Below are 115343 nucleotides of genomic sequence, written 5' to 3' on the forward strand. Positions count from 1 at the left end.
ATGAATGCTGTGCGCCGGGCGCTCGAAGGCCGCAGCGGCGATCTTAAACGTCAATATGCGTCAGCTTATCCGGGTTTTTGACGATATAGATCGCGAAGATCTTACCGTCGCGAATGCCAAGAGCTGTTGTTTGAAGCACACCATTTGGATCAAGGCTTACATACCCCGGCAGGCCGTCTATAGTTGCGGTTCGCAGCAAGGTGGGCGGAGTCGCGGTCTTTCGCTGAGCGGAAACGAAGAGTCGCAGTGCACGTTCCAAGCCACGGATGACTTCTCGGAACGCCAGCACCTTGCCGCCGCCGTCGCTATGTATCTCGACATCGCGCGCGCGAGCAACGCCGAAAGCGCGGTGACATCGCCGTCACGCGAAGCAGCAAAAAAAGCGCGCGCAATTCCATCAGCCTCTACCGCCCCGACGCTGTATCGTGGTCGTGCATTCTTAACATTCTTGCGTGCGCGAGAAGCAAGTTGCCGAACGGCGGCAGGTTCACGATGAAGCACGACCGCGACCTCAGTCAGCGCCACGTCGAACACTTCGTGGAGCAGGAAGGCCGCTCGTTCTAGCGGCGAAAGTCGCTCCAACGCTAACATTAGCGTCACAGTGACATCGTCAGCAATGGCTTCTTGCGCATCAAGAGGCTCGACCAAAGGCTCTGGTAGCCATGGGCCGACATAGATCTCGCGGCGCGCTCGCGCCGACTTCATCCGATCAAGGCATAGTCGGGTGACGATGCGAGTGAGATAGGCGGTCGGAGTACGGACTTCGTCTTCAACGCGTACCCAACGCAACCACGCATCCTGCACGACATCTTCCGCCTCCGTGATCGACCCTAGCATCCGGTAGCTCAGACGCAGCAAGCGTTCGCGATCCAGTTCGAATTCTAAGGTTCTTTGGTCGCTAAGCGGCACATCAGCGCTCGCTTCATTGGCCATCGCCCTCTCGCGGATGTTATGAGACCGGTCCGTTGCGTTCCTGCCGTTGTGCCACATGCCACTTTCCTCACTCGATCGCCTGACTCGTGGACGAGCGAGTTCGTGCAAGTGTGACATGGCACATGCCAAAATAAAATCAGGTCGAGATGTCACGCATCCCGTCGCTGCGTCGTCACTCTAGCAGCGCCGGCTGTTGGCGCAACTCAAAGGAGACCATCATGAATGAGACGACGCGCCTCAACTGGTACGAGGTAGCACCCGCTGGAGCCAAGGCCTTGTTCGGCGTCCATCACTACGTCACACAGAACACGAATTTGCCTGAGGAACTTATCCATCTCGTGTTCCTGCGCGTATCGCAGATCAACGGCTGCGCACATTGTATCGACCTGCACACCCGCGATCTGCTGAAGACAATGGCAGCCGATAAGGTCGCTCTGGTCCCGGTATGGGAAGAGGTGCCGTATCTTTTCTCCGAACAGTACCGCGCGGCGCTGGCCTGGGCCGAGGAAGTGACGCTTGTCAGCGAGACACATGCTTCTGACCGAGCCTATGCTGCTGTCTCGGCAGTTTTCGGGCCTAAAGATTTGGTAGATCTTACAATCACGATCGCAGCTATGAACGCCTTCAATCGTCTAGGCGCGCCATTCCGACTTCCGGTGAAGGCGCAGCCCCGAAAAAGCGCTGGCGCTGTTGCTTAGCCGCGACTGCACCACTGTGCTTATGAATCGGTTGCTTGCAGGCCTCGCTTGCTTGCAGCTTTACGACCGGGATGGGGTGAAACAGGTCCTTCATCAACGCGTAAAGGCTCGTCCCGGTCGGTGCATTCATGCCATCAATCAAGCAGCGATAGTAATCGGAACGATCTCTCGCGGTTAGTCAATGTGGGAGGAAAACACCGCTTACGACGATGCTCGGCTCGCGCAGCGCGTGCTCCGACAGCATCTGAGAGCAATCACTCTGTGATTGCTCTGGTATCGGCCAGGCAGTGTTTCCTCTCATCCATGGGACCAATAAGATTTCGAAATAGCGAGGAGCCTTCAGTTGAGAAGCTCAGGCCTTCGAGCAATTTCGCGGCTGTGCCCTTGAGAACGTCTAGCGTGCTCACCGACGCTTCGGCCCTTGTCGTCGCCCGGGAGAGGATAAAATCCTCCGGGGTTACAAAGTTGCTCGATCAGGTCCATAACGTCAGCTGCCGTGGAAGGTTGGAACCAAGCGACCATCAATATTCCCAACGATCTAAAGATATGTCTCAGGCAGACCAGTATGAAGCGTCCTCGTCAGCACAGCTTCGGGGCTTTGTCCACGAGAACCGACCTCACGCCAATAGATAGGGGCTACGTCGGCAGCGTACGCGTCAGGATCGCGGCCATAGGGAGAACGACCGGAACGAACCAGAAGCTTGACCCGCTCAGCAAAGCGCCGGCAAAACTCATCTTCCGTGGCGACTCCCCGCATGCAGGTAGCCTTCAGTTTAACCTTCTTTTTCCTGAGATAATCGACGCCCTCTTTTGGGTCAAGTATGGCTCCCAGCCCCGCGACTTCGTTACAGAACAGGTAAGAATTCCTTATTAAATTGACGGAGCAACCTCGCAACTTTGCAAGCTTATAACAAGGATCGTGCCGGCAGCACGATCCTTCTTCGTTAACTGGAAGCTTGATCAAGGCGCGGCCTTTGCGAACATCGGGTAATGATCTATCAGCCGCAGAAAGTCACATTCTCAAATAAATCCCTATGACCCCGCACCGATCTTCCGCATCGATGCGTTATTTTCGGCAAGGGCTGGCTCGTAGCCAGCACATGCCTTGAGCAATCGCTGTTGGAAGACCTTCTGAAGGTCTCTCACTTAAGACGTGGCGCCGCTTGCATTTCGCGCATGGAGCGAACCCACATGAATGGGGTCAGCGTCACTGAGGGGACGTGAAGGCGTTGTGAACTACAAGCTCTTGAAGGGATCAGAACCGCACATCATGCTATTTGGATCGGCTCAACGTCAGCCTTGAGATGCAAGGTAGATCAATAATTTAGCGTTCCGTCGATACCAGTCTTTCTGGCACCGCCGACGTGAACGCTTTCATTCTCATCTACCTTGACTTTGATCCGCCCATTTCGGCCAATGCAACGCCCTTGGGCCGGGCCGCGACATACTCCTTGTCTGGAATCTCAACTGTTACGCGGGCATATCCCACGGATTCATGAGCATCACCCCTATGCCATCGAAATCCTTAACGTTTCGCGTAACCAGTGTCATGCGCCGGGTGAAGGCTACCGCAGCAATGTAGGCGTCATTGATCGGCTTGGGATTGGGAACATGCCATTTCGCTGCCTGAACGGCCGACGCCTCGTCCAGCGGCAGAATGCGGCCGGAAAATGCCGTGAGGACGATATTTTCCAGCCAGTCGCGCAGCACCTTGCCTGCGACTGCGTCATTATGTTCGACCAGCCGGACGCCAATCTCTAGCTCGTGCAGAACCACGGATGAAATAAAGCATTCGGCCGGATCGACTGTTTCGTTCCAGACCACGACATTGGGGTCGGCCTTGCCGCTCGCGACCTTGCGGAGCTCGGACACGACGTTGGTATCGAGCAACAGCATCAGGAAAGGTCAACCGGCCTGGCATATTCAGTACGCTGCGGGAGCGGCAAATCAACGTCATCCGCACCTGGCGCTGCCAGCATATCACCGAGAGTCCGCATTTTGCCGGTAAGCCGCTTGTACTCATCGAACGACAAGAGGACGTGCGCGGGGCGTCCCCTGTCAGTGATGATCACAGGCCCTTCCTGCGCGGCCCGCTTCGCGCGCCCAAGATCCTGATTGAGTTCACGGCCTGAAAGCATGGTGACGGTCATGGTAAGCTCCAAAGTTCGTGACCTCGAGATTTGTGGTTACGTAACTACATTAATTCACGGAAGCCGGAAACGCAAGGGGAGCGGTGCAACGGCTCGTCTTTGTCGTCGGGACGGCAGGCTTTGAAATTATGTCGACCCAAGCTTAGTGACTGAAATAAAGGCGCAGAGCAGTCGTTCCGCACTTGGCTGTAGGGCCACTTTTCAAAGACCCACCCACAGTCGGTAAAATCGGATCCGCTGATGTGAAGGGATACGAACTTTCAGTGCAAAAAGCGAGCTCGACGCGCGTTTGAAACTACGAACTTTTGAGGGGCTTGGGTTTGCAAACAGCGTCATGACCAGATGGGCGGCGATCCGATAAAGGCCTTGAGCCTCTCTGTGAACACTCGAACCTTCGCCGATGGCTCATGCAGTGCGCGCAGCAGGTGGATACCCGGAGGCTTGTGGTTCCATGGCTCGTCATCCAACAAAATGCGGATCAGTTCACCTGCCTTGATGGACGGTCCTGACACCCAGGCCGGAAGAAGGGCGATCCCCATCCCAGCGATTGCCGCACTATTTAACGCCTCGAAATCGTCCGAGCGGAAGGCGACGCAGTCGCAGACCTTATCGCTGGCCGGGCTGCCCAGCAGATCCGACCAGCCCAACAGATCATTGTCGTGAAGCTTGTCGAGCAGTCTGTGTCTCCTAAGGTCTTCTGATGACTGCGGCATCCCGAAGCGTGCGAGATAGCCCGGGCTTGCGGCCAGGACCCGCGTCAGGGGCGCGATCTTTGTGGCGATCAGCGAGCTGTCTTGAAGCTCCCCCATGCGGATGACCAGATCGAGTCTTTCGGCCACGGGATCCGCGAGGCGCTCCGTCAGATCGAGTTCGACTTTGAGTGCAGGGTATTCGAAAATCAACGGACCCAGGATCGGAATAATGTACCGTTTGCCGAACGTTGGAAAACAGGCAATCCGCAGGGTGCCGCCGACAGCACCGTCGAACGCGGCAACTTCAGCATGAGTGTCGGCCAGGTCATCGAGCAGACGTTGAGCGCGCTCATAGAGATGCCGGCCCGCATCGGTCATGGAAAGGGCCCGGGTGGAACGGATCAACAGTGGAACGCCAAGGTCCTGCTCGAGTGCATCGATCTGACGAACGATCGCGGACGGCGTTACGGCACGCCGCCGGGAGGCAGCTGAAAAGCTCCCGGAGCGGACAACCTCAACGTAAACGGCCAGATGTTCGGCAAAGCGTGGATCTCTCATCTTTGCCTACAGCGCAAAACGGTTTCGAGCATTGAAGTCGTTATCATTAAAGAACATCCGGAGCACATTCCTTCTCGTCAACAGGGCGGTTGTCTAAGCCCGTCACTCAACAGAAGGAAGTACAAAGTGGTCAAGGTTCTCGAAACAATTCTCTCGCAGTCGGCATATTCGGCCGAGATCGATGTCCCCTTCGAAAAGATCGACATCGCTGATTGGCTCTTCACGCTGCCGGAAGCTGAATATCTGCGCTGCTGCGCGCCAGATCATATCGCAGCCGGTGTCACGTGGACGGATGATGGGCGTCGCATGTCGATCAACGTCGAACAGATCGGCTCCGGGCTGGTCGTCCAGCACTATGTCGCCGAGGTCGCCGAGGCTGCCTATTGCCGCATGAACTCCATCTCGGATGTGTTCACAGCGAACGGCCGCACGCAGGTCAACGTGGTCTGGGAACTGATCGCCGAGAAGATCGACGAAAACCGGACGCGCTACACCAACCGCGTAACCGCGCATCCGACGGATGCCTTCATGACCTTTTTGGAAGAGCACGGCGTCACTTACGAGGACTCAGCCGCCGCCCGGCAGGCGGCCGGTGGTGACCACAATCGACGCGAAACGCCGCTGTTCGCCGCAAGCATCGCACGCCGTGCTCTCGCCAGGTAAGGATGGACCAATGAAAGCGATTATCTTCGATCACTTTGGTGGGCCGGATGTGCTCCGGCTCGCCGAGGTTCCTTACCCTGAGCTTCGGCCGACCGACATCCTCGTGAAGGTCATGGCGTCGGGCGTCAATCGGGCTGACCTCCTCCAGCGTGACGGCCATTACGGCTCGCGCGCCTTTGGAGACAGCCCTATCCTCGGCCTTGAGGTCGCTGGCGAGGTCATTGCTGTCGGCGAGGCCGTCAGAGACTTTTCTGTCGGCGAGGCCGTCAGAGACTTTTCTGTCGGCGATCGTGTTATGTCGATCGTCGGCGGCGGAGCCTATGCTGAAGTTGCCAGAGCAGACAGTGGCCTGTCCGTCCACATACCAGGTGCTATGTCCTATGTAGAAGCGGCGGCTGTCATGGAGAGCTTCGTTACCGCCGATGAAGCTTTATGCCATCTCGGCAAGATGCGGCCAGGGGAAACAGTGCTTGTCCATGCTGCAGCCGGAGGCATCGGATCCGCTGTGGTTCAGCTTGCAGTGGCGATGGGAGCGAAAGTGTTCGCCACTGCCTCCGGTAGCAATATCCACAAGGTTGGTTCTCTTGGTGTTGAGGCTGTGTGGGATTACCGCCGTCAGGATTTCGAGGCCGAGATTATTGATGCGACCGGATCCAACGGCGCGGATGTGATCATCGACTTCATCGGTGGAAGCTATCTCGCCCGGAATATTCGCAGCCTTGCTGAAGGCGGACGCCTTGTGCAGGTCGGGCTGCTGGGGCGGGACGACAACGCGATCATTCCGCTTGACAGGGTGCTCTACAAGCACCTGAAGGTGATCGGAACGGTTATGAAGTCCCGCGCCATTGAGGAAAAGCGGGCAATGGTTCGGCGTTTTGCGGAGAACGCGCTACCGATGTTTGTTGACGGGCAGCTTCGGCCACTCGTCGGGGAAGTCTTTCCACTTGATAGAGCTGCAGATGCCCATCGTCGCATGGAAGCGGGCGGTGGTTTTGGGAAAGTGCTTCTTGAGGCGGGATGAACGGTAGGAAGGGAGCGCATTTGACTGAGCAGTATGAGCCGATGTCTTGTCGTGCAACGAAAGGACTCCGCACATAGCGTCGCCATGCACACCAAACGCACGCGAATCCACTATTCTGCAGATTGACTTTGCTTCACGACCAATAAAATGCTTGCCGGCCTGACAGAGGAGAACACTGATGGCCGACGAAACTGCGATTGAGACAACTGCGACCACCGAAGCGCCGGCCGCAGCTCCCACTGAAAAGAAAACCCGCAAGCCTAGGACACCGAAAGCTGCCGCCGAAGCTCGCTCCGCGGATGCTATCGCCGCACCTGCCGAAACTCCGGCCAAGAAGACGCGTGCGAAGCGTGGCTCCAAGACCGCCCCGGTGAAGGTCGAAAAATCGGCTCCCGCACCCAAGGCGGCCGCCGCTCGCGCACCTCGCGTTGAAGCTGCCGCGTCCGCTCCCGCCGCCACCTCTGTTGACGTCATTGACGATATCGCCGACCTCATTAAGCTTGAAGAAGAAAACAAGCAGCTTCGCAAGGAGCTCTCCGAAAAGCTGCGCGCCGAGAATGCGGATTTGCGCAAGCGCCTCGGCAAGGCCTGAGTCACGGTTCCCGAGCGGCGCCGCGCATTTACATCCGACGGCGCCGTCGATCTTTCGCCTGATTGAGGCCAAATCAATCCGGTCCTGGTGACAATGAATGACCGCGGCTATTTACCTGCCGCAATGCTTTGAAGGTAATGTGATGAGAACACCATGGAGATTTGTGGCTGACCTGGTGTCGCGTAAACCGAAGCCAGAGAGCGCTGCAGTTGCACAGAAAACCATTGCGCTCGAATACAAGCCGGTTTCTGAAGAGGAACACCCGAGCATCGAACCGGCGGCAGTCGTTCGCGCTGTTGAGCCCGGCCCTGAGGCAAGCCTGCTCGATCAAGATACTGGCGCGACTGACGTTGAACCAGCGGCACCCGTTGCAGTAGATGCCCCTGTAGCCGCAGTTAATCAGGAAGAGCCTGCTGCTCTCCTTACCCCGCGCCAGTCTGAAGAGACGTCGCCTGCTCCCACGTTGACTGAAGTTGCCGAAACACCGGTGAAGCGAGCGCCGGCACGCCGAACGAAGGTTGAGCCTACCGCGAAACTGGCGGTGTCCATCATCCAGACCGAAGAGGTCGGTCCTGCCATCGCTGTCGGCCCTAAATCATTCTTGGATGAAATGGCCGATCTTGACACAGAGGTCGGTGCGTTGCGGCGTCAGCTTGCAGAAAAACTGAACGATCAAAATGCGCAATTGCGCAAGATGCTTGCCAGGTTCAACGCGGGCTAATCGCGCCGTTATTCTCATAAGGGAAAGCGCTCCGCCGGAAGGGGGGGCTTGTGATCTTCGTCAATCCCGGTTCAGGTGGGACCGCGCGAGGCGCAGAGGCGGCGAGCTATCCGTTGCGCCAAACCGGCCGCCCCTTGGACATCAGGGGAAATCCGCGCTGCGGGTCACCTCGCTCCATGCGTCAAAGTTTTCCTTAAGTGCCTCAAGGCGCTTATACGCAAGATCGAGAGCCGAGCCGCCCAGCAGCAAGCGCAACGGAGGGTGGGCTGATTCCACTGCGCCCCGGATGGCCACAGCCGCGCGCGCCGGATCGCCTGGCTGATTGCCCGATACCGCTTTGGTCGACGACCGGCGCTTTCCGGACGTGTCGGCGTAGTCGTCGATCTCGATCGGCGACTCCACCATGGAGCGTCCGGCCCAGTCGGTCCGGAACGCGCCCGGCTCCACGATGGTCACCTTGATGCCGAGCGGGGCGACCTCCTGGCTCAACGACTCGGAAATCGCCTCGACCGCGAATTTGGTCGCGTGATAGTAGCCGGTTGCTGCGAACGCCATGAGACCGCCCAACGAAGAAATGTTGACGATATGACCGCTTCTTCGAGAGCGCATGAAGGGTAGAACCTCCTTTGTGACATCGATGAGGCCGAAGAGGTTCGTGTCGAACTGTTTGCGAACCCCTTCGTCGTCGCCCTCCTCGATCGCCGCGAGATAGCCATAGCCCGCATTGTTGACCAGGACGTCGATCCGATCGAAGTTTGAGATGGCTTTAGCAACTGCGCTCTTGATCGTCGCGCGATCAGTCAGATCGAGCTTCAGGACAAGGGCACGACCGTCGAACTGCTCCTCCAGGTTCGCCTGGCTTTCTGGACGACGGACCCCAAGGACCACACGATAACCAGAATCTAGCAGGTGTTTGGCGAGCTCCAGTCCGAGGCCGCTCGAGGCTCCGGTGATGAACCATACAGCTTTATCGGTCATTTTTTCTTCCTTTTCGATTGCAGAGAGACCACAAGGCTTCGAAGGAAAACTTCGATCGCCGCCTGTCGAAAAAAGATACGAAGGGGCGGAGACGGCCGTTATGCCAAAACCCCCAAATATTCATACGATCCTACCAAAGACGAGGTCCGGACCTAGTTACGGGCTTTGTCAGGTGCTGGTGGAGGGACAATCTTGAAGATCAAGGACGAGCTTATCGCGATCATTGACCGTCACGCCTTGGCACCCAAACAGGAAACGCCCATCGCCGGGCTGACGATCTTCAAGCCCCGACACTTCCGGCGGAAAGCATTTACACGCCGCGCCTTTGCGTCGTTCTTCAAGGGCGCAAGGAGATTTCGCTTGGCGGCCATACGTTCGACGTCGATGACACCAAGTATTTTATTGCCTCTGTAAACCTGCCCGTTTCTGCTCGGATTACCGAGGCATCGCCAAACTATCCGCACTTCGCAGTGTCGTTCGAACTTGATGGTAACGCGATGGCTGAACTGCTTCACTACGTCTCGGCCATGCCTTTCTCACCGCACCGGGAAGGTCTCTCCGTGGGAGGGCAGACAGACGATATCTTGCACGCGCTTTATCGGGTGTTGGCACTTGTTGACCGTCCAGAAGATCTCGGAGCGCTCCTGAGGCCGGCCACGACGGAACTCTATTATCGGCTTCTACAGGGTGAAAGTGGCGCAACTCTGAGAGATTTCGCAACCGGAAATACAAAGCTCGCTCAGATCGGGCGGGTGACCTCCTGGCTGAAGGAGCATTATCGCGAGCCGATGTCGATCGGCTTTCTCGCCGATCTAGCGGGCATGAGCCCGACATCGCTCCATCGCCACTTCAAAGCAACGACACTGATGACGCCGCTGGAATACCGGATGCATGTCAGGCTTCATGAAGCCCGTAAATTGTTGCTGATCGGAAGTCCGAATGCCAGAGCCGTGGGCTTCGACGTCGGATATGAAAGTCAAACCCAGTTCACCCGCGAATACCGTCGTCTGTTCGGTCGACCGCCTATCCAGGACATTCGCCTGCTCAAGGGCGATAGCCCTCCCGCACCGCCGGTCGAGGATGGCCAACCTATTCTTCCACGGCTTTAGGACGCGCTGATCTCGGTTAACTAGCAGCCGATCGCGCTCCTAGCTCTTGAAGGGAGCTGAACTTCCGGCCCGCTATTTGTTTCGCGTCGATGCCAGAAATCCTTTCCCCTCTTTGGTTTTCGAGCTTAGTTCTTAACGGTCCTTGGTGATGGCTCCGGACGTCTTTGCCCGACCTTCCCCTTGTAATCCAGTATTTCAGCACGATTTAGATGGTAGTGACGGCTCGTCTTCAGGGCGCTGTCATCAAGGGTGCAAAACCTTGCCCCAACAAACGAGGACGTAATGTCTTCCAATCCAGCAGCACCGCATGTCGAACCCGCCGGCTTCAAGTTGGTCAGGGAAGTGTTAATGTCAACCGGCCTCCGGGAATCCGCGTCCGACGCGAGCTCCGGCATGAAACGCGACGCCTCGCTCTTCCTCTTAGCCGAGTTCCGCGGCAGTGTGAGGACCGAATCGGCTCTCCTGAGTTCTCTCGCCAAGCGGCAACAGTCATCGACGCGAGCAAGCCTTGATCCCCAACCCGACGGTAGCGCTGTTGATCGATGGCAAGATGAGGGTGGGCGCTGATGGGCATCTCGTTTCCAAACGAAGCTCGTAGTTTTGACGACAGAAATCGCTGTGTCCGTTTTACCGGATACGACGGGATGTTCGAGATCAAATTCTATCTGGCGACCGAAGTCTTAGCCTGCGAGAAATCGCATCGAAACGCCAGCGAGGCAGACTACCTGACGGCGTTCGATGCGTTGCGGCCAAGAATTCTGAAAGCTGCGACCTCTGCTTATTCCAAAGTTCGATCCAGCGCGATTACGCTGGATCTCGCGCATTTTCGTTGAGCATACCGGGATCCTGAAAGGATACGATCGTGCATCATCCAACCAAATCAGTTCCACCGCTCCAACCAGGAACATCGAAAACCGTGCTTGTGAGCGAATTTGCGAAAAGGTTTCGCCTCGGTCAGGTGGAGGAGAACCGATTGCGGAAGCTCCTGGGACCCATCGCGAAGGAAATAGACCTCCTCCGAAATGCCGGCAGATAGAGGGGTTGGCCCGCCACAGAGCATTCAGCAATCTCCAGACAGGAACGGTGCCGTCATGAATACATCAGTGAAACGCATCACTATCGTGCGACCGTTCCAGCTTCCCGGGATGGCGCAACCTCATCCACCAGGCGTCTTCGAGCTTCAGATTGACGAGGAGCCCATCGACGTAACATGGGAGGCTTATCATACGACAATGACCTTGCTCCTTAGCTCCAACGGGCGCACCGAGGCGTGGCCCGTGTCGAGGGAGGAATTCGAAAAAACGCTGGCGCCATCTATTGCCCCTTGAGCAACCTCAAGACTCGTCGGACCCGACGAACTGGCAACGGAGGAAGATTTTCTCGTGCAAGCCAAGCTTGCCTCACCAGAGTTCCGTATGCCGAGCGGCAAAGGTCCAAAAACCATGAGACCGTTGCATTTCCGCTGGATCACGGACCTCCGCGATTATCGCAGCCGAGCCAGATAAGATTGGCGCCGCAGACACGTTCCCAGCCTTGCGGCACCTCAGGACCGTACGGACAGCGCAGCAGCGGCAATAACACACTCCGATCTCAGGTCACCCCGATCTTAGCGGCGAGATCAAGGAGACTATCATGACAATAGACCGCGCCAGTGTGAGAACAATCCCCAAGCCATGGGGTCGTCTTGATCTCGGGCCATGGGCATCGAAGAACCGCCAGGACAGCCCCGTCGGCGAAATCTCGTTTGACTATGGCGAAGCGGGGGAGCGGGATCGTCTGCTCCTCCTGAAGCTCCTCTTCACAGGGGAAACACTGTCGATACAGGTTCATCCCGATGATGCTGCCGCCAAGTCGATGGGGATGGAAAGCGGCAAGAGCGAAGCCTGGTATGTGTTGGCAGCGGACGACGGGGCGCAGGTCGCCGTGGGCCTTAAGTGGCCACTGACACAGCTCGAATTTAGGAAGGCCGCGCTCGACGGATCGATTGACGGCCTTCTCGACTGGCAGGAGGCCGCGGCCGGTGACGTGTTTTATGTTCCGGCTGGCACCGTGCATGCCATCGGTGCGGGTCTGGTCATTGCTGAGATCCAACAACGCAACGAGACGACGTTTCGCATCTGGGATCATGGACGTTCGAGAGAACTGCATATCGAACAAGCTATAGCCGTGACACGGTTGGAACCGGCAAGCAGCAGGAAGCTACCACGGCATATCACCGTCGAGCGCGCCGAGCTCATGTCTTGTCCGTTCTTCACCCTCGAACGGTTGGACCTCCCTGCCGACACCGTTTGGGAATTGACGGCGAGCAGCGAAAGTTGGGCTCTGGTCGTCTCGGGAGGCGGAGCAATAGGATCCCTGACGGCGACGATCGGCGATGGATTTTTCGCAGAAGCTGATCGCGCCGACATCCGTGTCGGGCGTGACGGAATTGTCTTGCTCATTGCCACCGCAGCGAGCGCGCCCGCGATCGGGCTCCTGAGGCAGCTCCCGGCCGAAGTCGGATCGCAACCCGGTTCCGAGCTGGAAAGTGGTCGCCAAGGGCGAAGCGTCATTCCATTCCGCTCGTCAGGAGCTTCGCTATGAATCAGCTCAAAAATATCGCATTCATCGGCAATTCTTTTCCGCGTCGCTGTGGTATCGCCACTTTCACGACGGATCTGCAGCAGGCCGTTTCGAAGTCTCCAGCCCGTGTCGCCACGGCGATCGTGGCTATGACGGACCATGATCATGTCTACGACTACCCGCCGGAGGTCCGTCTCGCGATAGCCGATAACAACCGTGACGACTATATTCATGCTGCGGACGTCCTGAACGCCGGCAATTTCGACGTCGCCTGCCTGCAGCACGAATTCGGAATTTTTGGCGGCGAGGACGGACATCATATCGTTGCGCTGCTGTCGCGGTTGAAGATGCCGATCGTCACCACGCTGCACACGGTTCTGGCGGAGCCAAGTCTCGGCCAGCGCCGCGTCCTGAACGAACTCGTCGACCTGTCTGCCAAAGTGGTGGTCATGGCGGGAAAGGGCAGGACTTTGTTGTCGGAGGTCTATCATGTGCCGGCCGGCAAGATAGAGGTCATTCCCCATGGAATTCCCGACATGCCGTTTTCGGAACCGGCAGTCGCGAAAGCTGACCTTGGCTTCGACGGACGCTCGGTGATCCTGACGTTCGGCCTTCTCTCACCGAACAAAGGCATCGAGGTCATGATCGATGCCATGCCCTTGATCTTGGAAAACCGGCCCGATGCGGTTTACGTTATCCTCGGAGCAACCCATCCCAATCTCGTACGCGACCAAGGTGAGGCCTATCGCGAGAGCCTGGTAACACGGGTAAACGACCTGGGCATCGAAGACAGCGTGGTGTTTCTCGATCGCTTCGTCGACAAGGCAACGTTGCTGAATTTCATCTCCATGTGCGATGTCTATGCCACGCCTTATCTCAACGAGGCCCAAATGACATCGGGCACTCTGGCTTACAGCTTCGGTCTTGGGAAGGCCGTCGTCTCTACACCTTACTGGCACGCACAAGAACTGTTGGCCGACGGCCGTGGTGTGCTCGTCCCATTCGGCGACGCGACGGCTATCGGCCGCGAGATCGCGTCGCTTCTCACGGACGACACAAGACGCGACGCAATGCGGCGCCGGGCATACCAAAACAGTCGTCCGATGACGTGGCAAAAGACCGCCGAGCGCTATCTCGCATTGTTCTCACAGGTGGCGTTTCAAAATCCCGCACGACAGCCCGCAGCACCAACGAATGTCGTGATGCGCAAGGCCCCCCCCCTCCCCGAGCCGCAGCTCGGCTACTTCATGTCGATGTGCGACGATACGGGGCTGTTCCAACATGCCGTCTATTCCGTACCGGATCGGGCGCACGGCTACTGTGTCGATGATAATGCCCGCGCGCTTCTGTTGTCGATTGCTCTCAACGAACCTGGCGAGAGACTGTTGCCGGACGCCCTCGCCGCGCGCTTCGCGTCCTTCGTGCAGCACGCCTGGAACCCTGACGAGAAACATTTTAGAAACTTCATGGGCTTCGACCGACGCTGGCTGGAAGATAAAGGATCGCAGGACAGCCACGGCCGAACGCTCTGGGCTCTTGGAGAATGCGCCCGCGGCGACGCAAGCCCATCCCGGCGCGCGTGGGCCGCGGCCCTGTTCGCGCAAGCATTGCCGACCGTTGAAGGTTTTGGCTCGCCACGCGCCTGGGCGTTTGCGCTCTTGGGCCTGGACGGCTATTGCGCAGCCTCCCCTCAAGACATGTTGGCCCAGCAAATCCGTTCGACACTGGCCGACAGGCTGTTGGATATCTTCCATCGTGTCGGGAAAATAGGATGGAGCTGGTTCGAGGAGAGCCTTTCCTACGACAATGCCCGATTGTCTCAGGCCCTGATCGCGACGGGATTGAGTGCTGAACGCCCTGATGACGTGGCCGCGGGCCTCAAATCCTTGCGATGGCTAATGACGGTACAGACAAACTCTGATGGACTGTTCAGACCTGTCGGCACGGATGGCTTTACAGATCGGACGGGAGAGGTGAAGGTCTTCGATCAACAGCCTCTGGAGGCGACAGCGACGATCGCTGCTTGTCATGCCGCATGGCGGGTCAGCCACGACGTCACATGGAAAAAAGAGGCCGCAAAGGCTTTCGCCTGGTTCCTCGGCAGCAACGATCTCTCATTGCCAGTCGTGGATCTCGAAACAGGCAGTTGCCGCGACGGTTTGCATCCGACGCGTCTCAATGAAAACAGAGGCGGCGAATCCGTGGTCTGCTATCTCCTCGGCCTTGTGGAGTTTCGTAAGCTTTCGCGTGCCAGCGGCCATCCTTCGACACTCGCTCCGCTTCGCGCGCTCACCGCGTAACGCATCGCAGCCTCAACTCAGATCGAGATCATCTTGTCACAGACAGCATTTCTCAACCGCCAGGCACTTTTCCTACGACCCGATCCCACACGCGTCGTGGTGCGGCGCTTCAAACCCGCTACGGAACCGCGAGACTTCAAACCGACGGACAAGACGCGGGCCAATCACATCGTGGATCGCGTGCTCGGCCTCGACCTTGAGGTCGCAGAGCAGCAACTGGCCGAGGTTCTCGAAAATTTCGAGGGCCGACACCGCAATCTGCTGGCGACGTTCGAAAAGCGCGCTATCGAAATGGAGGGAGCGTTCGCGCCCCACATTGCTTTCAACAAGGTGCAACGCCAACTCGTCGGCGCATACTTCATGCACGAATACTCCTTCGAGGCATCCGCTTTGTTCAACCCGAGCATAGTCGCCCATGCGGATCAGTCGGGCGTGCCGCGCGGCAGCAAGCGCTTTATCTTAAGCCTGCGTGCGGTCGGCGAAGGACATGTTTCGTCTCTCACCTTCAGATCGGGAATTGTCGATCAGAATGGCACCGTGGACATCGAACCCACGGCGCGGCTTGCGTCCATTCCCTCGTTCGACAATCCCTCACCTTCATCGCCCGATGAGCCTTTGGAACTGAAATTTTCCTCCGAACAGCCAATCAGCGAACGGGTGATATTTCCAGTCACCGCTGCGCAGTCGAACGGCATCGAGGATGCTCGCTTCGTCGAGTTCGAAGAGGCTGGTCAGAAAACCTACTACGCCACCTATACGGCCTATGATGGCAGAGACATTCGCTCCGAACTCCTCGAGACCAAAGATTTTCTGTCGTTTCGGATGACGCCTCTCGCCGGAACAGCCGCCAAGAACAAGGGAATGGCGTTATTTCCGCGAAAAATCGACGACCAATATGCGATGATCGGTCGCCAGGACAATGAAAACCTTTATCTCATCCGCTCCAACGATCTCCACGTATGGAATGGCGGCGAGATCATTCTCGGCCCGAAATTTCCGTGGGAATTCGTGCAAATGGGCAATTGCGGATCGCCGATCGAACTCGACGAGGGTTGGTTGCTTCTGACCCATGGTGTGGGACCCGTGCGAAAATACGCAATCGGCGCAGCCCTTCTCGACAAGCGCGATCCGTCCAAAGTTCTCGCCCGCTCGAAAGAGCCGCTCGTTCACCCGGAGCCGTCGGAAAGGGAGGGATATGTTCCAAACGTCGTCTACACATGCGGCGCGATGCGCCACAACGATCAGATCGTGCTACCTTACGCCATCTGTGACACGTTCTCGAACTTCTCGACGATCAAGATCGCCGACCTGCTGGGCACCCTGACCGGCTGACTCTCTCTGCATGGGGTTAGCATCCTTTGGAGCCGACACGGGGAGGCCAGGCAACATCAAACGGCCGCAATGCCGGGGTAAATCTTGATCGACTGCGACGCCGCCCCAAGGGGCGAAACCACTGGCGAGTTCGCTTGCGTTAGTCGCCGTCAATCATTCCCGAAATCACAACCTTTATGGAGCAAGCCTCATGACGGCTTGAATTGTTTCTTTTGAAATTACCACAGCGAAATTCTACTCCGTCTGCCAGCAGCCGTGCTCGGGCCACCGCGGATACGACGGCAATATCAAGGTCGCACAGCCTGATGAGCCGATATGAGCAATATACGGTTTCAGCCCGAGAAGCCGCCCAAGCTGGTGACCGGGTCGATGCGGAAAACCTTTATCAGCACGCTGAACACTTTTATCGCACGGCGGCCCTGCAGAAAGCCGGCCAGAATCAATGATCGTGGAAACAAAGTCATCTATCGACCAACGCCCGGACGAAAAAGCCTGGCTCAAAATCCTTGCCAGATATCGCACGCCGCATTTGGGCCGCAGTGCATTCGAGTTGACCGTCACAGCCATCCCTTTCGCCGCCTTCTGGACGCTGACCTGGTTAGCGGTACATTTCGGCTTCTGGTGGGGCTTTATACTGATCGTCCCGGCGGCGGGCTTTCTGCTGCGGCTGTTCATGATCCAGCACGATTGCGGCCACGGCTCCTTCTTTGCCCGGCGGCGCTTCGATGACTGGACAGGACGCGTTCTCGGTGTTCTCACGCTAACTCCGTATGACTATTGGCGCAGGGCGCATGCCACGCATCACGCGTCGGCCGGCAATCTCGATGAGCGCGGCGTCGGGGATATCACCACTCTCACCGTGACAGAATATTATGGACGATCGCGGTGGGGACGGATTGGATATCGCCTTTATCGGCATCCGCTGGTGATGTTTGGCATCGGCCCGGCCTGGCTTTTCCTGTTTCAGCAACGGCTGCCGATGGGAATGATGCGCGATGGCGTGCTTCCCTGGATGTCAACGATGGCCACAAACGCTGCAGTGATGGTGATCGCTGCGCTCCTGATCTGGGCGGTCGGCCCGGTATCCTTCCTTGTCGTTCATCTGCCGATCGTCCTCCTGGCGGGGTCGATTGGCGTCTGGCTTTTCTATGTGCAGCATCAATTCGAGGAGACGCACTGGTCGAAAGAGCCGGAGTGGCAATTTCCAAGGGCCGCTCTGCACGGTGCCTCGCATTACGATCTGCCGCGTCCTCTGCGCTGGCTGACCGGTAACATCGGCATCCACCACGTGCATCACCTCTCCAGCAAGGTTCCCTACTATCGCCTGCCGGAGGTCCTTCGAAACCATCCTGAACTCGCCGAAATCGGCAGGATCACGCTGTGGCAGAGCCTGCAATGCGTAAAGCTGGTCCTGTGGGACGAAGGAAGCCGGCGCTTGGTCTCGTTTCGTGAAGCGGCCGCTATCGCGCCGGTCACTCGGGGTCAATGAGATCATCCCAGCAGAGATCAGGATATCTTTGCAAAGGAAATTATGCGGCGCAGCATTCTTACTCATATTGGAACTTGTGCCCATGGCGGGCAAAGGAGACCGATGTGCCGGAGCACATAAATACGCGCCAGCTGATCGAGCTGAGGAACTTCTCTTCGACCCCCGCTTGCGGAAGTGCCGGCTTTACCTGCCGGCCATCCTCGCTCCCCAAAAAGCCGCTCGTCGTCGTCCTGCACGGATGCACGCCGCCCTGTGTCCGGAGCAGTAGGGGGCGAACGCCAAACTGTGTTTCAACGGGCTCGAACCACGCAATCCGGGGCCAGGCTGGTGAAGCTCTGTCAATCCGCGAAATGATAGAAGGCGTCGTCGAGTCGCATGGTTGGATCCTGATAAGATCGTCATCATCGGACCGTCCGCCGGAGACGCGATCGCGGACGTCATGTTGGCGACCTATCCCGAATTGTTAGCTGCCGACGCGATCATCGGCGGGCTTAATGATGGAACCGCCTAAGGCGGAGGGCAGGCTATCGAAATGCCGAGCAGATGGTCCATCAGTGGGCCATCGTGCACCAAGGTCTCCGACGCACCGGATGTGATCGAGCCATCAATGGCGATAGTCGTAAGATCTGGCTCAATGAAAGCGGCAAACCCGTCACCGAGATCAATCTCATCAAGGGCATGGCCCACGGTGTACCTTGCCGTTAAAAACGAAAGTCATTTGGAAAATTCAGGGACGCATGCTGGAGGCCGGCATTGAACGCACGCGAGGCTGGTTGGGCGACCCAGGTTCGATACGACCAAGACAGCAGGAGCTTAGAAAAAAAGAGATAGGCATTGCAAAACTAAAAATTGAGCCTATATATTGTTTATCGACCAATGCTTGTGACGTCGTTCCAGAGCTTTGTGCTCCCGTCGGATTTCCTCTCAAATAATCGATCTTATCCCGCAAGGCATCGCGGGAACCACAACGATTGCTTTGAAAGGAAATCGTTATGAACACTGGTACTGTAAAGTGGTTTAACTCCACCAAAGGCTTCGGATTCATTCAGCCTGACAATGGCAGCACGGATGTCTTCGTGCACGTGTCTGCCGTAGAGCGCGCCGGCATGCGTTCGCTCTCGGATGGTCAGAAGATCACTTATGACATCGTCCAGGATCGCAAGTCCGGCAAGAACTCTGCTGAGAACCTTCAGGCGGCGTAATAAGGTCATTCGCACCGCTGACCACGGATGTACTGGCAGCAAAGCTGAATGACTGTGAGAGGTCGGGTTCATGCCCGGCCTTTTGTTTTTCTCGCCATAGAGATTGGCAATCGTAATCTCCGAAGCGTCCGCAAGGATGGGTCCAGTTTCGACCGCTCCCCGAGCGGCATCGCAGGCAGTAAATGACAAAGCCTGCTCAAACGGCGAGGCAGGCATGTGGCAGACATAGTCGCCGTGTCATAGGTATCGCTGTCTTTCCGATGGCTTCACCCAACCGAGAGGAGGACGCGATGTCTTCCAACGAGTATTCCGGTTACGTTTCACAAAATCTGGCTCGTTCCAGTCCATTCGGATATCATGAACAAGCGCCCCTTCGCGCGCTTCTTGAGACCGTGGTCACCCGGGCCGCTCAGCGAATCCTGCCCGTGGCGGCGATGAGTGCCTCTCCAAATTTCGGCATCGACGGAAAAACCCGCATGCGGACAATACTTCAAGGCAGGACGCTTCTACCAGTTTAGCAAATTTGCTTCGAGACAAACGTCGACCCAAATCACTCCAGCTCAAACAGCGCCAACACTTATCGGGCGCCGAAGGATAAGCCCATGGCCAAAGGCCAAACGCGTAGCAACCGAGAAATCCGTAAACCGAAAAAAGACAAATCCGCAGCAGCGGCACCCGCGCCATCTGGCTCGCAGGTCAAGCTCACGGGCGGCCACACGGCGAGTGTCAGTAAGAAATAGCTGGGCGCTGTCACCCCCAATATCATCGCAAGGGGCGCGATATCGTGCTCATTCTTCGAGGACAATATGACAAACTACACCACCCGAAAATCCGCAGAAGCGCTGTTTCGTGCACCTGCCGCCGAAGCCGGTTCCAGTGCCGAAAAGCTCTTCAACCTTCGGAAAGCGATGCAGCTGCGGAAGCGACAACTGCGCGCTAGCGAACGAACCGTCCGAGATGCCGCCCGTCGCCTCCGTCATCCTGTCGCAACCGCGAGGGCGCAAATGTGACCCGGTTCGATTATACGGGTGGAGCTGGACTTTATGCCGGCAAGTCGAAAGCCGGCATAGTCGGCCCTCGCTATCGGCGGTTCGAGACAGCTGCCGAAGCCCTCCGTTTCGCCGTAGAGGACATGCCAAAAAGTCAGCAGCGTGGCTCAATGTTGGAGATTGACGAGGCGCGTTTTGATCAGAACCAGATTCGCGCGCTCTATGACGCGCCAGGCTACCCACTTTCACGCCGGATCGCCTGATCGGCGACAGGTCTGACTTACTCTTGGGACGCCGGCATAAGCTTTGATCCGCGACGCTCAGAGATCCGGGATCACCGTCGCGATCAAGCTGATCCGATAGGCCGTGGCTTTCCGTGTCCTATGAACTGAAAGCTGAAAAGAGGACTACGACATGACCGATCTGCAAGAATTTGCTTCGAGTTCGAATGGAGACAAGTGGTTCATTGGAAAGGACGCCGCGACCAGCAGGCTTTTCGTCCTCCATCGGGGGAATGCATCCTCTGGCGGCCACGAGACAAGTTCATCGGTCGATGCTTTCCTGAAACAGCAGCCCTTCGGTCCCGAGTGTGAGGCACTGGTCGTGTTCCTGGAGAAGAATAAAAAGAGCGAAGATACCGGAATTCGAGAGGATGCTGAGACGCCATCCCTGCGGCTGGCGGAGGAGTACCTGCGCCTCGGCGGGCGTCGGCGCGTGAAAGTCGACGACAACATCGTCAGCACGCGAAAGTGGGACGATGAACCAGCCATGGCATCGTCATTCTGGAAGGAGCATATCGAGCCTCTGGATGAAAAGCAGCGTCGGGAGGTCAAGCTGCATCTCCCATCGATCAGCGATGTCTGATCCGCAGGGCAATCGGGTGTTGTGATGAGTCCCGGAGCTCGGCAACGGACAACGTAGAGCCGTAGGCGTTTCGCCAGCTCAGGTCTGATGGAGTGGATTGGTTTGCACTCGTGCGGCGCTGACAAGGAGAGGGCATGCTGAAGCTTTCCATGCGACACCGCACGACTTACAGCCATCGCTTCCCGGTTCAGCTTTCCCCCAGTCGTCTGGTGTTACGTTCTCGTGAGGGCATGGAACTTCTGCTCTACACTCACGACATCGCGTTTCCACGGGAAGGCCGCTCGCCGACGGACGTCTTCAGAAATGCAATCGATTATGCAAAGCCGAGCGCGGTGCGCAACATCGGCGGTCGGGACGATCGAGGCGTCGGCACGGTGATTAACAGTGCGCTTCGGGCTGCTGGACTGATGCGTTGATGAGCCGGTGCGGCGCGCGGAAGTTATGCCATTGCTCTGTCTCAGGGGCAGCGCCCTCGCCATCAGCTTTTTAGGACCCGTTGCTATGCCGACGCTCAACATTCATCATCGTACGACTTACGCTTTTCGAGAGAAGGTGTCGCTGTCGCCGCACCGCCTTATGCTCAGGCCACGTGAAGGCCGCGAGCTCAGGCTGCTGAGCCATGATTTCCATTTCGCCCGAGGCTGAGTTGACCTGGTCGAACGACGTATTCGGCAATGCGATCGCCTCAGTGACATTCCAGACGCCCAGCGAAAGCCTTGTTGTGGACAGCATGGCAACCGTCGATTTGACGGCATCTGCATGGCCCGTCTTCGACATTGCGGTGTCGGCAATCAACTATCCTTTTCTGTACACCGACAGTGATTGGACTGATCTCGGTGCGCTTGCGGTTCAGCAGTACGAAGATATCGACGGCCGGCTTGCGACATGGGTTCGCGGTTTCGTCGCTGGCACGCCGACCGATACGCTGTCCCTCCTCAAGGATATTAGTCTAGGCATCGCATCCTCCATCTCCTACCAGAGCCGGGAAGAGGAAGGCACGCAGGCGCCGTCGACCACTCTCGATCGGGGTTGGGGCTCTTGCAGAGACTTTGCCGTACTGTTCGTGGAGGCGGGGCGCAGTCTGGGCTTCGGCGCCCGGATCGTCTCAGGCTATCTGTTCAATCCGGACAGTTCCCTCGTTGGCTCGACGGACCTGGGATCGACGCATGCTTGGGCGGAGGTTTTCGTTCCGGGCGCCGGTTGGATCACATTCGATCCGACGAACCGCAGCATGGGCGGCGCCAACCTTGTCCCGGTCGCCATGACACGCGACATCGCGCAGGCCGTTCCGGTCTCAGGGAGCTTCATGGGTGCGGCTGATGCCTTCCTGTCGATGGACGTGACAGTAGAAGTCAAAGCAGTCGACCCTGCACAAGTAGCGCGGCTTTAACGCTCGTCGAATCGGGCACTCAATGCTCGCGTTTCCAAGTTCCGCGGCTCTTGATGAGAATCGAACGTTGGGTCCGCATAGTTTATTGTCGGGAGGGAACGAAATTCCTCACGTTACCGCAAGGCGCCACGCCTGCTTTTGGTATTTGTTTCTGTTCCCTTGCTCTTTGATGGCGCCTTCTGTGTATCGCTCTTTTTAGATCGACCCCTGAGAAACAAGAAGCTTGCAACAAACAGACCGATGATGACGATATAGCCGCCCTGGCTCGAACCATTTCTTCCGCTGGTTTTTTCGTCGGACACTGTGGTTCTCGACGGTGCGGGTGGAGCCGAAAAGGGTAAGGGCTTCGGAGAAACAACCGCGGAATTCACATTAGGTGGATTCACGTCCGGTGTTGATGCGACATTCGCTGGCACGGTAACTGGTTGGAAATCGCTAGAAGCAGGAAATAACGCCTTCAATGAATCCTGCGTCACGATGCCAGACGGGGTGAGCCCATGCGCCCGTTGAAACGCTTGAAGTGCGGCAATCGACTTTGACCCCCAGATTCCGTCAGGCGCGCCGGCATCGAAACCTTGTCCAGCAAGCGCCTGCTGAACGTCTCGAACCGGCCGTATCTCGGCAAAAACCATGTGGGCCGACATCAGAAGCCCTACGCAAGCAATCGCGCCTGATGTGCAGGTTGCTTTTGTTGCCATCAGGCCTCTCCTCAGTGCACCGCAAGGTTTATTCGTCAATGCTCACATCGACTGACAATCATCCGCAACCCGAACGCCGACCCCTTTGATAGAAAGTCCAAAAAAAGTCGTTATCAACTTCGGCGTTCAGATTCAGGAATCGCCGCAACTCATCTACATTAGCACCTCCTGGTTGCTTTTCAGGTCGAATCCAGTGGTTCTAGACATCGCGCCGATCTTTCGGCCCTACCTTGACGAAGCCATCATGCGCTTCTCCTATCTCCATCCAGAGGTGGCGGTCACCGCCGCGAAAGACGGTGTCGAGCTCAGCAGCTCCGACCTCACAGTGATAGCTGCGTTTCGCCACACGCTCTATCGACAGAAGATTTTCCGTGAGACGGACGCAGTTCGCCGGTCGGTGATCGAGAGATTGCTGCGATGAATGTGATGCCGTTAAAGTTCCGGACTTCCGGCACGGAGAGCCTCCTATTCTGCGACGATGCCGGCGGCTTCTTTCGTTCCGACGAGGCATTCCTCGTGCGATATGTAGCGGGAGAGCTGTCAGCTGAAGATACGCGGTTTCTGGAAGTGAATGGACATGCCTTCGACAAGGCTGGCGATCTCGCCTTCAATTCATTTGCCTATCGGTGGGCCAAACGCCTCCATGCGCCGTCTGAACTCGACTACGTCATCCTGGTGCCAACGCTTCGCTGCAATCTTGCCTGCGCCTATTGCCAAGTAAGCCGCGTCAACGAACATGCGCCTGGCTATGATTGGGACGCGGCCACCCTCCAGGCGGTGCTACGATTTCTTGATAGCCAGTCGACGCAAAGGATAAAGATAGAATTTCAGGGCGGCGAACCGCTCCTTCGGCTCGACGTCCTGAAGGAAGTACGGGCTTTCGCGCGGCAGCGCTTCGAACAATCTGAATTTGTCGTCTGCACAAATCTCCAGGATGTAAGCGAAGAGGCATGGGCGTTTCTGTCGTCACAGGACACGTTCGTCAGCACATCACTTGATCCGACAGTCTCTCTGCATGAACGCCATCGCACCATAACGACAGCCACAACCGATCGCTTCCTGCGCAATCTGGCACGCGCAACACAGTCGATGCCGGGGCGGATTTCAGCACTCCCGACCTTCGACCCCGATGACTTGCCGGACCCAGGCGAGGTTATAACCCTCTACTCGTCCTTCGGCTTCCGATCGATCTATCTCCGGCCGGTAAACCACCAAGGATTTGCCCGGAAGCGGTTTCGAACACGTGATATCGGCTCGCTCTGGGCCGACTATATCCGCGCCTTCATCATGCGCCTTGTCGAACACAACGCGACGTCGGACACGACAATGGAAGAGTTCTACTTCTCTCATTGTCTACGCCGTGTCTTGCGCAGTGGTCACGACAACCACGTCGATCTCCGGAATCCGAACGTCGTCGGGAAAAGTTATCTGGTGATCGATCATGACGGCGCCTTTTATCCGAGTGATGAGGCACGCATGATGACGCGGCTCGGCCATATCGACCTGCGCATGGGCGACGTGCGGACAGGGCTCGATCGCGCGACAATCGATGCGCTCAACATGGAAGCGCTCAATCTGTTTGACGCCGACTGCGTGCACTGCCCCTATCAGGCTTTCTGTGGCGTCGACCTTATCGACGATCTTTCCAGGCACGGTCGGATCGACTTGCCACGTCACATGACTGACTTTTGTCAGAGACATATGGCAATTTTCGATCTTATCTTCGAACTGCTCTATTGCGACGATCCGAAGGTCCAGCGCTCGATCGCCCTTTGGTCGGGACTTGAAGCAATCGATCCGCAATTGCTGAAGTTCCATTCATGACCGACATGAGTCTTAAGGTCGAGCCGCTTCCGATCGTCGAGCCGCTCATCGTCAGGCTGCGGGACGCAGCCGATGAGCTCGGCGTACACGATGCCGTGCTCATCGAGGTCGACGGTCAAAGGCGGGAATATGACTTCCAGGGTTTCTCACTTGCGCTCTACGCGGACCCCGACACGAGACTCGACAACGACGTCATCTTGATAGCGCCGGGACAGACAAGCGCCCGACGCCTGATCAGGGCCAATTCTGCGCACAACACGCTGCTGATCACTGAGCAATGCGACCAGCTCTGCCTGATGTGCTCGCAGCCACCGAAAAAGGGCCATATCGATCTGTTCGCCGAGCTGGAGACCGCCACGTTGCTGGCGCCGGCCAACGCCTACATCGGCCTGTCTGGAGGCGAACCTCTCCTCCACAAGAGGAAGCTCTTCGACATGCTTCTGTCCTTGTCGATCATCAGGGCCGATCTGAGGTTCCATATTCTGTCGAATGGCCAGCATTTTACCGACGAGGATATCGAAACACTACAGACGATCGGAACGGAACGGATCCTTTGGGGCATCCCACTCTATGCGCGCGACGCTGATCGTCACGACACCATCGTCGCCAAGCAAGGCGCCTTCGAACGGCTGATCGAGTCTTTTGCCATTCTCTTTGAGGCAGGCGCCTTGATCGAACTACGAACAGTGGTCATGCAGCAGAACGAAGCCGAGCTGCCCGCAATTGCCGACTTTGTTGGCACCTCCCTGCCCTTCGTCGAGCGTTGGGCGATCATGCAGCTCGAAAACATCGGCTATGGTCGTATGAATTGGGATCGCAGCTTCAAGGATACGTCGACCGATTTCGAAAACGTCGCGCGCGCCATCAACATCGCGACAGCCAGAAACGTCCCTATCCAGCTCTACAATTTTCCACTGTGCTCGGTTCCGGCCCGCTATCGCGGTCTCGCCCCGGCATCAATCGCCGATTGGAAAAAAAAGCACGAATCCTTCTGCAGCGGATGCTCGCAACGCCAACGCTGTGGCGGCTTTTTCGAATGGTACGATCACAAAAAAGGTTTCAGGGGGCTAACGCCATTATGAAACGACGCCTATTCCTCATCCCGTCGCTGCTTGCCGCCGGCTTCCTGCCATCAGAGACTGTAGCCATGCCGCTTGATCCGATCGCCAAGAAATCGGATCCGCATTCGATCCTCGAGCGTCTCAAGATCCGTCATCTCTATTCGCTCGCCGGCCATCGCTCGCATTCGAGCCATAGTTCCCACAGTTCCCATTCGAGCCATCGCTCGGGCAGTGGCGGCGGGTACCTGCCAAGCACTACCTACAGCAGCCCCTCCTACAGCGATCCGTCACCACCTGTCCCCCGTTACACCGCCCCGACCTATACGCCGCCGGCCGCCGCACTGATACCGGCAATACTCACCCCGGCTCCTGTACCAGCCGCTCCGCAGCCAGTGGCACCGACCAAGGTGCTGCCAGGCAATTCCAACAAATTCCGACAGGTCGTCATCCAGGTGCAATCGGGACTGACGGCCTATGGCTACTACGCTGGCTCGCTTACGGGCGTCGTTGACGAGGATACGCGCGCAGCACTCAGCCAGATGCAAAAGGACAACAATCTGAAAGTCACCGGAACGATTACGACCGAAGTCCTGGACGCTTTTGGCATTGCTGTTCGTTAGCCGTCCAGGCTGTTTTGAACGAGGAGATACCGGACCTGCTTCACCGTCGGCACATCATCCAGTGGCGAGTGCGCCATTTTAACCACGATTATCTAAATAAGAATCGTCTTATGAAATATTGGCGACTCTCCTCTTTGCGAATCATCTTTTGCGTGCAATGCGATGAGCGCGAAACAACTCGGGGAGGATCTGATGTTCAAGCTTATTGCTGCTGCTTTTCTGATGCTTATCAGCGCATCGTCGTTCACATATGCAGGAAACTGCAATCATTCGTGGGACAGAGCCTCCGATGGCTCAAGTTGCGGCGGCCGCGCGTCCGACCAGCGTGACGGCGGGTCTTCCGGCTGGTAGGTAAAACCCCGAAACGATTGAAGGCTCGCTGCGGCGGGCCTTTTTTGCGTCTATCCGTCGTGAAGTCTTGCCACGCATCGACATTCGAGATGGGTCATTGCTTGAAGCAGTTCTCCCGATGCCACTGGAGAAACCGAGGATGCGGCCGCTCGAACGGTCGCGACGGAACGACCGCCCTCCCAGTTCGGTTGATTACGCCTCGAACACCGTCTGGATCGTTAGCTTGTCGAGAAATCACAATCTCGAGTTCATCCGTAAGACTGATCAGTCCGCGGTCGAACATCCAATGTGCCGTGCCGGACAGGGCAATACCATTGCTGATGATGTCCGGGCCATTCGCCTCCACCGGTCGAATGTGGGCAGCATCGACTTCGGCACGCCCGCCACCGTTAATGAGCTTCAATCCAGTAATTGCGCAGCGCTTGTCATAGGCCTGCAGAACCAGCCTGCGAAATAGTCGGCTGCGAACGATCCGTGAGGACAATTGCGTGACGCGCTCCCGCTCCTGCTCAAATATGAAAGGTGCTTGAGCTCCGTCTTCAAAACCGTCGCCAGAATGCGAGGACAGTTGATCGTCCACGCGAGGCAATTCTGGTTCATGTTCATCAAGACCAGCCGACAGAATACGATTGAAATCCTCTGCGGATATGGGCCGCACGGCGGCCTGTGCCCTACCGGAAATTCGTCCCTCATCATTCAGGACGCCGCGTTCAATAACGCCACCTGGTCCATTGAACGGAACAGCATTGACGAAGTCGAGGTAGGTGCCTGGTCCAATCAACGCTAGGTACATGTTCTGCGACTTCGAATCGGAGATGACCTGAGCTACCTTTGCGACGGCAAAATAGCCGCGCGTTGCGAGAACTTTGCGCGGCTCATAGTAGATGATCCAATCTCCGACACAGGCTTGAACACGGCCAAGATACTGGCTCGGGAACTGATACTGTTCCGCTGGACTGTCGTCGTAAATCGAATCTGAGCGATGGATGAAAACCCCGAATCCCATGGTTCATGGTTAGCATTGCCGGCCCTATTGCGCACCTCGGCGTTTGTCGTCTGCACTGAATTCGGCGGCAGTTTAGGGTTCATTTACCATGTGGCTTTAGCAGGCCTCCCCCCGGCACCGGTGCCGGCAAGGATCCAAGCCAAAGTCATCATGAAAAACCAGTCTGCTTCATCCATTCATTTTCAGCGTAAGATTTCTGAGTTCTGCGATTTGCGTATCGCGCCCCTCGTCTCTCAGCGCACGCTCGACAATATCAAGCCTTACCTCACCAGCCTGATTATCTACCGTAAGCCTCCGCCCATGCGGATGGGCCGCATTGACTGGCAATCGGTCAGCGAGGCCTGCGGTCTCGCAGATGAATTGTCGGCAGGCTTGAAGAAGAACCTGCAATCTGGGCTCGAGGCGATTGCCCGCTGGGCTGCGAAAGAGCTTCCGAAGGAAGATGATCAGCCAGTCGCGAGGAAAGTGAAAAGGAAACCAGCTCCTCCATCTTCGATTTCGTCCAAACAGCGCACCGCGCCAAGCTCTCGACATCCAGAGGCCGCGGCGGCGACATCAAAAGCGAAGCCAGGCGTTCCTCCGAAACTGGTTGAGGAATTTCCGGAGCCACTCTTCGACTGGACCGAAGACCCCGACGATTTTCAGCAGGCCCTGATCTATCATATGCGCCGGCACGGGGATTCTTATTTTCACCTGCACCGAGCTGTCGCTGGCGCCCACCCATCCTTTGACCACAAGACCCTGCTGACCTGGGTGAAGGGCATCAAGGTACCACGATCTCTAGACAGTCTTGAAATCCTGTCGCGGATCGAGCGTCGCTACCGTTTGCCGAACGGCTACTTCAAAGAGAAGCTTCCGCACCAATCACGGTCGGCGTCCGGGCATGAGGTCGGCACCGATATTGGCCCCGCCGAGCGGCGGCGTCTTGCGTGGCATTTGCCAGACGACTTCAACAGCCTTCCCTTTGGCAAGCGCGAAGAAATTCTAGAATGGGTCCGACGCGTCATCATCTCTGGCACGACCGACTATCGACGATTTCAGGCGGCAGCCACCAAGCAGCGATATGCAATTCGGTTTCCCGGTATTTCCTATGGCGGCTCGCTTACGCCTCGAGCTGACGCGGAGAGTTTCGCGGACGATGAAGGCGATCACACGACGATAGAGGATCCGGATCTGCTTGCAGGCGTGATCGACGCCCCTCCCCGGCTGGCGATGGAAATGGCGAACTTGATCCGTTTCAAGACCGCAACTTTGACAGCTCTCGGGTTTCAGAGAAACGGCCTGTGGGGCGAAGAGACGGCGTCCCAGAAGATCGAACATCTGGGTTTGATGTTTGGTTCTTTGGCGGCGTCACCGAATAGCGCGGTAAAGGGCTTTGGCGTTCCTCTCGGTCAATTGACCTTTGGCCTTTTGGTCTTTCCCGGTATCTGGGACTGGTATCTGCAATGGCGCGAAAGGCGCCGTGGCTTCTATACCAAGTGGGAAGAGGACATGCTGCAGGTCCTGCTCGGTATGGTCCGGCCGGATACCGGCTGGATATGGCAACATCCGGAACTCGCCCAGAATGTGAAGCCAATCCCGGGCTTAGTCACCGCCACCGAGCTCGCGTTCGCCAAGGCAAACTGGCGTGCCGCTTGCGATACCTGCTTCAAGCATGCATCCCAGCGCTCGAAAGAAATCCAGCGTGTGTCGCGGGTTCACCGCGATCCGTTCGAGCCCATCATGGCCATTCTCGAGGCCGAAAGCCCGCTGTTTGAGTATCGCAAGATTACTGACGAGATCATCAAACGCATGCCGAATGAGGATCGCTATCCTCGCCCAGCTGCGGAAGCAGTCAGATCATTCTTGATGCTGCGCCTGGGGCTCCATCTCGGTCTGCGTCAGGAAAACCTGCGGCAATTGCTCGTCTGCCCGCGCGGGCATTTCCCGACATCGGAAAGACGATTGGAGGATATGAAACGTGGAGAGATCCGTTGGAGCGATCGCGATCATGGCTGGGAAGTCCTGATCCCGTCTAACGCCTTCAAGAATGCCAATTCGTCGTTCTTCGGCTCGAAACCATTTCGGCTTGTCCTGCCTGATCTCCAGGACCTCTATCCGTATCTGAACGCTTATATTGATCGACACCGTGGTGTCTTGCTAGGCGGCGCTGATGATCCAGGCACGTTCTTCATCAAGACCGTAAAGACCACAAGCAAGGATGCGGCCTATAACCAAACGACCTTCTACGAAGCTTGGCGGCTCGCCATCCGGCGGTATGGAATCTACAATCCCTATACTGGCCGCGGCGCAATCAGAGGGTTATTGCCCCATGGTCCGCATAATGTTCGCGACGTCCTCGCCACCCACATCCTGAAGCAAACTGGTTCATATGAACAGGCCAGCTATGCGATCCAAGATACCCCAGACATGATCCAGCAGCACTACGGCCGTTTCCTGCCGCAAGACAAGGCTGCACTTGCGGCGCGTATTTTGAATCAAGTCTGGGAGGCGACTGCTTAGTGGGATTGCTGAGTGGCGAAAGAATTTGCGACAGACCACTTCTGATATAAGAAGTTGCCCGTTTGGACGACTATCCCATTGTTTCCATTAATGTGGCTTCATCCGACCTCCGGAAATCCTGATAAAAGAAGGATATAATCCAAGAGGCTATATTGCCATATGAGCAGAGCGATGTTGCGCGCAACTCAACAAAACGCGGATAAAAATCCGCACCCTTGTCTTCGCGTCATCGCTTTGTTTCCACTCGAAGTTTTCTACATTGCGAGGTTCTGAAACGGTCGAATCTGATATAAGGGGGATAAAAGAGGACCCATAATGCCGATTCACGATCCCTGTGCCCTGCTCAATCGATTGCTCGAAGAACCGACGGAATGCGCGTGGCTGGAATTCAAGGTCAACAACAAGGATCCGCTTCAAATCGGAGAATATGTGTCGGCTCTCGCAAATTCGGCGATGCTCGCCGGACGAGACCGCGCCTTTCTCGTGTTCGGGGTAGAAGACCGGACCAAAAAACGCGTTGGCACAGACGTTCGCCTTCAGCATCAGAAACATGGCAATGAAGACTTCACCAATTGGCTAGCACGAATGATCGAACCGCGAGTTCTCGTTGAAGTTCTCGACTTTGTTTGTGACGGCTTATCCTATTCTGTTATTGCCGTAGAACCTTCCCATGAACGACCAGTCAAATTCTCTGGCACGGAATTTATCAGGATCGGCGAAAACAAGAAAAAACTCGCCGAGTTTCCAGAGCACGAACGCGCACTTTGGATAGCAACTGGTCGCCGACGCTTCGAAACGGCAGTCGCAACAACCAACGTTACCGAAGACGATCTTTTCAAAATGCTAGATCCCGACCCGATCTACGAACTGACTGGCGATCCTAAGCCGAAAAGACCTCAGGAAATTATTCGAAAAATGGTCGATGCCGGATTTCTGCTCGACAATCTTGAGGGGAGGTTCGACATCACCAATCTCGGAGCAACCATGCTGGCTAGAGACGTCACTATCTTTCCATCCATCGCCGGAAAGACTGTCCGCATCGTCAAATACGCCGGCCGCGACAAGTCTCGTTCTGACTTCGAGCAAGAGGGCAAAAAAGGATACGCTGTAGGCTTTACGGCAATGATGCGGTTCTTGATGGAGCGCCTCCCTAAAGAAGAACGCTACATCGACGGCGTTCGACGTATGGTGCCACATTTTCCTGAGACCGCCGTCCGGGAAGTGATTGCGAACGCACTTATCCACCAAGATTTCATGGCGGCTGGCGTCGGCCCCGTGGTCGAAATCTACGACAATCGCATCGAAGTCACCAACCCAGGCAATTCCTTGATCAGCACCGACCGCATACTCGACGAGCGCCGATCAAGAAACGAAAAGCTCGCTGCAACCATGCGATCGTTCGGCCTCTGCGAAGAACGCGGGGGCGGACTAGACAAGACCCTAATCGAAATTGAAGCACAACATCTGCCCCCTCCTGACTTCATTTCGTCCGAGAATTCGATGCGTGTCGTTTTGTTCGCGCCTAAAACATTCGCCCAAATGTCAAAGGCCGAAAAGCTGCGAGCGTGCTTTTTCCATTGTATCCTTCGTTGGCTCACCCACGACTACATGAGCAACGCCACTCTTCGAGAGCGATTTTCACTCCCACCGGAGGAATACCAGGCTGTCTCGGCTATCATCGCCGAGTCTATCAAACTAAACCGCATTGCGCCCGCGGATCCCGATCAAGGCAGGCGCAACGCACGGTATGTTCCATATTGGGCGGTCTAATGTTTTCGAGCATCACGCCTTGATGGGAATCGAACCGCAGGCTTGATTGGATCAGAGGTTCAAGCTCGTCGGTGGCAATGTCATATGCGTCGCCGTGACGAAAGATGCCTGCATCGCCTGTGATTTCCAATGCTAGGGATCCGTCCATGTTTGTCCACTTCTCCTGTCAGCACCATTCCTCACGTTGCGATCGCAAGCCGTTGCTCAGACGAATCGCAAGCCACGATTTGGAATGAACCCGAGTGCCGAGGAAAGCATTTTCGCGACTTCAACACCGATACAATGCCACGGACGGCATGTGCGGGGCGGCGAGCAGGGTGCAATGGTTTCGACCAGCGAGAAGTTGACAAGCTTCGGCACTTATCCTGCAAGAAGCCCAAGTCCCTTCAGACCAAGCTGACGTGGAGATATGCTCGCACATCTAAAGAGCACTGCCGACCTTCATCCGGCGTTCGTTAGGTTCTCTGGCCATTCGTCGATGGCCATGCCTTCCTTTGGAGCCCAGGTCAGAACGCCACGAGGACGGCCGCGTTGCGGATTGCCCAACAGAGCCAAGCCGTCCCGGAACAGGGCATACTGATAGCCCCCGTCGTCCCGGCCCCGTGCAGACGTCTCGTCACCAAAGCCAAACCCGGCAGGTTCGAGATCCGGCAACCGAACCATATCAGGCATGGAGTCCGGCCCGTTTTGGATGAGCCCGGTCAGCGCATCAAGGAAGGCCATACCGGCGCCTTCCTCGATTGCGAAACAGCCGAGATGTGGCCATCGGCCTGATCTCGGCCTCAGTGACCAACGCAGCATGTGGCGCCACTGACGTTCATTGTCGAAAAATTCCGGCCACCAATTGTGCAAAGGATCAAGCCACCAGAGCGATGAAACCGGGATAAGGTAGCGGCGGCTTGCATATTGAAGCCTGAGAAACACGAGAGGTGTTATCGCCGGCAACGGTCGATCCTTTGAGCGCACCCAATCAATCCAACTGACAAGCTGATCACTTCCCATGAGGAAGAAGTTCGAGCGGTGCGCTGCCAGCGCAATCGATGTGGGTGTGTCTCGTTCGCGAGAAGTGTCGGGGAAAGTTGGCGCGGGCGGGTCGCCCTTCTTTTCTTTTGGCTTCTTTGTTTTCGTTTCCGACAAGCTCAGAAATGCCCCGGAGGTTCCCGGCGCCGAACCGAAGGCAACACAGTAGCCGTGGATCACCTTGCCGTATTCTGAATTCTTACCAAGGTGCGGCTTCACCTGCTCAAGGTATTTGTTCTTCGCCTTGAGATGAACACTCGCCGCGCTGGCGTTCTTTGCGAAGGAGCCATGCGCTTCAGCCAGGACGACACCATGACCACTCGCATTGCCACCTTCGTATAGGAAGTCGGCATGGGGATCGAGCACGGAGGACAGACAAGCCGCATTTGCTCGCCATGTGTATCCCATGGCGTTCATATAGAGATCGGCGATTCCGCTACCGACGCGCGCCGCGAAAAACGTTCGCTCCGCGTCGGCCAGGTGCTGAAAATTGGACGACAAAGCGAATGTCAGACCATCCTCGATCATTGCCTCCAGCATCGGCAAAGTGCTTCGTTTGAGAGCGTCCAGCACGACGGGCGGGGCATCGTCACGAACTGTGGCCGTTCTGGCGACGGCACCCGCAAGGGCAAGTGGTCCGAAAGTGAGGTTTTGGACCGGATGGGGTGCCTCGAAGTGCCGTGCAATCGGATTCGGAACGTGCCCGTGCGATGTATATTTCGTCAGCGCAATTGATTTGTCATCGCTCCATAGCCTGGCGGTGGCAACCAAACCGCTCATTTCCCTAGCCTCGCAGCCGCAACAACGTGCGGCATCAGGAAGGTGGCAATCTCCGCGATGACATCCGTCAGATCGCCAGGACCGTGTGCAACTCCCTCAACGAAAGCGTGCCATTGCCGCTGCTTTTGCTCGTCCTTGGCAAAGGCGTCCGTCAGGGCGTCCGGTAGCTCGGTGGGGATCGGAGTTTCGCGCCGCTCGAACGTCGCTGCGATTGCACGCGCCAATCTGTCATCGGTGAAATCGAATGATCTGCTGAGAATCCAGATATCGTAGAAGTCCTTCATCCGGCTGTTTGCACGCCCCAGCATGACCATCGCCTGGAACTTCTCAGCGATGACCGTTTCTCGCGCGTAGGCTCGGAGCCGGGGCATCGGAAAACCGAGCATTGAAGGATAATCTAACGTCTCCGCCTCAGGCTCGAGCGCATCGCCAAACCCGATGTCGATCGTCAGGGTGATCCGGGCTCCGCTGATCGAAGCGACCACCCGCAGCCTGAGCCCACCATATTCCAGTCCCTCGCGAATGCGATCCACGCGTAGAGTTTCGGCGTCGAACGTGACGCCATCGTCAGCCTGTTGCTCCAGAATCTCCCGAAAGGTCGCCAGCATCGGATCCGGTTCGGGATTGCCAAAGCCCAAAAGGTCGAGATCGCGCGTGCCGCGGTGCGGGTCGTCAAACCAACTCATCATCAGCATCGCCCCCTTCAACACAAAGCGACCGGCGTGAGGCGACTGGCTGAGCCGGAACAATAACCGTTCAATGGCGAAACGCGTCAGAATCAGATCAAAGCTCTGCCCGCTTGCCTTGGCGAGTTGCAACAGGCGGGCGCGCACCGAGGCGCCGACGTTTCTGATTTCCTTAGCCATTGGCGGTCAGTGCCTCGAGATACGGACGGATTACAGTCCCAACGCCACCGCGCTCGGCTTGGTCAGCGATTTCGCCAGGAGTAGCCCTTCGTTGCCGCAGCGTCTCCTGCAGCCCCTCTATCGCTACGGATAGGCCAATCTTGTTGCGATAGCGAAAGCAATCGGCAATCGTCTTGGCGATTCCAAAAATCTTCACCGGAACGCCTTCAACGACATGGGTCTCGACGCTTTCGTTGAGAAGGCTATCTGTGAAACGCACGATGCGCATAGCAGGACCGTCCGGTTGCGGAGCCCAGTCTTTGCGGCCTATGGCAAGCCAGATTTGTCTCGGAAGTTGATCCGTCAAGCCGTGGAAAGCGAGGGCCGAAACAAGGCAGACAACGGCTTTCGGGGCGCGTTTGGCAATCTCCGCCAGACTATGGTTGGCATCGAGTTCCGCATCGGGAAGTTGATAAAGACCACGGGCAAGCCGCATCACCTCGCCATCTCGTTCCATTCGGCTCATGGTGGCCGCCGTCACGCCTGCGTTCCGCAGCTCCGCCAGACGTGCTATCCCGCGTTCAGCGAGCACGGTTCGGGCGATTTGGCGCTGCGTGACGGAAGTCAGCATTGATACAAAAACTCGGAGCATAGAATCTATTATCCGAGGATTTGTATCACAATCCCTAGACTTGAGAAAGCCGTCGACTGGCGAAGTCGTGAGCCAATAACGAACAGTTGCCTTGAAACGAGTCGAACCGTCGACCGGTCAATTTCGGCAGCGCAGCTGGCCGTTGGAAGGCTATCCGGGCGCGATTCCCAGCTTGTTTCCGAGCCGATTTGACGCAACATGACGTATCAGAATATTGCAAAACGCGAAAATCATGATATGAATTCCTTTATCACGAAAGGGATTCGTATGATTGACGTCCGACAAACAATCCTCGATGCGGTACCAAAGGACCTTCTGTTGGATCTCGAGGACCGGCTCCGCGCCGAAGCATTAAAAGCCAATGACGTCGTCCGGCGGGAACTCGCTCTCAATCCAAAGCGCAGTCGTGAGGCCGAGGGGCAAATCCGCTTTCGCTTGCAAGAGCAAGGATATGAGGAGGTAGTGCAGCTTCATGGTGGGCATTTGCTCACCGACGGGGTCATGGTGGGAACAAACCTCAAGGTATTTCAGCCGTTCGCACGATTTGTTGGACCAAAGACCGGCGTGATCCTAGGCTTCGCTTCCATGCCGGAACGCAAGAAAATTCCTCCGAGAAACATGTCTCGTGCTGCAGGCGTGACACTGAATGTGAGCCTTCAGACCAGCCTGTTTGCCGATGACAGGAGCCCCCAACCGACTGACATCTTCGCCCTTTTCCTCACCGCCCGCGATCGTGAGCGCGCCGGCATGATCGAGGAAATTGCGATCGGTGTCATCGGATCGGACTACAAAGACTTCGTTTTCTACGAGTCGCTCGAGAAGTTTTTGGGTGGATACGGCTCTCCTGAGTCACCCGCGGAGCTGAAGGGTCCGGCTGACGGCGGAAGTATCGTGAAGCTCCGCCAGGCGCGGAAACTCTTCATCCCACCAGAAACTCGTCAGGACAAAGAGTCCGAAGACGGCGCAGGTGAATAAGGTCGCCTGTTAGATTAAAGCCTGAGAGGAAGTTGATGCTCCGTACCAAGAGGTACGGAGCTTGTTGGATTCAAGGTAATGAGAATTGGCACTCCCGGATTTATTCCCGCTCGCTTGACGGAAGCTCGTGACGCGAGGAGAATCACAACCAAATCTGCTCTAGCGAGGAGGCTGGACGTCAGCCCAACCTCTGTCTCTCGCTGGGAAGACGAGAGTGCCGATCAGAGCCCGGATTACTCAACGCTTGTTCGACTCGCCAACGAGCTTCAGGTTCGGCCGGAATTTTTTTTGCGTCCGCGCTTCGAAAGCGAGCGGCCGACCTTTCTGCGATCGTTGGCAAGCACCCTCGTCCGGGACTTAAATTATCAAAAATCACAGATGCATTGGCTTCAAGAAACCAGCTACGTTTTGAGCCATTACGTCGATCTACCAGAGGTGGATATTCCTGACGTTCTTTCGGGTGCTCGTTATACCGAGCTACGGGACGACGATATTGAGAACATTGCGTTGCGGCTTCGGCGGCACTGGAATTTGGGCGATGGTCCGTGCGGCGACGTCGTTGCTCTCATGGAGAGGATCGGCATCGTTGTCGCGACCATCCCTATGAACACGACAAAACTCGACGGTCTATGTGGCTGGTCGCCGATTGATGATCGTCCGCATGTTTTGCTCGCTACGGATAAAATGTCATTCCCACGTCGTCAGATGGACGCCGCGCATGAGTTAGCACATGCGATCCTGCACCAGGGCGTTTCTGATAGCGAATTTCAAGATAATCTTCGTGTTATTGAGCAACAGGCATTCCGCCTTGGAAGCGCGCTTCTGATGCCCTCGACTACCTATCCCCACGAGGTGAAGCATCCTTCGCTCGCAATGCTCACAAGGCTGAAGGAACGCTGGAGAGTATCAATAAAAGCACAAATCAAACGGCTGTCGGATCTCGATATATTGCCCGAGGATTACGCTCGCCAACTTTACAAACTCTACTCGGCAAAGGGATGGGCGAAGGGCGAACCACTCGACCAACATTGGCCAGTCACAGCGCCTAAGGCACTGCGGGACAGCCTAAGCCTGATCGTCGAAAACGGCGTCAGAGGCAAGGCAGACCTCCTGGCTACAGAGTTCACCATCTCTGCCACGGATCTTGAGAACCTTTGTGGCTTACCTCAAGGATGGTTTGAGAGGGATGCAGCGGAAGTTGTGACTCTCAAAACGCGAGACGATGCTGTGGCCCGAACAACGATAGGCACGGGTGAAGTAGTGCCTTTTCCCCACAAACGTTAACAAGCAAGCTAGAATAACGATCGTGCTAACAGGGATAAGAAAAGTCCTTCGACCTTAATGCCGACCTCTGGAAAGACAAACGGCCGGGATCGCGTAGGCGGCGGTTGAGCGACAGCACAGGCAGGAAGACCGATAGGCGACCCGGTTCTCCCTTCACTGTTTTTTCTTTGCTTTGAGGCGGCAACAGCTCAACCTGAGATGATTATCACCATCGAATCGGTAATAATGATGGTTGTCTATTCTTGTTATTTATCGGGGCATCCATGCATTTGAGCCGTATCGTCATCAAGGGCTACCGATCGCTTTCTTTAGTCGATGTCGCGATCCAAGACAAAGCGACTTGCGTCATCGGCGAAAACAATACGGGCAAGTCATGTCTAATGCAGGCGCTTCGCCTCTGCCTCGACGTAGATTTATCATCGGCATTCCGAGCTCTGCAGAAGGACGACATCCACAGTAGCATCGATCAAAGCAGGCCCTTCCAGGTCCTGGTCGGCGTAGAGTTCACCGGGTACGAGGCGAGCGACAACGAAGTCGCGATGCTTCATGGGACGCAGCTTGGCGATGGTCGCGCCCGAATTTTCTATAGGTTTCGTCCAAAGAACCTTGTCCGCAGCGCACTTGAGGCCGGGGAAAGAGCGGTCGACAGCTTAACGCTGGAGGACTTCGGATGGGAGCTTTTTGGAGGCGGCGACCCCAATGTCGACCTTGCTGACTTCGAATGGGATACCGACAATGACGATATCGGTGCCCGCTCCGTCGGTTTGCAGTATCTTCAGGCTTACCGAGTAGTCTTCCTCCACGCGTTGCGCGATGTCGAGGGTGACCTTGCCGATATGCGCCGTTCACCGCTCATTCGTCTGATCGAGGCCACCAAGATCGGAGCAGCGGAACAGGCGGCATTGATTGCGGCGGTGAAAGCCGCAAACGACGCGATCGAAAAATCGCCAGCAATCGAGTCCGTCGCGGATGCCATCGACGGAGCGCTCAAGGATGTTACGGGTGAGGCCTTCGCACTCGACGTCGACATCGGCCTGAGTTCACCCACATTCCAGTCGATCCTGCGAAACATTCGCATCCTTTTGAGCGGTCCGTCACTGAAATCATTCGAGCCAAGACGCAACGGTCTCGGGATGAACAATCTCCTCTACATTGCGATTTTGATCGAGCAATTCCGGAAGCGAGCAGCCGAGGGCAAGGCGGCAGGCGAACTGATCCTGATCGAAGAGCCCGAGGCCCACCTGCATCCCCAGCTTCAAAGCGTCTTGCTGGAGGCGCTACGCGAACTGCCGTTCCAATCGATCGTAACCACCCACAGTACACAGGTGACTGCGAAAGCCCCGCTGTCATCCTATGTCATCATGACCAACACTGGCGGCAATGCACCGTTCATTTCAACGATTGCCTCAAACACCGCACTCACACCACACGACGTTGCCGATCTTGAGCGGTACCTGGATGCAACGAAGTCGAACCTCCTGTTCGCGCGTAGGGTGATGCTGGTCGAGGGAGCGGCGGAAGCTTTCCTTCTACCCGGCCTCATCAAATCGGCAATGGGGATCGACCTCGACCGCGTCGGAATCTCGATCGTGCCAATTCATGGCGTCCATTTTGGAGCCTATGCCCGGCTGTTTTCAGCTATCGGCCTCCCGAAGCGGTGTGCGATCGTAGCCGATGCGGATCTCGAACCCTCTGACGCCAAACCGGCCGGTGAAGACGACGACGATGTCGATACGCCGGAGAAGGAAGTTCTTTCGGCTTTGGAAGGGGACTTCGTAAAGGTCTTCCTCGGAGAAACGACTTTCGAACGAGAGATTACGCTGCCCGCGAATCTCGAAATGCTACAAAAAGTCGCCAAGCGGCTAGGAGCACCACGCATTGCCGGGAAGCTAGACATCGCGCATATGCTCAGCTGGGTTGACGATGACCTAAGAAAAAGTGTGCTGAACACGGCCAAGCGATTTGGAAAGGCGCGGTTCGCACAGCTCGCTGCTGAAAATATTCCCGAAGACGCCGCGGTTCCTGACTATGTCCGTAACGCCATCGATTGGCTGCTCGAATGAAGCTGACACCGCAACAACAGCTCGCTCTCGACCATCCTGGAAACCTGCTGTTGAAGGCGTGCCCGGGAAGCGGCAAGACGCGTACAATCGTGGCGAGGCTTGTCAAAGAGGTGGAGGAGGTGCGTGGGACGCCCTTCGCGGTCGCCTGCATCACCTATACCAATGCCGCTGTCAGCGAGATCGATTCCCGCGTCGCAGCCCATCTAATGCCCGACGATCAGATAAATTACGTCGTTTCCACTATACATTCGTTTTGCCTGCATCACATCTTGCGTCCGTTCGCGAGCAGGGTTGCTGGATTTTCCGGAACCATGAAGGTCCTTACCTCTGAGAGGAATGAGTTCACGGAAATCGCCGACCGCGCTGCTGAGCTGGTCGGCCGATACGATCTTCGCTTCGAAGACTACGTGCGGTTTGGTGGAATCGGCCTCGACGCGAGCGGCGCATTCATCGGATCTGCACTCGAAGACGACATGATCGCTCGCGCCGCGCCGCACTTCATGCGACTGGCTGCCGAGCGTGGATTTATCGACTTCGCCAGTATCCTCTATCATTCCTATTGTCTGCTTCGGGACGATCCTGAGGTCTCCCGATCTGTCGCGACCAAGTTTCGCTCATTCCTAATTGACGAGTTTCAGGACACCACGGAGATTCAGGTCGAGATCCTTCGGCTTCTTCACCAAGAAGGTCGATCCCGCTTCTTTCTCGTCGGAGATCCCGCCCAATCGATTTTTGGCTTCGCCGGTGCCAGACCGGAACTCATCGATCCCTTTGCTGACGAAATCGGCGCAAAGCGTGACCTATCCCTGTCATGGAACTTCCGCTCGAGCCCTGCCGTGGTTGAGCACGCAGAACGCCTTTTTCCCCGCGCCCCCGCGATGACCAGTGAGGGAAAAGCAAAGATATGCCTCGAGCCGGTCCATTTGGTCTCAACGAGACGGGTTTTCGATGCGATCACCGACGAATTTCTGCCCGCAATCGAGAGGATGAAACTCCCGTTGGGCCGGTCGGCGATCTTGGCAAAGAGCTGGAACGCGCTCTATCCCATTTCCCGGGCGCTTCGGGAATACGGCACGCGAGTGGTCGGGCCAGGAGCACGGCCCTATAAGCGCTCGCGTTTGTTTGCAGGTCTCGCCGAACAGCTTGGGGCGGCAGTGACGGACGAGCACCGATATAACATTCGGCAATTGGAACGCGCGACGTTCAACGCCATTCAAGATGCTTGCGGGGACAGCCGATTTGACGTCTACGGCTTTGACGGGCGGCGAACCATGGTCGCTCTATTGAGGATCGCGGGAGATCTAGCGGATAATCTCGATGGTGTCGAATGGCTCAATGCGATGGCACGAGAGGTTGGTCGTGTTTTGGTGATGGATCAGTGGATCCCCGTTGAGCACGAGCGCGACTTCGCGATCTCGGTGCAAGACATGGTCGCGGATATGCGCCACAACGATATCGACGTTGATAATCTATCGATTGACGATCTGGGTATGTTTGCGAGCCCGGATAAGGCGCTCCGACTGATGACCATCCATGAATCCAAAGGGCGGGAGTTCGCGGCGGTCGCCGTGATCGGGTTAAAGGAGGGTTCGATGCCCCACTTCAAGGCACGCTCACCTGAAGCGATCGCCGCCGAACGCCGGCAGTTCTACGTCGCGGTCACCAGGGCGGAGAAGCTCTTGATGTATGTGTACGACCAGGACCATTATAATAATCCGCCCAGCCGGTTTCTCGGGCAAGGCGGCGTGGGAATGGTTTAACGAAGTCGACCGTCGATACAAATGTGCTCTACGACCTTCGACCAGTCCGGGTTCATCCTCACCCCGGCACGAGGGTTGGCTGTAAGATAGCCGGCCACCTGATCAAGCGTGGAGAGAGGAACCTGATCTTTGTTTGAGCCGTCCGCGAGGCAAACGAATAGTCCTTTGTTTTTGCCGCTCTTGGCGCGCTCGACCCGCTGAACTGCAACACCCCCGACGATTTTCTCGATACGTGTGACCATGATAAAACCGCTCCTGACCGTAACTACAATAAGGGCTCAACTCTGCAGGGAAGCGCCTTCTTCTCTTGCCCGAACGACATCGAACGGCGCAGCGATTGCGACGGCAAGTCATGTTCAGAATGGGAAGTGATGCTCAGAGGCCGCGCAGCGGTCAATGTCCAGCCGATCGAAAAATTTGGAGAATGCCGTGTCGGGAATTTGTGCTCTATGTCTCAATGCCGCCGAGCTTTGTGAGTCACACGCAATACCGAAGGCCTTTATCAGGCCGATCCTGCGAGCGAATGGCGGATCGGCGATCCTAATGCCCATCGGGCCTGGCAAGATCCGCAGAGGCGGTGACGTTCTGAAGGGCAAGCTCCTTTGCGCAGCATGCGAGGAAATTACAAATAAGAAAATCGACGCGCCGGCAATCCGCTTTCTCTCGGACTTGAAGCGGCAGGTTGATAGCGGAGGTGGGTTAAAGGGAAATTTCAGGTCGAAAGATTTGGCGATTTTTGCGGTTTCCGTCTTATGGAGAGCGAGCCTTATTCGCGGATACACTCCCGTTCGCATAGACCGCAAAATGAGGGAGCGGATGCGCGCCCTCATTCTCGATGGCACGGAAAGCCCGCTAAAGCTCTTCTCGGTTCGTCTGGGTCGTCTCATCGACCGGACCGGTGGCTTCGACCGCGCATCGCTTGAACATTTCATCTTTCCGCCCAGCGGCCATTTCACCGACAAATCTCAGCAGGTCGTGACCATGGCCATGCATGGAATCATCTTTGAGCTGGGTTTTCCGCGCAACCGCGCAGCCTCGTTTCAGAAGCCGGGCTATCTCAAGGATAGCGCCACAATGATATCGCTGCCCGATTACGATATCTTCCAAAGTCAGCCGATCGTGGCGGTGCTGGTGGATGGATATGGGAAGGAATATCGCGGACATTCGACTTTGAAGCAAAAAAGAGATTCACGGCATAGCCAGATTGCCGAGCTTGATACCTGAGGCATGACAACCAGACTAAAGGTATTGATGATGCACAGCCTATACTATTCCCCATGCCCGAAACCTCGCCCTCCCCGTCATCTCACGCAGACGGAGCTCCTCGACGATCCTGAGCGCGGCCCGCGGCGTGTTTTGAGCGCCTCGGCAATCATGCCGGCCGAGACCAGCGGCCGGGTCATGACGAGCTCGATCAGTTCCGGCAGCTTTGACGACGTGCGTTTGTCCGTCAGCCGCCGCTCCATCAACTGACGCGCCAGCGTCAGCCGGTCATGCTCCTTCAGGCCGAGTTCGGCGGCCACGATCACGCCGTGGGTCAGCGCCGAGAGACGCGTGTCGCGGTCGCGATGACGGCGCCGATCGACCGGAATGGATTTGAGGCCGAGATTGAAGGCGGCGAGATGCGCCGCGGTGGTCAGACCTGCCTGATGGAGGATGGATGCCGCCAGCAGCCGGCCGAGCCAGGAAGCATGTTGCAGAACCTCCAAAGAATTCCAGGCGTCGAGGGCGACGATCGCCTGCAGCACGCCTGGAAAACTGGAGAGTTCACGCAGAACGTCCCGCCATTCCCCGAGCCGTTCGTCCTCGTCCCAATCGAGATCATAGACCAGCGGATCCTTGGCCGGAGCCCGGCCGGGCGTCTTGGCTGGCTTGATCGCCGCGTCGGAGCGCACCAGCAGCGCATCGATGGCGGCAAACTCGGCGTCGAGCGGGCTGGCGCCGTCTTCGCCGTGCTCGCCCTCCCCTTCTCCGGCCGCGACGGCCTCCGGCAGGGCGGCGTTGATCGCCACGGTGCCGTCGGCGCTATGTGATGCTGCAGGCGTGCTGGCGACGAAGTCGTGTCCGCGCAGGCTGCACAGACCGTCGGAGCCGAGTGCCCAGCCGGATGGCTGCGCCGCAATCCGGCGGCGCGTCCGCAGGACGTCGCGGGCGATCGTCAGCTCGTGGGTGGGCGCGCGGACATCGGCGCCGGCGTCGTGCAGCACCAGGTCTTCGAGATGCACCAGTTCGCCGTCGAGCCACAGCGAGGCGCAGGCGTCGGCAAAATGCATGCGCTCGATCCAGCCCGGACCGACCGGCGACCGGGCGATCCGCTCGTCGAGACGCGCTAGCGCCGATACCGCGTCCGAAATCGGTCGCAGCAGACTTGTGATGGCCGGTTTCGACAAATCGTAACGCATTGAATTCATGGTAAATGATTTATTAAACGGATGCTATCTCTAGGTTTGTGTCCGTTACTGTACAGATTGCTTCAGGCCACGCCTAACCATCGATAAGTAATGCTTATCGATGGTAAATCGACACACGGCGCAAATCGCCCCATCGTCACTTTGTCCGGGGCGAGTGAGATCGCACAGAACCGCCCTCTCTCGGCGAATATGCATTTATCGATGGTTAGCCATCTCGGTGGCAAGGCTTGCCATCTCATTTACCAGACATTATATTTCCGTACGAATTCGATGAGGAAAACCATGTCCGAACCGCAACTTTCCGTGCGCAGCACCAGAGCCCGAGATCTGGCTCATTCTCTGGCTCGGCGCACCGGCCAACCGATCAACCGGCTCGTCGAAATCGCTCTCGAGCGCTACGACATCGAGCTTCGCCAGCAATCGAGCGTCCATCCGCTCGATGCGGTCTGGGAACTCGCCGCCGAAGGCCGGCGGACGGTTCCAGCCGGCACCACATCCGCGCACGACGACCTCTACGATGAGGACGGGCTGCCGAAGTGATCGCACTCGATACCTCGGTGCTGATTGCTATCATGCTCGATGAGCCGGAAGCGGCAACCTTCAAGACAGCCTTGCGGCAGGAACCGTCCATCGTCATCGGCTGGCCGACATTGTTCGAGACCAGAACGGTGCTTGCCGCCAAGGGTTTTTTCCAATCCCGGCGGCATTGTCACAGGTTTCTCCAGCGCACCGAATGTCGTGACGATCGCGTTTGATCGAACCCATTACCTGGCAGCCGAGATGGCTCTCGAGCGCTATGGAAAGGGCCGGCATCCGGCCAGCCTCAACATGGGTGACTGCTTCAGCTATGCGGTCGCAACAGTCGCCAAAGCTCCCCTCCTCTTCAAGGGCCAGGATTTCGGAAAGACGGATCTGAAACTTCATCCGTTGTCGTCACGATAGGGCAGGGGTGCAATGGAAGACCGCGTCAGATTCGCACTCGAAAAACTTCTCAATGTCGCGCACGGCGATACCGGCAAAGGCCGTCGCGTCGCCAATTTCATTCTGGCCTGGTGGAACGCCTATGTGCATGGAGGGTTCGACCTGACGGACCTGGCCGATCTCGATCCTGAGATCTGCGAGGATATCGTCACGGTCTTCACCTGGATGGCACGGGAGGAAACCCTCTCCTATCCCGACGCCTATAAGCCGGAGATCGTCCAGATTATCCGCCGCTGGCGCCCGAACGTCGAGGTCGACTGATGGCGAAGGCGAGCGAACCCTCGACCCTGTCTGGCATCGAACGCCGCGCCGTCGAGCTGGACACGATCGCCTCGGTGCTGCCGATCGAACGGAGGGACGAGCTCGCCGAGCTGCTAACGGACCAGGACGTCGAAACGTTGCGCCACCTGGTCAACGAGGGAATGGGCGCCAACACGCTCCGCGCGCTGACCTCCGATCTCGCCTATATCGAAGCCTGGGCGCTTGCCGCCACCCGAAAGTCCCTGCCTTGGCCTGCACCCGAGGCACTGCTTTTGAAGTTTGTCGCCCATCACCTTTGGGACCCGGAAAAGCGGGCATCAGATCCCGATCATGGGATGCCGGCGGATGTCGATGGCAATCTGCGGCGGCAGGGCTTTCTGAAATCCGCTGGTCCGCACGCACCGGCGACGGTGCGCCGGCGTCTGGCAAATTGGTCGACGCTGACGAGATGGCGCGGCCTCGACGGATCCTTCGCCTCCCCTGCCCTGAAATCAGCCATTCGCCTGGCCGTTCGCGCCGTGCCCCGCACACGCCATCGCAAGAGCGCCAAGGCAGTCACCGGCGACGTGCTGGCCAAGCTGTTGGCTACCTGCGCGACCGACAGCCTGCGCGATCTGCGCGACCGGGCGATCCTGATGGTCGCCTTCGCCTCCGGCGGTCGTCGGCGTAGCGAAATCGCAGGCCTTCGCTTGGAACAACTGACCGTGGAAGCTGCGATCGAAATTGAAGGCGGCCCTCCCCTCCCCTCGCTCGCTATTCATCTCGGCCGTACCAAAACGACGACCGGCGAGCAGGATGACGTCGTCTATCTCACAGGCCGGCCTGTCGAGGCTTTGAACGCGTGGATCACGGCCGCCAAAATTGACAAGGGGATCGTGTTTCGGGGGATCGGTCGCTGGAACACCGTTTCGAAGCGAGCGCTGGATCCGCAGTCGATTAACGCGATCCTGAAGCAGCGGGCAGAGAAGGCGGGGTTGGAGCCTGTGGAATTCTCGGCGCACGGGCTGAGGTCCGGGTATCTCACCGAAGCCGCCAACCGCGGCATTCCCCTTGCAGAGGCAATGGAGCAGTCGAGGCACCGATCGGTTCAGCAGGCATCAAGCTATTATAACAGCGCCCAACGGCGCACGGGACGTGCCACGCGGATGCTCTGAACTTGTACCGGTCGCCGATCAAAATGCGCCTTTGCCAGCCCTCGCCCGAATCCCATAGATCGGAGTATGACATAAGCGAGTCAAAACGGCCGGCCGCTGGCGGAGCGAACCGAATGTTTAAGTTCAAAAGGACAATAGCCGGCGACCGGCGTGCCTAATCAACGACGTTTAGCAGGACTCTTAGCGCCTCATGTTCAGGACCATTGGGCTTCAAAGCAAGGAAGGCGTCGACCGACCTGTGTGTCTCGTGTCCTCCTGACGCCGGATTGGCGCGATGCAGCACAAAGCGGCCACCGTGCTTGCCGTCCCCGCACAAGAACCAACGGTCGCCGTTGGAGCTCGCAGCAAATTCGATCTGTTCTTCCGGTTCATAGCTTTCCCCGACAGCGCCTATGTCGTCGAGGGGATGCGCCTGCTCGCGCGAGATAGTCGCTTGATCCGCTGGCTCGCCTGCGATTTGCCTTTCGCCTGTGCTTATCGAGGCGGGATAGTCATCCGGCGCGATCATGCCGGACCGGATCTGCTCGATGAGAGTGGTTTCCGCCGAGTGATCTGCTCCCGCTTCGGGCTTCAGGTCGAGCGTCGCGTAGTCCGCTCTTTTGAGAAGCCTGCGCAGGAGCGACTGCTTTATGTGAGTTATGTTCACCACAGCCAGCCCTCCCCCATCAAAAACATGACAAAAACGAAGCTGATCACGGTAACGGCTACCGGAGCGGCATTGGGATAGCTTGGCGGAAAATTTGTAGGAGTGGCAGTCATATCCGGTCCTTCCGAGTTATGCGCCGAGACGGCATTGATCCGACGAAAGCGGTGTTGCCCCACCAGCTCCGATCAACGGTTGCCATCAAGCCGCTATTGCTGTCTTTCGGCGCCGCGTTGGGCGGACTGGCTTAGGCTCGATCGGCTGGGCTTCGCGCAACTGCCGCAGACGCGCTGTCTTCCGGGTCCGGTCAGCCGCTTCCGTTTCGATGATCTGCCGCGCGATCGCGCTTGTGGTGGCGGCCTTGTCTCGCGCGGAAATCTTCTCCGGCTTGAAAAATTCCTGCTTCGTCATGGTCATCATAATCTTCTTTCGGTTTGGTGCTCGGACGCATCCAAGAAGTCGGGTAGAATCAACGCCGTCAGAGCTCGGTCCAAAACAAAAAGGCCGGGCGCTAAACCCGACCTCTCACAGTCACTCAGCTCTGCTGCCAGTACATCCGTGGTCAGCGGGGCGAATGAAAACTTTAAGCTGCCTGAAGATTTTCGGCGGAGCTTTTGCCGGACTTGCGGTCCTGAACAACCTCGAAGGAGATCTTCTGGCCATCCGAGAGCAAACGCATTCCGGCGCGCTCGACAGCGGATGCATGGACGAAGACGTCCGTGCTGCCATTGTCAGGCTGAATGAAGCCGAAGCCCTTGGTGGAGTTGAACCATTTGACGATACCAGTAGTCATGACGATTTCCTTTCAGAGCAATCGTTGTGGTTCCCGCGATGCGGGTTAAGATCGATGATTTGAGAGGAAAAGACGGGAGCTAAGCTCCGGACCAACATCACAAGCAATGGTCGATAAGCAATATATGGGTACAAGTTCTGATTTTGCAAGGGACGCATAGGATTTGAATCCGGGTCATTCAGGGCCCACAGCATTTCCGCCTGTCGTTCACGTTTCATCAGGCAATGACGGCGATGTCCACGGCGACGTCCATCGATTGAAAGGCACCCGTGGGGCCGATGAACGTTCCCGATACCGGCATGAGCTGGGTAATGTCGCGCGCGACCCCCACGGGGATCAGGTTGGCGCTGCCCATGCTCCTGTTTGTCGGGTCAAAGGCGATCCATCCCGCACCCGGAAGGAACACTTCAACCCATGCATGGGTCGACCCTCCCGGCGACGAACCGACCAGGGCGCGCGCCGGGTCGTAGAGATATCCGGACACGATCCTCGCCCCGAGGCCAAGAACCCGGACACTTTCGGCAAAAAGCGTCGCAAGATCCCGGCAACTCCCGGACCGCAAGGAAATGGTCTCCAACGGATGCTGCGTTCCTTCTGTATCGCGCGCCTGATAGGCGACGCCGTTTGAAACCCCGGCACTAAGATCCTTCAACAGAGACAGGGTATCGGTCAAATTCCCCATGACGAAACCCATGACCCACTGCTGCAATTCGCCAGAAGGATCGGGATATTGAACATCCCTGAGGGCGCCGAGATCCTTCCAATCCTGGTCGTCATAAAGGAAGGGGTAGGTTGCGGCCGGCGCAGCGATATCGAACACGGGCCAGGCATCCGATTTCAGATCGACATCCGCACGGCTGACGATCTCGAGCTGCTTGGTCGGCTCTGAGAACGTCATGGTCGCAACTGCGTTTCCGAACACATCGGTTGTCCAGGAAACCCTGCCTCCGGGAGAACCTGTAATCTGGTGCCTTTGCAGCAGGAGCTCCGGCCCCTCGCGCGGCCGCAGCAGTAGTCGGTAAGGAGAGAGCTGAACGGGGCTACGGTAGCTGTAGGTCGTCCGATGGCGTATGGAAAGTTTTGGCATTTCCGTACCTCATATGCACAAACCGAACGGGGTAGGTATCGCCAGTTCGCTGTGCTGCTACCAAACTCAGCCGAGATTGCGAAGATGCCGATCCAGTGAGGACGTGCGGCTGGCCCTTGATTGCCAGGGATGCGTCATTTCATGAGCCCCGCAGACCGCAGCGCACTCTCTATGACGTTCTGGACGTTATTCGTGATCTTGCGATCAGACTTCGCTCCCGCGAGCCTTTCGCCCGCGGCGGGATTCGCACGACGCTCAAACGATGGTGTGAGACCCCAGTTGCGGGCGATGTGCTCCGACGACGAGATGCCGACGTCGAGCATGTACGGTGCCAGCGAGCCGTAGCCGCTTGACGTCTCGATAGGGGTGCCGTGTCCCATGCCGCCTATGCGGTAAAGCTCGATCACATCCGCGCCAGCCTTGTTTGTCCAGACGTGGTGTTCCTGCCCGTCGACTACGTCAGAGCGTGCGGGTTGATTGCCCACCTGGTGCATTGCTTTCCACTGGTCGATGATGGCCCGAGCATTGAGCTCGTGCACGGTCTTGTCGGCCGTACCATGCCAGACAGAGATGGCAGGCCACGGGCCGGCATGGCTCGACGCCGAGCGAAGTCGCTCCTGAAGTTGCTCACGAGAGGGTAGACCGTGACCGCGCATCCGGTCGAACGCCTGTGGGATGCTCGAGGCAACGCCATAGGGCAGGCCCGCAATGATCGCTCCCCCGGCAAATACTTCCGGATAGGCGGCAAGCATGGCATTCGCCATGGCGCCGCCAGCTGACAGTCCTGTGATGAACACCCTCGTAGGATCGATGCCGTGGTCGGAGATCATCATGCCGATCATCTCACGGATCGAGCAGACCTCGCCACGGTCGCGCTGTATGTCGCCGTCGGAAAACCAGTTGAAACAGAGATTGGGGTTGTTCTGGCGGGTTTGCTCCGGAAACAGGACAGCAAAACCATATTCATCGGCCAGCTTCGACCATCCCGATCCGGCGTCATAGCCGGCAGCCGTTTGGGTGCAGCCATGCAGGACTACGACAAGCGGGATTGCACGTGATGCATCCGAGGATACAGGGACACGATACCACCCCAGGAGATCGCCGGGATTAGCGGTTTGGTTCTGCAGCTTCTCCAGCCGATTTGAACCCGTAGGCATGGTCGGCGCGGTGCGAAACCGCTGCAGGCGCTGCAAAGTGTCCGAAAGACTTCTCATAGGGGCTTCCTCGCTGCTCGCGGAAAGCCGACCGACGTCCCGGATGTCATAGGTAATGCTGCACCGCACAATTGCAAGACTTGCAAAGTGGTGGGTGCAAGTCATTTGCTCAGCGGTGGCAACAGCGGCAACCAGGTCAGCAACAGGCTGTCATCATGCGCTCATCTACATCTCTTCAAAGGAAATCAGTCGCTGCCTTTTCTCATCCCAGAGAACAAGTTTGACGCAGCCCAGGCTCTCGCGAATGCTGATGCGGCCGACATCTGCAAGCTCGGGATGGTCTCGAAGCACCTCAGGCGGCCGATAGAACGGCACCCGGCTGGAGAGATGATGAATATGATGCATGCCGATGTTACCGCTCATCCACCGCAAGGGGCGCGGCAGATCATAGTGTGAGGCTCCATGCATGGCAGCGTAAGGGAAAGCCCAGTCCGGCGGTCTCGACCAGTGCGTATCCTCGAACTGATGCTGGACGTAGAACAGCCAGACGCCTGCCGATCCGGCAATGAGCACGATCGGCAGATGGATCAAGAGGAACGGGATGATCCCAACGCTCCAGATCAATAGCGCGGCCAACAAGATAACGGCGACGTTTGTTGCCATGGCCGAGACCCATGGCAGAACGCCCAAGCGCATCATCCCAAACGGTAGCCTCTGCTTGAGGAGAAACAGAAAGGCGGGGCCGATCCGAACATCACGAACGGATTCCGATACAAGCGATAGCCAAGCTGTCCCCTCGGGGTTAGATTGCGACGCGCTGATCCGCGCGTCTTCGCCATGCAGCCGCCACCGGCCCTCTTCCTCGCCTTCAAAGGGAGAAAGGAGGCTGGTGAGAATAGTAAAGAGGGTCGTCGATTGTTCGGCGAAGGTTTCACCGCCGGTGAAACAGGCAGGGGTCATTTCGTGGGCCTGCGATAGAGCGACAAGGCGGTCCTTCATGCCGGTAGCAAGTTCTGCCGGCGTCTGGGCAGTTCGTGCCGCCAGAGTTATGATGCTGCCGGTGATCGCGAACAGGTTCTTCACGCGGTGGTGCATCTCCCGCAGCAGATCCTGATGCTGCCCGGCCCGTTTGCGATCCGAGATGTCTCGGGCGATCTTCGATGCGCCGATGATCTTACCGTTGCCGGCGCGGATCGGCGAAATCGTCAAGGAAATATTGATGAGAGTGCCATCCTTGCGACGTCGGATCGTCTCGAAATGGTCGGCCCGTTCGCCCGATCTGATCCTCGCCAGGATTGCCGGCTCTTCGTCGAGGCGGTCCTCCGGGATCAGCATGGTAATCGCCCGCCCCACGGCTTCGTCCGCGGTATAGCCGAAAACACGTTCCGCGCTCTTGTTCCAGGTGGTGATGATTCCCTGTAATGAATTGCTGACGAGTCTAACCAACAATAACGACCTATTGCGGAAGGGAGACGTACAAGCGACTTGTACGCATCCTTTTGCACTGCTATCGTCGGCTCAGAGTCGACATCGGAGCGCATCATGCCGCAGACCAGCTACAAGATCAGTGAGGCGCGCAAAAATTTCGCCGAGGTGCTCGAGCGCGCCAACCACGGCGAGGAAATTTTGATCATGCGCGGCAATGAAATCTATGCTCGCATTGGGCCGGCCGACGGCGGTAAGCGGCCGTTCGGCCTGTTGCGCTCGCGCGACCTTCCGGACGATCTGTTCGACGGCGTCGACGCCGAGCAGGCGGCGATCGACGCCGGCGACTTCAACGATGACGTCGGCGTCTGGCAGGGCAAGCCAACCGATTACGAGTCCAAACCATGAAGCTGCTGCTCGACAGCCACGCCGTGTACTGGTGGACGATCGGCAGCGACCGGCTGTCCGACAGGGCCCGGGCGCTGATCGAAGACAAGGCCAACGCCGTCCTGGTCAGCGCCGTGTCGTTCTACGAGCTCGACAACAAGATGCGGCTGAAGAAGCTCGATCTGAAGCCGCAGGAATTGCGCGCAGCGGTCACCGCCAGCGGCCTGCAGACGCTCGCCATCAGCGATCTGCATGCCGAGCTGGCAGCAAGCTTCGACTGGGATCACCGCGATCCCTGGGATCGCATTCTGGCGGCGCAGGCACGATTGGATCATTGCGCGTTCGTGTCGACCGATTTGGTGTTCGACGCGGTACTGCACGAGCGGGTCTGGTGAGGGCAATGGCGATGAAGATCTTTGCGGATACTCCCGAAGCTGCCGAACGATTTGAAGAACTGCTGGATCTCGCCCGCCGCAACGACGAGGTCGTCGTCTGCCGTGCATTGCGGCCGATAGCCGTCCTGACGGCGATCCCGAAGCCGTGCCAGGGCACGATGGACGATTTTAAGGCGCTGGCAGCCGCAGGTCGCCCGCCGATCAGTGACCAGACGTCCAACCATGGCGATTTCTATGACGAGAAGGGGCTGCCGAAATGAGCGGCACGTAACTTCGGTCAAAAGGCGCGCGCCGCTTGAACAGGCCGGTGAAGGTTCGTTGTGGAGCGTCTTCTTCTCGGGATGGATCCTCGGAAACCAGACGGAGCACGCGCTCGGCAAGTCGAGCCGCATCGCCTTCAGACCTGACAAATCGGCGTGCGTGTCTGTGTAGGGTAGAGATAGTTGTCGGGTGGGACCGTGCAAGCACAACGCACCCTATCCTGTTCGGTCAGCGGGTGCGCGTCCAAATACTCAGCCACCAGCGGTCGGCGACAGCCTTCCACCAATCCTTGATCTTCTGCAGGGCATTGACCCCTCATTCAGGGCGGTCCCACACCAGGCGCCGCCGTCTCGTCTGCATTTCAGACCAGGAGCGGCTACAGGGTAGAATTCCTGACATCGAACCGCGGAACAGACGACTATCTTGATCAGCCCGCAAAGATGCCGGCGCTCGGAGGCGCCAGCGGCGATCCGCTTCGCCTCCTCGATTTCCTGATCCGTGATCCTGTCCGGACGATGCTCCTGCACAAGAGCGGTGCCCCGGTGACCGTCCCCGACCCATCGCGCTTTGCTGTCCACAAGCTGATTGTTGCAAGCCGCAGGCACACCGACGGCCAATCGGCCATCAACCGGCTAAGGATATCCGCCAGGCGGCACTCCTGTTCGAAGCCCTCCTGCAAACCAAGGCGAGCCTCTGCCCTTGCTCTTGTTTACAATGAAGCCTGGGAACGTGGAACGGCTTGGCAAGCCGCCATCCGTTCCGGAGCTTTGCTGCTAGTGGCGTTTCCACTTTCTTCGGCCACCGATATCAACGAAATAGCTAGACAGTCTAGCTAACCCGGAGCAGAACCATGGAATGGTAGCTACAGGACGCGAAAAACCGGTTTTCAAAAGTGGTACAAAGGGCGCGATTTGAAGGTCCGCAGGAAATCACTGTACGTGGAGAAAGAACCGCCGTCGTATTATCCACGCGCGACTATGACGCCATGCGCGCAGGCCGGCCCACACTCGTTGACGATCTACTCGGCGTTCGGTCTTGGGACGACGAGCTCGTTGATGCGGTCGAGGCGCGCGCCAAGATCCCCAGCCGCGACGTGGCGTTCTGATGTACCTGCTGGAAACTAACATTTTCTCAGAAGCGCGACGCGGTACCCCGCAGGCGGTATCCTGGTTGCGATCGGTCGATCCGCTCAGCGTCCACCTAAGCGCCCTGACGCTCGGCGAAATCTTGCGCGGCATCGCGCTGAAACATCAGTCTGACCCGAGAGCCGCCTCTCACCTTACCGAGTGGCTGCGCAAGTTACGCCGGGACTACAGCGATCGTATCCTGCCGGTAACCGACCAGATCGCCGTGGAATGGGGCCGTATCGCCGCGATCCGTCCGCGGGGCGATATTGCTGGGCTGCTTGGCGCGACCGCGATCAGCCACGACCTGATCCTCGTCACACGCAACGTCAAGGACTTCGAAGACAACGACGCAACTGTGATCAATCCCTGGGATATCCCGGCGTGGGGATAGCGTTCATACGAACCAGATCAATGTCCACAACGAACTGCAGCCCCGATCAGCGGTTGTCGGCCCTGGCGGTGATGCGAAACAAGTATCGATAGTGATTGATTTTTCGGCTTGCGCTACGAATACCGCCGAACCTGGCTACTCACCGTGGTTAAGAGTGGTGAAAATCGCACCGACAAGAATCCGTTGCGACGATCAAAAATCCCATGGGTTGAGGAGATCGAGACCGGTCGTTTCGAAAGCCTTGAGATTGCGCGTGGCCAGTCGTCCCCATTCACGTCGGCGACCGCGGCAATCATTCCATCAGGCGCCGACATTGGACGGCCCTGACGGACCGCCTTTCCCATAAGCTCCCCATAGGCGAGAGCTGCCTCCTTCGTTAGCACATACATCCGATCCGCAAACCGGCGACGCCATTCTGCTAGCCCCTGCTCCAGACGTTCGGCGCGTTGGTCCGGCTTAATCTTCTGGATGCCGAACGCTATTTCGGCGATTGTAACGGTGGGAAGAGCCAGCTACGCGTCGAAGCGAACCAACCAGGCCGTGACGGCTTCGTTCGGATCTTCCGTAAGGTCTCGGAGACGACATTCGTGTCGAGAAAGATCAAAGTTCGATGCCTCGATGAGGCTGCCGGCTTTCACCGATGACAAAATCCAGATCGATATCCGTGGCGGCTTGCGCATTCACACGCGCATAGAAACTGGACGCAGGCTCCCGCCCTGCCTCGCGCGTCTCATAAGCTTCAAGTGCGCGTTCGACCACTTCGGCAATCGAACGATTTTCGCGACGCGCCAACCGGTGAGCGAGATCCCGCGCCTTGGAACTGCGAACAGAAAGTTGTGGTGCGGCCATTGTGGACTCCTTTGTAAAGAAGATAATGCGACATCGGACTGCCATGAAGCTGGCAGGCGACGATTTGCCATCAACTCCGACCGCATCCTTGCCGGGCTAAGGTCCATCAAACGGCATCAGCGCCCATCGTTGGACGCCTGGAGAGTGCAAGCTTATTCGAACCTGTATATCTTCCCTTAAATCAGCCGCGAAACCAGGGAGCTCTGCTCTTCAAGGAGAAAACTTGAGCCCTGAAAATTCGATGACCGATGAGGAGCTGCTGTCGCGTGCAACCGAACTCGACGTGCTCGAGGCGATCCTGCCCTTCAATCGACGCGATCAGCTTGCCGGTCTTCTCACGAAAGGCGCTGAGATTTTTATATGCAATCAATGATGACAGGAGGTGATCCAGTATGGCCAGTATAACCATTCGCAATATCGACGATCGATTGAAACAGAGGCTGCGCATCCGCGCTGCCACCCACGGCAGATCGATGGAAGACGAGGCTCGTGACATCCTGAAAATGGCGTTGGCTCAACAGGAGACAGTGCCAGAAAACCTCGCCGCGACTATCCGCTCTCGCCTGCAGCCGCTTGGCGGCGTGGAACTGGAACTTCCGGCGCGCAAACCGATCCGTGAGGCTCCGGATTTTTCGGCTTCATGATTGTCCTCGACACCAACATTATATCTGAACTGCTGTTGCCGGTTCCGCAGCCCGCAGTTGTCGACTGGCTCGCGGATCAGTCTCCCACTGCCATTTTCACGACGGCCGTTACCGAAGCGGAGATCCTATATGGGCTACGCTTGCTCCCAGACGGTCGTCGCCGACGAGAACTTGAGTCGGCAATCCTGCCGATCTTTACCCAAGATCTCGCCGGTCGTGTGCTGCCGTTCGCTCGGGAAGCCGACGTCTACGGTACAATTAAACCGGAACGACGCAAGGCAGGTCGCCCGATCAGTCAATTCGATGCGCAGATTGCGTCCATCACGATTTCCCGCGGCGCCGCGCTGGCAACTCGCAACGTTGCCGACTTCGGGGGCGTCGGCTTGGTGATCATAAACCCATGGCAGTAAGGCCTGCGAACTCAGTTGAGCGACGTTAAGTTCATCGCCCCGTACCTGCAATAAGCCGCTAAACGAGATATCCTCGTTCAGGTCAGTCCAGTGGGAACCCATTGGACTGATCTAACTTTGCGTCGATTGTCCGGTCGCCATGTTTGTTTTCCCCCTTAAGGCTTGAGAACGACTTTCACGCAGCCATCCTTCTTCTCGAGGAAAGTCTTGTAGAGTTCCGGCCCATCTTCCAGACCACCCGTATGCGTTATGATGAAGGATGGATCGATCTCGCCCTTCTGGACCCGCTCCATCAGGAGCGGCAAGTAGCGCTGGACAGGGGTCTGGGCCATTTTGAAGGTCAGGCCGCGGTTGATTGCCGATCCCATCGGGATCTTGTCGAGGAACCCGCCATAAACACCGACGATCGATACCGTGCCGAAGTTGCGGCAGCAATGGATCGCCTGGCGCAGCACATGGGGCCGATCGGTGCCCATGAAGGTTGCCACCTTGATCCGGTCCAGTCGGGCATCCCAGCTTGCGGAGGGATCGGACTCGGTGCCAACCGCATCGATACAGGCATCGGCGCCGCGACCGCGTGTCAGCTCCATGATGCGGTCATAGATATCTTCCTCGAGATAATCGAGCGTCATGGCGCCGGACTTTTGGGCAAGCGCCAGCCGCTCCGGCACGCTGTCGATTGCAATGACACGCTCGGCTCCGAGGATGAACGCGGACTTGATTGCCATCTGGCCCACCGGCCCGCAACCCCAGATCGCGATCGTATCACCCGGCTGAATGTCGCAGAAATCGGCCGCCATATAGCCGGTTGGAAAAATATCCGACAGGAACAGCACTTGCTCGTCGGTCAGGCCGTCCGGCACCTTGATCGGGCCGACATCGGCATAAGGCACCCGCAGGTATTCAGCCTGCCCGCCGCTGAACCCGCCAAGCAGATGGGTATAGCCGAACAGGCCGGCCGGCGAGTTGCCCCACATCTTGGTGACTTTCTCCGGGTTCGGGTTGGACCGCTCGCAGCCGGAAAAGAAGCCGCGCTTGCAAAAGAAGCATTCGCCGCAGGAAATGGTGAAGGGCACGACGACGCGGTCACCCACCTTCAGCTTGCTATTGTCCTTGCCGACCTCGACCACCTCGCCCATGGTCTCGTGACCCATGACGTCGCCGCTATGCATGTCGGGCATCACCCCGTTGTAGAGATGCAGATCCGATCCGCAGATCGCGCAGGCGGTCACCTTGATAATTGCGTCGCGGCCATCCTCGATGACCGGATCGGGAACGCTTTCGCAGCGAATGTCGTGCTTGCCGTGCCAGGTCAAAGCTTTCATGTCATGTTATCCTCTTCTAGGAGTAATATCTCTTGTCCCGCGCCTGTCAGGGCTGGCCACTTCCGCCGGCCGAGCCGTAGACTTGTCCCGTCGCATAGGATGCCGACGGATCTGCCAACTGCACATAGATCGACGCCAGTTCGGCCGGCTGTCCCGGACGGCCCATCGGCGTCTTGCCGCCGAACTGTTCCAGCTTCTCCATTGTCGCCCCGCCAGCAACCTGCAGCGGCGTCCAGATCGGCCCCGGCGCCACGCCGTTGACGCGGATGCCCTTGGGGCCGAGCTGCTTTGCCATCGACTTGGTGAAGCTCATGCCGGCAGCCTTGGTCATCGCGTAGTCGACCAGATCCTCGGATGGATCATAGGCCTGCTCAGACGTCGTGATGATGATGTTCGATCCCGGCTTGAGATGCTTGAGCGCGGCCTTCGTCAGCCAGAACATGGCGTAGACGTTGGTCTTCATGGTCGCATCGAACGCTTCGCTCGTTATGTCGGAGAGCGCGCCGGCCTGTTGCTGTCGTCCCGCATTGCTGACGAGGACGTCGAGGCCGCCGAGCGCGGCCGCAGCATCTTCGACAAGCTTCGTACAGAATGCCTCCTCACGAAGATCGCCGGGCAGTGCAACGGCCTTGCGTCCTTCCTTCTCGATCAGGGCGATGACCTCTTTCGCATCGGGTTCTTCGTCGGGAAGGTAATTGATCGCAACATCGGCGCCCTCGCGGGCGTAAGCGATCGCGGCCGCCCGGCCCATTCCTGAATCGCCGCCTGTGATCAGGGCCTTGCGACCGGCCAGACGACCCGAGCCCCTGTAGGCGGTTTCGCCATGGTCGGGCTTCGGGTTCATCTTGCCCGCCAGGCCCGGAAACGGCTGCTTCTGTTTTTCGAACGGAGGCTTCGCATACTTGAACGTCGGATCCTGCAACATAACTGGCTCCTTTGATCGATTGGCGTTTGATTGGGCGAATGCTGGAAAGACGGATGACGCCAAAGCCGCTGAGGCGGCTGCGAGCACCGAGCGGCGTCTAATCTTCGTGGTCATGTGAGATCCTTGGACAGAAAGACGCGTTGATCGGGCGAGACGATAATCGTTGCATTCGTCCCGTGTCGTGACGGTCGGAGAAGTCGGATTGTCATCATCGTCTCCGGTCGATCTGTCTTGCTGAACTTCGGTTCAGCGCCAATGTTCCAAGGAACGAGCATTTGAAGGAACCAACCGGTGCTGATCGTGTTGGCCGAGTAAAGGAGATCCCGATGCCCCACCTCGACACAGACGACCTGCGCATAACGTTTAATGAGACGGGCGCTCGGTACGGAAAACCGGTACTTCTGCTTCACGGCTGGCCTGATGACGCAACGACCTGGGAAGCGGTCGTGGATCTCCTGAAGGACCGCCATCTTCGTTTTGTCATCCCGTATCTGCGCGGCTTTGGGCCGACAACGTTTCGCACCGAAAAAGTGCCGAGAACGGCGAATGGTGGGATCCTCGCCATGGATGCGATCGCCTTGGTGGATGGACTTGGCATCGAAAAATTCGCGGTCGTCGGCCATGACTGGGGATCGCATATTGCCGAATGCCTGGCGATCGGGTGGCAAGATAGGGTCGATCGCATCGCCCTGCTTTCGTCCACGCCGCGCATGGGCGGACTGCGGACGCCAGCGTTCAGCCAAGCTCAGCTTTATTGGTACCAATGGTTCATGGCGACCAAGCGCGGTGCTGCGGCCATCGACAATGATCGGAAGGGATACGCCCGTCTGCAGTGGCAGAACTGGGGGCCGGACGGATGGTTCGACGACGCGACGTTCGATCGTGTGGCGAAATCCTTCGAAAACCCGGACTGGCTCGACGTCACGCTGCACAGTTATCGTGTCCGCTGGGAGGAGGCAGAGCCTGATGCGCGCAGCCTATGGCTCGAGGAAAAGGTAAAGGCGACGAAATCACTGTCGCTTCCAGCCATTTTCATTCATGGGACTGAGGACGGCGTCACTCCGCTGTCGACGTCTGAGACCGTGCACGAGAAGTTCACAGGAGCGTTCGAACGGATCCTGCTGCAAAATGTCGGCCATTTCCCTCAGCGGGAGGATCCGGAGGCAGTGGCGCGAGATCTTGCAGTGTTTCTCGCAGCCTGAGGGCAGCCGGTCCGGAACTTCGTCGGTTCCGAGAGCTTTAGCTGAAGCCCCCTGGATGTCCAGGCGGCCCGATACCTGCGATACCGGAGGTTGCCCGATGCAACAAACGCCAGCCGATCTCGAACCCCGCAAAGGAAGCCCGAGCCCGCGCATGGATGAGGACGAGTTCAAGCGGCGCTTTCGCAACCAGTTTCAAGATCCTGCCTTCGAGCCTCTGAAGGCGGAACTCGAGAAGGTCACGGAGGCAGCCTGGGACGCATACGAGCACTCGCGCAAGAGCCCTCGCACGCAAAAGGCCGGGCCGGAATTTGCAGATCCTTCCTACGAGCTTGCGACAGACTGGCTGGCGGCCCGCGACGCTATTCGGAAAGCGCAGCACCGCCATGACGATGCGAATGGCCCCCGCCGTTTCCTGCTGATAAACGGGTCGTCGCGCAGCGAACATACGTGTCCTGGCGAGATATCGAAAAGCTTCCGCATGGTCGAGATCGCCAAGAAGGTCTTGGAGCAAAATCCGCAAAGCAGTGTCGAGGTGCTCGATCTGAGCCGGATCGCATCGGAATACGGTCGCCAGATCCATCCCTGCAAGGCCTGCTTCTCGACATCGGCCGCACTCTGTCACTGGCCGTGTTCCTGTTATCCCAATTACTCGCTCGGACAGATCCACGACTGGATGAACGACATCTATCCGATGTGGGTCGAAGCCCATGGCATCATGATCGTCACACCGGTGAACTGGTACCAGACCTCCTCGCCTCTGAAGCTGATGATCGACCGGCTGGTGTGTGCGGACGGGGGAAACCCGGATCCGACCACGACGCATGGGAAGCACGCGAAAGAAGCCAAGGAGATCGAGATGAAGGGGTGGGACTATCCCAGGCATCTCGAAGGGCGCCTCTTTTCTGTGATTGTCCATGGCGACACCGAAGGCGTCGAAAATGTCCGACGCAGCGTCTCGGACTGGCTGAAGTCGATGGAACTGGAGCCGGCCGGGACACTGGCGGAAGTCGATCGCTATATCGGCTATTGGGAACCCTACGCGACCAGCCATCCGGCCTTCGATAAGGATCAGGCGATGCAGGAGGAAGTCCGCAATGCCGCCCGGACGTTGCAAGAGGCCGTTCTTGCGAAGCAGCACGGCAGGCAGATTGCAGCCGGATCGCGCCTGAAGCAGGCGAGAGAGAAGTAGGATTTGAACACCTATGTCGTCACGCTCTTCATTCTCGGCGCCGTCATCCTCCTGACCGCATGGCTGCCGATGGCGTTGCGGCGTCTGCCACTGTCGCTGCCGATCTGCTGTGTAGCGATCGGCGCCCTGTTGGCATGGTCGCCTCTCACGCCCCTTCCGAGAATGAACCCGCTCGATAATGGCGCAATCACCGAGCATCTGACGGAGGTCGTCGTCATCGTGGCCTTGATGGGCGCGGGCCTGAAGATTGATCGACCGATCGGCCTCCGTCGCTGGGCAACAACCTGGCGGCTGCTTGGAGTAGCCATGCCGATCTCCATCGCTGCGATCTCGTTTCTTGGTTGGCAGTTCCTCGGCCTGAACGCGGCGTCGGCGCTGCTTCTGGGTGCCGCTGTCGCGCCGACCGATCCCGTGCTCGCTGCCGATATCCAGGTCGGGCCTCCCAAGACCGGCGAGGAGGACGACATTCGCTTTGCTTTGACATCGGAAGCCGGCCTCAACGATGGCCTCAGTTTTCCCTTCGTGCTGGCGGCGGTCGCACTTGTCTCGGCCGGCGACAGCCCATTCGGGTGGACCGCCCACTGGCTTTTGTTCGACGTCTTATGGAAGCTTGGATCGGGCATCGCCATGGGCTGGATTGTCGGCAGGGTCCTCGGGTACTTCACCTTCAAATTGCCAAAGGCGGGCCGTATCGCCAGGACAGGCGACGGCCTGGCCGCACTTGGATTTACCTGCATTGCCTATGGCGCAACCGAGATCGTGCACGGCTACGGCTTTGTGGCCGTCTTCGTGGCAGCGTTGACCCTGCGCAACGTCGAGCGCAATAGCGACTTTCACGGCGAACTCCACGACTTCGGTGAGCAAATCGAGCGGATGCTGACCATGGTCCTCCTGGTGTGCTTCGGCTCCGTTCTCGCAGAGGGCACGCTCCTTGCCCATGTCGACTGGCGCATCCTCACCGTTGCCGTCGTCGCGCTTGCCATCGTCAGGCCCTTGGCAGCCTGGACGAGCCTTATCGGCTGTGAACGCCCTCAGGCCGAAAAGCTTGTCGTGTCAGTGTTCGGCATTCGCGGCATCGGGTCCATCTATTATGTCGCCTACGCGACCGGGCATGCGTCCTTCGACAAAGCTGAGGTGGTCTGGACGACGGTGTTCGTCATCATCTTGATCTCCATTGTGGCGCACGGCATTGCCGTCACACCGGTCATGAATTGGATCGACCGGCGCCGCGGCGTCGACAGCGATAGACCGATTGCAACGACTGAAGTGGGCGGATCCGGCTGAGGTTCTCCCCGACGCCTTAAGACCGGGACGGACCTGTCACGCTCGCCAGCGCGACCTGATGTTCGCTCGAACGCTTCTCGTTTGTTGTTGCGCCGAAATAGGTGTCTCTCAAGGCAGTGCCGAACCTGTGAGAAGCCAGAAGACTTGTCGATTGATTCAATCGGGTGTTGGCGGCGGCAACAAGAGCCCAATTGATGGATATCACTTCGACTGTCTGAATCGTCGTAGTTGCTCCTCACATTCCCGCGCAAGGCTATCGCTCTGATCTTTCCCTCGTTCGACATCCAAGCCCGGAACAATTTGGCGCGAAGGAAATTGATTGGCGGACAGAACGATTTCGGAAAGTCCGTCACCCCGTCGTGATTGCGTTGCCACCTAAACGATCTGTCAAATTTTCTTTGATATAGCGCACAATCGTTTACCTCAGGGTAGGACAGCATGAGCATTCATCGAAAACTGTTTGCCGCGTCCGCTTTGGCGATCTTGGCCGTATTGGTTGCCATCAATCCGTTCGGCAGGAACCTCGTCGACGTCCGCCCTGTGCCGTCCATAGTCGAGAGCGTCCGTTAACGTTCACGTGTGCGCGCGTTCCCATCGCATCGTAACAGTTCGTTAATCGGGATGACCTAGCCTTCCGAGCTTCTTCGATCTCGGGATGCCGAAATGGCTGCCAATGATAATCGACCTGCTTGCCTGCCCCTGAATGCGAAAGATGTCGAAGACATTTTAGCGAAAGCGCAAAGCATAAAGGAAATGCTGGAGATCGCGATCGCTGTCGCAAAGCAGCATGTTCAGGGACAGCGTCGCTAACGGCTATATGCCGAGAGCATTCAATAGCCGGATGGACGAAAGGCGAGGCTTGGCCGTAACGTTCGCTTGATCCCGCTGGCTTACGTCAGGCTTTTGTCCAACGACAGAAGAATGATGCGGGCGACGCAGGCAGTTAACAGGCTGCAACATGTCCTGCTCCTGGCCGCCAACCCCTCCTTCCGGACCAACCAGCCTCACTCCGGAGGGGCGAACTTGAACAGCGTGAACGACGTGTCGGTCCAGCCCTCGTTGAACCAGGGCGAAGCCTGGATGTGAGGGGCCGTGATGTAGATCGCACCATCCGGGCCCTGCGCGAACGTATCTGGCCAACGCAGCCGGCTGTCTTCCAGGAAGGGCGCGACCTTGCCGTCCGGACCGAGAAGCTTCGCGCCATTATTCTGCATCGTACTGAGATAGATGCGATTCTGATCGTCGATCCAAAGACCGTCAGTCGGCTCGGTATCCGCGAATTTCTCCGCTTTGACTGCGGCAGGATCGGTTGCTGCCTTCTGAAGTGCGTCCGTCGGAACCTTGTACATTGTCTTGCCCGTCAGCGCCTAGAAATAGAGCGTCCTTTCGTTCCTCGAAAGGGCAATCCCATCGGCGTTGAACTGTGGCTGGCGTCCATCCGGTCGGCGCAGCGGCTTGCCGTCGGTCTGGATGACCACCTCTTTTTCGAACCGATAGGCGAATGCGCCGTCAGAGGCGATGCGGACGTCATTAAGATTGTCATGACCGGTTCGTGCGCGCCCGACATTTGGAACCAGCATCCCTCGATCAAGTTATAGTGGCATGACCGAACCCGCTGAAGCGCTCGCCAAGTTGATAGCCCATTACGCCACGGACGCGATGGCCTCACGACAAGTACGCAGGTTGCCGGCGTTCGCCGTCCCTCGCGAAGGGAATGATCTTTTACTGTCCTTGCTAGAAAAGCTGGATCAAAAACAAGCGGCTGCTACGGCTGCTGCTCAAACCTGACAGTCAGGGTCACGCATAGCCCGTCCGGCAACCACTCGCGCTCGATCTCCGCTGCCAGGCTGCGTGCCACTGTTTGCTCCAGCCGGGTGCCGAAGCCGACGTGGCTGGAAGCCGGCGACTGACCCGGCCCATTCTTTTCCAGCCAACGAAGCTTTAATGTTTCGCCAGTGACTTCGACTTCAATCTCCAGCCGGCCGTCAGGGACCGACAGAGCCCCGTATTTTGCTGCATTGGAGGCAAGCTCGTGGAAAAGAAGGGCGAAGTTGGTGACGTCCTTAGCGGCAATCTCGAAGTCGCTGCCTTTCAGCGCCCAATGCCCCTCCCCCACCTCGGAAAACGGCTCGAGGATAGTGGACAGCAACTGGAAAAGCGTCATTGCCCGCTCTTGGAAGGCATTATTTCCCGTAAAGCTTGGAAGCGTCATCTCGTGAGCACGAGAAAGCGATACCAGCCTGTTCCGCATGTCGGCGGCGAGCGCCGCCGCAGACGTGGCGTTGCGAGCCGCGACCGTAATGATGCTGCTCGTGATCGCAAACAGGTTCTTGACCCTGTGATGCATCTCGCGAAGCAGCAGATCCTGGTGCTGCGCCGCCCGTCGCCGTTCGGAAATGTCCCGGGCGATCTTCGAGGCGCCAATGATCTTGCCCTCACGGTTCCTGATCGGTGAGATCGTCAGCGAGATGTCGATCATTGAACCGTCCTTATGACGCCGAACGGTCTCGAAATGCTCAATCCGCTCGCCGGCGCGGATGCGTTGGAGGATCCCTGGTTCCTCATCAAGCCGGTCATCCGGGATCAGCATCGTCACGGGTTGTCCAACCGCCTCGGACGCAGGGTAGCCGAACAGTCTTTCGGCAGCCTTGTTCCATGTCGTGATAATGCCTGTCAGGCTCTTGCTGATAATCGCATCCTCGGAAGATTCGACGATGGCGGCCAGGAAAGCTGCCGCATCATGACCGGGGCGCGCATTCCTTACGCTTTCCTCAAGCTCCAGGAAGCGTCCTTCAAAGTCTGGATGATGGGATTGGTCGTCGAGAGCTGGCATCCAGTCATTGCCTCATAGCCATGGTTTCGAGTTACGAAACAGAGAAACTTTAGCGTCTTATAACAATGATGGTAGCCCTGAGGCGATAACCAGTTGCAAAATTACGTGACGATCCTACGGTGCGCCTTCCACCAAGACAGGGCAGTCGCTTTGACACATACGCTTCCACGACTAACGACCGGAATTACGGGCCTGGACACCATCCTCGGAGGAGGACTGGTGGAAGGTGCTTCTTACATCGTTCAAGGCCATCCGGGCGCCGGCAAGACGATCTTTGCCAACCAGATGGCCTTCGCCAGCGTCACCAACGGCCGTAAAGTCCTTTACGTCACCCTTCTGGCCGAGACCCACGATCGCCTTTTCCAGGCGCTCGGCACGCTCGATTTTTTCGATCGCGCGTGCCTCGGGTCGAGTATTTCCTATGTCAGTGTCTTCCAGACCTTGCGCGAAGAGGGCTTGCCGGCTGTCGTCAAGCTCATCAGGCAGGAGATCAACCGCCAGGGCGCGACCCTTCTTGTTTTCGACGGGCTCCTGAACGCACGAGACCGAGCCGAGACCGACATTGACGTCAAGACATTCATTGCAGAGGTGCAAAGCCAGGCGGCCTTTGTCGGCTGTTCCGTCTTGTTTTTGACAAGCACCAGGGTCGCCGAAGACAGTCCAGAGCATACGATGGTCGACGGCGTCATCGACCTGCATAACGAGCTGGTCGGGGTCCGTTCGGTACGACGCCTGCAAATCCGCAAGTCGAGAGGCACTGCTGCGCTTGGTGGTCACCACCAATTCGAAATCACGTCGGCGGGCATCGTCGTCTATCCGCGGATCGAAGCGGTTCTGGCAACGAGCAGTGTCGTCGATGAAGGCTCTTCCGATCTCATCGCATCGGGAACGGAAGGGTTGGACGCTGTGATGGGCGGGGGACTACAGGATAGTTCGGTGACCCTTGTCTTTGGCCCCTCCGGCTGCGGCAAGACTTCGCTGGGCGTCAATTTTCTGGCACGGGCCAGCCAAAGCGAGCCGGCCCTGCATTTCGGGTTCTATGAAACGCCTGCGAGGTTGATGAGCAAGGCTCGCGCGCTCGGCGTCGATCTCGACGGTCCCGCAAGCTCGGGAGCGCTCAAAATCATCTGGAGCCCGATGACAGAAAACCTGCTCGACAAACTCGGCCATCGGCTCCTCGACGAGGTGCGTGTGCAAGGTACAAAGCGCCTGCTCATCGATGGATTGGGTGGCTTCGAGCGAGCTGCCGTTCACCCGCCCCGGCTCGTCGAATTTTTTGCCGCGCTTACAAACGAACTGCGTGCGCAGGGCGTTACGACAATTGCGACATGGGAACTGCGTGACCTTTTCGGGCCGACGGTGACGGCTCCAGGGTCCGAAATCTCCAGCCTACTGGATAATCTCGTGATGCTGCGCCATGTAGAGATCAGTTCGCGCTTCAAGCGCACCATTTCGGTGCTCAAGGTAAGGGACAGAGCCTACGAGCCGGCCATCCATGAGGTGGGGTTCGGCTCGAACGGGATGCTCATCCAGCGGCCGCTGGAGCCAGTTTCCGGCGCGGCGACGGGAGTGGCAGCCCCGGTCGAACGAGAGCATTAGAAGGGAAGCATAGACGGCATGCCACTCATCGTGATCGCAGAGGACGAATACCTCATCGCCGAAGTTCTGGTCATGATGCTGGAAGACGCCGGGTATGAGGTCGCGTCGGCTCCGCACGGCAAGGCCGCGCTGGCGCTTGTGCGGGAAAGGAGCCCTTCCCTTGTTGTGACGGACTTCATGATGCCACTGATGACGGGGCTCGAACTGGCGCAGACGATGAGATCGGACAAAGATCTCGCACGTATTCCTATCGTCCTTGTGAGCGGGGCTCAGGGTAGCATAGGTCGAGCTCATCCCGATGTCTTCGACGCCGTACTGGACAAACCGTACAACGAAAAAAAGCTGATTGAGACGGTCTCTCGCCTGATCCAATAGTTGTAGGGTTTGCGGGCGGTAAGAACCGCTCCTGATATTGGCCCTCCCTGAGCTCGTCAGGCTTCCGCGGTCGCAGCCAGCGATTGTCCATCCGGTGCAGGCGAAGGGACCCTGGATAGCTGGCCGAGGGCCCCGCAGCGGGCTTGACCATAAGCCTGCTTTTCCTACGCGCTTGCTGCAGTCGCCAGCGGTTTTTTAAAGTCAAAGACCACGTCTTTGGCGATTGATCTAAAACTGAACCTGCGTCCGGCTTGACCAGCTAATCGACCCGGCAATGACCCCGAGCCTTTGCAATCTTCTCCTGCAATTGCTCTTGTGAAAACGGCTTTGCAAGGCGCTCGACGGCTGGGCAGAGCCCTTCGGGTAGTTCGGCATAACCAGTGGCCAGAAGGAGCGCGATGTCGGGATACTTCTGCGAAACTGTCTCCACCAGTTCCGCCCCCGTCATATGCGGCATTGCATGATCCGTGATCAGGATATCTGGAAGCTGACCATTTTCGAGCAGCTTCAGGGCCTCTTCGGCCGACTGCGCCTGGAGTGCGAAATGACCGATATCCTCGAGCATCAGCACTGTGTTTACCAACACCAGTGCATCATCGTCCACGACCATGACCGTGAGTGGCTCGACGGCCTGAGAAGCGTCCACGCCTGGAGCCGGCTTTTTTATCTCCTCTACGGCAGCTTTCGAGGAAACAGGCATCCACAGTTCGGCGGTGGTGCCCTCGCCCTTGCGTGACTTCAGGATGAAGGCCCCACCCGATTGCGCCAGAAACCCGTGAACCATCGGCAGCCCCAGACCTGTACCCTTGCCGATGCCCTTCGTCGTGAAGAACGGGGTCATTGCCTGATCGAGTGTCCTGGCGTCCATCCCCTCGCCTTCGTCCGCCACCGTGAGACAGACGTATTCGCCGGCGGGCAAGCCACGGATCTCTCCTTCCTTGACGGCGCGGCGGCGAGCCTTGATCGTGATGGTACCGCCCTGCGGCATGGCATCGCGAGCATTGACGACGAGGTTGAGCAGCGCCGTCGCCAGATGGTTGGGATCCGACGTCACGAGTGGCAGGCTCAGCGGAAAGGTTGTAGCAACCTCGATCGAGCCGCCGATCGTCCTCTGAAGCAGATCGGCCATGCCCTTGACCAGGTCCTGGACGTCGACCGGCTCCAGCTTGAGCTCCTGCTTGCGCGAGAAGGCGAGAAGCCGCTGTGTCAGGGAGGCGCCGCGCTTGGCTCCCAATATCGCGTTGTCGATCAGCTGAACGACATCCTTGCCGTCCAGCGCGCGGCGGCGTGCAATCTCAAGGCTTCCGAGGATCGCCATGAGCAGGTTGTTGAAGTCATGGGCGATGCCGCCCGTCAATTGGCCGACTGCCTCCATCTTTTGTGCCTGGAAAAGTTCTTGCTGCGCCCGCTCAAGCGCCTCCTGCGCCTGTCGCTTCTCGGTGATGTCGCGGGTCACTTTCGCAAAACCGATCAGCCTGCCGTCGTCCCCGCGGATTGCGTCGATGATCACGTTGGCCCAGAACCGGCTGCCGTCCTTGCGAAGCCGCCAGCCCTCGCGCTCGAAACGGCCTTCGCGGACCGCAGTTTCCAGAGCCGTTCGAGGCAGGTCCGCCGCCTTGTCTTCGTCGGTGTAGAATTTCGAAAAATGCTGACCGATGATTTCATCGGGATCATAGCCTTTGATGCGTTGCGCCCCGACGTTCCAGCTCGATACCTTGCCTTGCGGGTCGAGCATATAGATGGCGTAGTCGGTGACACCCTGGACGAGAAGCCGGAACTGCTCCTGGCTGTGCCTGAGAACTTCTTCGGCGAGCTTGCGCTCCGACAGGTCGCGGGTGATCTTGGCAAAGCCGAGGAGTGGCCCTGCCGGGTCACGGATCGCGTCGATGATCACATGAGCCCAGAACCGTTCGCCATCCTTTCGCACTCGCCAGCCCTCGGCCTCGAACCGGCCTTCCCGGGCAGCGGTATCGAGTGCCTTCTGCGGCTTGCCGGCTTCACGGTCTTCCGGCGTGTAGAAACGGGAGAAATGCTCTCCTAAAATTTCCTGCTCGCTATAGCCTTTGAAGCGATAGGCGCCTGCGTTCCAACTGCTGACATGTCCCCCGGTATCGAGCATGTAAATCGCGTAGTCGGTGATGGCATCGACGAGCAACCTGTAACGCCCCTCCAGCATGCTGGATTGAAGCGCTCCTAGATCAGCGGGCATGATTTTCCTTCCGGGTCCTGGCACAGTCCCGATAGCCCAGGCCACCGAGACGATCGAGATATTAGGGTTCGCTTCCGTCAGCCCAAGTCTTTGTACGGTAAGTGACGAAGACCAGCGGCCCAATTCGTCTTCCTGTGATCATGCTGACACTACTGCTGACCTCGGGATCGCGAAGGCGATGTCGTACTCCTCGAGACTTCGGCAACCGCCGCATTCATATCGCTCGTTTCAATTTCTTTCCCTTGGTGGATGCTTGGACTTGAAGTGGAAGTCCAACAGGCAAGAGCAAGCGCCTCTTGTGACCTGTTCGGAACGACTTCGTGACTCTGACCGCTCACTCAAGAGCCAACTTCCCTCAGGCTTGACGAGACGGCCTGGAAACGCGTGCGAGTGCCTCCCGCAGATCCTCGACGCGGAACGGTTTCCTGAGCAAGGTCACCGTCGACTGGCCCGGAAGATCAGGCGCCTTATCCCGTCCTGTGGCAAAGACGATCGCGACCTGCGGCCATCGCTCGCGCACCCCAGCACCCAGCTCTTCGCCCGACATGCCCGGAAGGCCGAGATCCGTCAGCAGGATGTCCACGTTCTCCTTCTCCAGGACCGCCAGAGCCTCCGCGCCGGAGCCCGCTTCCAGAACCTCAAACTGCAGTTCCTCCAGCATATCGACGGTGTTCATGCGTATCAGAGGATCGTCCTCAACAGCGAGGACCCGCAGACGCGACGCCGCTTCGGGCGACGCGGACACAAGTTGGACCGGAGCGGGATTCACGCTCGCAGTTGAACGCTGCATTTTGTTATTCAGTACGTGACGCAGCTTTCTGGCGAGCGCATCGCGCGTGTAAGGCTTGGACAGCAGTTCCACGCCGGCGTCGAGCTTTCCACCGTGGACGATCGAGTTCTCGGTGTATCCGCTGGTAAAGAGTACGGCGAGGTGCGGCTGGCGCACCTTCGCCTGTCTTGCCACATCCGCGCTCTTTAGCGCGCCAGGCATCACCACGTCGGTAAAGAGAAGATCGATGTGGATGCCGCTTTCGATGATCGTCAGCGCTGCAGCGGCGTCTTTAGCCTTCAGGACGCGGTAACCGAGATCGACCAACATCTCGACGACGGTATCGCGAACCTGTTCGTCGTCTTCGGCGACGAGGATGGTCTCCGATCCGCCGGTCACCGGCCCGGTGTCAGACCCTGCGAGTTGATCCTCCTGCTGATGGACCCGCGGGAAATAGAGCTTGATCGTCGTTCCATGTCCGACTTCGCTATAGATCTTGATGTGGCCTGCGGACTGCTTGACGAACCCGTAGACCATGGACAGTCCGAGACCGGTTCCCCTTCCAACCGGCTTTGTGGAAAAGAACGGCTCGAATACCTGGTCGATAATTTCTGCCGGCATGCCGGAGCCGGTATCGGTAACGGCAAGCATCACGTACTGGCCAGCCTTAACGTCGCTCTGGAGACGTGCGTAGTTGTCGTCCAGGAACGCATTGCCGACCTCGATGGTTAACTTCCCCTGCCCTTCCATGGCATCGCGGGCATTGATCGCAAGATTGAGGATGGCGTTTTCGACCTGGGTCGGATCGACCGAAACATTCCAAAGCCCACCGCCACGAATGGTCTCGATTTCGATCCCCTCGCCCAGCGTGCGCCTCAACATGTCTTCGATGCCTGAGACAAAATGACCAATATTGACAACCCTAGGCTCGAGCGCCTGTTTTCGGCCGAAGGCCAGGAGCTGGCTGGCGAGCTTTGCGCCCCGCTCGACGCCTGCCAGAGCGTTTGCAATCCGCCGCCTTGCGTGCTCGTGACCGGCCAGGTCCTTTGACAAGAGCTGGAGATTGCCCGCGATCACCTGCAGGAGGTTGTTGAAATCATGGGCAACGCCGCCTGTGAGCTGACCGATCGCCTCCATCTTCTGAGCCTGGCGAAGAGCCTGCTCGGTTTCGGCGCGCCGCGCAATCTCCTCAGCCACCTGTTCCTCAAGATGCGCATTGAGGAGACTGAGCTTTTCTTCTGCCGCCCGTCGCTGATCAATCTCCGTCTGGGCTGTGCGGAACAGCCTGGCATTGTCAAAGGCAATCGCAGCCTGGCCAGCGATGCCGCCCATCAATGTTTCATGATGTGCGGTGAACTTGCCCGTATCCGGATGGCCGAAGAACAGTCCTCCAATCACCTCGCCGCTGCCAAGGGTAATTGGCACGGCAAGATAGCTCCTGACCGGCAAGTGTCCCTTCGGCATGCCATGGTAGGGCGCGCTTTGCCCGTACCGGGGATCGGCCGTGATGTCGTCCGATCGCACGATGCCCTGACCCATGAAGGTCGGCGCAAAGACCTTCGTGTTGCGCGGCATCGGGAACTTGGAGAACGCCTCGCGGGGCACGCCGGACAGCGTATAGAGCATGTAGCTCTCGCCGGTATTATCTACGACGTTATAGAAGAAGGCACCGAACTGGGCGCCTGTCAGCTCGACACCAGCATCCGTGACCGTCTGCACGAGGCGCTCGAGATCCAGCTCGCCGGCAAGGGCTTCACCGGTTCGGTTGAGGGCCTCGAGCCGCCTCGTCTGCTGTCTGAGCGCCTCCTGGGCGTTGCGCCGCTCGATGATGAGCGCAGCCGATCCCGCGACGAGATCAAGCAGATCGCGGTCCGATGACGGGGCTTCCAGCGCATGGGGGTAGTAGAGCGCGAAGGTGCCGAGGACGTCTCCATCGGTCGACAGGATCGGCGCCGACCAGCATGCGCGCAGACCATGCGACAAGGCGAGATCGCGATAGTCGGCCCATAAAGGATCGTTGGCGATATCGTTGACGTAAACGGCCTCTTTCCGATACGCCGCGGCGCCGCATGAACCGACATTCGGGCCGATCTCGATGCCATCGACAGCCTCGTTGAAATCTGCCGGTAGATGTGGCGCCGCGCAGTGGCAAAGCCGGCGTCGATCAGGATCCGTAAGCAGGATTGAGGCGATGACACCATGGGAAGAAAGCCCTTCCACCATGGTGACAAGGCTTTCCAGCAACCCCTGTAACGGGACGTCCTGCATTGCCGCTTCCAGCAGCCGTGCCTGCGCTGCCTGCAATCCCTCCGTCCGTTTCCGCTCGGTAATGTCGATGACGGATCCGACGAACCCTAGGAAAGATCCGTCCTCGCCAAAGCGGGGGGCGCCGGCGTCAAGCGCCCAGCGATATTCGCCATCGCCGCGCCGCAACCTGTATTCGAACCGGAAGGGCTCGCGACGCCGGTTCGCCTCCAGGAAAATCCGCTCGGCTTGCGCCACGTCATCGGGATGGGTCGCTCGTAGCCAGCCGAACCCAAGCCCATCTGCCTCCGTTTGACCGGTGAATTCGTACCATATGCGGTTCAAGTAAGTACATGCCGCCTCCTCGTCGGTCACCCACATCATGACGGGCGCATGATCGGCCATGTTTCGGAAGCGCGCCTCGCTTTCGCGAAGGGCTGCAGTGGTCTCCCGACGCAGTCTGGAAAGTTCGAGGTTCGACTGGACGGTTGCGACAAGTTCTCTGGCCGAAAACGGTTTGACGAGATAGTCGTCGGCCCCCGCATCGAGGCCCTCCACACGGGCTTCCTCACCTGCCCTTGCGGAGAAGGCGATGACCGGAAGATCACGAAGCACGGGGTCGTTCCTGATCTCCCTGATCAGGCCGAAGCCATCGAGCCGTGGCATCATGATGTCAGTCAGGACGAGATCCGGACGCTCCCGGCGTATGGCCCCCAGCGCGGCTAGTCCGTCCTCGACGGCATCGATCTGATATTGCGCCGATAGCAGGCGGCGCACATAGGAGCGCATGTCTGCGTTATCATCGGCCAGAACGATCCTGATCGAAGATTTTCCGGTGGCTGTTGCAGGTTCCGGTTCTGGTTCGTGGGCGGCGAGCCCAGAGCCGTTGCCCTCTTCCTCCGGAAGCCACCGCAGCGCCTCCTGCACGTAGGAGTCGGCACGCACCGCAGTCGGCGCGATCGGCCGCTCTTTGGGCGCGTCGGATGGCGTCAGACGTTGATCTCCGAGCGGAATGGTCACGATGAACTCGGTTCCCTTGCCGAGTTCGCTCTCGGCTCGAACGTCTCCGCCGTGAAATCGTGCCAGTTCCTGGACGAGAGCAAGCCCGATCCCCGATCCCTCGATCGACCGGCCATGAGCTCCCTCAACCCGGTGAAAACGCTCGAAAAGACGCGGAAGCTCCTCCTCGGGTATTCCGGTTCCCGTATCGCGCACGCGCAATATCGCATTGCCACCGGCTTCGGAAAGTTCGACGGCGACTTCGCCTGCAAAGGTGAACTTGAACGCATTTGAAAGGAGATTGAGAACGATCTTTTCCCACATCTCGCGATCGACACTTGCTGGCCGGGAGAGCGGCGCGCAGTCGACGCTGAAGGTCAGACCAGCCTTCTCGATCGCGGAGCGGAAGTTGCTTGCGAGCTCCCTTGTCAGAACGGCCAGATCAGTTGGCTCCAGATTTGCCTGGGTCCGGCCGGCTTCGATCCTTGAAAAATCCAGGAGGGTGTTTACGAGCTTCAGGAGACGCAGCCCGTTCCTGTGGATCACCTCGATCCGTTCGCGCTCGCGCGGGATCAGATTGTCGCGGTCGGCAAGCGCATCCTCGATCGGTCCGAGCATGAGTGTCAGCGGCGTGCGGAATTCATGACTGACATTCGAAAAGAAGGCCGTCTTGGCTCTGTCGATCTCAGCAAGAGCCTCGGCTTTGCGCCGTTCCTCCTCATAGGCACGAGCGTTGGCAAGGGCGGTACTCACATGCGCGGCGGCGCGCTCCAGGAATGAGACATATTCGGTATCGAGCTCGCGTCTCGGACTGATGCCGCAGATAAGAAACCCGAATGGAGCGTGGGCGCCGGCATTCACGCCGACCGGTATCATCAGAGCCCGCTCGACCGCTTCCGGCCAGGCGCGGCTTGCCGGCTTTTTCCGGAACAGGTCGTTGACGTTCTCGACGATAACGGGGACTTCGCTCGCAACCAGCGTGTCTATCGACCAGGGCGCGGCGCTATCGCCGGCGACAATAACCGACGGAGCGTAGGCTTCGACATCCAGGCCGGCCCTTGCAATCAGTTCAGCTTGCGAGCCGTCTGCCTTCAGCCGGTAAAACAGGCAGAAGGGCACGTCTTCCGGCCGTGTTCCCAGGACTTGCGCCGCAAGCGCCATAACGTCTTCTTCGGAACGAGCCGACGCAATACGCTCGGCAAGCTCGCGCAGGGTCTTTTCCCGGCGCTCCTCGATAACCCTGTAGGTGGTTTCGACAACGGCATTGAAGATACCTTCGACCGTCCCGTTTTCGCCGCGAATGGGACTGAAGGTAAAGTTAAAGTAACATTCCTCGGTGTAACCGTGACGGTTCATCGGCAGGAGCTGGTCTTCCTGCCACACGCCCTCGCCTGTCCGCTGGACCGCCTCGAAGAGCGGCCCGATCGCGTCCCATATTTCCGGCCACACCTCGCGACCCGGGCGTCCCATCGCCCACGGGTGTTTCTCGCCCGGAATGTCGCTCCAGGCATCGTTATAGAGGAGTGCAAGCTCTGGGCCCCAATAGATGGCGATCGGAAAATTAGTACCGAGACAGATGCTGATGGCTGATCTCAGGCTCTGGGGCCAGTCCTGGGGCAGGCCAAACGGCGTATGTTGCCAGTCGATCTGCCTCATCAGGGCGCCTGCAGCACCGCCACCGAAGAACATGTCGAAATCGAGACCCTGGTCTGAAGTGATATTGGTGTCATTGGCGTCAGTCACGGTCACCTCTAACGGCAGAACTTAATGCTTTCCTTACCAAGGCTGCGGAAAGACACAGCGCCCATAACTAGATGACCGTTCAAACGGGACAAGGGGATATGGCTAACCAAGACGTGCCCGTTGCAGTTCGGATACAGCGCAGTATTGAAGCTTGGCTACTCAACAAGATTCGTCGGCAGGACGCACCTGCGCAACTGCCTGATTACGCTTACCGTCCCCGCGTTCTCTCTTTGCTACATTGCCAGACAGTCCTTACCCCTGCCCAAGAGGCCCGATAAAGGCCGTTAACCATAGCAGGGAACCTCATTGCGAAGCTCAAGGCCGCAGTTGTCGCGCGGTTTAAGGCCGGTTTGAACCGAATCCTCGCAAGGGTATGATCGGTCTACTCCAAAGGGTTCTCGCATCCCCCGTCCCTTTTGTCGCCGGCGTCGCGTCCGGCGGCGTTCGAACGATAGAGCGCCATCAGCATCGCAGCGAGCGAGAACTCACCGCGCGCCGCCTTTCCGGTCAGGTCGCGCAGGTAACCGCCGGGCGAAGTGATATGGGCTGCCCGCTCCAGGATACAGGCCATGGCAACGGCTGCATTTTCCGGCCCCATGATCTCGCAGGCGCGCTGATAGGCCGACGGGCTGACCCCCAGCATGGAGCGCACGATGATGCCGGCCGCCATCATTTCTCGCCAGCTCCCGATGCTTCGCCCACCTCCTGGAGCGTAGTCGGAAATGGCCGGGCAGGCCTGCAGCACCAATTCAAGCGGGAAGACCTTCATCGGCTTGGCGGATGGCTTGATATTGGAACTTTGATTTCGCCCCTCCTCCTTCTCGCAGTCGGGTTCAAATTCATGGCTGGATTCGGTATCTGAATTCTGTAGGTGGCGGTCAAAACGGACAGCATTGCCATCCGGTTTTGCGGAATTTCCTTGTAGATCCAGCTGGTTGACGATTTCCTCACGCAGCATTTCCATGTTCTCAAGTAACGGCTCGAGATCGGCAAGGAGCGGTGTGCGCGGAATGCGGTCAAGAAGGGCGCGAAACCGGCTCTCGATCAGCGCCCAGTCCCCCTGAACCCCCTCCTGGACCGCCACTGAGATCAGCTTGCGGATGTCACGCCGGCAAAGCGACAGGTTCTCCCTGGCGATTTGCAACGTCCGCCGCTCGGTGGCGACCGACTGGGCGAGCTCAGCCAGTTCCTCGGCACGCGACAGAAGCGGCGCCAATGAGAAACCAAAGGCCTGTTCGAGCTTGCCTGTCCGGTTGCGTCTTGCGTAGCGCTTGCCGTTCGGACTGTCCTTGCGCACGATCAGACCGGCCTCGACAAGCGCTGCCAGATGACGGCGGAGTGTCGTGCCGGCGATCCCGTGGGCCCTGACGCTGAGCTGAAGATTGGAGGGAAAAACCACGAGCCCGCCCTCTTGCGTCAGTTCGTTAGATGGCAGGAAGGTCAACAATGCATCGAGCACGGTCAGGGCACGGTCGGGAATGCCGATCGTCGAACGCGCCTGGCAGACGTCGCGAAACACCTTCCATTTGTCTATCGATTTGCCCTCTTTGATCGAGGACGTCTCAAGCTGCCCTTTCACCAGGGCAAGCGTCATCGGCCGCCGCCCGAAAGGCGTCGTGATCCTGTGCGTCTGCATTTTCCTTCACCTTCTGTCAGGCAAAAGAAAACCGTCCACCAAAAACGGTGCCAAACTGTCTTGACTGTGATTCGAGGAAGTGCGATTCTCGGGCTGCTAGACTTCGAGAGAGGCTTCCACGACGGCGACGTTTAGGGGGCCTTTTTCTTTTGCGGTTCAGTCTCCTTTATTTTCCTCTTCCTCGGCCAGGAATTGCTCATAGAGCGCATCCAGTCGGCTGGAGAGGAATTCACCGAAACGGCCGGCATTCTTTGCCTTCATCGACATCGAAAATACCTTGCCGCTATTCTTGATTTCGGCCTGGACGGCCCGGTCGCGCGGTTGCCAGCTCGCCTTTCCGGCTGCCGTCTCGACCTTTCGGACCGGCCTCGCCGATCTGTTGAGTGCGCCATAAAGACGCGAGAATCGCTCATCCGAGGGCAGCTCTTCGAAACCGGCAGAGTTCACGACCTCTGAAACCCTTGCACCATTCGACGCTTTGCCGACGAGCAGCGACAGCTCGATCCAGCGCTCGCGTCCGACGCCTGGTGCTGCACCAAGTTTCCGGATCGTCGCTGCCGGAATGCGTTCGGTCACCGACATCATCTTTGAGATCGAAGCCGCGTTGGCGGCGAGCGCCGCCGCGATCACGTCGCGGTCGTAGCCGAGGTCTTCCAGGCGCCGTGCAAACAGAGCCCGCTCGATGAAGGTGAGATTGGCGCGAGCGGAGTTTTCCTGTCCCTGCGCGATCACGTGGGTGCGGTCGTCGATCTGCTTGACGACCGCCTTGATCTTCAACCCGAGATCACGGGTAGCTCTGAGACGCCGATGGCCGAAAACGACCTGATAACGACCGTCGACAGACGGGTGAGGACGAACGAGAATGGGGCTGTCCTGTCCGCGGGCGCGGATCGCTTCCTTGAGCTCCTCGAATTCCGTTTCGTCGCCGAGGATACGGTCCTGAACGAAGGAGGCATCGACCTGATCAGGATCGAGCTCGACGATGACCTGGCCTTCCAGATACTTGTTGGCCTGTTGCGCCAGATCGTCGAGCGAGCGGACCATGGACTTGCCGGCGCCTCGCATCGGATAGGACGGGCTCGTCGCCGGATCGCTCGGAAGGTCGGCCAATCCCGTCAGTAGGCCTTTTCGTGCCATCTCACGGCCTCCAATTGATGGTTAGAGAACTGAATTTCCGATGGAAAAGTCGATTTTTGTCGGCTGACAACTTCAACGCCCCCATGATTGGTGGATCAGAGCGGCGATTTCGCCATTGACCGCATCGAGCGAGTCGAGCGCGCGGTCATAGGTTGCGCGGTTCATCGTAGCGCGGTCGACCTCGTAAAGCGTCTGCTTGGTGATGCCCGCATCGGAGACTGCCGTCGACTTCAGCATCTCGTTCTTCAGCATGAACTCGTGAAACATGGTCCGCATGAAGGCGACCATCTGCGCCTGCGGCACGTCGCCTGGTTCATAACGCGTGATCAGGTAGCGATACCAGGACAGATTGACCTCTGCGCCGGCGTTGCGGATAGGCTTCAGGATGCCGCCCAGCATCAGGAGGAACTGGCCCATCGACATGACGTCGAGCATCTGCGGATGGATGGTGATCAAGACGCTTGTCGCTGCCGTCAGCGCCGTCAGCGTCAGATAACCAAGCTGCGGTGGGCAATCGATGACGACGACATCATAGCGATCGTCGACGTCCGCGAGCGCCCGCGACAGACGGGTGAAGAAGGTCTTGCCCTCGTTCGACGACTTGTCCGCCATTGCCAGCGGCGTGTCATATTCATATTCCTGCAGATCGAGGTTGGCCGGCACGATGTCCAGGCTTGGAAAGTTCGTGGCGCGAATGAGATCCGAAAGAGGCTTCCTGTCGCCGTCATAGCGAATGGCCTCGTAGAGCGAGGAGGCCTGATCGAACTCCGGCTGGAAGCCGTGCAGGGACGACAGCGAGGCCTGCGGGTCAAGGTCGACGGCAAGGACCCGGTGGCCGGTCAGCGCGAGGTATTGGCCAAGGTGCGCTGCGGTCGTCGTCTTGCCCGAACCGCCCTTGAAATTGACAACAGCGATGACCTGCAGCTTTTCGCCCGGCCGGCGATGGGGAACATACATGCGGCTTTCCGAACGCCCATGCGCATCGAGATGCTGTCGCAGCTCGAGCATCTGCTCGGCGCTATAGGAACGGCGGCCGGAGGAAGACGTCCTGGGGGAGGGGCCCTTGCCCTCCAGGTGCAACTTCTTCAGCGTGCTTTGGGAGACGCCGACATAGGAGGCGACTTCGGCAAGCGAAAAACTGCGTAGCGTCTTCTGGGCGTTCGGCGGAAATCGCTGCACGCTCAAAAGGTGTAGCTTCTGCGAAATCAGATCTCCCTGTTCGAGGATCTGATCCTCGAAACTGACAGGCTGGTTCGCGGAAGGCATCGAATTAGCGTTCATGGCGATCGATCTTCCAGATAACGATTTTAGGGCTGAAATCCCCTCATAACCGTTATTATCTCCGATTTCCCTCAGGCAGCAAGGCGTTTAAGGTTAACAGAGTCTTAACCGGGCTGCCGAAACAGCCGAAGGGGTCGCTCCGCTTCTGCGGAATTCATGTGATTTCATAGACATTTAGCCTGGAGGCGCAATCAGGCGCGTGGCAATTTTTCGCCCCCCTTATCCGCCGGGCCTTCGAGGCTAAAAATCAGCGTTTATCGCGGACCGTTTCCGAAAATAGTGCGACTCAGTACCCCCCGCATGCGGGGGTCTGACAAGACGCGTGCTTCATGCTCACCTTGGCGCTTCTGAATTGGCGCGGAGAACGACCATGTTTGTAAGGGCGATTGGACCTGCAGATAGAGCATCACACGCTTCTCTTCTCGACAGCATGTTCCGTCTGAGGGCGCGCGTCTTCGGCGGCCGGCTCGCATGGCGCGTCTTGGTCGAGGAGGGGAGGGAGCGCGACCGTTTCGATGCGCTCGATTCCCACTACATCATCGTTGTCGCAGACGATGGCGAGGCGATCGCCTCGGCGCGGCTGCTTGCCGCCTCGGGACCGACCATGCTGGCAGACGTCTTTTCGGTACTGCTTGCCGGCAATCCCTTCATGGCCCATCCCGACATGGTGGAAAGCTCGCGTTTCTGCGTTGACACGCAAGCGGAGGCTGCAAGGAGCGGATCGTCCGGCTTGAACGAGGCGACGCTCTTCCTGTTTGCCGGTATTCTCGAATGGTGCCTTGCAAACGGCAAGACAGAGATCGCAACGGTGACCGACGTCAGGTTCGAACGCATCCTGAAACGCGTGTCCTGGCCGCTGCGGCGCTTTGGCGAGCCCCGTCTCATCGGCGAGGTCAGGAGCGTGGCGGGATGCCTGCAGGTTTCGCGGGAGCTTTTCGAGGCGATCCGCCCGCCCGCCTACCGCTCGAACCTTTCGCACAGTTTTTGCAGTGCCGCCTGAGGGGGACGACATGAACGCCCTTTCGTTACCCCGGCTCGTGCGCAAGCTGGAGGAGGCGCTCGGCCCGCCGCTCATGACGGCGCTCGCCGACCCGTCGGTCATCGAGATCATGCTGAATTCGGATGGTCACCTGTTCATCGAACGCCTCGGGGCCGGCATCGTGCATGCCGGCAGGATGGCCGAAGGGCCGGCCGAGATCGTGATCGGCGCCGTCGCTCACGTCCTCAACACCCAGGTCGATCGCGCTCACCCCATCATCTCCGGGGAGCTGCCGATCGGCGGCCATCGGTTCGAAGGCCTGCTGCCGCCCATCGTTTCGGCGCCTGCCTTCTCGATCCGCCGGCACGCCGGACGACTGATCGCGCTCGAGGACTATGTGGGCTCCGGCATCATGAAGGAATGCCAGGCGGAGATCTTGCGCCGTGCCGTGCGCGCGCGCGGCTGAACGTCGTCGTCTCGGGCGGTGCCGGGTCCGGCAAGACGACGCTGTCGAACGCAATCCTGACTGAAATCGCCGCTCAATGCCCGCAGGAGCGGCTCGTCATGCTCGAAGATACACGCGAGCTGCGCTCTTCATCAGCCAATGTCCTGTCGTTGCGAACGAGCGAACAGGTCGACATGGCGCAGCTGCTCAAAAGCACCCTGCGGCTGCGGCCCGACCGCATCATCGTCGGCGAAGTGCGCGACGGCGCGGCGCTTACGCTTCTGAAAGCCTGGAATACCGGTCACCCGGGCGGCGTCACCACCCTTCACGCCAACAATGCGCGCTCGGCACTCCAGCGCCTCGAGCAGCTGACCGGCGAGGCCAGTCGCCAACCGATGCGGGAGGTAATCGGCCAAGCAGTTGATCTCATCGTCTCGATCGAGCGCACGAGCGCCGGACGACGCATTGAAGATCTCCTCCATGTGAAGGGGTTTTCGAACGGCAGCTATCATCTCCAATCCGAAACGGAGGAACCTCATGCAGCCTAGTTATCGTGTCGGGCTCGCCGGCCTCATCGTTCTGGCAGGCATCAGCCTTTGCGACCCGGTCCTTGCAAGCAGCGGCGGCGGTCTTCCATGGGAAGCCCCGCTCGAACAGATCCAGGAATCGATCACAGGCCCGGTTGCAGGCTTCATCGCGCTTGCCGCGGTTGCGGTTGCCGGCGGCATGCTGATCTTCGGCGGCGAACTCAACGATTTCGCCCGACGCCTCATGTACCTGGTTCTCGTCGCCGGCGTCCTGCTTGGCGCCACCCAGATCGTTGCCCTCTTCAACGCTACGGGCGCCTCGGTCGGCCTATCGATCTCGATCGATCAGAAAATAGCGAAGAGGGGAGGAGAGCGCTCATGACCGCCACGGGCCCCGCGCTTAACATCAATCGCATTCATCGCGCCCTGTCGCGGCCCAACCTGCTGATGGGTGCTGACCGCGAGCTCGTCCTCATGACCGGACTTGCGGCGATCATCCTGATCTTCGTCGTTCTGACGGTCTACTCGGCCATCATCGGCGTTGCGATCTGGGTTACGATTGTCGGCATGCTGCGTCGAATGGCGAAGGCCGATCCGTTGATGCGCAAGATCTATCTGCGCCATCTTCGCTACCGCGCCTATTACCGCGCAACCTCCACGCCGTGGCGAAGGAGCTGACGGGCCATGGTAGCGCTTCGCTCTTTCCGCCACGCAGAGCCATCCTTTGCCGATCTCGTTCCCTATGCCGGTCTTGTCGCAGACGGCGTCCTCCTGTTGAAGGATGGCTCATTGATGGCCGGCTGGTATTTCGCCGGCCCGGATTGCGAAAGTTCGACCGAGACCGAGCGCAACGAGATCGCGCGGCAGATCAACCAGGTGCTGGCACGGCTCGGCTCCGGGTGGGTGATCCAGGTCGAGGCCATTCGCCTGCCGACGGACGATTACGCACCCGCCGACCGCTCGCATTTTCCCGATCGGGTAACACGGGCGATCGATGAGGAGCGGCGGCGCCATTTCGAAGCCGAACGCGGTCATTTCGAAAGCCATCACGCCGTCATACTAACCTACAGGCCGCCGGAGCGCCGCCGTTCGACGCTGAGCCGATACCTCTATTCCGACGCTGACAGCCGCAAGCAGAGCCATGCCGATATTGCCCTTGCCAGTTTCCAGACGACCGCCCGGGAGATCGAGCAATATCTATCGATCACATTGTCGATCCGCAGGATGAAGACGCAAAGCGCATCGAAGGACAGCCGTGATGGCGCCCGCTATGACGAGCTCCTGCGGTTCATCAGGTTCTGCATCACCGGCGACAATCACCCGGTCCGCCTCCCGGACGTGCCGATGTACCTCGACTGCATCGTGACGGGAGAACTGCAGCACGGTCTGACGCCGAAGATCGACAATCGCTACATCGCGATCGTGGCGATCGACGGGCTGCCAGCGGAAAGTTCGCCGGGGATCCTCAACAATCTCGACCTGATGGGACTATCCTATCGCTGGTCCTCGCGCTTCATCTTCCTTGACGCCGGCGAGGCGAGGGATCGTCTGGAGCGCACCAGAAAGAAATGGCAGCAGAAGGTCAGGCCGTTCTTCGACCAGCTGTTCCAGACGCAGAGCCGGTCCATCGATCTGGACGCGCTGTCGATGGTGGCGCAGACGGAAGAGGCGATTGCCGAGGCTGCCTCCGAGCTTGTCGCCTACGGCTACTATACGCCGGTGATCGTGCTCTTCGACGATCATGTCGAGAGGCTCGAAAACAAGGCCGAGGGCGTTCGCCGCGCAATCCAAGCCGAAGGCTTCGGCGCCCGGATCGAAACGCTGAACGCCACCGACGCCTATCTCGGCAGTCTGCCCGGCAACTGGTATTGCAATGTTCGCGAGCCGCTGATCACGACACGCAATCTTTCCGACCTCGTGCCGTTGAATTCGGTCTGGACGGGCGATCAGAGCGCACCCTGTCCCTTTTACGACAAGGACGCCCCAGCCTTGATGCAGGTTGCCTCCGGCTCGACGCCGTTTCGCCTCAACCTGCACGTCGATGACGTCGGACACACCCTGATCTTCGGACCGACCGGGTCCGGAAAATCGACATTGCTCGCTCTGATCGGCGCCCAGTTCCTGCGCTACAGGCAGGCGCAGCTCTTCGTCTTCGACAAGGGCGGCTCGATGATGCCGCTCACCCTTGCGGCAGGCGGCGATCATTACGAGATCGGCAGCCCCGGGGACGTCAGGACGCCAGGTTTCTGCCCGTTGGAGACGCTTTCGAGCGAGTCCGATCGCGCCTGGGCCTGCGGCTGGATCGAAATGCTGGTCAGCCTGCAGGGTCTTGCCGTCACTCCGGACCATCGCAACGCCATTGCCCGTCAGGTCGGGCTGATGGCCCGCGCCCCCGGCCGGTCGCTGTCGGACTTCGTCAGCGGCGTGCAGATGCGCGACCTCAAGGAGGCGCTTTACCACTTCACCGTCGATGGCCCGCTCGGACAGCTTCTCGATGCCGAAAGCGACGGGCTGACGCTCGGGCATTTCCAGACCTTCGAGATCGAAGAGCTGATGGCAATGGGCGAACGCGCGCTGCTTCCCGTCCTGACCTATCTCTTCCGGCGCATCGAAACGCGGCTGACCGGAGCCCCGAGCCTGATCATTCTCGACGAGGCCTGGCTGATGCTCAGCCACCCGACCTTTCGCGAGAAGATCCGCGAGTGGCTGAAGGTGCTGCGCAAGGCCAATTGCGCTGTCGTGCTTGCGACCCAGTCGATCTCGGACGCAGAAAGATCGGGCATTGTCGACGTCCTGAAGGAAAGCTGCCAGACGAAAATCTGCCTGCCGAACGGTTCGGCCCGCGAGGAGGGAACGCGCCAATTCTACGAGCGGATCGGCTTCAACGAGCGCCAGCTGGAGATTGTCGCAACGGCAACCCCCAAACGCGACTATTACGTCGTCTCGCCCGAGGGCCGGCGCCTCTTCGACATGGCACCCGGCCCCTTGGCGCTCTCCTTCGTCGGCGCTTCCGGCAAGGACGATCTGAAGCGAATCCGCGCCTTGGCCAGGGAGTATGGCAGCGCCTGGCCGTCGATCTGGCTCAAGGAGAGGGGAATATCAGATGTCACGATCTAGAAACCGACTGGCCATCATCCTTTCAATCCTTCTTGCCGCCAGCAGGCCACTTTCGGTCGCGGCAGGGGCTGCGACCGGAGCTGCGACCGAATTCACGCAGCTTGCCAACAACGGAGAGCTCATCAAGCTGCTCGAAAGCTCAGGCGTTCAGGTCGACAACCAGTTGACGCAGATCACGCAGCTTGCCGAACAGATCGAAAACCAGCTGAGGATCTATCAGAACATGCTGCAGAACACAGCCCTTTTGCCTGCCCATGTCTGGGGCGAGGTCGAGAGCGATCTCAATCAGCTGCGAGGAATCGTTACTGACGGCCAGGGCGTTGCCTTCTCCATGGCCAATGCCGACGATGTCCTGCGGCAGCGTTTCCCGAGCTTTGCAAGCCTGAAGACGAGGATTGCAGATGAAGACAGCTTCTCGACCAGCTACCAGGCCTGGTCTGACACCAATCGGGACACGATCGCCGCGTCCCTTCGCGCCGCCAGCCTCACGGCCTCGCAGTTCGATAGCGAGGAAGCGACCATGGCAACGCTTCGCGCGCTGTCTGAAAGCGCAGACGGCCAGGTGAAGGCGCTTCAGGTCGGCCACGACATTGCCGCCCAGCAGGTTGCCCAGATGCAGAAGCTGCGCGGGCTCGTCTCCCAGCAAATCACGATGATGGGAACCTGGCTTCAGGCCAACCAGACCGACAGGGATCTAGCGCAGGCGCGTCGCGAGCTTTTCTTCCGCGGCACCGTTCCGCCCTTGAGTGGTGGTCGAACCATGGAGCCGCGCTGGTGAACCGCCCGTCTTCTTTCGGAACGTCTGCCATGACGCGGCCTGGCGTTGCCGCAATGGTGGTCTTGGTTCTTCTCGTCGTTCCGGCTCATGCCCAGGAAGGCGTCCTGATCACCACCTTGCAGGACGAGATCGCCAGGGCGGCGCAGGGTTGGGAGCAGACGGTCCTGAACGCGGCGCGATCGCTCTTCTGGATCCTCGCCTCGATCGAGATCGGCCTTGCGGCGATCTGGCTCGCGCTGCAGGCGCCGTCGCTGCAGGAATGGTTCGCAGAGCTCGTGCGGCGCATCATGTTCGTCGGCTTTTTCGCGCTCCTTCTCGATCAGGGGCCGGCTTTTGCCAGAGCCGTTGTCGACAGTCTCTTCCAGATCGGCGCGTCGGGCGGCGATGCTTCGCCGGCCGATATCTTTAATGCAGGGCTCGCTGTCGCAGCCAAGATGGCGGAAAAGATCCGCTTTGGCCTCTTCGAGGACAATGTGTGGGCGATGGCGGCCGCCTTCGCGATGATCGTCGTCGTCATCGCCTTTTCGCTCGTCGCGGCGATTTTCGTGGCGATCATGGCGGAGATGTATATCGGGCTACTGGCCGGCATGATCATGCTCGGGCTCGGCGGGTCATCCTTCACCAAGGATTTCGCCATCCGTTATCTGGTCTACGCCTTCAGCGTCGGCATGAAGCTGATGGCGCTGGTGATGATCGCCCGCATCGGATCGGAGGTGCTGATCGGGCTTGCCGGCAGTCCGGAGATCGGTGAGCAGTTCCAGACGCTGCTTGCCATAGCCGGCATTGCCGTCGTTGTCTTCGTCATCGCCATCTATGTGCCGAACATCATCCAGGGCGTCATCCAGGGCGTCTCGGTCGGAAGCGGAATGGAGGTGATGCATCACGGCGGCCAGGCTGCCTCCTTCGGCATGGGCGCCTTATTCCTGGCGATCGGCGGCGCTGTAAAGGGGGCAGAGGCGGCCCGGTCCGCACGGGGCCAAGGCGCATCGATGAGCGAAGCCGCCATGCGCGGCCTGACGGAAGGTATAGGCGCTGCCGGGTCTGCCACGGCTTCGGCCATGAAGGACAAGGCAATCGGAGCCCCTGGCTCACATGCAAGTTCCCTGCTTGGTCTGGCCAATGCCAAACTGGACCAGGCAAGGCCAGGGGCGGGCTGGCCGTCTTCGTCGTCGCCCCGGTCGGGCCAATCGAATTGAGGATTTCGCCATGACGTCAGGCTCTGCGGAAAATCCTTACCTCGCCGCGCGCAACGAGTGGAATGAGCGGTATGGATCATATGTGCGGGCGGCAGCCGCCTGGCGCATCGTCGCGATGCTTGCGCTTCTTCTTGCAATCGTCGGGGTAGGCTACGCCTTGTTCCTGAGCACGCAGGTCAAGCTTGTTCCCTATATTGTCGAGGTCGACAGATTGGGCACACCGGTTTCGGCGGGCTTTCCCGAACATATCGAATATGCCGACCCCCGGGTCGTGCGCGCCACGCTCGGTAGTTTCGTCACCAGCTTTCGTTCGGTCACACCCGACGCGGTCGTTCAAAAGCAATATATCGACCGGACCTATGCGCTGCTGCGCACCGCCGATCCGTCGACCGAGAAAGTCAATGCCTGGTTTCGCAGCAATTCCCCTTTCGAGAAGGCGAAGGCTGCCACCGTAGCCGTCGAGGTGAACAATATCGTCGCGCTGTCGAACCAGTCCTACCAGATCGACTGGACGGAGTTTGAACGCGACCGGCGCGGAAAGGAAACCGGCTCGCGGCGTTTTTCGCGCGATCGCCACGGTCACGATCACTGCCCCCCAGGATGAGGCAACGATCAGGCTCAATCCGATCGGGCTTTATCTCAAGGATCTCGACTGGACCGCACAGCTATAGAACGAGGACACGCCATGGGACACGTGACATATCGAGCGGTCGCCGGTTGCTGCGCGATGCTTGCATCGCTCGCCTCCACAACGATCGCGCCGGCCCAGTCGATGAGCAACAAAGAGACGAAGGCGACGCGCCTGTCTTCGCAATGGCGCGACGGCTCCGGCCTCTTCACCAGGGGGGCCGACGGAAAGGTCATCTTCCTTTACGGCCAAAGCCAGCCCTTTGTCGTCTGCTCGCCTCTGCAGGTGTGCGACATCGAGCTCGAGGCTGGAGAAGTGGTGCGCGACGTGCTAGTCGGCGACACGGTCAGATGGAAGGTCGAGCCGGCAACCTCGGGGCCAGTCGGTGGCCAGGCAATCCATCTGGTTGTCAAACCGGCAGAACCCGGCCTGTCGACATCGATGGTGGTGACGACGTCCAGGCGAACCTATCATGTTCAGCTGAAGTCCCATTCGAGCCGCTACATGGCCCGCGTCGGATTTTATTATTCGCAGGACGTCACCGAAAAACTCGCCGAGGCAAACGCGCGCCTTGACGTCAGGGGAACGCCCGGCACGGCAACGCCTGCCGACCAGCTAGACTTTTCCTATTCGGTAAGCGGCAGCGCTGCCTGGAAGCCGACACGCGTCTATTCGGACGGCCTGAAAACCTACATCCAGTTTCCGCGCTCCGTTGCCGGCGAGGATGCACCCGTCCTCTTCATCGTGTCGGGGGGCAGGAACCGTATCGTCAACTATCGCATGACGAGGAACATGATGGTGGTCGACTACAATGTCGATCGCGCCATTCTCGTCTCGGGTGTCGGGTGGCGACGCCAGAAGATCACGATCCGCCGGAGCAGCTGAGATGGGCCGCCATGTTCTTCTCGTGCTTTATTGCGCCTGCCTCTGCGGTTGCCAGACGTCGACCGTGGGAGGCACGGCCGACGCGCCACCTGCATCGGTGCCGGCCGATGTCGCCGCCTTGATCGCGAGCGACATGGCGAGCCGCCTGAGCGAACAGCTTCCCCGATCGTCCGGCCCGCTGAAGCTCGAAGACGAGACGACTGATTTTGCCATTGCGCTCGTAACATCTCTCAAGACATCGGGCTATCAGATCGCAAGCAGCACGCAGCCACAGGCAATCGCGCTTGCCTATCGTCTTGATCGATCGGGATCAGAGCTTCTCGCAAGTCTTTCAACGCCGCGGCTGCGGCTTGCCCGGCTCTATGTCGTCTCAGGGTCTCAGGCCATGCCGGCAAGCCCGCTCTCCGTCATAATGCTGCAATAGGAGGCCTTGCATGGCCCAGTCGCTGCAACTTGGAAGCCCGCACAGCGAGCAGGCGCAGACCATGCGTCGTCTCAACAGGTTGCCGATCCTGATCGCGATCGGCCTGCTGGTCCTGTTTTCTGCGGTGATCATTTTCGGTCTCTCCGGGCGCGGATTTCTCTTCAGGCAATCCGAGCCGGTCACGGGCGCCGGTCCTCCGGCATCGACCTATGGCGACCAGCTGAAGCGTGGCATTGAGGACGGCATCATCGGTGAGGCTCAGCCAGTCGGTCCGTTCGAGCCGAAGGCCTCCCCCGACCCGAAACCGGCGCGCGAAACCTTGTCCAGCCGGCCTCCCGAGCAGCCAAGCCTTGCCCACCCTGCGCAGGCGCTGCCGGAGGTCGATTTCGAAACCCGGCTCGCCAGAGAAGAGCGCGAACGGTATCTGCGTGAACTGCAGCGCCGCAGGATGGCGCGCCTGCAAGCTGCCGACGCCGCATTGGATTCGCCACTTCAGGTCGACATCAGTCAGGCCAAGGCCCGTGACGCGCCAGCCGATATTTCTGTCCCGCCAGGCGAAGGCGCGAAGACAGGGCCGCTCGATCTTTATCAGGCCGCGCTGCATGCCGGGTCCCTCGGACAGAACGTCGACCCGAACGGGCAGGTCTTGAAGGAGGATTTCTTCAACAAGGACATTAAGGAGCTCGGCTATCTGCCGAACAGGGTCGTACCGCAGATATCGCAATTCGAACTCAAACGCGGTTCGGTCATACCGGCAACCTTGATCTCGGGCATCAATTCCGACCTTCCCGGACGCATCAGCGCTCAGGTCAGCCAGAACGTCTACGACAGTAAGACCGGCTACCGGCTCTTGATCCCCCAAGGGGCCAAGCTTTTCGGGCGTTATGATTCGAAGGTCGCCTTTGGCCAGGCACGCGTGCTAGTCGTCTGGACCGATCTGATCTTTCCAAACGGCCAGACGCTGCAGATTGGCGGGATGGCCGGTTCGGATCCGGAGGGCTATGGCGGCTTTCGCGACCGCGTCAACAATCACACCATCCGCACGTTCACCGCGGCAGCTCTCATCGCTCTTATCGGCACCGGCATCGATGCCGCCATGCCGGAAAGCTCGACCAGAGCGACCCAGGACACAGCCTCGGACGCGGCAAGGCGTAATTTTGCCGAAAGCTTCGGACGCGTGGCGGAGCGGACGATCGACAGGAACCTCAACGTGCAGCCAACCCTCGAAATTCGCCCCGGCTACAGGTTCAATGTCCTGGTCGACCAGGACATCATCTTCCCCGGAGCCTATGTCGAGCGCGACGGAGGGGTGAGCAGATGACACGATGTCCAGCTCTGACCTCTAGTTCGTCTTCGAGATGAATAGCGTCCAGCCAAACCTCATAAACGAAAAGCACTGCGAGGCGATCGCAAACGGCTGGCGGCTTTCTACTCAGACCAACGCGAGAAGGTCGCTGATATCGGCTTCTGCCGACTGGCCGAATGATAAGGTGTCTGCCAGGCGTTCGCCGGGGAACGCAACATTCAGCTGAGGTTTCGGCGCGATACCCTTGGCCGGCCTCACGCTGCCTTGAAGACCGCGGCCAATGGTTCAGATCAATCCATGGCGCGCCGCCAGATAGACTGCGTTCACCGTATTGTTGGCACGCAGCTTCCGCCTCGCCTTGGCGAGGTAATAGCGAACGGTATGGTGGTTGATGCCCAGGATGTCAGCCGTCACCGGTATGGTTTTACCGAGTGCGGCCCAGTTGAGGCATTCCTTCTCCCGTCCCGACAACTGGACCCGTGGCCTGGCCATGACGCTTCGGCCCTTCAATTTGGCATGGACGAGTGTCGTGGCCGTAATCGCCTGTATGTCGTCGATCATTCCCTCCCCTTTGAACGCGGGCAGGTGCGAGGCGAGCGTCAGAATGGCGGTTCGACCGAAGCCGATGCGTATCGGGATGGAAAGGCCGGAGACGATCCCGTACCGACTGGCATGTGTATAAAATTCGCGCTCTTCCGTCGGGGGCTCGGGGCGCAGGGGCGGGGCTGACCAGTAGAAGGGCTTCAGGGCGCGCCTGGCTGCCGTGACGACCGGATCAATCCGCTGGTAGTCGTTGGCGAGATAGATCTCCTGCCATTCCTGCGGATAGTTGGAAAAGGCTTCCGTATCGCCGTAGCGCAGGTTGACATAGGCGAACTTCTCGAAGCCGCATTGCTGGGTAAATGTCAACAAGGCCAGCCGTATTGATTGTTCATCGGACGAAAGGCTCAAGACATCAATCAGATGATCCAGTCTCTTCTTCAAGACACATCGCTCCCTTAAACGGCCGCGACGTTCAAGCGAGGTCGGCGACCGAAGCTGAAATCCCAACAGACATATCCATGCGGCCCCGAAGTAAACACCTATGAGAAGCAAATTGGAACCCTTACTTATTCAGGGTTGATTGGCGAAACGAGGACATAGCCGCCAAGACGCACGGTCTGGATCAGGTCGCCCCCGTCGCCGGCCTCCGCGAGCTTGCGGCGAAGCCGGCAGACGTGGACATCGACGCTGCGTTCGAGCGGCCTGCCAAGACCGATATGGGTTGCCTCCAGCAGCACCCGGCGAGAGAGTACAGTCCCGGGGCTCCGGCAGAAGGCGACCAGGAGATCGAATTCGGCAGCGAGCAGGCTAACCCTCGATCCGTCGGGTGCCGTGACGGCGCGGCGATGGGTATCAACGCGCCAGCCTTCGAAGGTCAGCACGCGCAGTCTTTGCCGCTCGCCGCGCTCCAGTTTGCGCAAGAAGGCGCGAACCTCGGCCATCAGCTGGTGAGGATTGGCACTGCTTGGCAGGCAATGGTCTGCACCGGTATCGCGCCCGGCGAGCTGCCGATCATCTGGGGCAAGGAGGATAATCGGCATCGCGCTCGATTTGCGGATGTCTCGATAGAGCTCGACGCTCAGATCGCCAGTCGCAGTGGCGAGGATAAGAAAGCCGTGATCGGTGCTGACCTGATGCGCGGCAAGAGCGGTTTGCACCACCCTGCTTTGAAGGTTTGCAACCTCCAGCGCATCGACGATCGGCTTGGCGAGCGTGGCGTCATCGGTAATGACCAGAATGGCTGGTTCATGTGTTTCCATCGTTGGAGAAAAACACACAGGACCACCGCTTCAAGTCACAGATCTGGGAGGATGTTCCTCCCGGTGCGGGAAGGGGAGCCCGCACCCATCAGGAAACGAAATTTAATATCATTGCCTTTGCAGTCCCACGCTCTCCGTGCCATCCTGCAGCCATGAGTTGTCGAACTCGAGAGCATGTCGATTTCTCGTGGTTGCGTCGTGAAACCCACTGTGGTCATAAGTTCGCTTGATGCCGACTACTCGCTGTCGCTTCGACATATTCTGGCGGCAGAAGGCTTTGCCACCGACCTTGCCATGAGCCCCGCGGAAACGTCTGCGGCGATAAGGGACAGGATGCCCGTCGGGCTCATCGTCGATGGCAGGAGCGCGTTTGCAATCGACTTGTGCAGAGCGCTGAAGGAGGATGCGGCGACAGACCATGTCCGTATTGTCACGCTTGTTCCGGTCGAGGCCGAACACCGCTTTGAAGCCTTCTTGAAAGCGGGCGTCGACGAGGCCTTCATGCGACCGGTAGCGCCCGATCGCTATCTGCGTGCGCTAAACCGTCTTCTCGGCACCGAGGCGCGCCTGATGCCGCAGCAGGAGCGACCGGAGGTGCTTCACCATGATGGATTGAGCATCGATGCCCGCGCCCATCGCATCATCCATGACGCGCGTGACGTCCATGTGGGTCCCATCGAATTTGCCCTCTTGCACCGGATGATGAGCGAGCCGGGCCGCGTCTTCCGCCGTGAAGAGCTTGCTCGCCTTGCCTGGCCGCATGGGGTCTTCGTCGATCCGAAAACAGTCAATGTCCATATCGCCAGACTGCGCAAGGCGCTGGGCCCGGTCATGAAGACGGACATCGTCCGGACGGTTCGCGGCATTGGCTATGGCCTTGAAGCGGCAAGCATTAGAGAAGGGCTAGACTGATGAGCAATATCCGTCCGATCGCCATCATCAATGCAGCGCGCGTCATCAACGGTGATGGTGTCACCTCGCTCGAACGGGCAAGCGTGCTTCTTGCCGAGGGCCGTATCGAGGCTGTCGTCCAGACGGAGAGGCCGTCGCTGTCAGAAGACTACGCGCTGATCGATGCTGCAGGATGTACGGTTCTACCAGGCGTTATCAATGCCCACGCCCATGGCTGCGTCTGTGGCCCGACGATGCCGAGCGGATCGGCCTCCTTCGACCGTCAGCAAATCGACTATCAGAAAAACCGCCATCTTCTATCCGGGACGACGACCCTTCTCAACGTTTGCGGGCTCGCCCTTGCCGAGGACGTCGATGACATCGCGCAACATCCCCATCCGCTCGACGTCCATATCAGCACGGCCCATACGCCGGCGAGCCTTGCGGCGGCGCAGGCGGCCGATGGAAGCGGGCTTTCACCCCGTCACCTGGCCGCAAGGGTCGACCATCTGCTTGAGGGTGGTGCCAAGGCGCTCGGTGAAGCGGGCGGCGGCCAGACACTCGGCGGCGGCGCCCAGGACTACCGGTTCCTGCCGGAGGCGATCGAGAAAGCCAGTGGTCTCGTCGTCCATCCCAATCTTGCGCGAAAGCTCAAGGAGGCTGCACTCGGACGCTGGCTCGATCCAAACGCCAATCCCGACGGCGTGACACTGTCGTCGCTGTTGAAGGAGAACGGGCTTGAAGGGCATTTTACGATCGAGAGCATAACAAGCCTCGTGCGCAAGACCGTGATGACGCCCGTTGCGCTTGCTCGTCAGGGTCTTGGCGAAATCGCGGCGGAAGCTGCGCGCACCGGCATGCCGGCGATCTTTCACAATGCGGTGCCGACGGCAGCCCAGCTCATCGAACTTGCCGGAAGGTTTCCAACGGCAAGAATGGTCGCCGGCCACAGCAATCATCCGTCGTTCACGCGTGTCGAAGCGGTGGAAACGGCTGCCGCGCTTCGCGCCCTCGGAGTGGGCATCGACGTCTCGACACTCGACTGCATCTCGACCCGCTGGCGCAACGGCCCCGACAATCTTGACTGCCTCGTCGATGCAGGGCTCGTCGATACGATTTCGACCGACTTCGGCGGCGGCGATTGGGATACGATCCTGGAGGCGATCCACCGGATGATTTGCCGCAAGCTCCTGACGCCGGCCGACGCTATCGCCAAGGCGACGGGGAACGTCGCAATGATCTTTCCCGAGCTCGCCGGCGACCGTGGCCTGATCGCAAGCGGCAAGCGCGCCGATATCGTTATCAGCCAGTCCCACAATCTCGCCCGCGTCCGTCACGTCATTTGCCGGGGCAGGATCGTTGTCAAGAACGGCAGTATCGTTGTCGCCTCCATGCCAGAGACCGATCCAGAGACGGATCGCACGAGCCCGGACTTGCTCCCAGGCCCGCGATGACGAGCGGCGCTCGGCTCTTCCGGCACATGCAATTTCCAGATCGCCTCGCGCATGCCTTCCCGTGCAGATCTTTTTCTTGAAAAAAAAGGGACGCAGGCCGGAGGTTCAACTCATCAAAGAAAAAAGCCCGCCGAAGCGGGCAATTTAAGGGGTGCAACGGGAACTGGATCGCCCGATTTCTGCGGGGCCGCAGGATTGAACTGTCGCGCGATCCAGCCCTCCAACCAGGATGCGGAAGAAATGTTCCCGGCTATTTACCGCCGTTTTTCGACGCCGGCGTTCGGTCGAGATTGGTCGAAAGACCGGGCTAGGAAGGATGCCGGACGACACATGCAAGAAAGATGCGCCTTGTCGCCGACCAGCAAACGAACCGCAGTGGCAGGCCAGGCGTGGCTCTCGTACTGAGGTTGGTGTCTATCGGCGATCCGTGCTGGCAAATTGAGTCGAGAGCACATCACTCGCTTGCGACTGAGCCTGGGAATGCACGTCCTTCAACCTGTCGTAATGTTCCTCGGCCATGCGTGAAGCCGCTCGCGCTGTCTTCGCCCATCCCTGCTGCGGCATGACCCTCCGTCTCACAAAGGAGGCAAAACCGCCGTTCCAGCGCCATAAGCCGGTTTTGGTCGCAGTGGTCGTGTCCAACCTGACGCGGCCCACAATTTCCTTTCCGTCATAGCCGACGAAATCCGGCTTGCCTTCGCCCGGCCAGGTTTCGCGCCACGCGTATCGGGGTTGGTCGTTGGTCATTGGCCCTTAGATGCGATGAAGCGTAGGACAAGGAAGAACCGCACGAGCCCGCTCACCTTGCACGGCGTTCTCATTATGTTCTCGCAACGACCAGCGTCAAGTGCGGAAAGAATCGCCGATTGCAACGTATCGCCCGCTGATGGCCAGGATGACGCTTGTCCTCAGCAGGCCCGTCCGTTGGCCGGCACCGCTTTCGCCGCTTCTCCTGCAACCGCGCTTGCGGGCTCAAGTGCGGCCATCAGCGCGGCCGGACCGTCGCAGGGCAGTGCCGAAACCGCCTCGATGATGCGGCGCTGTTCTTGCTGCCGCAAGCGGCGACGCGTCACAATCTCGAACTTGTTGCAGATCGCCTTCCAGTCCATGGGCCGCGTCTTTTCGCCCCGTGGTGTATGAACGTCGGACACAAGCTCGAGCGTCCTGGTGCGAAGGATCACCCGCGCGAGCGTCTGCGCGGGAAAGGACCGGTCGAGGCCAGGGTCGATGCTGATCCTGACCTTGCCCGCCAGCATCTGCAGCTCTCTGCACCCCAACACGCCTTCATCGAGCGGCGCAAGCGCCTGTGGGCCGTCGACCGCAATCAGCGCCATGCAATAGGGCAGGCTGTATTGCACGTCGACCAGGGTCTGCGGATCGGTACGGTTGGCCAGTCTCATTGCCCAGGCGAAAGTCTGGACCTCGATCTCGACGATGTCATCAGCACCGATCATATCGTCGCCCGCGATTTCGCGAAAGGCGTCCAATGCCGGATGGATATAGCGGCAACAGCCGTAGGGTTTGAAATAGGTGTCGGCGATTTCCCAGCGCTGGCCGAGTGAACCGACGATCCGGCCGCCGTCATAATAGTTGGCATGATCGAGAAGGTCGACCGGCCCGGTGAAGCCGCTTTCGGCAAGTCGTGCGGCCGTCAAGCCAAGAACGCTCGCCCAGGCGATACCTTCCTTCACATCGTTGCCGGTCATCCGCGAATATCCCGAGCTGCCGTTGGCAAGCTGGTTTGGCGCAAGCACGCCGGCAATCGCCAGGGCGTGGGCAAGGCGGCCTGGCTCGAGCCGAAGCAGGCGCCCGGCCGTTGCGGCGGAAGCAAAGGCTGCCCATCGCCCCGACTGACGGGTCCGGATGCCCTCGGCCGTCTGTGCCGCTGCAATCCTGACGCCGACGTCATAGCCGCAGATGATCGCGCTCATCAGGTCGCAGCCTGTGGCGCCGAGCTCGCTGGCAAGCAGAAGTGCGGTCGGAATGACCGCTGCTCCGGGATGACCCCTGGCTGCGCGATGCCCGTCATCGATGTCGAGCGCGGTTGCCGCCATCACGTTGCACAATAGCGCGCCGCCCGGCGCACTTGTTGCGCCGAGCCATATGCGGGCATTACCGACTCCGAAGACGGGCCCAACCATATTGCATGCGGCAACAGCGCTTGCCGTTTTGGATCCGGCAATTGCCGCGCCGACAAGATCAAGGACGCAGCGCCGAACCATGCCGACGAGATCGGCGGAATGATCTCGTGGGCCGGCAAAGACGTGGTTGGCGAGCATTTGGGTCAGGGGAGACATGCGGCGATCCGATCGCGATCGGCGTTGATCCGGCAGTATTTCTCGTAACTCGCCTCGGCAACGAAGAGATCGAGGACGGCAAGACCAACGCAGGTAATGCAGGTCGGGCCATCGACAGGCTCGTACCACTCCTTGGGCTCGGACAAGGAGCGGATGCCGATCAAGGGGCCAATGCTCTCCAGGGAGAGGCCGTTTCGCGAAAAATGAAGAGCGATGCTTTGCGAGTTGCGGCGCGAGACCGTCGCAACGTCGTCGCAGACGACGAGGCCGGTCCGCAGACAGCGCTGCAGGTATGCGCTCGGGACTTCGTCGCCACCAAGATGAAGGGTGGTCGCATGTCTTTCCAGCTCCTCGTCGTCAAAGACAGGCTGGCGCGCGTTCGTGGCGGTAATGACGAGCGAGCAGCTGGCCATCATCCGGTTGTCTTCGACGCAGGCAAGCGGGATCCTTGTCTCTTCTGCCAAAGCGATTGCGAGCGCACGGGCATTTTCGATCCTGCGACTGCGGATGAAGATCTGCTCGATCCTGTCGCCACAGGAGCAGGAAAGCGATCGGATGACGCTGCGGGCGACCGGCCCCGATCCGATCAGGAAGACGCGGGCCATGCCGACCTTCGCAAGGCATCGATCGGCAACGATCGAGGCATAGGTTCCGGTGCGTGCCGCAGACAGGCCGGTTTCGTCCAGAATGGCGATGGGCCGCAACGTATATTTATCGAGAAGCAGGAAAGTGGAGGTCGACCTCGGCAGACCGAGACGTCGATTGAAGGCATTCGCTCCGATGATCTTTACCCCGCCATGCGTCGAGCTGACGCTGTAGAGGGATGACAATTTCCAGCCGAGCCGTTCGTCGGCAAATTCTTCCCTGAAGGCGGCAAAGTCGGGCGTCGACCAGAACTCCTCTTCGTCAAGGGAAAGCACCGCCTTTCCGCCGCGCGCTTGGCCAGAGCGGATTTCGGTCCAGGCGCGCGATACGGCCTGATGAATTTCCTCCATCGTCAGGGCCTGCTGGGCCGCCTCCAGATCGGCTGCCTTCAAATAGGTTATGTTGGCGGTTGCATCCATCGTCGTCTCCTCCTCTGCTCGACCCTGGTGCCAGGAGCGCGCAGTCTATGGATTCCAGCGACTTCTGCGGGTGAATATTCGGATACGTTTGGGCTTGCCGACCGCTTGTTTGGCAACAAGCGGGAAACAATCCGATGACGTTTGCGTCCGCAGACGTAAACAGGTGACACGATATGTCTGACGCCCGTCACGTGGACAGGAAAGCCGGCCAGTCGCTTCGACTGCCTTTAGGCCCGTGCGGGCAACGGCTTAGGCACCCCAATCATGGCACTTAAAAATGAGTTGGCCATGGGCGACCCTATGATCGGAAACCCGGTCGCCGTGAAGACCTGCCCGCCGACATCGATCACCGTCCAGCTTCCATCACCAAGAGGCAAGAAGCTCGCCCGTCCAGGCACTGGTGGGGGAACATGGTTGGACATTAGCCCCTTTGGATGAATTGATATCGAGGGTTCCTACGCTATCCTGACGCTTGCCCGAACTCGCTTCAGGGCTTGAGATCAACTTCAAGAGGCTCGCACAGTGAGCCAGTCCTTTGCTGGCTCGCCATTCGAGAACCGTGCAATTTGAAAGCCGTCTCATGACCCTCGATGAGATCGTGGCGCGGCTCGAGAAGAATTGCGCTTCGGAGAGAGCCATGATCTGGAACAGGATGACGGAGTTTGCTCCCATCGGCCTGGTTTTCGCAGACCGCCGACGCAGCAGGATCATTCGCACCCTTGGTGATGCGGCAGCCACTCTCCTTCGAGACTGGCCGTCCGACGACGGCGAGGAATATAAGACTGTTGTCAAGGCCTGCGCGGACGCAATCAGCGGCGATATCGAGCCGGCCGAATTCCGCAAACGTCTCATTCGCGCCGCCGGCGAGGCGGGCATTACAGCATTTTCGATCGTCCATTGATCCGCGCCCGGCGGGTTATTCCGCAAGAGGTTCCGATCGAGCCGCATCACCGCGGCCGGATCGGTTCTATGACCTGTCTTGCGTTGCGACCGACAATTCGCGCTTCGGACCGGCCTTGACCGTTGCAACCGGAATGACGTCGAGATCGATACGGTGCGCCTCCATGGGAATCCAAGATCGCACCTGCCGCAACCGGTCAGGGTCGATTCGGGCGCTGAAGACGCCGGGCGTGTCCTGCGCTCGCACCAGGATCTGTCCCCAGGGATCGCAGATCATCGAATTCCCGAACATGTGCCGTTCCTCGCCGGCGGGCGTCGCATAGGACCCGCATTGACCGCAGGCGACCATGAAGGCCTGGAACTCGATGGCGCGCGCGCGGCAAAGGACCTCCCAATGAAATTCCCGGTCTGTGTCGTGAAGGCTGCCGGCAGGATGAAGACGTCTGCTTTCTCGGCTGCCAGACGATCGAACAATCGCGAGAAACGCAGATCATAGCAGATGCAGCAGGCAATCCTGAATCCGCGGAGCTCGTAGATCAGCAGCTGGTTGCCCGGCGCAACCGTCTCGGATTCGGCGTAGCGCTTCCCATCCGGGGCGATGATGTCGAAGAGATGGACCTTCCTGTATGTTCCGATCTGGCTTCCATTGGCATCGAAGATGACGCTCGTATTGAAGATCCGGTCATGGCCCGGCACGCTTTCCAATATGCTGCCGGCATGGATCGCAACCCCATGTTCGGCCGCGAAGCGCTGGATCATCTGGTGGGCCCGCCCGCCGGGCACGAGATCGGCAGCCGCCGTCTTTTCGGCCGCCGTTCCCCCTGTCCAGTCGAAATGTTCCGGCAGCACGATCAGATCCGGTTTTTCCTTCTGGACGGCCTTCAGCATCAGGCGCCGAGCTTCAGCGAGATTATAGGCGCGGTCGGGGCGGGCATTGAGCTGGATCATCGAGATTTTCATGCAAGGTCCTCCTGCTCGAAGGAAAAGATGGAGCGGCCGGCGGCAAGGTGCTTGCGCAGCATTGCCGACCGTCCCTGGCGGGCAATCGCCAGGTCCGCAAGTTCGCGCATGCGCTCGACCTCGGCGGCGAAGACGCCTTCACTGTCGGCGAGAACCACATAACCTGGCAGGATTGCAGCCGTCCCGCAGGCGATTGGAACATTGATCGAGCCGCCGACCGAGACGGTCCGGTTTGTCGTGCGCGACGACACACCGCGGCACCAGACGGGCAGGCCGAGCGCGGCGATCTCCTCGATATCGGTACAGGGCCCGTCGATGACGATACCGCTGGCGCCTTTCGCCTTGGCGGCCGTCGCCACGCCGCCGCCGACGCAGGCAATCTCGTCGCGATCGACTCGCGAAATGACCAGCATGTCTCCCGGTCTCAGCATGTCGATTGCCCTGTAGATGATGGTGCCGTCGCGGCCTGGCGCCGCGACGGTCAAGGCCGGGCCGAAAGCCCGGCAGGGAAAGACGGGACGGACGTTGTCACCCACAAAGCCCAGATGCTCCACATGTCCGATCGTGGCGGTTTCGACGGCCGGAAGCATGTCGAGGAGATCAGGGGGTAGGCTTAGCAGGTGTTCATGGGCCCGGTAGAAGGGTGTCATGTCACGGTCTTTCCTGAAACGATGTCAGATGGGGCGTTCGCCCGACGTGGTCGTGCGGTGCATGATGCGGATCGACGCCGGATCGAAGGAATCGCGCCGATGCATCGTGCATCGGTTGTCCCACATCATGATGTCGCCCTCCTCCCACTGCTGAACGAAGACTTCCTGCTCATTGGTGGTGTGATCCCAAAGCTCGGTCAGCAGCGCCTCGCTCTCCTCGAGCGGCATGCCGACTATCCAGGCCTTGTCGGCGGTGCCGCCGAGATAGAGTGCCTTTCTGCCAGTTTCGCCATGGGTGCGGACAAGCGGATGGACCATGCCGCTCCACTCGCGGAAATCCTTGCTCGTCGGCTCGCTCTTTCCAAGCCTGAGCTTGCCGGTCTTGTCATAGACGTTCTGGAAGAAGATCTGCCGGCCGTCGACGAGCTTTCGCAAGGCAGCCGGCAACGTCTCGTAGGCCATGTAGGTGGAGAGAAAATAGGTGTCGCCCCCCGACGGCGGAACCTTGACGGCACGAAGAATTGCCCCGGCAGGTGGCCTTTCGTAAAACCAGGTATCGGTATGCCAGGTCGCCTCGCTGTTGCCCATGGCGCCGGTCGGCTTGCCGTCCTGCGTCGCATTGCTGATGACGAGGATTTCCGGATGGGTCGGATGGCCACCTTCCTGAAGCTGTTTCGGGTGAATGACGAACTCGCCGAAATGACGCGAGAAGGCAACCTGGTCGGCATCGGTGACGCGTGTGTTCTTGAAGCGCAGAACACCATATGTGAGCCAGTAGTGGCGCACTTCCTCGATATCGTGCGCATTGTAATCGTTGAAATCGAACCCCTCGATGTCGGCGCAGACATTGCTTTGCGCCTGTACCGCCTTCAGTCTTTCCTTCAGCATTTCCATTCTCCTTCTGTTGGCCTCTATCGAGGTCATCATGACGCTACGTCTGCTGAGTGCGGGGCTCCAACGTCATTGCCCGGTGATTGATGGCGAAGACCGATAGATGCCCTCAGACTGCCAGGAGGCGCACATCGGAAGGATTGACGGCGAGCGTCACCATGTGACCAGGTGCCAGAGCGTGTTCGGCGGCGATCGGGGGATGCTGCAGGACCAGCCGGTGCCCAAGGCCGATGACGACCTCCAGTTCCTGATGGGCGCCGAAGTCCGTCACCCGCCGCAACGTGGCTTCGAGCCGGTTCATGCCGGGCGGCACGTCGTCGACGCCGACCAGCCTCACATTCTGAGGTCTTATCGAGCAGAAGCTGACAGAGGCGGGACTGTCAGCGCCCGCGCCGGCGAGGATGACGGGACCACCTTCGATCGAGAGTTTGAAGCCCGCCGCAGACCGGGAATAGGCCGATACCGGCAGGATGTTCGACTGCCCGATGAATTCGGCAACGAAGCGTGAAGCCGGGTGGCGGTAGATGTCGCCCGGTACCCCCTGCTGCGCGATCGTTCCCCCCTCCATGACGACGATACGATCGGACATGGCCATGGCCTCCTCCTGGTCGTGCGTCACATAGACGAATGTCATGCCGAGCCTTTCGTGGATCTCCTTGAGTTCAGCGCGCATGGCCTCTCTCAGCTTGAGGTCGAGATTGGACAGGGGCTCGTCGAGCAACAGCACCGAGGGCTGGGGCGCGATCGCCCGGGCGAGCGCAACACGTTGCTGCTGGCCGCCGGAGAGCTCCTTGGGATAGCGGTCGGAAAAACCCTCGAGATGGACACTGCGAAGCGCGCTCTCGACAATGACCGTCATCTCGGGACGGGCGACGCCACGCATGCGCAGTCCGAAGCCGACATTTTCGGCGACGGTCATGTGGGGAAAGAGAGCGTAGTTCTGGAACACCAGGCCAAGATTGCGCTTTTCCGGCGGCACCTTCGTCTGGCTGCGTCCTCGGATGCGGATATCGCCGCGACTGGGCATGCTGAAGCCGGCGATCATGTTCAGGGTCGTTGTCTTGCCGCAGCCGGAGGGGCCGAGAATACTGACGAATTCGCCCTTGGGGATCTGGAGGTCGATATCCCGGACCACCAAAACCTGACCGAAGGACTTTCTCACCTGCTGCAGTTCGATATCGAATTCGCTCATTTGCTTCCTCCATGAAGCTGCGCCGAAAAGCCGCCAAGTTTTTCGAAAGCCAGGATCACCACGAGAATAAAGACCATCGAAGCGACGTTGACGGCCGCCATGATCGGATCGAGGCTGTATTCAAGGTGATTGATGACGGCGATCGGCAGCGTCGTGTCTCCGGGGCGCACCAGGAAGACCGACAGCGGAATGTTGTTGAACGAGATGATGAAGGCGAAGGTCACGCCCGACAACACACCCGGCTTGATCAGGGGCAGGACGACATAAAACAGCCGCTGGGCCCTGCTGGCGCCTAGGATTTGTGCCGCCCGATCGAGATTGTCGTCGAAGTTTACGAGCGCGCCAACCGCCATCCGCATCACGAAGGGCAGCGCGAGTACGACATGGGCTGCAATCAGGGCCGGCGTGCCGAGGAGGTTCTGCAGGCCGATGATCGACAGGAACAGGACGATTGCCACGCCCTTGACGATCTGTGGAACCGAAAGGGGCGACAGCAGCGCTGCCATGATGACGCTCGAGCCCGCAACCCGCTCATAGACGAGGGCGAGGGCTGCGAGGGTTCCAAGCGCCCCGCTGATGGCTGCGACGAGCACGGCGATCCTGACGCTCAACAGGAAAGGCTGCACCCAGCGCTCGTCGAAAAGGCCGCCATACCAGATCGGCGTCCAGTCCCATGGCCGAAAGGTCACGGCTGCGGTCGGGCTCAGCGACGCCGCGACGACGACAACGAGCGGAAGCGTGATGAAGGCCAGCACCAGTGCCAGCGTGACCCAGAAGCCAAATGCGATTGTCCTGGTCATTTCCCATTTCCTTCTCGTTGTGACCGGCGTTTTTTGAGGCGCGCCTCAAAGCCGAGCCCGGCAAGCGAGGCGGTGAGCATCATCGCCAGCAATGCGATCGCCATGACGCTGGCAAACGGCCAGTCGATGTAGAACAGGACCTGTTCGGAGATCATCGTCGCCAGGACCTTGAAACGCGCGCCGCCAAGCAGAGCCGGCGTCGCATAGGCGCTGGCCGCCATGGTGAAACTGATCAGCAGCGAGCTGACGATGCCGGGTACCGACAGCGGCAGGACGATATGGCGCATGACGGAGGCCCTGGAGGCGCCCAGCATCTGCGCTGCCCGTTCCAGGTTGACGTCGATGCCCTGGATGCTTGTCATCAGCGACAGGATGCCGAAAGGCAGCACGACATGGGTGAGCCCGACGACGACGGCAAACAGGCTTTTCGACAGGGGAAGAGGCGCCGCTATCAGGCCGACATGGATCAGGACATCATTGATGAAGCCGCGATCTTCCAGAATGATCAGCCAGCCATAGGTGCGCAGGACGACGCCGGCGAGTTCGGGCGTCAGCGCCAGGGCAAAAACGAGCGTGCGCCAGCGTGATCGCGAACGGGCGAGGAAATAGGCCACGGGATAACCGAGAAGCGTAACGGCGATGGCAACCAGGGCGGACATGACGGCTGTGCGGGCAAATCCGGCGAGAGACAGGCCATCAACGAAGAAGCGCTCGTAGTTTCCAAATGTTGGCGTCAGCGAACGGCTGTCGAGAAAGCTCATGCCGATCATCACGCCCATTGGAAGGGCAAAGAAGACCGTCAGCAGGAGACAGGAGGGCGCCAGCAGCATCGGTGCCGTGGCTCGTACGGAAAGACGCCCGGGTGAGGGCGGGGCGGTTGCGACAAGCATTGTCATGACACCTCCTCACCGGGCCTGCGAGACGACGTCCCGCTCCCATCGTTGCCCCCATTCGGCAAGCCTGTCGCCCAGCACCGTCAGATCCGGCAGCCGCAGCGATCTCATGGCCTCGGGGGTTGTGACCTGGCGGCTACGCAGTGCCTCGGGGACCTCGATATCCATGCGGGCGCTGCCGACCTTGTAGCCGGCCACCCAGGCTTCCTGGCTGGTCTTTTCGAGAAAGAAATCGATGAAGGACCTCGCCGCTGCCTTGTGTTCGGAGCCGGCGGGAATGTTCAATGTTGCCAGAAGCGGGATCGTCCCTTCCTTCGGTCGGACATAGTCGACCGGCAGGCCCTCGTCCACCAGCAGCTGGGCGCGGCCGTTCCAGAACGGCATTGCCCAGACGGTTGCGTCCTTGATGTAGCTTTCGAGAATGGCGGAAGACTGCTCGAAGCCGATCGACTGCCGGGAAAGCTTGGCCATTGCCGCAAAACCGGGATCGATATTGTCGATGAGGCCACCGCCCTCGGTGACGGACATCATCTCCAGGAGATAGACGGCCATGATGTTCTGGAAGGTCGGCAGAACCACCTTTTTTTTGAGATCGGGCGCAAGGAGATCCGCCCAGGACGTCGGCGCAGCGGCCAATTTGTCGGTCCTGTAGAGGAGCGACATGTACTGGACTTCATGCACGGCGCCGCAGGGGCCGGCGGCGTTCTGGAGGCTTCGCGTGAGCGACCCGAGATTGGGGATCTCGGAGACGTCCAGCTTGTCCAGCAAACCGTCGCGGCAGCCCTGCAGCGACTGGGAGGCCGTCATGACGACGACATCGAAACCCGGATGTCCATCGCTCGCCTTGATCTTGGCGTAGTCCTGGGAAGCCGAGCCGACAGCATCGTAGACGACATCGATACCCGTCTTGCGTTCGAAGGGCTCGATGATGGCCTGCCGGATGATCGCTTCGTAGGGGCCGCCATAACTGTTGACGACAAGTGTCTCGGCATTGGCAAGCTCAGGCAGGCAGATCGCCAGGGCTGCATAGAAAATGGCTAAGGGCTGGATGGTCGGCACGTCTGTTCTCCCGGTTGGATATGTTCCCGGAAAAAGAGTGACGATACGGACTCCACAGGTCTAATCGGAACCGCCAGGAATTAACGGCTGATCTCCATCGATAGCAGAGGCTCGAAGCAGCAGGACCGAGCGCCCCACGCGGCGAAGAAGAATGAGCCGACGACATCACATGAGCATCCCTGCGTGCTCCCGCCTCGAAAGGACTATGGCCCTCGGCGTCGCGCAACGCAGGCGGCGGTGATGGGCCAGTCGAGCTTTCCACGCCGGACTGACATCTTGCCCGACATCAGAGGTTGCAATTTTCAAGAAAAACATCCTATGCTGTCACAAGGGGTCCGGGTGCAGCGCCAGCGAGGGGCGCGACGATGGAAATCTGGTTCGACAGGTTGACGGAAGGGCTTTCTCTTGCCCGCGACGAAGACAGTGCCACCTCGGTCCTGGCGAGGCTGACCGCCGAGGCGGGCTTTACCTTATATTCCTATCTTGTCCTTCGTGCCGATCATGCGACGGCAATTTCCAACTATCCTTCCGAATGGCAGCGGCGATATCTCGAGCGATGTTACGCCCATGTCGATCCGGCGATCCGCGTCGCCAGAGCAGGGATGAAAGCCTTCCGGTGGTCGAGCAGGACCTTCGACGGCGCGAAAGAGCAGCGCCGGTTCATGGCCGAGGCGGTCGAGTTCGGGATCCGCTCCGGCCTCACCATCCCGGTGCGTACCGGCTATGGCGGTCTTGCATTGTTTACACTGGCTTCAGGCGAAGGCGACGCCGGCCAGCTACCTGGCCTCGATCCCGTCATCGCCGCCGCAACGATCGCGCAGCTCCACGTCCGCCTCAGCATGCTCAAGCTTCACCCTACCACCAGGCCCGATATCAGGCTGAAGCTCGAAGAGCTTTGCTGTCTGCGCTGGTCGGCGGAGGGCAAGTCGATGGAAGCGATCGCCGTCATCGAGAACATGGCCTACGCCAATGTCGTCTTCCATCTTCGAAACGCCAAGGCAGCACTCGGGGCGACCACGTTGCCGCAGGCAACGGCGCTCGCCAAGGAATTCGGTTTGATCTGAGGCACGAGCCCTAAGACGAGCCCTAGCGTTTCTCGTCAAGCCTCGACAGGTCCACACGCATGACCGCGCCACGAATGTCGCCCTCACGCATAGGATCATCTGTCGGCGACAGGGCAGGGGCCGGTTGGCGGCTGGCCTCCTCGTCGAGAGCGAGTGTTTTTGCCGGTGCCTGCTCGGCTGCTTTGGCGCCCTCGAAAACCTTCGAACCCTCGAAATATCCGGATTTCCACGAAAGCACCGCGTCCTCGAAGATCAACCGGGACGCTTCCCCGCCTTGCGGATTGCCATACCATGCCGCAACGACGCGCATCACATGGCTGAAAAGGCCCGAGCCGCGCTTCAGGTTCTGGCACGGGTCGAAAAGATCCGCATCGATGTCTTCGGCCTGCCTCTCGCCCAGTCCGGCCGGCATCTGCGTTACACCGACCCTGACGACGGCGTGACCGGCATACTGGCGCACCAGGGACATCGCCTGGCCGGTATCGGCCGGCTTTGGCAGTACCAGCAGCCGGTCTCCGGCCATCACCGTGACGGCGAGCGGATCCGCAGATCCTGCTGCCGCCAGAAAATGCTCGACGACGGCAGGTGTCAAGGTGGGGTCGGCACATTGCGCAATCAGGCTTGCGTCCATGATGACAGTCCCTGAATCATGTGTTGAAGGAAAAGATGGCCGGCTTGCCGAAGAGCCTTGCCCAGGCAAAGATGGTGGCGCGCTGGACTGCAACGATCGACGTACCCGACGTCCACCAGCCGTTTCCGATCGCCACCACCAGATCGGGGTCGGACCACATGGACTGCAGGATCGGCCAGATCAGCAGCTGTTCGTAGCAGATCAGGATTGTCACGCGTTGACCGGCGACCGTCTGCTCGGCCTTCCCAAGCATATGTGCACGGGCGCCGCCGCTTTCTCCCATCCAGCCTCGCCAGGGTGCCCACATTGCGATCGGCACCGGCATGCGCTGGCGGTAGACAACGCGGCTTTCGGCCTTGCCGATGCTGACGACGACATTGTCGTAGCCTGATGCGTCGGCGAGGGAGGCACCGGCAAGGACGGTGACGTTCCAATCGGCAAGCGCGTTTTGCCACAGGTGATCGACGGCCGGCGTCCAGAAGCCCAGCGCGCCTTCCGGCAGGACGACGACGCTGCTGCCGCCAGCCTGCGCCTTGCCAACCGTCGCGATGAGATGCCGCTGCAACGGCAGAGAGAGGTCGCGGCCAAGGGCAGATCCCAATTGCAGGTCGATGCCCTGCCAGCCAAACGGTACCGGCCTGTCCTTCCAGGTCGAGGCCGACCAGAGCCAGGCACCGGCAAGCACGATCGCGCCGAGCGGGCGAAAACGCGTCGCAAGAACCGCAAGACCGGCAGCGCCGGCCACCAGTCCCGCAAGGCCCCAGCCTGCAAAGAGAACTCCGGCCGCGGTCAAGGGGCTCGCCCAGCCGCTGATCCCGAAGGGCGGGACCATCATGAGGGTGGTGGCGAAAAGGTAGCGGCAGGCTCTCCTCCATCCTGACGCCTGCGTCCAGGAGAGCATGTGGACGCCGACAAAGACGATCGAGGCTGCAAGCCACAGGAAAAGCCCCGGCCAGAGGTCGGTTGCGTAATATGTTGCCACGCCTTGCGGCAGGCCGCGCGACGCCGAAAGGAAATATAAGCAGGATACGGCCCCGGCCTGCCGGCGGTCGCGGCAGAGTGACCAGATTGCCGGAAACGCCATGGTCGCAGGAAGCATGTCGACGGCACCGCACCAGCCGATCCAGCCCGCCGCGACAGAGGTGACGACGAGTAGGGGAAAGCGCAGCGGTTCCACGCGCGGGCGCAAGGGGCCCTTTCGGTTAGGGCGCATAGGTTGCGACCTCCCTTGCCAGTCCCAGAATGCCTGAGGCCGGGACCGGCCCGAAATAGCGGGAATCAAAGGAGGCTTCGAAGGGCGAGTAGAGGAAGACGTGGCCGGCCGGCACCGGGCCTCCCGGCCAGGCCGTCAGGGGCCTGCTGCGTCCATCGGCCGCCATCGGCCGGGATTGTTCGAGCAGGGCGCCGTCGATGACGACGCCGCTGCTGACCTTGATTGTCTGGCCGGCGGTTGCGACGACAGACTTGATGAGCGGCGCGTAGCCTCCAGGGCACGGGCCTGGCCGCAGGTAACCGCGCCTTTTTGCCTCGCGCATGTCCGCGCGCTGCGGCGGGCAGATGAAGACGCGCGCGCCGGTGAGCGCTTGCCTGTCGAGCGGGGCGATACGCCAAAGGCCGATCGGCTCGCTCGGGGTCAGATTGAGCCGCAGCCCGAACTGATGGAGAAGGGCGAGACCCGCGGCCAATCCGACGAACACGGAAATTGCGTGGATGCCACGTGCCCATGCGACAGGGAAAATGTAACCACCAATCGACCTTACCTCCTGGATCATCGTGAACCTGCCTCGGCACCTCGCAGGACCTCCTCCCCTAAAACGCTGAGGTGGCGATCGGTGCGCGGACTGTCGTCACCGGACAACGCGTCAGGTCGGGCAGATTTCATCATTCCGGCTACCATCGGTTAAGCCTCCTTCTCCGACATGAGTTCGTTCGGGTTGACGGGCTTTCTCGGCGCGATCCTGACTGCGGCAGCCGCAAGGGGACGACATTTTCGGTCAGTCTGGCGCGCCCTTTGATGTGTCCCTTCGCTACGGTCCGGATCATGGCCAAAGCGGTCGACTGGGCCAACTCGCATTTCTGTTAGTAGATGGCCGGGCCGATCTGAAGGATCGTCGCAGGGTCGAAACTGCCCGACAGGAGCATCTCGAATGAGGAGGCCATCCTGCACGATCCGCGCCCCGGTTGCCGGCCTGCGGAACGATGTGAAACAAGCCGCGACCGGCAAAGACGAGGGCATCGGCCGTCTTGCGGCGGCAATCGGCGGCAAGGTCGTCTGCGATGGCACATAGGATCATCCTGCCGGTTCTTGCCCTTGGGCTGATGCTGAGCGCAACGCTCCTGACGATGGGCATGGATGTGACGCTTGTCGATTTGGGCAAGACCAGCGCCGGCCGGCGCGCTCTGGCAGGCATCGGCCTGGCTCTGCCCTTTGTCTCTGCCGCGGCGACAGGTCTTGCCCTGCTCTTTGCCTGCGCCGGGTCGGCGGCAATCCGGCTCGCCGGCGCGGGTGTCGTTACAGGGGCCATGTCGAGCCTCGCTATCGCAGCGTTTGAACAAGCCGCGCGACACGCCACAGCCATGCCATCAGCCAGGTCAGTCCCACCCTATATCGATCCCGCGACGATGATCGGCGCTTGTGCGCTTCTGCTGTCGGCTGCTTTCAGCTTGCGGGTCGTGGTTGCAGGCAACGCAGCCTTTGTCCGCCCGACCCCGAGGCGGACGCATGGCAAACGTGCAGTTCACGGCGAGGCCGAGTGGATGTCATTGTCTCAAGCGCAAGCGCTCTTTACCCCGACCGGTGGCATCGTCATCGGCGAGTGTTACCGCGTGGATCGGACCGACGTTGCTGGCCGGCCATTTCAGGCAAGCGACAAGGAGAGCTGGGGTCCCGGCGGCAGGCAGCCCCTTCTCTGTTTCGATTGCTCGTTCGGTTCGACCCATGGAATCGTCTTTGCCGGATCCGGCGGCTTCAAGACGACGTCGGTGACAATCCCTACCGCCCTCAAATGGGGCGGCACGCTCGTCCTGCTCGATCCTTCCAATGAGGTAGCCCCGATGGTAGCAACGCACCGGCAGGCGGCAGGTCGCCGGATCAAGATCCTCGATCCGCATCAGCCCGCTGTCGGCTTCAACGCGCTCGACTGGATAGGCCGCTTCGGCGCGTCGAAGGAGGAGGATATAGCAGCGATCGCCTCCTGGATCATGAGCGATAGCGGACGGAGCGGCGGCCTTCGCGACGATTTCTTCCGCGCATCGGGGCAGCAGCTGCTGACCGCAATGATTGCCGATGTCTGCCTGTCGGGGCAGACCGACGGGGACCGGCAGACGCTGCGGCAGGTGCGCGCCAATCTTGCCGAACCCGAACCGCAACTGCGCCGGCGCCTGGAGGGGATCTACGAGAGGTCGGGTTCCGAATTCGTGCGAAGCAACGTCGCCGTCTTCGTCAACATGACGCCGGAAACCTTTTCCGGCGTCTATGCCAATGCCGTCAAGGAAACGCATTGGCTTTCCTATGAAAATTACGCGGCCCTGGTGTCGGGCTCGAGCTTTTCGACCGATGAGCTCGCCTCCGGGACAACCGACGTCTTCATCAATATCGACCTGAAGACGCTCGAGACGCATGCCGGACTCGCGCGCCTGATCATTGGCTCCTTCCTGAACGCGATCTACAATCGCGACGGCGTCGTGAGCGAACCTTCGCTTTTCCTCCTCGATGAGGCGGCCCGTCTCGGCTATATGCGCGTCCTGGAAACGGCAAGGGACGCCGGCCGCAAATATGGCATCACGCTGGCGATGATCTACCAGTCGATCGGCCAGATGCGGGAAACTTATGGCGGTCGGGATGCTGCCAGCAAATGGTTCGAGAGCGCGAGCTGGATTTCGTTTGCCGCGATCAACGATCCGGAGACTGCCGAGTATATTTCGCGCGGCTGCGGCATGACGACCGTCGAGGTCGACCAGGAAAGCCGCAGCGTGCAGGCGAGGGGATCGTCGCGCACGCGCTCGAAACAGCTGGCGCCACGCCCGCTGATCCTGCCCCATGAGGTGCTGCAGATGCGCGCCGACGAGCAGATCGTCTTCACGGCGGGTAACCGGCCACTTCGCTGCGGGCGAGCGATCTGGTTCAGAAGAGCCGACATGCGCGCCTGCGTGAACGAAAACCGCTTCCATAGAAACACGCGATAGGTCGGTGGCCGTTACCTCCGAGAGACTGCCGACGCGATCGCCGCTTCGACATCCTGATGGCGCAGGCAGCCCCGCCTTTCGGCGGGGCGCTCGGTCTCAGTCCTGGCTGACGCGGCGCGACCAGATCAGCTGGTATCCCTCTTCCCCCTCGATCTCCGAGAGCGTTGCGTAGATCGGGGCTGAGAAGCTTGGATCGTCGAGCTTGACCGAGAGATAGTCGCGGCCCTGTTCGGAGGTTTTCTTCCAGGCGGCGCCGAGTTCGACGGGACCGGCCAAGACGCGGTAGTGCGGGCCCTTGTCTGTGGGATTGTCGATCCGGGCGATACGGGCCTTGACGTTGAGGGCGAGGGTGCGGATCGAGCCGGAGAAGCCATTTTCGATGCTGGTGAAGGTACCGATGCTTGCCATTTTCCTGTTCCTTTCGCTGTTTCGGGCCGCGCCCATCGCGGCCTCGATGGCTGTCGAAAAGACCGGGAACGAGCGGACCGCACCCATAGGGCCGAAATGCAATGGAGGACGGCAAGTCGCAATTTTGTGAGTGGGCGCGGAATGACGGCGTTAGCCGGCAGGGGTCAGAAAATTGCGACTGCCGTTGCGGCAGGACGATCGAGGCGAAGCCGCTTCCCGGTCAGACAGGGGCATCGAGCCCGCGCATGGGGCGACAAAAAACAGCGCGGAACGGGCATTGGCAAAGCCTGCGCCTGCGCCGAAACGGAAGGGCGCGGCACGGCGGCCGCACCTGGCACGCTCGACTGCAGAGAGGTTGCCTCGGCGGGCCATTCCCGTAACAAGCCTGCATTGCTCGTTCCCGGCTGATCGGTGCAGCGGGGTTGCGTCCGACACTGTAGAGCAAACAACACCGACGGCCGGTTCGGAGCGCCACGGTTACCCTGTCGATCTCGTGCGGCGGAGATCGAAACGAAAACTTGGAAAGACAATGGATGACGCGATCGGATTCATGGCGATTGGCAATCGCATTGTCAGGCCGCAATGCAGTGGATGCTTGACGCAGGACGGCAGCAGCGGCTGCTGAAGTATGGAGTGTCTGGGACGAAACTGTACCTCTGCCCCGGCATTGCCGCGGGCAGAGGTAGGGCGTTCTGCCCTTCAGGCTCGCATCACTTGTTCATCGCATCCTTGAGGGCCTTGGCCGGCTGGAAGCTCAGCTTCTTTGCGGCCGCAACCTTGATCGTGGCGCCGGTCGAAGGATTGCGCGCCTCGCGTTCCGGCGTCGCCTTCACCTTGAACTTTCCAAAACCAGGCAGTGATGTCTCGTTTCCGGCAAGGGCCGCCTCTGTGATCGAAGCCAGGACGGCTTCGACGATCGCTTTGCCCTGGACCTTTGTCAGGCCGTGGGCACCGGCGATCTTGTCTGCGATTTCATTTGTCGTCGTCATGTCGGTCTCCGCGTCATCTGTGGGACAAAATCTCTGCCATCGGCAAATCGCTTTGTCATGGGGCCGGGGCTGATCCCGAGGCCGGCGGCAGGATTTTCCACAGCTTCCAGCCCGTGCGTCGTCGCCAGCTGTCCGTGTCGCATGGCCGGAAAATATGGGTGATGATGCCCGCCAGGCCGAAGCCAAGGAGCGAGCGCTTCCCAAGAGGAGGTTTTTCCGTTGCGAAAGATGCGATCAGGAAAATCCGCGTGTTTTCAGCTATGCACATGCGCCACGGGACAGCATATGGCGCCAGCGTTTGACGTATCCCGCGACGATAAGATGGTGGATGCCTGCCAAGATAAGCGGCTGAGACAGGAAATCGGGGTCGAAAGTGATGATGGGCGTTTCCCGGGTGTAGTGCCTTAGCGTGAAGGTGAACATTTTCCTCCCAGCTGCGGCGGACAGCAGAGGTCTCGCAAGCAAGGCCCGGCCGGTATCGATCAATCAATTCTCCGAGCGTCACTCCGCATCCTCCCGATCCTGCGCCATCAAAGCCACGATACCAATCCAGGTTGGTTGTCCGACGGCGGTTTCTGGCGGGCGATCCTTACTCAGGCAGCCTTTCCCAACCTTAACGATGAGATCGTCATTGCTGGCGACCATTGGTCCGTCACGTTCCGGCGCAGCCAGCGAAGCTGACTGGCCATATCGGACTGAAGTCCGGGGCGGGGAACGAACCGGTGGCTCTGGTGTTGATCACTTGTCACGTCAAGGAACCAAAATGCCCGCGTCCGACAAAAACGACCTGGATCTAAGGACGACACCGCATCGACTTTATGGCAAGCGCGCGATCTGGTGGTCGTTGCTTGCAGTCCTGATATTCGTGCTGATCGTGGCCTGCGCCTATTACGAGCTGCGACCGATGATCAATGGACAGCCGACGACGCCGGCACCCGTGGAGAACCCGACGGCAAACCGGTGAGCTGCCTCCTCATTGCGTGGTCGGTGTTGCAAAGCTTGGATGCGACATTTCGCATCGGCCTTCGCGTGCCTGCAGCGGGCCACCGGCTCACAAAGGAATTTCGAGTGTCGCCACCAGCCCGTGCGGATTGAAGGTCAACCCGGCCTTCCCGCCGAGGTGGGCCGCGGTGCCGTGGATCAGCTCCGTTCCATAGCCCTTTCGTTCCGGGTTGTGGCAGGGGGGGCCGTTTTTTTCGCGCCACTCCACGACGTGCTTGCCGTCCCTTTCCTCTTTGTTCCAGCCTATCAGCACCGCACCGTCCGGGACGGAGAGTGCGCCATATTTGATGGCATTGGTCGTCAATTCGTGGATCATCATGCCGACGGGAAGAACCCGCGAGGCCCGAAGCTCGGCGGCAGGACCTGTCGTGATGCGGAAACGATCCAGCCCCGCGGCAGAAATCGTTATGTTGACGCTGTTGTCGTCCGGATGAACGAGCCGGCGTGCATCGAGGACGAAGCTGCGCTTGCCGATAAGGGGGAAGTCATGGGTGACCTGATAGCCCAGGACGCCCGCGCTCTTTGGAATGATCATTTCAAACACCACCTTGAGGTCGGGGATGTCCCATTGTCCGCTGCCGAGCGAAAACAGCGTCTTTTCGATGATATCGTCGCGTTCGACCTTGAAGGCTCTGAGGAAGGCATTGTTGGCGGTGACGATGCGAAAGCGCTCGTCTAGCACCAGCAGGGGGACCGTAAGCGTATCGACAATGCCCTGTGCCTGTACGTGACTGGTTTTCAAAAGGCGGTAGGGGTCTTCGAGCATCATGGGAGGGTCCCCGCAATCGATAGGGCAGCGTCAGCCTTGTTGTCGGCCGACAGATGTTACTCGCGAAGTTCGACATGTAAACTCAGATGCGCCTGTACCGAGCGCGGGGGAGTCTTGCGCGCGCCTCGAAAGAGCGATTCCTTTGCACTTGCATGCCCCCAGTCAACGAGCGCAGAGATGCGTCGCGAACTTGGGCATCGCAGATCAGGCCTGATCGGCGGCTCCCGCTCGGGCGTTTGCCGCTTCAGTTCCTTTGCAGCCCGCAGGCATTGACCGGCTCGCTTGTCAGGCTAGACAGCAGTTCCGTCATGATTGTCTTTGGCGAACCCGGGTCGCTGCGCCGAGGTGCTCAGCAAGTGCGTTGCCGTTAGCGGGTCGACCGCCTTGGAAAAGAGATAACCCTGGCCGAGCAGGCATCCGAGCGATCGCAGATGATCGGCCTGGGCCTGTGTTTCGATGCCCTCGGCGACCACCCGGATGCCGAGCTTCGTCGCAATCGACATGACCCCCTCGACGATGACGGTGCCCGCGTCGGCCGGTACCAGCCGGTCGACGAACGACTTGTCGATCTTGATAATGTCTACCGGCACAGTCAATAGATGGGTCAGGCAAAACCGGTTCCGAAATCGTCGAGCGCGACGCGAAACCCCATCGATCTCAGAACCTTGATCTCGTCGGCCACCACATGGTCGCGCTCGCCGAGATAAACCGACTCGGTCACCTCCAGGATGACGTGACGAAGCGGCACGCCGGCAGCGGCAAAGGCTGCGGTCAGCCTGGAGTGGAGATCGTCGGACCGGAAGTCGGCCGCAGACAGGTTGATCCCGACATGCTGCAAAGGCAATCCCATGTCGAGCCATCGTCGCATATCCGCCGAGACCAGGGACAGCATGCGATCAGTCAGCTGTGCGGCGACATGAGCGTCGAGCGTTGCTTCATGAAAATGAGCCGCCGACAGTCGCTCGCCCTTGCGGGTACGCATGCGTGCGAGCGCTTCGAAGCCAACGATTTCTCGCGTATCGAGGCGCAGGATTGGTTGATAATGAGCTTCGATCCTGTTTTCCGACAGCGCGACGCCGACATCCCGGATGGCCCGAAAACGGCGGGTGAGGGCCGTCCCCATGCCAGCAAAATAGCCGGTATACTGGCCACGGCAGCGCTCCTTGCCGTGATAGAGCGCAATGTCGGCATCGCGCTGCACCTGACTTGCGGAAACGGCGTTTGCCGCCAAGGCGCCGCCGATCGTTGCTGCGGGAAAGACGACATGGCCATCGCACTCAGCCGGGCGCTTGATCTCCCGGATCAACGCTTCGGCCTTCGCGGCGAGAGCCGGCATATCGTCTGCATCAACGATTGCCGCAAATTCGTCGCCGCCCAGCCGGAAGCTGTTTTCCATCGAGACGGCAATCGCCAGTCTGCGCGCCACGGTCTGGAGAAGGGCGTCGCCGGCTGCGTGCCCGAACGTGTCGTTGACAAGCTTGAGATTGTCGAGGTCGGCGAGAAGCAGGCCCCATGGCCGCACGCCGTTTGCGCCTTCGGACAATTTCCTTTCCGCCAGAACCTTGTTGAAACGGGCCCGGTTGGCGAGAGCCGTCAGCGCATCGGTATAGGTCAACCTTTCGCGTTCGCAAACACGCTCGTCCCGTTCGATGGCGATTGCACAGAGGTGGACACATGCATTGACGATCTCGCGTTCGCCGTCCGTGGGCTCCCGACCCTCCCGGAAATAAAAGGCGAAGGTCGCGACGACCTTGCCTGCCGCCACGATCGGTGTCGACCAGCAGGCCTTGAAGCCGATCGGCACAACGAACTGCTTGTAATGTTGCCATCGAACGTCGAGCTCGATGTCGGTCACGGTGACCGGGACCCCGTAATAGGCGGCAGCGCCGCAAGACCCGACCATCGGACCGATCGGAACGCCCACAAGCCTGCTGGTGTAGCTGGCCGGTAAAGAGGGTGCGGCGATCGGATAGAGTTTTGCATCCCTGACGGACAGGACGGAGCAGGCAATTCCTGGACAGCGCGCCTCTACCCGCCGGCACAGGTCCTCGATCGTGGCCTGCAATTCTTCGCCCCTGGCGATCATCTCGAGAATGGAATTTTGAAATTGAAGCATATGACCTACCCGCGTCCGATCGCAAGGTTCCCAGATCCGGGTTCATTTGTCGTTTTCGTAATTGCTAAATTTCTAATTTAACCGCGTTGAACTCCGCTCAGGGCAACCCGCACATCGGCCACAAAACCTTTTCGTACGCTGGCGTACCTCGGCTCGACAGTGGCGCAGGGGACGTTAGATCCGAACGGCTGATGCTGCATCATCAGTGGGAGAAGGGGCTTATTCCATCCTGTTGCGGCCCCTTCTCTATTCGACCTCCGCCTGTTGCGCGCCGCGGCGGCGCCGTCACTGCACGCGTTGCCTGCAACGGCCCGGCTGGGACTCGCCAATCGATCCGACGCTTTTTCTGGGCAAGACAAGTGGCGGGTTTCCAACGGCTATTCCCGCATACGGAAGTTATCTGAAGGATTACTTCTCTCACGCGACGGGAGCCACGGTCTGGCTTCTCGAATGGTACGTCCGCA

General features: G+C 59.2%; 107 protein-coding genes and 14 pseudogenes. 69 read left to right on the forward strand and 52 right to left on the reverse strand.

Annotation, left to right across the window (positions count from 1 at the left end):
* Positions 1-43: 43 nt before the first annotated feature.
* Positions 44-933, reverse strand: a pseudogene (locus LVY75_33300) (sigma-70 family RNA polymerase sigma factor).
* A 218-nt stretch (positions 934-1151) separates the two neighbouring features.
* Between LVY75_33300 and LVY75_33305 the strand changes: the two are divergent.
* Positions 1152-1631, forward strand: a complete 480-nt coding sequence (locus tag LVY75_33305) for a carboxymuconolactone decarboxylase family protein (protein XAZ26178.1) — start codon at positions 1152-1154, stop codon at positions 1629-1631.
* Positions 1632-3101: 1470 nt separating this feature from the next.
* Here LVY75_33305 and LVY75_33310 read toward each other — a convergent pair.
* The 3 genes from LVY75_33310 to LVY75_33320 all read right to left on the reverse strand — a co-directional run bounded on the left by LVY75_33310 (position 3102) and on the right by LVY75_33320 (position 5031).
* Complete coding sequence (locus tag LVY75_33310; GenBank protein ID XAZ26179.1) at positions 3102-3527, reverse strand: type II toxin-antitoxin system VapC family toxin; 426 nt, start codon at positions 3525-3527, stop codon at positions 3102-3104.
* Complete coding sequence (locus LVY75_33315; protein ID XAZ26180.1) at positions 3527-3781, reverse strand: type II toxin-antitoxin system Phd/YefM family antitoxin; 255 nt, start codon at positions 3779-3781, stop codon at positions 3527-3529. The genes LVY75_33310 and LVY75_33315 overlap by 1 nt, the downstream gene beginning before the upstream one ends.
* Before the next feature lie 332 nt (positions 3782-4113).
* On the reverse strand, positions 4114-5031 hold the full coding sequence (locus LVY75_33320) for a LysR family transcriptional regulator (GenBank protein ID XAZ26181.1): 918 nt from the start codon (positions 5029-5031) through the stop codon (positions 4114-4116).
* A gap of 126 nt (positions 5032-5157) precedes the next feature.
* Here LVY75_33320 and LVY75_33325 point away from each other — a divergent pair, with 126 nt between their 5' ends.
* From LVY75_33325 to LVY75_33340, 4 genes are all read left to right on the forward strand, one after another.
* Complete coding sequence (locus LVY75_33325; protein ID XAZ26359.1) at positions 5158-5694, forward strand: hypothetical protein; 537 nt, start codon at positions 5158-5160, stop codon at positions 5692-5694.
* Between the two features lie 10 nt (positions 5695-5704).
* Positions 5705-6715 carry an NAD(P)H-quinone oxidoreductase gene (locus LVY75_33330; GenBank protein XAZ26182.1) on the forward strand — a complete coding sequence of 337 codons (1011 nt, stop codon included), beginning with the start codon at positions 5705-5707 and terminating at the stop codon, positions 6713-6715.
* A 178-nt stretch (positions 6716-6893) separates the two neighbouring features.
* Positions 6894-7307: a hypothetical protein gene (locus LVY75_33335; GenBank protein XAZ26183.1), complete on the forward strand. Its 414-nt coding sequence runs from the start codon at positions 6894-6896 to the stop codon at positions 7305-7307.
* A gap of 97 nt (positions 7308-7404) precedes the next feature.
* Positions 7405-8028, forward strand: coding sequence for a hypothetical protein (locus tag LVY75_33340; GenBank protein ID XAZ26184.1), 624 nt, complete (start codon positions 7405-7407; stop codon positions 8026-8028).
* Between the two features lie 141 nt (positions 8029-8169).
* On the opposite strand, the gene LVY75_33345 is transcribed toward LVY75_33340, so the two are convergent.
* Complete coding sequence (locus LVY75_33345) at positions 8170-9006, reverse strand: oxidoreductase (protein ID XAZ26185.1); 837 nt, start codon at positions 9004-9006, stop codon at positions 8170-8172.
* Between the two features lie 192 nt (positions 9007-9198).
* On the opposite strand from LVY75_33345, the gene LVY75_33350 reads away from it, so the two are divergent.
* From LVY75_33350 to LVY75_33415, 14 genes and pseudogenes are all read left to right on the forward strand, one after another.
* A complete protein-coding gene (locus LVY75_33350; protein ID XAZ26186.1) occupies positions 9199-9420 on the forward strand; it encodes a hypothetical protein in 222 nt (73 codons plus the stop codon).
* A complete protein-coding gene (locus LVY75_33355; GenBank protein XAZ26360.1) occupies positions 9315-10115 on the forward strand; it encodes an AraC family transcriptional regulator in 801 nt (266 codons plus the stop codon). The genes LVY75_33350 and LVY75_33355 overlap by 106 nt, the downstream gene beginning before the upstream one ends.
* Before the next feature lie 566 nt (positions 10116-10681).
* Positions 10682-10948: a DUF1488 domain-containing protein gene (locus LVY75_33360; GenBank protein ID XAZ26187.1), complete on the forward strand. Its 267-nt coding sequence runs from the start codon at positions 10682-10684 to the stop codon at positions 10946-10948.
* A 799-nt stretch (positions 10949-11747) separates the two neighbouring features.
* The gene (locus LVY75_33365; protein XAZ26188.1) at positions 11748-12698 is read left to right on the forward strand and encodes a class I mannose-6-phosphate isomerase; all 951 of its coding nucleotides are present in this window, start codon (positions 11748-11750) and stop codon (positions 12696-12698) included.
* Positions 12695-14977 (forward strand): glycosyltransferase family 4 protein, encoded by a 2283-nt coding sequence (locus LVY75_33370; GenBank protein XAZ26189.1) that lies wholly within the window; start codon positions 12695-12697, stop codon positions 14975-14977. Before LVY75_33365 ends, LVY75_33370 begins: the two co-directional genes overlap by 4 nt.
* A gap of 33 nt (positions 14978-15010) precedes the next feature.
* A complete protein-coding gene (locus LVY75_33375; protein ID XAZ26190.1) occupies positions 15011-16309 on the forward strand; it encodes a glycoside hydrolase family 130 protein in 1299 nt (432 codons plus the stop codon).
* A gap of 305 nt (positions 16310-16614) precedes the next feature.
* On the forward strand, positions 16615-16755 hold the full coding sequence (locus LVY75_33380) for a DUF4167 domain-containing protein (protein XAZ26191.1): 141 nt from the start codon (positions 16615-16617) through the stop codon (positions 16753-16755).
* Between the two features lie 2 nt (positions 16756-16757).
* Positions 16758-17798 (forward strand): fatty acid desaturase, encoded by a 1041-nt coding sequence (locus LVY75_33385; protein XAZ26192.1) that lies wholly within the window; start codon positions 16758-16760, stop codon positions 17796-17798.
* Between the two features lie 992 nt (positions 17799-18790).
* Positions 18791-19000 (forward strand): cold-shock protein, encoded by a 210-nt coding sequence (locus LVY75_33390; protein ID XAZ26193.1) that lies wholly within the window; start codon positions 18791-18793, stop codon positions 18998-19000.
* A gap of 290 nt (positions 19001-19290) precedes the next feature.
* Entirely contained in the window at positions 19291-19518 is a 228-nt protein-coding gene (locus LVY75_33395; protein XAZ26194.1) for a hypothetical protein, read from the forward strand.
* A 488-nt stretch (positions 19519-20006) separates the two neighbouring features.
* Positions 20007-20252 (forward strand): hypothetical protein, encoded by a 246-nt coding sequence (locus LVY75_33400; protein ID XAZ26195.1) that lies wholly within the window; start codon positions 20007-20009, stop codon positions 20250-20252.
* Positions 20253-20403: 151 nt separating this feature from the next.
* Positions 20404-20853 (forward strand): hypothetical protein, encoded by a 450-nt coding sequence (locus LVY75_33405; GenBank protein XAZ26196.1) that lies wholly within the window; start codon positions 20404-20406, stop codon positions 20851-20853.
* Between the two features lie 134 nt (positions 20854-20987).
* Positions 20988-21269, forward strand: coding sequence for a hypothetical protein (locus LVY75_33410; protein ID XAZ26197.1), 282 nt, complete (start codon positions 20988-20990; stop codon positions 21267-21269).
* Positions 21270-21354: 85 nt separating this feature from the next.
* Positions 21355-22243: pseudogene (locus tag LVY75_33415) on the forward strand (transglutaminase family protein).
* Positions 22244-22356: 113 nt separating this feature from the next.
* Here LVY75_33415 and LVY75_33420 read toward each other — a convergent pair.
* Entirely contained in the window at positions 22357-22941 is a 585-nt protein-coding gene (locus LVY75_33420) for a peptidoglycan-binding protein (GenBank protein XAZ26198.1), read from the reverse strand.
* 244 nt (positions 22942-23185) lie between these two features.
* Between LVY75_33420 and LVY75_33425 the strand changes: the two genes are divergently transcribed.
* The 5 genes from LVY75_33425 to LVY75_33445 all read left to right on the forward strand — a co-directional run bounded on the left by LVY75_33425 (position 23186) and on the right by LVY75_33445 (position 26797).
* Positions 23186-23362, forward strand: coding sequence for a hypothetical protein (locus LVY75_33425; GenBank protein XAZ26199.1), 177 nt, complete (start codon positions 23186-23188; stop codon positions 23360-23362).
* Positions 23359-24765, forward strand: a complete 1407-nt coding sequence (hxsB, locus tag LVY75_33430) for a His-Xaa-Ser system radical SAM maturase HxsB (GenBank protein ID XAZ26200.1) — start codon at positions 23359-23361, stop codon at positions 24763-24765. Before LVY75_33425 ends, hxsB begins: the two co-directional genes overlap by 4 nt.
* On the forward strand, positions 24762-25847 hold the full coding sequence (gene hxsC, locus LVY75_33435; GenBank protein XAZ26201.1) for a His-Xaa-Ser system radical SAM maturase HxsC: 1086 nt from the start codon (positions 24762-24764) through the stop codon (positions 25845-25847). The genes hxsB and hxsC overlap by 4 nt, the downstream gene beginning before the upstream one ends.
* Positions 25844-26446, forward strand: a complete 603-nt coding sequence (gene hxsA, locus LVY75_33440) for a His-Xaa-Ser repeat protein HxsA (protein XAZ26202.1) — start codon at positions 25844-25846, stop codon at positions 26444-26446. Before hxsC ends, hxsA begins: the two co-directional genes overlap by 4 nt.
* A 192-nt stretch (positions 26447-26638) precedes the next feature.
* A complete protein-coding gene (locus LVY75_33445; protein XAZ26203.1) occupies positions 26639-26797 on the forward strand; it encodes a transmembrane anchored protein in 159 nt (52 codons plus the stop codon).
* A 94-nt stretch (positions 26798-26891) separates the two neighbouring features.
* On the opposite strand, the gene LVY75_33450 is transcribed toward LVY75_33445, so the two are convergent.
* Entirely contained in the window at positions 26892-27803 is a 912-nt protein-coding gene (locus LVY75_33450; GenBank protein ID XAZ26204.1) for an HNH endonuclease, read from the reverse strand.
* Positions 27804-27953: 150 nt separating this feature from the next.
* Here LVY75_33450 and LVY75_33455 point away from each other — a divergent pair, with 150 nt between their 5' ends.
* Entirely contained in the window at positions 27954-30305 is a 2352-nt protein-coding gene (locus tag LVY75_33455; protein ID XAZ26361.1) for a hypothetical protein, read from the forward strand.
* Positions 30306-30620: 315 nt separating this feature from the next.
* Positions 30621-32075, forward strand: a complete 1455-nt coding sequence (locus tag LVY75_33460; protein ID XAZ26205.1) for a putative DNA binding domain-containing protein — start codon at positions 30621-30623, stop codon at positions 32073-32075.
* 441 nt (positions 32076-32516) lie between these two features.
* Here the strand turns inward: LVY75_33460 and LVY75_33465 are convergent, their stop codons facing one another.
* Genes LVY75_33465 through LVY75_33475 form a run of 3 tightly spaced genes read right to left on the reverse strand, consistent with a single transcriptional unit; the run spans position 32517 to position 35351 of the window.
* On the reverse strand, positions 32517-33875 hold the full coding sequence (locus LVY75_33465) for a hypothetical protein (GenBank protein ID XAZ26206.1): 1359 nt from the start codon (positions 33873-33875) through the stop codon (positions 32517-32519).
* Positions 33872-34741, reverse strand: coding sequence for a nucleotidyl transferase AbiEii/AbiGii toxin family protein (locus LVY75_33470; protein ID XAZ26207.1), 870 nt, complete (start codon positions 34739-34741; stop codon positions 33872-33874). The genes LVY75_33465 and LVY75_33470 overlap by 4 nt, the downstream gene beginning before the upstream one ends.
* The gene (locus LVY75_33475) at positions 34734-35351 is read right to left on the reverse strand and encodes a type IV toxin-antitoxin system AbiEi family antitoxin domain-containing protein (protein ID XAZ26208.1); all 618 of its coding nucleotides are present in this window, start codon (positions 35349-35351) and stop codon (positions 34734-34736) included. The genes LVY75_33470 and LVY75_33475 overlap by 8 nt, the downstream gene beginning before the upstream one ends.
* 219 nt (positions 35352-35570) lie before the next feature.
* Between LVY75_33475 and LVY75_33480 the strand changes: the two genes are divergently transcribed.
* The 4 genes from LVY75_33480 (at position 35571) to LVY75_33495 (ending at position 41454) form a co-directional block, all read left to right on the forward strand.
* The gene (locus LVY75_33480) at positions 35571-36347 is read left to right on the forward strand and encodes a hypothetical protein (GenBank protein ID XAZ26209.1); all 777 of its coding nucleotides are present in this window, start codon (positions 35571-35573) and stop codon (positions 36345-36347) included.
* Between the two features lie 78 nt (positions 36348-36425).
* The gene (locus LVY75_33485) at positions 36426-37631 is read left to right on the forward strand and encodes an XRE family transcriptional regulator (GenBank protein XAZ26210.1); all 1206 of its coding nucleotides are present in this window, start codon (positions 36426-36428) and stop codon (positions 37629-37631) included.
* 263 nt (positions 37632-37894) lie between these two features.
* Positions 37895-39694: an AAA family ATPase gene (locus LVY75_33490; GenBank protein XAZ26211.1), complete on the forward strand. Its 1800-nt coding sequence runs from the start codon at positions 37895-37897 to the stop codon at positions 39692-39694.
* A complete protein-coding gene (locus LVY75_33495) occupies positions 39691-41454 on the forward strand; it encodes an ATP-dependent helicase (GenBank protein XAZ26212.1) in 1764 nt (587 codons plus the stop codon). Before LVY75_33490 ends, LVY75_33495 begins: the two co-directional genes overlap by 4 nt.
* Here LVY75_33495 and LVY75_33500 read toward each other — a convergent pair.
* Positions 41451-41696, reverse strand: coding sequence for a hypothetical protein (locus LVY75_33500; GenBank protein XAZ26213.1), 246 nt, complete (start codon positions 41694-41696; stop codon positions 41451-41453). The two genes, LVY75_33495 and LVY75_33500, sit on opposite strands and share 4 nt — an antisense overlap.
* 154 nt (positions 41697-41850) lie before the next feature.
* Between LVY75_33500 and LVY75_33505 the strand changes: the two genes are divergently transcribed.
* Positions 41851-42678, forward strand: a complete 828-nt coding sequence (locus tag LVY75_33505; protein XAZ26214.1) for a hypothetical protein — start codon at positions 41851-41853, stop codon at positions 42676-42678.
* A gap of 39 nt (positions 42679-42717) precedes the next feature.
* Here LVY75_33505 and LVY75_33510 read toward each other — a convergent pair.
* Positions 42718-43865, reverse strand: a pseudogene (locus LVY75_33510) (DUF1612 and helix-turn-helix domain-containing protein).
* Between the two features lie 282 nt (positions 43866-44147).
* Here LVY75_33510 and LVY75_33515 point away from each other — a divergent pair.
* From LVY75_33515 to LVY75_33535, 5 genes and pseudogenes are all read left to right on the forward strand, one after another.
* The gene (locus LVY75_33515; GenBank protein XAZ26215.1) at positions 44148-44405 is read left to right on the forward strand and encodes a type II toxin-antitoxin system VapB family antitoxin; all 258 of its coding nucleotides are present in this window, start codon (positions 44148-44150) and stop codon (positions 44403-44405) included.
* Positions 44402-44807, forward strand: a pseudogene (locus tag LVY75_33520) (type II toxin-antitoxin system VapC family toxin). Before LVY75_33515 ends, LVY75_33520 begins: the two are co-directional and overlap by 4 nt.
* A 12-nt stretch (positions 44808-44819) precedes the next feature.
* On the forward strand, positions 44820-45107 hold the full coding sequence (locus LVY75_33525) for a hypothetical protein (GenBank protein XAZ26216.1): 288 nt from the start codon (positions 44820-44822) through the stop codon (positions 45105-45107).
* Complete coding sequence (locus LVY75_33530; GenBank protein ID XAZ26217.1) at positions 45107-46261, forward strand: site-specific integrase; 1155 nt, start codon at positions 45107-45109, stop codon at positions 46259-46261. Before LVY75_33525 ends, LVY75_33530 begins: the two co-directional genes overlap by 1 nt.
* A gap of 274 nt (positions 46262-46535) precedes the next feature.
* Positions 46536-46988: a hypothetical protein gene (locus LVY75_33535; protein ID XAZ26218.1), complete on the forward strand. Its 453-nt coding sequence runs from the start codon at positions 46536-46538 to the stop codon at positions 46986-46988.
* 117 nt (positions 46989-47105) lie between these two features.
* On the opposite strand, the gene LVY75_33540 is transcribed toward LVY75_33535, so the two are convergent.
* From LVY75_33540 to LVY75_33565, 6 genes and pseudogenes are all read right to left on the reverse strand, one after another.
* Positions 47106-47321 (reverse strand): hypothetical protein, encoded by a 216-nt coding sequence (locus tag LVY75_33540; protein ID XAZ26362.1) that lies wholly within the window; start codon positions 47319-47321, stop codon positions 47106-47108.
* Positions 47322-47487: 166 nt separating this feature from the next.
* Positions 47488-47697, reverse strand: coding sequence for a cold-shock protein (locus LVY75_33545; GenBank protein ID XAZ26219.1), 210 nt, complete (start codon positions 47695-47697; stop codon positions 47488-47490).
* Positions 47698-47914: 217 nt separating this feature from the next.
* Positions 47915-48784: a transglutaminase family protein gene (locus tag LVY75_33550; GenBank protein XAZ26220.1), complete on the reverse strand. Its 870-nt coding sequence runs from the start codon at positions 48782-48784 to the stop codon at positions 47915-47917.
* Positions 48785-48918: 134 nt separating this feature from the next.
* Positions 48919-49998, reverse strand: a complete 1080-nt coding sequence (locus LVY75_33555) for a PHB depolymerase family esterase (GenBank protein ID XAZ26221.1) — start codon at positions 49996-49998, stop codon at positions 48919-48921.
* Between the two features lie 165 nt (positions 49999-50163).
* Positions 50164-50744: pseudogene (locus LVY75_33560) on the reverse strand (fatty acid desaturase).
* 7 nt (positions 50745-50751) lie between these two features.
* Positions 50752-51375, reverse strand: a pseudogene (locus tag LVY75_33565) (PAS domain S-box protein).
* 105 nt (positions 51376-51480) lie between these two features.
* Between LVY75_33565 and LVY75_33570 the strand changes: the two are divergent.
* The 6 genes and pseudogenes from LVY75_33570 (at position 51481) to LVY75_33595 (ending at position 53924) form a co-directional block, all read left to right on the forward strand.
* Positions 51481-51771 (forward strand): type II toxin-antitoxin system prevent-host-death family antitoxin, encoded by a 291-nt coding sequence (locus LVY75_33570; protein XAZ26222.1) that lies wholly within the window; start codon positions 51481-51483, stop codon positions 51769-51771.
* Positions 51768-52145 carry a type II toxin-antitoxin system VapC family toxin gene (locus tag LVY75_33575; GenBank protein ID XAZ26223.1) on the forward strand — a complete coding sequence of 126 codons (378 nt, stop codon included), beginning with the start codon at positions 51768-51770 and terminating at the stop codon, positions 52143-52145. Before LVY75_33570 ends, LVY75_33575 begins: the two co-directional genes overlap by 4 nt.
* A gap of 5 nt (positions 52146-52150) precedes the next feature.
* The gene (locus tag LVY75_33580; GenBank protein XAZ26224.1) at positions 52151-52405 is read left to right on the forward strand and encodes a prevent-host-death family protein; all 255 of its coding nucleotides are present in this window, start codon (positions 52151-52153) and stop codon (positions 52403-52405) included.
* Positions 52406-52676: 271 nt separating this feature from the next.
* Positions 52677-53242: pseudogene (locus tag LVY75_33585) on the forward strand (hypothetical protein).
* Positions 53243-53298: 56 nt separating this feature from the next.
* Positions 53299-53511 carry a type II toxin-antitoxin system prevent-host-death family antitoxin gene (locus LVY75_33590; protein XAZ26225.1) on the forward strand — a complete coding sequence of 71 codons (213 nt, stop codon included), beginning with the start codon at positions 53299-53301 and terminating at the stop codon, positions 53509-53511.
* Complete coding sequence (locus tag LVY75_33595; GenBank protein XAZ26226.1) at positions 53511-53924, forward strand: type II toxin-antitoxin system VapC family toxin; 414 nt, start codon at positions 53511-53513, stop codon at positions 53922-53924. The genes LVY75_33590 and LVY75_33595 overlap by 1 nt, the downstream gene beginning before the upstream one ends.
* Before the next feature lie 192 nt (positions 53925-54116).
* On the opposite strand, the pseudogene LVY75_33600 reads toward LVY75_33595, so the two are convergent.
* Both LVY75_33600 and LVY75_33605 read right to left on the reverse strand, forming a co-directional pair.
* Positions 54117-54528, reverse strand: a pseudogene (locus LVY75_33600) (PIN domain-containing protein).
* The gene (locus LVY75_33605) at positions 54525-54773 is read right to left on the reverse strand and encodes a type II toxin-antitoxin system VapB family antitoxin (protein ID XAZ26227.1); all 249 of its coding nucleotides are present in this window, start codon (positions 54771-54773) and stop codon (positions 54525-54527) included. Before LVY75_33605 ends, LVY75_33600 begins: the two are co-directional and overlap by 4 nt.
* A gap of 223 nt (positions 54774-54996) precedes the next feature.
* Between LVY75_33605 and LVY75_33610 the strand changes: the two genes are divergently transcribed.
* From LVY75_33610 to LVY75_33620, 3 genes are read left to right on the forward strand one after another with little or no spacing between them, the layout of a single operon-like run.
* Positions 54997-55146: a hypothetical protein gene (locus LVY75_33610; GenBank protein ID XAZ26401.1), complete on the forward strand. Its 150-nt coding sequence runs from the start codon at positions 54997-54999 to the stop codon at positions 55144-55146.
* A 19-nt stretch (positions 55147-55165) separates the two neighbouring features.
* Complete coding sequence (locus LVY75_33615) at positions 55166-55417, forward strand: plasmid stabilization protein (GenBank protein ID XAZ26228.1); 252 nt, start codon at positions 55166-55168, stop codon at positions 55415-55417.
* Entirely contained in the window at positions 55414-55827 is a 414-nt protein-coding gene (locus LVY75_33620; GenBank protein ID XAZ26229.1) for a type II toxin-antitoxin system VapC family toxin, read from the forward strand. The genes LVY75_33615 and LVY75_33620 overlap by 4 nt, the downstream gene beginning before the upstream one ends.
* Positions 55828-55982: 155 nt before the next feature.
* On the opposite strand, the gene LVY75_33625 is transcribed toward LVY75_33620, so the two are convergent.
* The 3 genes from LVY75_33625 to LVY75_33635 form a co-directional block, all read right to left on the reverse strand.
* Entirely contained in the window at positions 55983-57152 is a 1170-nt protein-coding gene (locus tag LVY75_33625) for a glutathione-dependent formaldehyde dehydrogenase (GenBank protein ID XAZ26230.1), read from the reverse strand.
* A 46-nt stretch (positions 57153-57198) separates the two neighbouring features.
* A complete protein-coding gene (locus LVY75_33630) occupies positions 57199-58077 on the reverse strand; it encodes an SDR family oxidoreductase (protein XAZ26231.1) in 879 nt (292 codons plus the stop codon).
* Between the two features lie 110 nt (positions 58078-58187).
* Positions 58188-58547 carry a hypothetical protein gene (locus tag LVY75_33635; GenBank protein ID XAZ26402.1) on the reverse strand — a complete coding sequence of 120 codons (360 nt, stop codon included), beginning with the start codon at positions 58545-58547 and terminating at the stop codon, positions 58188-58190.
* Here LVY75_33635 and LVY75_33640 point away from each other — a divergent pair.
* From LVY75_33640 to LVY75_33655, 4 genes are all read left to right on the forward strand, one after another.
* The gene (locus tag LVY75_33640; GenBank protein XAZ26363.1) at positions 58524-59279 is read left to right on the forward strand and encodes an alpha/beta hydrolase; all 756 of its coding nucleotides are present in this window, start codon (positions 58524-58526) and stop codon (positions 59277-59279) included. The two genes, LVY75_33635 and LVY75_33640, sit on opposite strands and share 24 nt — an antisense overlap.
* 97 nt (positions 59280-59376) lie before the next feature.
* Positions 59377-60468, forward strand: a complete 1092-nt coding sequence (locus tag LVY75_33645; protein XAZ26232.1) for a flavodoxin family protein — start codon at positions 59377-59379, stop codon at positions 60466-60468.
* A 3-nt stretch (positions 60469-60471) separates the two neighbouring features.
* Positions 60472-61752 carry a cation:proton antiporter gene (locus LVY75_33650; GenBank protein XAZ26233.1) on the forward strand — a complete coding sequence of 427 codons (1281 nt, stop codon included), beginning with the start codon at positions 60472-60474 and terminating at the stop codon, positions 61750-61752.
* A 663-nt stretch (positions 61753-62415) separates the two neighbouring features.
* On the forward strand, positions 62416-62562 hold the full coding sequence (locus LVY75_33655; GenBank protein ID XAZ26234.1) for a hypothetical protein: 147 nt from the start codon (positions 62416-62418) through the stop codon (positions 62560-62562).
* A gap of 194 nt (positions 62563-62756) precedes the next feature.
* On the opposite strand, the gene LVY75_33660 is transcribed toward LVY75_33655, so the two are convergent.
* The 3 genes from LVY75_33660 to LVY75_33670 form a co-directional block, all read right to left on the reverse strand.
* On the reverse strand, positions 62757-63101 hold the full coding sequence (locus tag LVY75_33660) for a hypothetical protein (GenBank protein XAZ26235.1): 345 nt from the start codon (positions 63099-63101) through the stop codon (positions 62757-62759).
* A gap of 18 nt (positions 63102-63119) precedes the next feature.
* Complete coding sequence (locus LVY75_33665; protein ID XAZ26236.1) at positions 63120-63332, reverse strand: hypothetical protein; 213 nt, start codon at positions 63330-63332, stop codon at positions 63120-63122.
* Between the two features lie 185 nt (positions 63333-63517).
* Positions 63518-64585: a PAS domain S-box protein gene (locus tag LVY75_33670; protein ID XAZ26237.1), complete on the reverse strand. Its 1068-nt coding sequence runs from the start codon at positions 64583-64585 to the stop codon at positions 63518-63520.
* 216 nt (positions 64586-64801) lie between these two features.
* Between LVY75_33670 and LVY75_33675 the strand changes: the two genes are divergently transcribed.
* Both LVY75_33675 and LVY75_33680 read left to right on the forward strand, forming a co-directional pair.
* Entirely contained in the window at positions 64802-66184 is a 1383-nt protein-coding gene (locus LVY75_33675; protein XAZ26364.1) for a serine/threonine protein kinase, read from the forward strand.
* 18 nt (positions 66185-66202) lie between these two features.
* Positions 66203-66559, forward strand: coding sequence for a response regulator (locus LVY75_33680; protein ID XAZ26238.1), 357 nt, complete (start codon positions 66203-66205; stop codon positions 66557-66559).
* 259 nt (positions 66560-66818) lie between these two features.
* Here LVY75_33680 and LVY75_33685 read toward each other — a convergent pair whose 3' ends face one another.
* From LVY75_33685 to repA, 6 genes and pseudogenes are all read right to left on the reverse strand, one after another.
* Positions 66819-68768, reverse strand: coding sequence for a PAS domain S-box protein (locus tag LVY75_33685; protein XAZ26239.1), 1950 nt, complete (start codon positions 68766-68768; stop codon positions 66819-66821).
* Positions 68769-69123: 355 nt separating this feature from the next.
* Positions 69124-71349, reverse strand: a pseudogene (locus LVY75_33690) (response regulator).
* A gap of 69 nt (positions 71350-71418) precedes the next feature.
* Positions 71419-74250 (reverse strand): annotated as a pseudogene (locus LVY75_33695) (response regulator).
* Positions 74251-74905: 655 nt separating this feature from the next.
* Positions 74906-76159: a replication initiation protein RepC gene (locus LVY75_33700; protein XAZ26240.1), complete on the reverse strand. Its 1254-nt coding sequence runs from the start codon at positions 76157-76159 to the stop codon at positions 74906-74908.
* Positions 76160-76315: 156 nt separating this feature from the next.
* Positions 76316-77296 carry a plasmid partitioning protein RepB gene (gene repB, locus LVY75_33705; GenBank protein ID XAZ26241.1) on the reverse strand — a complete coding sequence of 327 codons (981 nt, stop codon included), beginning with the start codon at positions 77294-77296 and terminating at the stop codon, positions 76316-76318.
* A gap of 72 nt (positions 77297-77368) precedes the next feature.
* Positions 77369-78577, reverse strand: a complete 1209-nt coding sequence (gene repA, locus LVY75_33710) for a plasmid partitioning protein RepA (protein ID XAZ26242.1) — start codon at positions 78575-78577, stop codon at positions 77369-77371.
* A gap of 370 nt (positions 78578-78947) precedes the next feature.
* Between repA and LVY75_33715 the strand changes: the two genes are divergently transcribed.
* From LVY75_33715 to trbI, 11 genes and pseudogenes are all read left to right on the forward strand, one after another.
* Positions 78948-79577, forward strand: coding sequence for a GNAT family N-acetyltransferase (locus LVY75_33715; protein XAZ26243.1), 630 nt, complete (start codon positions 78948-78950; stop codon positions 79575-79577).
* Between the two features lie 10 nt (positions 79578-79587).
* Positions 79588-80549, forward strand: a pseudogene (trbB, locus tag LVY75_33720) (P-type conjugative transfer ATPase TrbB).
* Complete coding sequence (locus tag LVY75_33725) at positions 80539-80910, forward strand: TrbC/VirB2 family protein (GenBank protein ID XAZ26244.1); 372 nt, start codon at positions 80539-80541, stop codon at positions 80908-80910. Before trbB ends, LVY75_33725 begins: the two are co-directional and overlap by 11 nt.
* Positions 80907-81206: a conjugal transfer protein TrbD gene (locus LVY75_33730; protein ID XAZ26245.1), complete on the forward strand. Its 300-nt coding sequence runs from the start codon at positions 80907-80909 to the stop codon at positions 81204-81206. The genes LVY75_33725 and LVY75_33730 overlap by 4 nt, the downstream gene beginning before the upstream one ends.
* Positions 81207-81212: 6 nt before the next feature.
* Positions 81213-83645 carry a conjugal transfer protein TrbE gene (locus tag LVY75_33735; GenBank protein ID XAZ26246.1) on the forward strand — a complete coding sequence of 811 codons (2433 nt, stop codon included), beginning with the start codon at positions 81213-81215 and terminating at the stop codon, positions 83643-83645.
* On the forward strand, positions 83632-84423 hold the full coding sequence (trbJ, locus tag LVY75_33740; protein XAZ26247.1) for a P-type conjugative transfer protein TrbJ: 792 nt from the start codon (positions 83632-83634) through the stop codon (positions 84421-84423). The genes LVY75_33735 and trbJ overlap by 14 nt, the downstream gene beginning before the upstream one ends.
* Positions 84424-84452: 29 nt before the next feature.
* Positions 84453-85619: a P-type conjugative transfer protein TrbL gene (gene trbL, locus LVY75_33745; GenBank protein ID XAZ26248.1), complete on the forward strand. Its 1167-nt coding sequence runs from the start codon at positions 84453-84455 to the stop codon at positions 85617-85619.
* Between the two features lie 10 nt (positions 85620-85629).
* Positions 85630-86290 (forward strand): annotated as a pseudogene (locus LVY75_33750) (conjugal transfer protein TrbF).
* Positions 86291-86304: 14 nt separating this feature from the next.
* Positions 86305-87132, forward strand: a complete 828-nt coding sequence (trbG, locus tag LVY75_33755) for a P-type conjugative transfer protein TrbG (GenBank protein XAZ26249.1) — start codon at positions 86305-86307, stop codon at positions 87130-87132.
* A 1-nt stretch (position 87133) separates the two neighbouring features.
* Positions 87134-87556 (forward strand): hypothetical protein, encoded by a 423-nt coding sequence (locus LVY75_33760; protein XAZ26250.1) that lies wholly within the window; start codon positions 87134-87136, stop codon positions 87554-87556.
* A gap of 10 nt (positions 87557-87566) precedes the next feature.
* A complete protein-coding gene (trbI, locus tag LVY75_33765) occupies positions 87567-88877 on the forward strand; it encodes an IncP-type conjugal transfer protein TrbI (protein XAZ26251.1) in 1311 nt (436 codons plus the stop codon).
* 270 nt (positions 88878-89147) lie between these two features.
* Here the strand turns inward: trbI and LVY75_33770 are convergent, their stop codons facing one another.
* Together LVY75_33770 and LVY75_33775 are read right to left on the reverse strand one after the other, a co-directional pair.
* Entirely contained in the window at positions 89148-89846 is a 699-nt protein-coding gene (locus LVY75_33770) for an autoinducer binding domain-containing protein (protein ID XAZ26252.1), read from the reverse strand.
* Positions 89847-89971: 125 nt separating this feature from the next.
* On the reverse strand, positions 89972-90664 hold the full coding sequence (locus LVY75_33775) for a response regulator transcription factor (protein ID XAZ26253.1): 693 nt from the start codon (positions 90662-90664) through the stop codon (positions 89972-89974).
* Positions 90665-90862: 198 nt separating this feature from the next.
* On the opposite strand from LVY75_33775, the gene LVY75_33780 reads away from it, so the two are divergent.
* Together LVY75_33780 and LVY75_33785 are read left to right on the forward strand one after the other, a co-directional pair.
* On the forward strand, positions 90863-91576 hold the full coding sequence (locus tag LVY75_33780) for a response regulator transcription factor (protein XAZ26254.1): 714 nt from the start codon (positions 90863-90865) through the stop codon (positions 91574-91576).
* Positions 91576-93009: an amidohydrolase family protein gene (locus LVY75_33785; protein XAZ26255.1), complete on the forward strand. Its 1434-nt coding sequence runs from the start codon at positions 91576-91578 to the stop codon at positions 93007-93009. Before LVY75_33780 ends, LVY75_33785 begins: the two co-directional genes overlap by 1 nt.
* A 414-nt stretch (positions 93010-93423) precedes the next feature.
* Here LVY75_33785 and LVY75_33790 read toward each other — a convergent pair whose 3' ends face one another.
* From LVY75_33790 to LVY75_33800, 3 genes are all read right to left on the reverse strand, one after another.
* Positions 93424-93756 carry a hypothetical protein gene (locus LVY75_33790; GenBank protein ID XAZ26256.1) on the reverse strand — a complete coding sequence of 111 codons (333 nt, stop codon included), beginning with the start codon at positions 93754-93756 and terminating at the stop codon, positions 93424-93426.
* A 161-nt stretch (positions 93757-93917) separates the two neighbouring features.
* Positions 93918-95306, reverse strand: coding sequence for an MmgE/PrpD family protein (locus tag LVY75_33795; GenBank protein XAZ26257.1), 1389 nt, complete (start codon positions 95304-95306; stop codon positions 93918-93920).
* Entirely contained in the window at positions 95294-96370 is a 1077-nt protein-coding gene (locus tag LVY75_33800) for an ornithine cyclodeaminase (GenBank protein ID XAZ26258.1), read from the reverse strand. Before LVY75_33800 ends, LVY75_33795 begins: the two co-directional genes overlap by 13 nt.
* 637 nt (positions 96371-97007) lie before the next feature.
* Between LVY75_33800 and LVY75_33805 the strand changes: the two genes are divergently transcribed.
* On the forward strand, positions 97008-97271 hold the full coding sequence (locus LVY75_33805; protein XAZ26365.1) for a DUF982 domain-containing protein: 264 nt from the start codon (positions 97008-97010) through the stop codon (positions 97269-97271).
* A 66-nt stretch (positions 97272-97337) separates the two neighbouring features.
* On the opposite strand, the pseudogene LVY75_33810 reads toward LVY75_33805, so the two are convergent.
* The 7 genes and pseudogenes from LVY75_33810 to LVY75_33840 all read right to left on the reverse strand — a co-directional run bounded on the left by LVY75_33810 (position 97338) and on the right by LVY75_33840 (position 103706).
* A pseudogene (locus LVY75_33810) lies at positions 97338-98218 on the reverse strand (carbon-nitrogen hydrolase family protein).
* An 8-nt stretch (positions 98219-98226) separates the two neighbouring features.
* Complete coding sequence (locus LVY75_33815; protein XAZ26259.1) at positions 98227-98880, reverse strand: RraA family protein; 654 nt, start codon at positions 98878-98880, stop codon at positions 98227-98229.
* Between the two features lie 24 nt (positions 98881-98904).
* Positions 98905-99768: a TauD/TfdA family dioxygenase gene (locus tag LVY75_33820; protein XAZ26260.1), complete on the reverse strand. Its 864-nt coding sequence runs from the start codon at positions 99766-99768 to the stop codon at positions 98905-98907.
* A 112-nt stretch (positions 99769-99880) separates the two neighbouring features.
* On the reverse strand, positions 99881-100963 hold the full coding sequence (locus LVY75_33825; protein ID XAZ26261.1) for an ABC transporter ATP-binding protein: 1083 nt from the start codon (positions 100961-100963) through the stop codon (positions 99881-99883).
* Positions 100960-101763, reverse strand: coding sequence for an ABC transporter permease (locus LVY75_33830; protein XAZ26262.1), 804 nt, complete (start codon positions 101761-101763; stop codon positions 100960-100962). Before LVY75_33830 ends, LVY75_33825 begins: the two co-directional genes overlap by 4 nt.
* Positions 101760-102593 carry an ABC transporter permease gene (locus tag LVY75_33835; GenBank protein XAZ26366.1) on the reverse strand — a complete coding sequence of 278 codons (834 nt, stop codon included), beginning with the start codon at positions 102591-102593 and terminating at the stop codon, positions 101760-101762. Before LVY75_33835 ends, LVY75_33830 begins: the two co-directional genes overlap by 4 nt.
* A gap of 75 nt (positions 102594-102668) precedes the next feature.
* Complete coding sequence (locus LVY75_33840) at positions 102669-103706, reverse strand: ABC transporter substrate-binding protein (protein ID XAZ26367.1); 1038 nt, start codon at positions 103704-103706, stop codon at positions 102669-102671.
* Positions 103707-104080: 374 nt separating this feature from the next.
* Between LVY75_33840 and LVY75_33845 the strand changes: the two genes are divergently transcribed.
* Positions 104081-104779, forward strand: coding sequence for an autoinducer binding domain-containing protein (locus tag LVY75_33845; protein XAZ26263.1), 699 nt, complete (start codon positions 104081-104083; stop codon positions 104777-104779).
* Positions 104780-104801: 22 nt separating this feature from the next.
* Here LVY75_33845 and LVY75_33850 read toward each other — a convergent pair whose 3' ends face one another.
* Genes LVY75_33850 through traF form a run of 3 tightly spaced genes read right to left on the reverse strand, consistent with a single transcriptional unit; the run spans position 104802 to position 107182 of the window.
* Positions 104802-105410 carry a conjugal transfer protein TraH gene (locus LVY75_33850; GenBank protein XAZ26264.1) on the reverse strand — a complete coding sequence of 203 codons (609 nt, stop codon included), beginning with the start codon at positions 105408-105410 and terminating at the stop codon, positions 104802-104804.
* 16 nt (positions 105411-105426) lie between these two features.
* On the reverse strand, positions 105427-106623 hold the full coding sequence (locus LVY75_33855) for a conjugal transfer protein TraB (GenBank protein XAZ26265.1): 1197 nt from the start codon (positions 106621-106623) through the stop codon (positions 105427-105429).
* The gene (gene traF, locus LVY75_33860) at positions 106613-107182 is read right to left on the reverse strand and encodes a conjugative transfer signal peptidase TraF (protein XAZ26266.1); all 570 of its coding nucleotides are present in this window, start codon (positions 107180-107182) and stop codon (positions 106613-106615) included. The genes LVY75_33855 and traF overlap by 11 nt, the downstream gene beginning before the upstream one ends.
* Before the next feature lie 375 nt (positions 107183-107557).
* Between traF and LVY75_33865 the strand changes: the two genes are divergently transcribed.
* Complete coding sequence (locus tag LVY75_33865; protein ID XAZ26267.1) at positions 107558-107698, forward strand: hypothetical protein; 141 nt, start codon at positions 107558-107560, stop codon at positions 107696-107698.
* The gene (traG, locus tag LVY75_33870; protein ID XAZ26268.1) at positions 107688-109595 is read left to right on the forward strand and encodes a Ti-type conjugative transfer system protein TraG; all 1908 of its coding nucleotides are present in this window, start codon (positions 107688-107690) and stop codon (positions 109593-109595) included. Before LVY75_33865 ends, traG begins: the two co-directional genes overlap by 11 nt.
* Before the next feature lie 96 nt (positions 109596-109691).
* Here the strand turns inward: traG and LVY75_33875 are convergent, their stop codons facing one another.
* The 3 genes from LVY75_33875 to LVY75_33885 all read right to left on the reverse strand — a co-directional run bounded on the left by LVY75_33875 (position 109692) and on the right by LVY75_33885 (position 111478).
* A complete protein-coding gene (locus tag LVY75_33875; GenBank protein XAZ26269.1) occupies positions 109692-110003 on the reverse strand; it encodes a DUF736 domain-containing protein in 312 nt (103 codons plus the stop codon).
* 710 nt (positions 110004-110713) lie between these two features.
* Entirely contained in the window at positions 110714-110992 is a 279-nt protein-coding gene (locus LVY75_33880) for an HU family DNA-binding protein (protein ID XAZ26270.1), read from the reverse strand.
* Positions 110993-111250: 258 nt separating this feature from the next.
* Positions 111251-111478: a hypothetical protein gene (locus tag LVY75_33885; GenBank protein XAZ26271.1), complete on the reverse strand. Its 228-nt coding sequence runs from the start codon at positions 111476-111478 to the stop codon at positions 111251-111253.
* A 277-nt stretch (positions 111479-111755) separates the two neighbouring features.
* Here LVY75_33885 and LVY75_33890 point away from each other — a divergent pair, with 277 nt between their 5' ends.
* On the forward strand, positions 111756-111956 hold the full coding sequence (locus tag LVY75_33890; GenBank protein XAZ26272.1) for a hypothetical protein: 201 nt from the start codon (positions 111756-111758) through the stop codon (positions 111954-111956).
* A gap of 87 nt (positions 111957-112043) precedes the next feature.
* On the opposite strand, the gene LVY75_33895 is transcribed toward LVY75_33890, so the two are convergent.
* Entirely contained in the window at positions 112044-112763 is a 720-nt protein-coding gene (locus LVY75_33895) for a PAS domain-containing protein (GenBank protein XAZ26273.1), read from the reverse strand.
* Positions 112764-113053: 290 nt separating this feature from the next.
* Positions 113054-114879: pseudogene (locus LVY75_33900) on the reverse strand (EAL domain-containing protein).
* Positions 114880-115343: the final 464 nt, after the last annotated feature.

The organism is Sinorhizobium sp. B11 (assembly GCA_039725955.1).
Lineage (GTDB): Bacteria > Pseudomonadota > Alphaproteobacteria > Rhizobiales > Rhizobiaceae > Rhizobium.

Bases quoted from the DNA above. Each gene is read 5' to 3' on its own strand.
- LVY75_33305 (XAZ26178.1), top strand. From the start codon at position 1,152: ATGAATGAGACGACGCGCCTCAACTGGTACGAGGTAGCACCCGCTGGA.
- LVY75_33310 (XAZ26179.1), bottom strand. From the start codon at position 3,527: ATGCTGTTGCTCGATACCAACGTCGTGTCCGAGCTCCGCAAGGTCGCG.
- LVY75_33315 (XAZ26180.1), bottom strand. From the start codon at position 3,781: ATGACCGTCACCATGCTTTCAGGCCGTGAACTCAATCAGGATCTTGGG.
- LVY75_33320 (XAZ26181.1), bottom strand. From the start codon at position 5,031: ATGAGAGATCCACGCTTTGCCGAACATCTGGCCGTTTACGTTGAGGTT.
- LVY75_33330 (XAZ26182.1), top strand. From the start codon at position 5,705: ATGAAAGCGATTATCTTCGATCACTTTGGTGGGCCGGATGTGCTCCGG.
- LVY75_33335 (XAZ26183.1), top strand. From the start codon at position 6,894: ATGGCCGACGAAACTGCGATTGAGACAACTGCGACCACCGAAGCGCCG.
- LVY75_33340 (XAZ26184.1), top strand. From the start codon at position 7,405: ATGACCGCGGCTATTTACCTGCCGCAATGCTTTGAAGGTAATGTGATG.
- LVY75_33345 (XAZ26185.1), bottom strand. From the start codon at position 9,006: ATGACCGATAAAGCTGTATGGTTCATCACCGGAGCCTCGAGCGGCCTC.
- LVY75_33360 (XAZ26187.1), top strand. From the start codon at position 10,682: ATGGGCATCTCGTTTCCAAACGAAGCTCGTAGTTTTGACGACAGAAAT.
- LVY75_33365 (XAZ26188.1), top strand. From the start codon at position 11,748: ATGACAATAGACCGCGCCAGTGTGAGAACAATCCCCAAGCCATGGGGT.
- LVY75_33370 (XAZ26189.1), top strand. From the start codon at position 12,695: ATGAATCAGCTCAAAAATATCGCATTCATCGGCAATTCTTTTCCGCGT.
- LVY75_33380 (XAZ26191.1), top strand. From the start codon at position 16,615: ATGAGCCGATATGAGCAATATACGGTTTCAGCCCGAGAAGCCGCCCAA.
- LVY75_33390 (XAZ26193.1), top strand. From the start codon at position 18,791: ATGAACACTGGTACTGTAAAGTGGTTTAACTCCACCAAAGGCTTCGGA.
- LVY75_33395 (XAZ26194.1), top strand. From the start codon at position 19,291: ATGTCTTCCAACGAGTATTCCGGTTACGTTTCACAAAATCTGGCTCGT.
- LVY75_33405 (XAZ26196.1), top strand. From the start codon at position 20,404: ATGACCGATCTGCAAGAATTTGCTTCGAGTTCGAATGGAGACAAGTGG.
- LVY75_33410 (XAZ26197.1), top strand. From the start codon at position 20,988: ATGCTGAAGCTTTCCATGCGACACCGCACGACTTACAGCCATCGCTTC.
- LVY75_33420 (XAZ26198.1), bottom strand. From the start codon at position 22,941: ATGGCAACAAAAGCAACCTGCACATCAGGCGCGATTGCTTGCGTAGGG.
- LVY75_33425 (XAZ26199.1), top strand. From the start codon at position 23,186: ATGCGCTTCTCCTATCTCCATCCAGAGGTGGCGGTCACCGCCGCGAAA.
- hxsB (XAZ26200.1), top strand. From the start codon at position 23,359: ATGAATGTGATGCCGTTAAAGTTCCGGACTTCCGGCACGGAGAGCCTC.
- hxsC (XAZ26201.1), top strand. From the start codon at position 24,762: ATGACCGACATGAGTCTTAAGGTCGAGCCGCTTCCGATCGTCGAGCCG.
- hxsA (XAZ26202.1), top strand. From the start codon at position 25,844: ATGAAACGACGCCTATTCCTCATCCCGTCGCTGCTTGCCGCCGGCTTC.
- LVY75_33445 (XAZ26203.1), top strand. From the start codon at position 26,639: ATGTTCAAGCTTATTGCTGCTGCTTTTCTGATGCTTATCAGCGCATCG.
- LVY75_33450 (XAZ26204.1), bottom strand. From the start codon at position 27,803: ATGGGATTCGGGGTTTTCATCCATCGCTCAGATTCGATTTACGACGAC.
- LVY75_33455 (XAZ26361.1), top strand. From the start codon at position 27,954: ATGAAAAACCAGTCTGCTTCATCCATTCATTTTCAGCGTAAGATTTCT.
- LVY75_33460 (XAZ26205.1), top strand. From the start codon at position 30,621: ATGCCGATTCACGATCCCTGTGCCCTGCTCAATCGATTGCTCGAAGAA.
- LVY75_33465 (XAZ26206.1), bottom strand. From the start codon at position 33,875: ATGAGCGGTTTGGTTGCCACCGCCAGGCTATGGAGCGATGACAAATCA.
- LVY75_33470 (XAZ26207.1), bottom strand. From the start codon at position 34,741: ATGGCTAAGGAAATCAGAAACGTCGGCGCCTCGGTGCGCGCCCGCCTG.
- LVY75_33475 (XAZ26208.1), bottom strand. From the start codon at position 35,351: ATGCTGACTTCCGTCACGCAGCGCCAAATCGCCCGAACCGTGCTCGCT.
- LVY75_33480 (XAZ26209.1), top strand. From the start codon at position 35,571: ATGACGTATCAGAATATTGCAAAACGCGAAAATCATGATATGAATTCC.
- LVY75_33485 (XAZ26210.1), top strand. From the start codon at position 36,426: ATGAGAATTGGCACTCCCGGATTTATTCCCGCTCGCTTGACGGAAGCT.
- LVY75_33490 (XAZ26211.1), top strand. From the start codon at position 37,895: ATGCATTTGAGCCGTATCGTCATCAAGGGCTACCGATCGCTTTCTTTA.
- LVY75_33495 (XAZ26212.1), top strand. From the start codon at position 39,691: ATGAAGCTGACACCGCAACAACAGCTCGCTCTCGACCATCCTGGAAAC.
- LVY75_33500 (XAZ26213.1), bottom strand. From the start codon at position 41,696: ATGGTCACACGTATCGAGAAAATCGTCGGGGGTGTTGCAGTTCAGCGG.
- LVY75_33505 (XAZ26214.1), top strand. From the start codon at position 41,851: ATGTCCAGCCGATCGAAAAATTTGGAGAATGCCGTGTCGGGAATTTGT.
- LVY75_33515 (XAZ26215.1), top strand. From the start codon at position 44,148: ATGTCCGAACCGCAACTTTCCGTGCGCAGCACCAGAGCCCGAGATCTG.
- LVY75_33525 (XAZ26216.1), top strand. From the start codon at position 44,820: ATGGAAGACCGCGTCAGATTCGCACTCGAAAAACTTCTCAATGTCGCG.
- LVY75_33530 (XAZ26217.1), top strand. From the start codon at position 45,107: ATGGCGAAGGCGAGCGAACCCTCGACCCTGTCTGGCATCGAACGCCGC.
- LVY75_33535 (XAZ26218.1), top strand. From the start codon at position 46,536: ATGCAGCACAAAGCGGCCACCGTGCTTGCCGTCCCCGCACAAGAACCA.
- LVY75_33540 (XAZ26362.1), bottom strand. From the start codon at position 47,321: ATGACCATGACGAAGCAGGAATTTTTCAAGCCGGAGAAGATTTCCGCG.
- LVY75_33545 (XAZ26219.1), bottom strand. From the start codon at position 47,697: ATGACTACTGGTATCGTCAAATGGTTCAACTCCACCAAGGGCTTCGGC.
- LVY75_33550 (XAZ26220.1), bottom strand. From the start codon at position 48,784: ATGCCAAAACTTTCCATACGCCATCGGACGACCTACAGCTACCGTAGC.
- LVY75_33555 (XAZ26221.1), bottom strand. From the start codon at position 49,998: ATGAGAAGTCTTTCGGACACTTTGCAGCGCCTGCAGCGGTTTCGCACC.
- LVY75_33570 (XAZ26222.1), top strand. From the start codon at position 51,481: ATGCCGCAGACCAGCTACAAGATCAGTGAGGCGCGCAAAAATTTCGCC.
- LVY75_33575 (XAZ26223.1), top strand. From the start codon at position 51,768: ATGAAGCTGCTGCTCGACAGCCACGCCGTGTACTGGTGGACGATCGGC.
- LVY75_33580 (XAZ26224.1), top strand. From the start codon at position 52,151: ATGGCGATGAAGATCTTTGCGGATACTCCCGAAGCTGCCGAACGATTT.
- LVY75_33595 (XAZ26226.1), top strand. From the start codon at position 53,511: ATGTACCTGCTGGAAACTAACATTTTCTCAGAAGCGCGACGCGGTACC.
- LVY75_33605 (XAZ26227.1), bottom strand. From the start codon at position 54,773: ATGGCCGCACCACAACTTTCTGTTCGCAGTTCCAAGGCGCGGGATCTC.
- LVY75_33615 (XAZ26228.1), top strand. From the start codon at position 55,166: ATGGCCAGTATAACCATTCGCAATATCGACGATCGATTGAAACAGAGG.
- LVY75_33620 (XAZ26229.1), top strand. From the start codon at position 55,414: ATGATTGTCCTCGACACCAACATTATATCTGAACTGCTGTTGCCGGTT.
- LVY75_33625 (XAZ26230.1), bottom strand. From the start codon at position 57,152: ATGAAAGCTTTGACCTGGCACGGCAAGCACGACATTCGCTGCGAAAGC.
- LVY75_33630 (XAZ26231.1), bottom strand. From the start codon at position 58,077: ATGTTGCAGGATCCGACGTTCAAGTATGCGAAGCCTCCGTTCGAAAAA.
- LVY75_33635 (XAZ26402.1), bottom strand. From the start codon at position 58,547: ATGGCGGTCCTTCAGGAGATCCACGACCGCTTCCCAGGTCGTTGCGTC.
- LVY75_33645 (XAZ26232.1), top strand. From the start codon at position 59,377: ATGCAACAAACGCCAGCCGATCTCGAACCCCGCAAAGGAAGCCCGAGC.
- LVY75_33655 (XAZ26234.1), top strand. From the start codon at position 62,416: ATGGCTGCCAATGATAATCGACCTGCTTGCCTGCCCCTGAATGCGAAA.
- LVY75_33660 (XAZ26235.1), bottom strand. From the start codon at position 63,101: ATGTACAAGGTTCCGACGGACGCACTTCAGAAGGCAGCAACCGATCCT.
- LVY75_33665 (XAZ26236.1), bottom strand. From the start codon at position 63,332: ATGCTGGTTCCAAATGTCGGGCGCGCACGAACCGGTCATGACAATCTT.
- LVY75_33670 (XAZ26237.1), bottom strand. From the start codon at position 64,585: ATGCCAGCTCTCGACGACCAATCCCATCATCCAGACTTTGAAGGACGC.
- LVY75_33680 (XAZ26238.1), top strand. From the start codon at position 66,203: ATGCCACTCATCGTGATCGCAGAGGACGAATACCTCATCGCCGAAGTT.
- LVY75_33685 (XAZ26239.1), bottom strand. From the start codon at position 68,768: ATGCCCGCTGATCTAGGAGCGCTTCAATCCAGCATGCTGGAGGGGCGT.
- LVY75_33700 (XAZ26240.1), bottom strand. From the start codon at position 76,159: ATGCAGACGCACAGGATCACGACGCCTTTCGGGCGGCGGCCGATGACG.
- repB (XAZ26241.1), bottom strand. From the start codon at position 77,296: ATGGCACGAAAAGGCCTACTGACGGGATTGGCCGACCTTCCGAGCGAT.
- repA (XAZ26242.1), bottom strand. From the start codon at position 78,577: ATGAACGCTAATTCGATGCCTTCCGCGAACCAGCCTGTCAGTTTCGAG.
- LVY75_33715 (XAZ26243.1), top strand. From the start codon at position 78,948: ATGTTTGTAAGGGCGATTGGACCTGCAGATAGAGCATCACACGCTTCT.
- LVY75_33725 (XAZ26244.1), top strand. From the start codon at position 80,539: ATGCAGCCTAGTTATCGTGTCGGGCTCGCCGGCCTCATCGTTCTGGCA.
- LVY75_33730 (XAZ26245.1), top strand. From the start codon at position 80,907: ATGACCGCCACGGGCCCCGCGCTTAACATCAATCGCATTCATCGCGCC.
- LVY75_33735 (XAZ26246.1), top strand. From the start codon at position 81,213: ATGGTAGCGCTTCGCTCTTTCCGCCACGCAGAGCCATCCTTTGCCGAT.
- trbJ (XAZ26247.1), top strand. From the start codon at position 83,632: ATGTCACGATCTAGAAACCGACTGGCCATCATCCTTTCAATCCTTCTT.
- trbL (XAZ26248.1), top strand. From the start codon at position 84,453: ATGACGCGGCCTGGCGTTGCCGCAATGGTGGTCTTGGTTCTTCTCGTC.
- trbG (XAZ26249.1), top strand. From the start codon at position 86,305: ATGGGACACGTGACATATCGAGCGGTCGCCGGTTGCTGCGCGATGCTT.
- LVY75_33760 (XAZ26250.1), top strand. From the start codon at position 87,134: ATGGGCCGCCATGTTCTTCTCGTGCTTTATTGCGCCTGCCTCTGCGGT.
- trbI (XAZ26251.1), top strand. From the start codon at position 87,567: ATGGCCCAGTCGCTGCAACTTGGAAGCCCGCACAGCGAGCAGGCGCAG.
- LVY75_33775 (XAZ26253.1), bottom strand. From the start codon at position 90,664: ATGGAAACACATGAACCAGCCATTCTGGTCATTACCGATGACGCCACG.
- LVY75_33785 (XAZ26255.1), top strand. From the start codon at position 91,576: ATGAGCAATATCCGTCCGATCGCCATCATCAATGCAGCGCGCGTCATC.
- LVY75_33790 (XAZ26256.1), bottom strand. From the start codon at position 93,756: ATGACCAACGACCAACCCCGATACGCGTGGCGCGAAACCTGGCCGGGC.
- LVY75_33795 (XAZ26257.1), bottom strand. From the start codon at position 95,306: ATGTCTCCCCTGACCCAAATGCTCGCCAACCACGTCTTTGCCGGCCCA.
- LVY75_33800 (XAZ26258.1), bottom strand. From the start codon at position 96,370: ATGGATGCAACCGCCAACATAACCTATTTGAAGGCAGCCGATCTGGAG.
- LVY75_33805 (XAZ26365.1), top strand. From the start codon at position 97,008: ATGATCTGGAACAGGATGACGGAGTTTGCTCCCATCGGCCTGGTTTTC.
- LVY75_33815 (XAZ26259.1), bottom strand. From the start codon at position 98,880: ATGACACCCTTCTACCGGGCCCATGAACACCTGCTAAGCCTACCCCCT.
- LVY75_33820 (XAZ26260.1), bottom strand. From the start codon at position 99,768: ATGCTGAAGGAAAGACTGAAGGCGGTACAGGCGCAAAGCAATGTCTGC.
- LVY75_33825 (XAZ26261.1), bottom strand. From the start codon at position 100,963: ATGAGCGAATTCGATATCGAACTGCAGCAGGTGAGAAAGTCCTTCGGT.
- LVY75_33830 (XAZ26262.1), bottom strand. From the start codon at position 101,763: ATGACCAGGACAATCGCATTTGGCTTCTGGGTCACGCTGGCACTGGTG.
- LVY75_33835 (XAZ26366.1), bottom strand. From the start codon at position 102,593: ATGCTGCTGGCGCCCTCCTGTCTCCTGCTGACGGTCTTCTTTGCCCTT.
- LVY75_33845 (XAZ26263.1), top strand. From the start codon at position 104,081: ATGGAAATCTGGTTCGACAGGTTGACGGAAGGGCTTTCTCTTGCCCGC.
- LVY75_33850 (XAZ26264.1), bottom strand. From the start codon at position 105,410: ATGGACGCAAGCCTGATTGCGCAATGTGCCGACCCCACCTTGACACCT.
- LVY75_33855 (XAZ26265.1), bottom strand. From the start codon at position 106,623: ATGCGCCCTAACCGAAAGGGCCCCTTGCGCCCGCGCGTGGAACCGCTG.
- traF (XAZ26266.1), bottom strand. From the start codon at position 107,182: ATGATCCAGGAGGTAAGGTCGATTGGTGGTTACATTTTCCCTGTCGCA.
- LVY75_33865 (XAZ26267.1), top strand. From the start codon at position 107,558: ATGAGGAGGCCATCCTGCACGATCCGCGCCCCGGTTGCCGGCCTGCGG.
- traG (XAZ26268.1), top strand. From the start codon at position 107,688: ATGGCACATAGGATCATCCTGCCGGTTCTTGCCCTTGGGCTGATGCTG.
- LVY75_33875 (XAZ26269.1), bottom strand. From the start codon at position 110,003: ATGGCAAGCATCGGTACCTTCACCAGCATCGAAAATGGCTTCTCCGGC.
- LVY75_33880 (XAZ26270.1), bottom strand. From the start codon at position 110,992: ATGACGACGACAAATGAAATCGCAGACAAGATCGCCGGTGCCCACGGC.
- LVY75_33890 (XAZ26272.1), top strand. From the start codon at position 111,756: ATGCCCGCGTCCGACAAAAACGACCTGGATCTAAGGACGACACCGCAT.
- LVY75_33895 (XAZ26273.1), bottom strand. From the start codon at position 112,763: ATGATGCTCGAAGACCCCTACCGCCTTTTGAAAACCAGTCACGTACAG.